The sequence below is a fragment of the Methylobacterium organophilum genome (genome assembly GCF_022179465.1).
Classification (GTDB): Bacteria; Pseudomonadota; Alphaproteobacteria; order Rhizobiales; family Beijerinckiaceae; genus Methylobacterium; species Methylobacterium organophilum.
The window spans coordinates 1-110,971 of record NZ_BPQV01000009.1; the positions used below are offsets into that span (position 1 = coordinate 1).

Sequence of the window (110,971 nt, forward strand, 5' to 3'; positions counted from 1 at the left end):
TCCGGCGTCTCAAGCCCCTCCAATATCGAGGTGTCAACGAGTGCCAATGGATGCCCCCGACCTGTCTTCGCGTTACCGTCCGTGTCCTTCCGCCGCCCCTCCGGCCCCCGCCGGGTGTCGGACGGTGCCGTCCGAGGATGCCATGATCCAGAGAAGGGATCGGATGAAACATCCCGAGATTTCGGCAGATTCCCGCACCTCGTGTGCCAAGGAACGCTGCCCGGACAGCGGACGTAGATACCGCCACCTATGGAATGCCAGCGGAATGATCAATATTGTGCATGCGCATTTTCGGCGAAGCGGGCATCCGGGCAACATGAGTCCCCTCGCAAATCCCAGGCGTGGGGCATGCTGTCTCACGCTGACCCTCGCGCTGCTTGCGCAGCCCGCCCTGGCCTCCCCCGCGGAGATCGAGGGCGAGCTCGCCGCGGGCGTTTTCACGCTCGTCTGCGACCTCGATCCGGGCTGCACCCGCGTGCCGCCGGGGCCGCCGGACCGGGACATCCACCCCTTCGAAGGGCGCCTCGGCCGGCCCTGCGGCTGGCGCGAGCGGGCCACGCCCTCCGGGACCCGTCACGTCCGCATCTGCCACTGATCGTGACCGCGCCTTCCCCGCGCCCGCGCCGCGGCCTCCTGCTCGCCGCGGCGCTGCTCGTCCTCGTTCCGCGCGCGGCGGCCGCGGAGTCCTGCCCACACGTCTTCGCGAGCGGGCAGGCCCCGGTGCTGACGAACCCCAGGCTGGGCACCGGCGCGCAGGCCCTCTGCTACGCGGCCTTCGCGATTCTCTACTCCCCGCAATCGCGCACGCCCCTCTACGCGGCGGAGCGTCTGACGCGCGGCGGCGTCTTCGCTGCGCGAAAGGTCGAGCGGGCGGATTCCTTCCACGAGGAGGAGCGGCTTCCGGAGCCGGCGCGGTCCCGCCTCGACGATTACGTCCGCAGCGGCTTCGATCGCGGGCACATGGCGCCCGCCGGCGACATGCCGAGCGCCGCGGCCCAGGCCGAGTCCTTCACCCTCGCCAACATCGTGCCGCAGGACCGCGAGGCCAACCGCTCCATCTGGGCGGCGATCGAGGAGAGCGTGCGCCGGCTGGCCCTGGAGCGCGGCGAGATCTTCGTGGTGACCGGGCCGATCTTCGAAGGCCATTCGGCCCAGGCCCTCAAGGGCCGCGTCCTCGTCCCGACGCAGATCTACAAGGCGGTCTACGATCCGAGATCCGGGGAGGCCGGGGCCTATCTCGCCGCGAATGCGGGAGGCGGCGCCTGGCGCCGGATCTCCGTGGCCGAACTCGACCGCCTCGCCGGTCTCGCGGTCTTTCCCGCCCTGCCGGAGGCGGCACGCACCCGGACCATGGACCTGCCCGAGCCGCGGGAATTCTCCCGCGACGGGGGCGCCTCGGACCGCGGCGATCGGGACGGCCTCGAGGCTTGGCTGCGCCGGGAACTGCACCGCCTCCTGCGCGCCCTCTGGCGCGAGGTGATGCGGGCGATCTTCTGAAGGGGGGAGCGATGACGAAGCGCACCAAATCGGGAGCGGCCGGGCCCGGGACACCCGCGCCCGCCTTCCGGCCCTTCGCGGACGATGCCTCCGTGCAGACCTTCGGCGCGCTGAGTTTCGAGAACGGCACGACCCGCATCGCGCTCCACGGCTCGGCGGAGATCACCCGCGATCGGGCCGGCCTCGCCCGCGCCCGCCAGTTGCGCGACCTCCTCGCCGCCATCGCCTCGGCCCTCGAAGGCGCGGATCTGCCCGAGACCGTCACCGAGACCGCCGAGGCGCCGGAAGTGGTCAGGAACCCCTTCGCCTGAAGGGGGAGAGGGGCCCGCCCGAACCGCGCGATCGCCCGGAACGGGCCCTGCCGCATTGGCGCTGTCCCCCGCCGTCCCCATATCCGGGGGCACGTGCCGTCATCGGGGCGGGGGCCTTCCTCGGCCGCGTCCTTGCCCGCTTCCGGGCGCCCTGATACTCGGGCACGAAACTCTCATATCCCGAACGTCGCCGGACCCGCGGCGCGGCCTCATCGAGCCGCGGCGGGTCGAACGGCCGGTTCGCGTCGAGACGCCGGAATCTAAGGAACCGCAATGGCCCGCGAATTCATCTACCACATGCGGGGTCTCACCAAGACCTACCAGGGTGGCAAGAAGGTCCTCGATAACGTCAACCTGTCCTTCTACCCCGATGCCAAGATCGGCGTGCTCGGCATCAACGGTGCCGGCAAGTCGACGCTGCTCAAGATCATGGCCGGCATCGACAAGGACTTCACCGGCGACGGCTGGGTCGCGCAAGGCGCCCGCGTCGGCTACCTGTCGCAGGAGCCGCAGCTCGATCCGAACAAGACGGTCCGCGAGAACGTCATGGAGGGCGTGGCCGAGAAGCAGGCGCTGCTCGACCGCTACAACGAGCTCGCCATGAACTATTCCGAGGAGACGGCGGACGAGATGACCGCTCTCCAGGACCAGATCGAGGCGCAGAACCTGTGGGAGCTCGATTCCAAGGTCGATCAGGCCATGGAAGCCCTCGGCTGCCCGAGCGACGAGCAGCCGGTCGCCACGCTCTCGGGTGGCGAGCGCCGCCGCATCGCGCTCTGCCGCTTGCTGCTTTGGGAGCCGGAGCTGCTGCTCCTCGACGAGCCGACCAACCACCTCGATGCCGAGACGGTGAACTGGCTCGAAGGTCATCTGCGCTCCTATCCGGGCGCGATCCTGATCGTGACCCACGACCGCTACTTCCTCGACAACGTGACCGGCTGGATCCTCGAGCTCGACCGCGGCAAGGGCATCCCCTACGAGGGCAACTACTCCTCCTGGCTGGTGCAGAAGCAGAAGCGCCTGGAGCAGGAGGGCCGCGAGGACATGGCCCGCCAGCGCGCCATCGCCCGCGAGCAGGAGTGGATCTCCGCCTCGCCGAAGGCCCGCCAGACCAAGTCGAAGGCGCGTATCACCCGCTACGAGGAGCTGGTCGCCAAGCAGCAGCAGAAGGTCGACGCCACCGCGCAGATCGTCATCCCGATCACCGAGCGGCTCGGCCAGAACGTCATCGAGTTCAAGAACCTCAACAAGGCCTTCGGCGACCGCCTGCTGATCGAGAACCTGTCGTTCAAGCTGCCGCCGGGCGGCATCGTCGGCGTGATCGGCCCGAACGGCGCCGGCAAGACCACCTTGTTCAAGATGATCACCGGCGTCGAGAAGCCCGATGGCGGCGCCATCGAGATCGGCGAGAGCGTGCATCTCGGCTATGTCGACCAGTCCCGCGACGCGCTCGATCCGAACGCGACCGTGTGGCAGGAGATCTCCGGCGGCAACGACATCCTCTATTTCAACAAGCGCGAGATCAATTCCCGCGCCTATTGCGCGGCCTTCGCCTTCAAGGGCGGCGACCAGCAGAAGAAGGTCGGCGTGCTCTCCGGCGGCGAGCGCAACCGCGTCCACCTCGCCGCGACCCTGCGGAAGGGCGGCAACGTGCTGCTCCTCGACGAGCCGACCAACGACCTCGACATGGAAACCCTGCGGGCGCTCGAAGAGGGGCTGGAGGATTACGCGGGCTGCGCGGTCATCATCAGCCACGATCGCTGGTTCCTGAACCGCATCGCGACCCACATCCTCGCCTTTGAGGGCGACAGCCATGTCGAGTGGTTCGAGGGCAACTTCTCGGATTACGAGGAGGACAAGAAGCGCCGCCTCGGCACCGACTCGATCATCCCGAAGAAGCTGAAGTACAAGAAGTTCTCGCGCTGAGGCTTCGGGAGGAGTCGCTCGGTCGCAGCGCTTTTCCTCGCCCTCTGGGCGAGGGGAACCGCGCGTGAGCGCGGTGGAGTGGGCCTCCGCGCGAGGCCGGCAACCCCGGCCCTGCCCTCTCCGTCCGCTTCGCGGCCACCTCTCCCAAAGGGAGGAGCAACACGCCCTGCACCGGGGCGGCCGCTCAGCGGTGGAGGCGCAGCGCGTCGCGCAGGTCGCGCCCATCGACCAGTTTCAGGCCGCGTTTCCCCATCGTCTTCAGCAGCGCGCGATCGGGAAAGCCGCAATAGGGCAGCACCGGAACCGTCCGCCCCTGCGGAACCTGGCCGGTCTGCGCGATCTCCGCGAGCACCCGGTCCAGCATCGAGCGCCCGTGATCGTGCAAGAGCCGGGCGGCGCGGGTGGCGGTGACGTCCGCCGGCAGTGCCGGCGCCTCCTGGGCCAGGATCGCGCCGGCATCGATCGCCTCGGCGAGGCGATGCACGGTGACGCCGAAGGCCCCCTCCCCCTCGGCCAGGGCGTGCAGGGTCGGCACCGGCCCGCGATGACGCGGCAGCAGGCCCGGATGCAGGTTGAGGCCGCCGAGCGACGCCAGCGCCAGGGTCGCGCCGGAAAAGATCTGGTCGAAATGGAAGGCCACGATCAGATCCGGGCGATGCGCGCGGAAGGCCGCCGCCACCGCCTCGCCGTTCACGTCGTCCACCGTCAGCACCGGGAGGCCGAGTCGTCGGCCGAGTCGGGCAAGCGGTGTCGCCTCGGGCGTCTCCTGCGCGCCGGACACGGCCTGCGTCAGCGGGGCCAGGGGCCGGAGCAGGTCCGGCAGGCCGAAATTCACCGCCAGATAGGGCAGGAAGCCCGGCCCCGAGCGGGCGAGGTGCCGGCGGACCTGGCCGGTCAGCCCCCCGCTCGACGGGCGTTCGGCATTGGAGAGCCCGAGGAAGGCGATATCCTCCGCATGGTCCGCGACGAAGCGGCGGACGGCGCGGGCATTGGGCAGCGCTTCGAGGGTGAAGAGCGCGATCCGGGGGCGGCCCATGGCGTCGTCAGCGCCGCAACTGGTTCTTGAAGCGGAAGCTGTGCAAGCCGAGGCTGCGCACCGATTCCGGCACCAGCATCGCGCCGCGGGCCAAAGCCGCCAGGAGGCCGGGGAAGGCGATCACGTCCTGATCCCGCTCCAGGCCCCGCGCGATGCGGGCGGCAGCCTCCTCCGCGCTCATCTCCAGGGGGCGCCAGCCCTTGATGACGCCGCCCATGGGCGTCTTCACGTAGCCGGGCGTGACGACGCTGAGCCTCACCCCCAGGGGCTTGAGCTTCGTGCGCAGGGCGAGGCCATGGGCGAGGAGCGCGGCCTTGGTGCCGCTATAGGCCGGGGCGTCCGGCAGCGGCGCATAGGCGGCGAGCGACGAGACCAGGGCGATCTGTCCGCTTCCGCGGGCGCTCATCCGGCTCACGCAGGGCAAGGCCACGTTGAGCGCGCCGCCGAGATTGATGTCCAGGGTCTCGAAGGCGGTTGCCTCGCTCTCCAGGCCGCCAGTCGGATGGCCACCGTTCACCCCCGCATTCACGATGACGAGATCGAGGGGCGTGTCTTGATCGAGGTCGCGGATCCAGGCCCCGACCGCGTCGCGGTCGCGCAGGTCGAGGGGCATGATCCGGGCCTGTGCGCCCCGGGCGCGGCACGCCTGCGCCACGGCTTCGAGGCGCCCGGCATCGCGCGCATTCAGGACGAGGGCGGTGCCCGGTGCCGCGTAGTGGCGGGCGAGCGCCGCGCCGATGCCGCTCGAGGCGCCGGTGATCAGGATGACGGGCATGGGGAACGCGTTCGGGAGGAGGTGTCGGCGCTCAATAGACCGGCGCGAGCGCGCCGCCATCCATCCCGCGCTCGCGATTGGCCCGGGCGGCGGCCAGGGCGGCGGCGGGCAGCACCGATTCCATGCGCAGGATCGAGCCGGTCACCGCCCGCTCGATCGCCGGCCGCGAGAAGTAGCCGCCGTTGATCTGGGTCCGGTGCATCACGACCCGGCTGAAATCGGTCATCAGCTCCCGATCCGGCGGCGTCGGGTTGCGCCAGAACGTGTCGATGCTGCCCTGATGGGTCAGGCCCGGCATGTTGTAGATCGCCGTGCCGGTGGCGAGCGTCGGCTTGCCCCGTTCGAGGGCGAGCATCCCCACCGTCGAGTTGACCAGCACCACGCCGCGGCTCCGGTCGATCAGCGTCGGCAGGTCGCCGCCGTCGATGAAGTCGAGCCGGTCGTTCACGCCGTGGCGCTTGGCGGCCTGACGGCCCCGCTTCCACCAGTTCATGATGCCGCTGTCGAGGGGGTGCAGCTTGATGAGGAGCCGCGCATCGGGATTCGCGTGCTTGGCGAAGGAGGCAATCACCCGGTCCATGAAGGCCTCGACCCCGAGGAAGGGCGAGTGGACGCGGATCTGGTAGTCGCTGTCGAGCTGCAGCGGCAGCAGGAAGTACTCGGCGTTGACGATGCCGTAGAGCTCGTTGACCCGCGCCGCGTGCTTCCGGGTGCGGCCCCGCCGGGAGAACTTGCGCAGCCAGCCGGCATATTCCCGGATGATGTGGTTCGGGCGGTGGCTGCGGAAGCCGGGATAGAGATAGGGGAAGGCGACGTTGGCGACGTTGTAGGAGATGTCCCAGAAGCTGCGCCGGGTCATGTCGCCGGTGAGCGGCATCGCCCGGCCCGGCTTGGGCAGGCGGCGGGCCAGGGCCCGGATCTCCGTGGCGTCCTTGGAGAGCGAGGAATTGCCGTTCGTGCCGCCATGCTCGCAGGTGATCCAGTAGGGGCGCAGATACCCCTCCTCGAACACGTGCACGCGGATGCCCAGCGGCTTGGCGACCTTCACCGCGGCCACGTGGTAGGGCCGGCAATCGCCGAACAGCACCAGGTCGGTGATGCCGTGCGTGCGGATATAGCCGAGGAGATAGGCGTCCCAGCCGGCCCGGGAGCCGCGGTAATGGTCGGAGGCGCCCCGCCAGAACAGCCAGTCGCCCGGGGCGAAGTTGATGCGGCGGACGCGATGCCCGCGCTCGCGCAGGGCGGCGCCGAGCTCCGAGAAGAACGGGGACGCGATCCCCTGCAGGAAAAGGAAGGTGGCAGCCGGTCCACGGGGCATGTCGGGCTGAGGCTGCGTCATACCAAGCGCGGTTCCCTCGATCCGGGCGACCCTGAACCGATCAGCAACGTCGCATGCCACCCGAAGCTTAACAATTTGCCAAGGCTGGGGACGGCGGCGAAACCCGTAAGCCGTTGTGAGACGGCCACATCCCGCCATCGGCGCGATCGCCGAGCTGTGGCCTGCGATTGCGGCTCCCGTGTGGTCGAACGGCGCGGCTTCCCCGACATTTGTGCGGCGCGGCCTTCCGTCGCTCGACGGATTTCCGTCGCGGGCCGAACCGCACTATGAGCGGCCCTGCGCTCGTTTCGGGTTCCGATGTCCTCGCCCCTGCCCCACGCGCCGTTTCCGGTCGGCCGAACCATCCGCCAGCTGCGCGCCGAGATCGAGTCGATCCTCGGCCGCGACCTCGCGCGCGCCCCGACCCCGCTGCCGGTGCTCTGGCAGGGTTCGGCCCGGCGCCTGCCCTGGCCCGGCGCCCTCGTCGTCGCCCCGGGCCCCCTGCTCAGCCCCTATGACCGGGCCGAGACCGGCTTTGCCAGCCTGCGCCTGCGCTTCCGGGACGCCCCCTATGGCGGCGCGTCCCTCGGCCCGGATTTCGGCGCGCGCCTTGCCGCCGCGGGCCTGTCCGAGGCGGCCGAGAGCCCCGGGCTCCGGGAGCGCTACGGCGCCGGCGTGCATTACTTCGATCCCTGGACCCGGGCGCCAATCGCGCCCGAGGAGGCCGTCGAGCGGGTCGCCTGGCTGCGCGCGCGCTTCGCCGGGAACGCGCGGCGCGTGGTGCTGGTCGGGATCTCCGGCTGGAAGCGCCCGGCCATGGACGTCTTCGCGGACGGGCCGGCGGGCCGGCCGATCCACGCCATGACCGCGCAGGACGCGATCGCGGCCGCCCGCCGGGAGGGGGGCGAGATCCGGGCCTGGGCGACGCGCCTGCCCGAGAGCCTGCCCCGCCTCTGCGCGGAGGCCGGCATTCCCTTCCGGCGGATCGAGGACGGCTTCCTGCGCTCCGTCGGGCTCGGGGCGAGCCTCGAGCCCGGCGCCTCCATCGTGCTGGACGATCTCGGGATCTACTACGATCCCCGGGTCGAGAGCCGCCTCGCGCGCATCCTGAAGGAGACCGATTTTCCGGCCGATCTCGTCGCCCGGGCCGGGGCCCTGCGCGCGGCGATCGTGGCGCGCCGGCTCAGCAAGTACAATGTCGGCCTGCGCGATGCCGGGGCGATGGACTGGCCCCCGGGGCGCAAGGTCGTGCTGGTGCCGGGCCAGGTCGAGGACGACGCCTCCGTCACCTTCGGCTCGCCGAAGGTGCGCTCGAACCGCGACCTGCTGCGGGCGGCCCGGGCCCGCCATCCGGACGCGTTCCTGCTGTTCAAGCCGCATCCCGACGTGGAGGCGGGCTTCCGCCCGGGCAAGATCCCGGAGGCCGAGGCGCTCGCCATCGCCGACCGGATCGTGGCCGGCCTCGCCATCGTCGACCTGCTCGACCGGGTCGACCATGTCGAGACCATGACCTCCCTCGCCGGCTTCGAGGCCCTGATCCGCGGGATCCGCGTCGGCGTGCATGGCCGGCCCTTCTATTCCGGCTGGGGGCTCACGGAGGATCTGGCGCCCGGCGCCGACCGGGGCCGCCGCCTCGCCCTGGACGAGCTCGTGGCCGGCACCCTGCTCCTCTATCCCGTCTATCTCGATCCCGTGGCGATGAAGCCCTGCACGCCCGAGCAGCTGCTCGACCGGCTCTCGCAGGCGCGGGACGCGGCCGGCCCGTCCCGGCTCGCCATCGGCCGCGGCCGACAGCTCGTCATGCGGATGCGCTATGCCCTGATCAATCCGGTGCTGCGGGCGCTGCGGGCGCGCCGCGGCGTGCGGGGCGCACCGGAGGGCGAGGGATGAGAGCGCCGTGCCGGATCTCCTGACGAGCGTGTTCGCGCCCCTTCTCGTGGCGCTGCTCGGATCCTTCGCCATCGAGGCCGCCGCCTCGCCGGTGGCGGTCGGGCGGCGCCCGCGCGACCTCGCGGTGCGGCTGGCCGCCTATGCCCTCGTCATGGCCTTCTGGTTCACCTTCTCCTGGCGGCCCTGGCTCGCGGCCACCTCGTGCCTGCTGACGGTGGCGGGGTTCGAGGCGGTGAGCGCGCTCAAGCGGAAGGTCATCGGCGAGCCCCTCGCCTTCAGCGATTTCGCCCTGCTCAAGCAGGTGCCCCGCTACCCCGAACTCTATTACGTGCCGCCGGTCTCCGATCCGCGCGTGGCGCTTCCGGCCCTGGGGGGGATCGGCCTCGTCATCCTCTGGTACGTGCTGGAGCCCGCCCAGCTGCCCCGGGCGACCGGGGCCGCCCTCGCCGCCCTCCTGCTCTGGCCCCTGGCCCTGGCGGGCCTCCTCGCCCTCGCCCGCTCGCCCTGGGGCCGGTCCCGGCTGGCGCGCCTCTTCCCGCGGCCCGCCCTTGCCGCGGACGTCGCCCGCTACGGCCATCCCGCGACCCTGCTCGGCTATGCCCTGCGCCGGGATGCCGAGCGCGCGGCCGGTCCCGCCCCGCGGATGCCCCCCGCCGCCCCGGCGGCGGGTCCGGAGGTGATCGTCGTCGTCCAGCTCGAATCCTTCCTCGATCCCGAGCGGCTCGGCGGCCCGGCCCTGCCGCTGATGCGGCGCATCCGGGAACAGGCCGAGAGCTATGGCCGCCTGAGGGTGCCGGCGCATGGCGCCTACACGATGCGCACCGAGCATGCGGTGCTCACCGGCCTGCGCCCGGAGGAGCTCGGCTTCGGCGTCTTCGATCCCTACCTGTCCGGCGGCGGGAGCGAGCCCGAGAGCCTCGCCCGCCTCGCCCGGGCCGCCGGCTACGAGACCGTCTTCGTGCATCCCTTCGATGCCGATTTCTTCGAGCGCCGCCGGATCTTCGCGCAGCTCGGCTTCGATCGCATCGTCGATCGCGATGCCTTCGCCCAGGCCGACAGGGTCGGCCCCTATATCGGTGACGCGGCCGTGGCGGCCCGCCTCCTGGCGGAGGTGCGGGGGCGGACCCGCCCGCTCTTCCTGTTCTGCGTGACCATGGAGAATCACGGCCCCTGGCCACCGGGGCGGTTGCCGGGATTCGCGGATCCGCTCGCGCAATGGTTGCATCATGCCGCGAATTCCGGCCGGGCCGCGGAGACCTTGATCGACGGGCTCGCCGGCGTGCCGGCGCTGCTCTGCCTCTACGGGGACCACGCCCCGTCCCTCCCGAACTGCCGCCCGGGTTTCGGCGATACCTGCACCGATTATGCCCTGTTCCGCTTCGACGGCGGGGGCGGTTCGCCCACCCGCCGCGACCTCACGGCCGACGGGCTCGGCCGTCTCCTGCGCGGGCATGTGACCGGGGCCGGCGCAGGAAAACGCGATGAAAGCTTGGCCTTGTCACGGTCGTGACGCAATGTCGGCCGAGGTGTCTGCTCGCGAGGGTTGCCGTGCGGCAGCGCTTAAGCGTTCGTTATAGGGATCCAGGCCTTTTGACCGGAACCATTCATCGACCGGACCGGAGCAGTGCGAGCGTGAATTCTCAGGCGAATTCGTCGACTCTGCGCGGCACCGCCCTCGTCGCCCTGGCGACGACCCTCCTGTCCGGTCTCGTCTCCGGGTGTTCGGTGCTCCCGGCTTCTGGGCCGACGACGAGCGCGGTCGTTGAGGGGGCGGACATTGCCACGAGCGAGGGTCTGTTTGCGCGCTACGAGATCGTGGACGTGGACGCCTCGGTGGTGGAGGCCCTGCGGGCGCGCCCGCTCGACAGCCTGCTCTCGACCTTCGGGGACAATCGCGGTGCGCCCGAGCCGCTGATCGGGGTGGGCGATTCCGTCTCGGTGCAGATCTGGGAGGCGGGCTCGGGCGGTCTGTTCTCCGGCCCGCTGGTGGCCGACCGGTTCTCGGCGGGCTCCAAGTCGGCGATGATCCCGGACCAGCCGGTGGCGCGCGACGGGACGATCTCGGTGCCCTATGCCGGGCGCATTCCGGTGGCGGGCCGGCGCGCCCAGGACGTGCAGACACTGATCGAGAACGAGCTGTCCGGCAAGGCGATCCAGCCGCAGGTTCTGGTGAGCGTGTCGCGGCCCCTGTCGCAGAGCGTGACCGTCAACGGCGAGGTGGTGGCCGGGGCGCGCATCCCGCTCTCGCAGAAGGGCGACCGGCTGCTCGACGTGCTGGCCTCGGCCGGGGGCACCCGCGCGCCGGTGCACGAGGTGTTCGTGCGCCTGTCGCGCAATGGCACCACGGTGACGGTGCCGCTCTCGGCGGTGGTGGCCAATCCGCGCGAGAACATCTACCTGCGCCCGGGCGACACGCTGACGCTGGTGCGCGATCCGCAGACGGTGCTGGCGGTGGGGGCGCTCGGCAACACCACCGAGATCGAGTTTCGGGCCGAGGGCATCTCCCTCGCCCAGGCCCTGGCCCGGGCCTCGGGGCTCTCCACCTTCGCCGCCGATCCGGAAGGCGCCTTCATCTTCCGCTTCGAGCCGGCCTCGCTGGTGCGCCGCCTCCGCCCGCGCTCGCCCCTGCTCAACGCCAAGCTCGTGCCGGTGGTCTACCGCTTCAACATGCGCGACCCCAACAGCCTGTTCCTGCAGCAGGCCTTCCGCATGCGCAACCGCGACCTGATCTACGTCTCCAACGCCCCCCTGGTCGAACTCCAGAAGGTCCTCTCCGTCTTCTCAACCGTCACATCCCCCATCGCCGCAGGCGCGGGCGTGGCCACGGCGGTGCGGTAACGGGCGCATGGGCCTCTCTCCTCCCGCGGGGAGGACGTGAAGGTGGGGATGGCCAGGATGAAGCGGAGCGTGTCGAGCCGGCTCCCCCCCTCTCCCCGCACGCGGGGAGAGGCCCGCATGGACCGCGTCGTCCATGCGGGGAGCGCAGGCGAAGCCGGAGCGATGGTGAGGGGGCTTGAACGGATGTGGCTCCTTCGTCACCGCCCCCTCACCCTCGGCTGCCGCCTCGCCGCGCCGACGACGAGGTCGTCGCGGCCCTCTCCCCGCACGCGGGGAGAGGGGATCCGCGCGCAGCTGAGCGGACGAGCCCCTAGACCGTTTCCGCGTCACCCAGAGCGGATCGAGCCGGCTCCCTCCTCTCCCCGCACGCGGGGAGAGGAGATGCGCGCGCAACCGGCGCGGCGGAGCGGCTCGACGTCCAAACCGTCCTTGCGAGGCGGAGCCGACGCAATCCAGGGGCGCGACCTGTCCGGAAAAGGCGGCGCCCCCGGATCGCTGCGCGCGCGCTCGCAAGGACGGAAGCCCCCATCCACCCACCGGAACACCGATGACGACGACCCTTCGCAGCGATGTCCTCGCCCTCTGCGGGCTGGCGCGGGAGGCGCGGATCGCCGCCGGGGACGGGGTCCTGACCCTGCAGGCGGGGGGCGATCCGGCGCGCCTGCGGGCGCGGCTCGCCGAGCGCCCGCCCGAGGGCCTGCGGGCGGTGGTCAGCTTCGGCATCGCGGGCGGGCTCGATCCGGCCCTGAAGCCCGGCGCCGTCGTGATCGGGACGGCGGTGCGCGGCGCGCAACGCTGGCAGGCCGATCCGAGCCTCGTCGAGGCCTGGCGCCGGCGCCTGGGGGGAAGCGGCCTCGCCCTGGTCGCCGCGGAGGTCGCGGGGGTGGAGGCGGCGGTGCTGAGCCCGCAGGCCAAGGCCGCCCTGCGGCAGGAGACCGGCGCGGCCGCCGTCGACATGGAATCGCAGGTCGCCGCCGCCTATGCGGCGCAGCACGGCCTGCCCTTCGGCATCCTGCGCGTGGTCTGCGATCCCGCAGAAAGGGCGCTGCCCGCCTTCGCGGCCAACGCCCTGAAACCGAACGGCGACCCCGACATCGCCGCCGTGTTGATGGCCCTGGCGCGCCGTCCGTCCCGGCTCGGCGCGCTCCTGAGCCTCGCCCGGGATTCGGGCGAGGCCTTCCGGGGCTTAGGCCGCGCTCGCGCGCTTCTGGGTCTCGCGCTTGGTGTCGACGCCTGAGGCGCGGATCTCCGAGAGCTTCTCGGCGACGTTGCGCGAGAACACGAACTCGGCGGGGCGCTGGTTCTCGAGGCTGATCTCCGGCGCCATGTCGCCCTCGGTCTTGATGCCGCGCAGGGCATGGACCAGCGGCTTCCAGGGCTTGCGGACGGAATCGACCACCGAGGAGGCCTCGTAGCCCGAATGGACCATGCAGTCGGCGCACTTCTCGTAGTTGCCGGTGCCGTAGGCGTCCCAGTCCGTGGTCTCCATCAGCTCCTTGAAGGTCTTCGCGTAGCCTTCGCCGAGGAGGTAGCAGGGCTTCTGCCAGCCGAACACCGTGCGGGTCGGGTTGCCCCACGGGGTGCAATGGTAGGTCTGGTTGCCGGCCAGGAAGTCGAGGAACAGGCCCGACTGCTGGAAGGTCCACTTCTCGCGGCCCTTCTCCTTGCCGTGCCGGAACACGCCGCGGAACAGCTCCTTCGTCGCCTTGCGGTTGAGGAAGTGCTGCTGGTCGGGGGCGCGCTCGTAGGCGTAGCCCGGCGAGACCGTGATGCCGTCGATGCCCATGCGGGTCACCGAGTCGAAGAAGTCGGCGATCTTGTCGGCCGAGGAATTGTTGAAGAAGGTGCAGTTGATGGTGACCCGGAAGCCCATCTCCTTGGCCTTCTTGATGGCCGCGACGGCCTTGTCGTAGACGCCGCGCTGGCACACCGACTGGTCGTGCATCTCCTTGTCGCCATCGAGATGGATCGACCAGGTGAAGTACGGGCTCGGCTTGTACTGGGCGATCTTCTTCTCGAGCAGGAGCGCGTTCGTGCACACGATCGCGAACTTCTTCTGCGCGATGATGCCCTCGACGATCTGCGGCAGATCCTTGTGGAGAAGCGGCTCGCCGCCGGCGATCACCACCACGGGTGCACCGCACTCGCGCACGGATTCCAGCGCCTCGTCCACGGGCAGGCGCTTGTTCAGGATCTCGTCGGGGTAGTCGATCTTACCGCACCCGGCACAGGCGAGATTGCAGCGGAACAGCGGCTCCATCATCATGACGAGCGGGTACCGCTTGCGGCCGGTCAGGTGCTGCTTGAGGATGTAGCCGCCGATCTTCGCGACGTACCGAACGGGAATTCCCAAGACGCGGCTCCTTTGTTGTTGGCCCCGGATTGGGGGGCTGCTTAGCGCGAAAAGAACACGGTTTCCAGCGAACTAGGCTGAAACGACTCTGAACTGTCCCGGCGTGCCGGCCCTCCGGCGCGCCGTCTGGCGATCACGTTGCCGGAGCCGAGGCGGGCGGATGAACACCCCGATCGCCCAGCAGGAGCCGTGCCTGAACCCGCGCTCTTCCCGTTTCTTGCGGCGATTTCGAGACAGCTTGAGCCTTCGCTGCTGAGCCGGCTGCGCACAATCCTTGTGCGGTGCGATTTTGCACGCCGACCCGTCCGGGGCCACGATTCTGACGCTGCGTTGCATTCCGGTGCCAAGGACAGTACTTAGCCCGGCCGTCCGGCGGCGTCTTCCCGTGGAAAGGGGGGCGCCGCGTCTGCCGCACGGGATGGATCCGGTCTCCTCCCTTGGGCAGGATCCGCCCCGGCTCGATACCGATTCGGGCGGCTTCCCCACTTCGGGGCCGGACGGGGCGGGATCGGGAGCCGTGTTCAGGCGCTCGCGCCCTATCTCCCTCCAACCGCAGCCCACGACCGAAGGCAGGCAGGAACCTCGTGATCGAACGTCTCGTCGCGTTTTCCGTAAAGCGCCGGTGGCTCGTCCTCGCCCTCGCGGCGCTCGTGACCGTGGCGAGCGCGGGTCTTTCGGCCAAGCTGTTCCGGATCAACACCGATGTCGAGCGGCTGATCGATTCCAAGGTCCCCTGGCGCCAGGACGAGATCGCCTTCGAGAAGGCTTTCCCGCAGCGCTCCAACCTCGTCGCGGCCGTGATCGACGGCGAGACGCCGGAACAGGCCGAGGAGGCCGCGGCCGAATTGTCGCGGGCGCTCGCCGCGCACAAGAGCGAGATCGAGACGGTCTACCGTCCGGACGGCGGCCCGTTCTTCGACCGCAACGGCCTGCTCCTGATGTCGCAGAAGGAGCTGGAGCAGACGACCGAGAAGCTGGTGGAGCAGCAGGGCCTGCTCGGACCGCTCGCCGCCGATCCCTCCCTGCGGGGCATCATGCGGGTGCTCAATCTCGGCGTGAAGGGCGTGAAGAGCGGCGACGCCAAGCTCGAGGATCTCGAGCGGCCGATGAACCAGATCGACACCACCATCCGGAAGGTGCTCGACGGTCAGCGGGCGCGGATGTCGTGGCAGGAGCTTCTCGCCGGCGGCAAGTCCACGGTCACGGACAAACGCAAGTTCGTGATGATCCAGCCGCGCCTGGACTACAACGCGCTCGAGCCCGGCCGCGAGGCGACGAAGCTGATCCGCGACGTCGCCAAGGAGCTGAAGATCACGCCCGAATACGGCATGCGCATGCGCCTGACCGGGCCGGTGGCCGTGGCCGACGACGAGTTCGCGACGCTCGCCGACGATGCCCTCCTCAACTACTCGCTGACGACGGGCGCCATCGTCCTGTTCCTCTGGTTGGCGCTGCGCTCCGCGCCGCTCGTCGTCGCCGTGCTGCTCACGACCTTCGCCGGCCTCGTCGTCACGGCGGCGCTCGGCCTCCTCATGGTGGGCGAGCTCAACCCGATCTCGGTGGCCTTCGCGGCCCTGTTCGTGGGCCTCGGGATCGATTTCGGCATCCAGTTCGCCGTTCGCTACCGGGCCGACCGCTATGTCGAGAACGGGATCGAACCCGCGATCCGGGCCGCAGCCCGGGGCGTGGGATGGTCGCTGACCCTCGCCGCGGTCTCGCTGCTCGCCGGCTTCTACGCCTTCCTGCCCACCAAGTTCCGCGGCGTCTCTGAGCTCGGCCTCATCGCCGGCTCGGGCATGATCGTCGCCTATCTCTTCTCGCTGACGGTGCTGCCGGCGCTCATCGCCCTGTTCAATCCCAAGGGCGAGAAGCAGGCGGTCGAGACCACCTGGCTCGCCGGGGTCGATCACTGGATCATCGTGCACCGGAAATGGGTGCTGATCGGCGTCGGTCTCCTGACCGTCGCCGGGATCCCGCTTCTCCTGAAGCTGCCCTTCGATTCCAACCCGATGCACCTGCGCAGCCCGAAGGTGGAGTCGATCGCGACCTATCTCGACCTGATCAAGGATCCGGGCACCAGCCCCAACACGATCGACGTGCTGGCGCCGTCGGTGGCGGACGTGCCGAAAGTGTCTGAGCGGCTGAAGAAGCTCGACTCGGTGGCCGAGCTCTACAGCATCGACACCTTCGTTCCGCGGGATCAGGACCAGAAGCTCGCGACCATCCAGGAGACGGCGCAGCTCCTCGCACCCTCTCTCAACCCGGGCCGCAAGCCTCCGCCGCCGACCGACGCGGACAACGTGAAGGCGCTCAAGGAGACCGCGGCCGCGCTCAAGACGATCGCCGGGGACAAGGGGGGTGCCAAGGCCGCCGGCGATCTCTCCGAGACGCTCGACAAGCTCGCCGCGGCGCCGGTGGCGACCCGCGAGGCGGCCTCCGTCGCGCTCACCACCGATCTGAAGACCCTGATGCGGCGCCTGAGCGACCTGCTCAACCCGCAGAAGATCACCCTGGAGAACCTGCCGCCGCAGCTGAAGGCCGAGTGGGTGACCGCCGATGGACGCGCCCGCATCGAGGTGCATCCCAAGGGCAATTCCAACGACGACGAGGTGCTGCGGCGCTTCGCCAAGCAGGTGCGCACGGTCGATTCCCATGCCACCGGCGCGCCTGTGGCGACGACCGAGTCGAGCTACACCATCCTCGGCGCCTTCATGCAGGCCGGCATCACCGCCTTCGTGCTGATCTTCATCATCCTGTCCATCGCCCTGCGCAAACCCTGGGACGTGGCGATGACGCTCGGGCCGCTGGTGCTGGCGACGCTTTGGACGCTGATGGCGCTCCACGTCATCGGCATGCCCCTGAACTTTGCCAACATCATCGCCCTGCCGCTGATGCTCGCGGTCGGCGTGGCCTTCCACATCTACTACGTGATCGCCTGGCGGGCGGGCGTGGTCGACATGCTGGCCTCCAGCCTGACGCGGGCGATCTTCTTCTCCGCGCTCACCACGGGGACGGCCTTCGGCTCGCTGATGCTGTCGAGCCATCCGGGCACGGCGAGCATGGGCAAGCTCCTCGCCCTGTCGCTGTTCTTCACCCTGATCGCCGCCTTCTTCGTGGTGCCGGCCTTCCTCGGCCCGCCCCCGGTTCATCCCGACAAGGATCGGCCGGAGGGCGAGGAAGCCGGCAAGCTGCCCGGGACCAAGCCGGGCACCAACAAGACGATGCGCGAGGCCGCAGCGGTGAAGTGAGCGATCCCTGCGTGGGGCCTTCAAGCCCCGCGCAGGGAGGCCGGCTCACAGGAAGTCGGAGAAGCCCCCGCTCCGGGCTCCCGAGCGTGCGACGGCCTCACGGGCGGCGGGGGCGATCAGCGCGTCGCGCTCCGCCGCATAGGCGTAACCCGGCGCCTCGCCGGGAAAGCCTCCCGCCGTGGCCGGGTGCGTGTAGAGTTCCGTGAGCCCGTTCGGCAGATGCGCGAGGAGGCCGGCGACCCGGCCGGGCGTCATGGCGCCGGACCAGGCGAGGCCGAGGGTTCGGTCCGGAATGAGCAGCCCCGCCTGCCGCGCCCGGGCGGCGAGCAGCGCGGCCCAGGGGGCGATGTCCAGGGCGGCCCGCGGCCGGGCGCTCGGCTCGGCGAGCCGCAGAAGCGGCCGCGGCTCCCGGGGCACCCGGATCGCCCGCATCCCGTAACGGCGGCCGATCGCGAGCACGGCCCCCGCGATCAGCGGGTGGACGTGGAAATGCTTGTGGGCGTTGACGTGGTCGAGGGGCAGGCCCGTCGCCCGATAGGCCTCGAATTGTGCCGTGATCTCGGCGGCGAGCTGGCGCCGCGCCGCGGGCCGGGCCGCGAGGTCGAAGCCGAGGCGGCCCATGTCCCGGCGCATCAGGCCCTGCCCGTCGACGAGGTCGGGCAGTTGCGCCGGCGGCAGGGTCGGCCACGCCTCCACCAGGACGAGATGCAGGCCGACCCGCAGGGACGGCATCCGCCGGGCGCGCGCGACCGCGTCGGCGGCGGCCGGTGCCGACACCATCAGGCTCGCCGCGGTCAGGATCCCCGCGCGATGGGCCTGCTCGACCGCCTCGTTCACCTCATCGCTGAGGCCGAAATCGTCGGCCGTCACGACCAGTCGCTTCACGCGCGTCTCTCCCGCTTGCCTCGCACCTTCCGGCGGACTGACGGGAGAGCCGGTTCCGGTCAAGAGCGGGGGAGGCCGCAAGCGCGACCGCGACGGCCGGGGCGGCAGCGTGTAGAGCGCGGGCATGCCCGCCTCCGCTTCCTCCGCCCGCCGGATCCTGATCGCCAGCTTCATCGGCACCGCGATCGAGTTCTACGATTTCTACGTCTACGCCACGGCCGTCGCGCTGGTGATCGGGCCGCTCTTCTTCCCGCCGGGCGATCAGGCCGCCCAGACGCTGAACGCCTTTGCGACCTTCGCCATCGCCTTCATCGCCCGGCCGGTGGGGGCGGCCCTGTTCGGGCATTACGGGGACCGGATCGGACGGAAGGCGACGCTCGTCGCCTCGCTGATGATCATGGGCATCTCGACCGTCCTGATCGGCTGCCTGCCCTCCTATGCCAGCGCCGGCTGGATCGCTCCGGCTCTGCTGTGCCTGCTGCGCTTCGGCCAGGGGATCGGCTTCGGCGGGGAATGGGGCGGTGCGGCCCTGCTCGCGGTGGAGAACGCCCCGCCCGGGCGGCGGGCGCTGTACGGCATCTTCCCGCAGCTCGGCGCGCCCCTCGGCTTCGTCGCGGCCAATCTCGCCTTCCTCGGCCTCAGCGTGGCGCTCACCCCGGCGCAGTTCGAATCCTGGGGCTGGCGCCTGCCCTTCCTGGCCTCCGCCGCCCTGGTGCTGGTCGGGCTCTATGTCCGGCTGAAGCTCACCGAGACGCCGGTCTTCGCCGCGGCCCTGGCCCGGAGCCGGCCGGAGGCGGTGCCGCTGGGCCTGATCCTCACGCGTCATCGCAGGGCGACGCTGCTCGGCACGGGCGCGATGATCGCCTGCTACGCCGTCTTCTACATCACCACGGTCTTCGCCTTGAGCTGGGGCGTCGGCCGGCTCGGCTATAGCCGCCCGGCCTTCCTGCTGTTCGAATGCGTCGCCGTCTGCTTCATGGCCCTGGCGATCCCGCTCTCGGGTGCGGCCGCGGACCGGTTCGGCCGCCGCCCCGTGCTGATCGCGGGCCTCCTCTGCGCCGCCGGGCTCGGCCTGCTGATCGGCCCGCTTCTGGGCAGCGGCTCGGCGGTCGCCGTGCTGGCCTTCCTCTGCCTCGGCCTGTTCGCCATGGGCTGGATCTTCGGGCCGATGGGCGCCCTCCTGCCGGAGCTGTTTCCGACGCGGGTGCGCTACACGGGCGCCTCGGTGACCTACAATCTCGGGGGCATTGTCGGGGCCTCGGCGGCCCCCTTCCTGGCGCAGGCTCTGGCCGAACGCGGCGGCATCGGCGCCGTGGGGCTTTATCTTGCCGCGGCGGCCGGCATCAGCCTGTTCTGCGTGATGCGGATGCCGGAAACGGCCAAGAGCTCGGTCGCGGACTGAAACGAAAACGGCCGGGCGAGCGCCCGGCCGTTCCGCAGAATCGATGCAGTCCCGTTCAGGCAGCCTTGGCGCCGGACTGACGGTCCTTGAGGAAGTGCCAGAACTCGACGCCCTCGCGCAGGCGGCGCTTCATCATGTCCGGCGAGCGGACCATCTCGCCGACGATCGAGGCGATCTTCGGGGCGCGGAAGTAGAACTTCTTGTAGAAGTCCTCGACCGAGTTGAAGATCTCGGTATGCGAGAGATGCGGGTAGTGCAGCGGCGCGACCTGCACGCCGTTCTCGTCGACGAGCTCCGCGTTCTCCACGTCGAGCCAGCCGTTCTCCACCGCCTGCTTGTAGAGGAAGGTGCCCGGATAGGGCGCCGCCAGCGACACCTGGATCGTGTGCGGGTTGATCCGGGTCGCGTACTTGATCGTCTCCTGGATCGTCTCCTTCGTCTCGCCGGGCAGGCCGAGGATGAAGGTGCCGTGGATGGCGATGCCGAGCTCGTGGCAATCCTTGGTGAACTTCTCGGCCACCTCGACGCGCATGCCCTTCTTGATGTTGTGAAGGATCTGCTGGTTGCCGGACTCGTAGCCGACGAGCAGCAGGCGCAGGCCGTTGTCGCGGAGGATCTTCAGGGTCTCGCGCGGCACGTTGGCCTTGGCGTTGCAGGACCAGGTCACGCCGAGCTTGCCGAGCTCGCGGGCGATCTCCTCGGCGCGGGGCAGGTTGTCGGTGAAGGTGTCGTCGTCGAAGAAGAATTCTTTCGTCTGCGGAAACGCCTTCAGGCAGTACTTGATCTCCTCGATCACGTGGCCGACCGAGCGGGTGCGGTAGGTGTGGCCGCCGACCGTCTGCGGCCAGAGGCAGAAGGTGCAGCGGCTCTTGCAGCCGCGGCCGGAATAGAACGAGATGTACGGGTGCTTCAGGTAGCCGATGAAGTAGTTCTCCATGACGAGGTCGCGCTTGTACACGCTCGTGACGAAGGGCAGCTGGTCCATGTCCGTCATGATCGGACGGTCTTCGTTATGAACGATGACGCCCGAAGAGTTACGGTAGGACAGACCCTTGATCTGGGACATGTCGACGCCGTCGGCGACGTCCTTGATCGTGAAGTCGAACTCGTTGCGGGCCACGAAATCGACGGCGGGCGCCTGGGCGAGGGAGCCGGCGGCATCGACAGCGACCTTGGCGCCGATCAGACCGGCCTTCAGATTCGGGTTCTCGGCCTTCAGCGCTTCGATGGTCTTCACGTCCGACTTGAAGGACGGGACCGAGGTGTGGAGCACCACGAGATCGAAGTCCTTGGCCTGGCCGCGGATCTCCTCGAGCTTGGTCTTGTGGGGCGGTGCGTCGATCAGCTTGGAATTCTCGACGAGGGCGGCGGGCTGGGCCAGCCAGGTCGGATACCAGAACGACTTGATCTCGCGCTTGGCCTGATAGCGGGAGCCGGCGCCCCCGTCGAAGCCATCGAAGGTGGGTGCCTGCAGGAAGAGCGTGCGCATGGGGTTCAAGGCCTCAAGCTAAGCTGTGGGGACGATCATCGTTAAATTATGAAAAACTTAGACCGAGGTGGCGCCGGTCTTCTGAGCCAGACCGTGTTCCGGGATCAGCGTACCGTCCGCAACCACACGGTAATCGTGACCTTTCCATGTCACGGCCCCGGAGACGAAGCTCCAGGTAAAGCTTGCAAAGGAGAGCATGTCGCGGATCGGCAACAGCCAGTAGGCGTGGGGTGCCAGGCCGAAGGCGCGCTCGACGCGCAGGCAGAGCAGGATCCGGCAGGCGAGCGCCAGCGCGGCGACGGCGAGCGCGGCGGTGCCGGCGCCCGGCAGCAGCGCCCCGATCAGCGCCAGCGGGAAGGCGTGGGTGACGATGGAGCCGGCATAGCCCGCGGGATCGACGTTCCGAATCGTGCGGTTCCAGCGCAGCTCGTGCCGCCACAACCCGGAGAGCGCCGTATCCACGCAGGCATGGCCGATGGTGAAGTTCGGGATCGCGACCCGACTCCCATCGGCGCGGAGGGCCTCGCCGATGGCGTAGTCGTCGGCGAGGTCGTTGCGGAACGCCTCGAAGCCGCCGATGCGGGCCAGGGACTTGCGCTCGAGCGCGATCGTGGAACCGAAGCACGGCTTCGCGAGGCCGAGGGAGGTTCCCACGATCACGTTGGTGGCGAACTGCACGTCGATGGCCAGGGCCGCGAGCTGGGCGAAGGGCCCGCGCTCGCCCGGCACGCCATGGTAGAGGCAGGTGACGCCGCTCACCCCCGGCTGCGACAGCTCGGCGACGATGCGATCGAGATAGTCGGGGCGCACGCTCATGTCGCTGTCGGCGAGCACGATCACGTCGTTCGCGATCGCCTTCGACATGTTGATCAGGTTGGAGACCTTGCGGTTCGAGCCGTGCTGGCTCGCATCGAGCACGAGGTCGATGCGCAGGCGGGGAAAGCGCTCCTGCAGCCGCCGCACCACGCCGATCGCCGGGTCGGTCGCCGTCTGCACGCCGAAGACCACCTGGACCGGGCCGGCATAGTCCTGGGCGCAGAAGCTCGCGAGATTCTTTTCGAGATCCGGCTCGTCGCCGCAGAGGGGTTTCAGGATCGTCACGGAGGGGCGCGGCGCCTCCGCGGGCAGGCGCGGCGACGGGCGACGGGCGAAGCGGCCGGCGAGGAAGGCCGCGAGCAGCACGTAGACGCAGCCCGCCAGCGCCAGCGCCAGCAGCAGCGGAGAGATCCAGGACGACAACGCGGTCAGATCCATGGGAGGCGTCGCTTGGGGCTTTCGTCGAGGGCGGATACCGCTGCGCGAGCGGCGCGAAAGGTCGGGGAGGCGTGGTCTAGGGTGCGGGCTTGGGAGCCAGCATGCCCGCGGTGCGCTCGCGCAGATACGCCACCAGCGTCTCGGCCCCACCGGTCTTCAACGGCTCGGAGAAGCCGGCCCGCATGGAGGCGACCTCGCTGACATTGCCGTTGAGCAGAACGTCCTGGATTCGGCCCTCCGGGCTGACCACGTAGTCGACGTCGGTCTCGTCGCCGTCCTTGCTGGTCACGCGGCTGCGCACGATCCGGTTCGGGCCCTGCTCCTCGCTCTGCGGCTTGATGTCGAACTTGCCGCCGGCCGCCTGCGAGAGGCGCCGGGCGTAGAGGGCGACGAAGTAGCTGCGGAACGCCTCGGCCACGGCGCCCTGCTGCTCGGGCGTGAAGCTCTTCCATTTCGGCCCGACGGCGATGCGCGCCATGGTCGCGGTGTCGAACACCTCGGCGAAGGTCGGCCCGACGGCGTCGACGCGGCTCTTCACGTCGTTGGCCCCGCTCTTCAGCGCCGATTCGACCGTGCCGTAGAGCTTGGCGACCGTGGCGATGGCCGGGTCGTCCGCGGCGAGGACCGGGGCCGTCCCGAAGAGGAAGAGAGCTGCGGCGACCGAGAGGACGCGGCGAGTCAGGCGCATTTCTTGAACTCCGGGCGCTCGATGTCGGGCGTCCTGGCCGGCGCACTCACGACATTGGCGGCGATCCCGTAGCTGCGGCCCGGTTCGAAAATGCGGCCGAAGCGTGCCCGGATCGCATCGAAGGTTTCCGGCTTCTCGACGGCGGCCTTGCCCTCCATGGCGTGCCAGGCGATCAGGCCGGGAATGCCGATGGAGAGATCGGCGACGCGCTTGACGAGGGACAGGGCGAGGGCCGCCTCCGCGGGGATGCCGAACAGGGCGCAGAGGGCGATCAGGCCGCCCTCCTGGGCGCCGAGGGCCCCGGGAATGGCGAAGGCGGCGCCGCGCACGGCCTGGGCGAGGCTCTCGATCACCAGGGCCTCGGTGAAGCCCACCGAGAAGCCCATGGCGTTCAGGCAGACCCAGACCTCGAAGGTGCCGATGATCCAGCCGACGAAATGCAGAAGGATGGCGAGGAGCACGCGGGGGCCGTTGCCGTACATCCGGCGCAGGCTGTCGTAGAGCACGTCGACCGCGCCGAGCGCCCGCCATTCGCGGGCGGCGGCGAAGCGGGAGAGCGCCGCCTGGATCAGGCGATGCCCGCTGCGGCGCTGGATCACGTAGAAGGCGATCAAGGCCGGCACCGCCACGACGAGGCCGCCCTCGACCACATGCGCGATCGGGCCGTCGCCCGTGAGCCGGATCAGCAGGGCGAGGCCGAGCACCGTGAACAGGAGCTGCGTCACGGCCTGGGTCATCAGGTCGACGAACATGCTGGCGCCGGCCATGCCGCCGGGCGTGCCGCGCTTGGTCAGGAGGCGCGCCCCGATCAGGTCGCCGCCGACCTGGGCGACGGGCAGCAGGGTGTTGATGCCCTCGCGCACGAAGCGCAGCGACACGCAATCCTTCAGGGCCGGCCGTTCACGGGACGGGAACACGACGAACCAGCCGAGGCCCGCCCAGGCCACGGCGAGGCCGCGAATGGCGACGACGGCGAGCGCGCCCCAGCCGGCGCTGACGACCGCAGCCGACACGTCCTGCAGCCCTGAGGAGAGGAACAGCCCGACCGCCGTGCACAGTCCCGCGATCAGGGCCAGTGTGGTGAGGCGCTTCATAACCCTCTTTCATCGCACGAGGCGTTCGGGGTGTTGGATTTGCGCCGCAGCTTCGAGCGTTCACTCTCGGACAAGGCGCGGAGCGTCTTCCGAAGTTGCAGCTTTGAAAGGTGGTGTCTATCACCCGATAGACACACCGTTAGGCAAACAGGCGCTTCGGCCGGCTTTCCTGCATCATTGCGCAGCGCCTTCAAGGAACAATCTCAGAGGGAATCATGGACCGCGAGATGCCTTTCCCTGCGGAGAGCGCCCTGCTCGATGCCGGCACGACGGACTCGTCCGGAGCCTTCACCGACGCTCGGCGCGATCCCGCTCCCCGCAGCCCGGTGATGGCCTGGAACGAGTGGGACCCGCTGGAGGAAGTGATCGTCGGCTCCCTCGACGGAGCGACCATCCCGACCCACCACCTCACGGTGATCTTCAACCTGCCGCGGGCGGCCCAGCCGTTCTACCGCTTCGCCTCCGGCTGGAAATATCCGAAGTTCATGAAGAAGCTCGCTCAGGCCGAGCTCGACAACTTCATCTCGATCCTGGCCGGCGAAGGCGTGAAGGTGCGCCGTCCCGATTCGGTCGACTTCTCGAAGAAGTTCAAGGCGCCCCGCTGGACCTCCCGCGGCTTCTGCGTCGCCTGCCCGCGCGATCCCTATCTCGTGATCGGCGACGAGATCATCGAGAGCCCGATGTGCTGGCGCTCGCGCTACTTCGAGGGCGATGCCTACCGCTCGCTCTTCAAGGAGTATTTCCGGGCCGGCGCCCGCTGGACCTCGGCGCCGCGTCCTCAGTTGACCGACGATCTGTACAACTACGACTACCGGGTGCCGAACCTGAAGGCCGGCGAGCCCATGCAGTTCACGGTCAACGAGTTCGAGCCGGTCTTCGACGCGGCCGACTTCGTGCGCTGCGGCCGCGACCTGTTCGTGACCCGCTCCAACGTGACCAACCTGATGGGCATCGAGTGGCTGCGCCGCCACCTCGGGCCGGGCTTCCGCATCCACGAGATCGAGAGCCGCTGCCCGCAGCCGATGCACATCGACTCGTCCTTCATGCCGCTCGCGCCGGGCAAGGTCCTGGTCAATCCCGACTACATCGACGTCGAGAAGCTGCCGGCCGTGCTCAAGAAGTGGGACGTGCTGATCGCCCCGCGCCCTGACCCGGTCTCGGGCTTCATGAGCAAGATCTCGATGTGCTCGCCCTGGACCTCGATCAACGTGCTCGCCATCGACGAGAAGAAGATCGTCGTCGACCAGAGCCAGCCGACGCTGATCAAGGCGCTCAAGGACTGGGGCTTCGATCCGATCCCGGCGCCGTTCCTGTCCTACGGCCCGTTCGGCGGTTCGTTCCACTGCGCCACCCTCGACGTGCGCCGTCGCGGAACCTTGAAGTCCTACTTCTGAGAGGTTCGACACGCCATCGCCAAGGACGGCTGCCACCGCCGGGGCGGCCGTTCTTCACATGTCCGGTTCGTTGCGCCCCTGACACAGCGCGACTCAATCGGGATTAAACGGCCAAGCTCCCCGTGCGGCGGCGGCCCAATATGTCCATAACCGGGGGCATGGAAACAAAGCGTCCCCTCGCCCTTCCCTGCGCTGCCCTCTGCGCCGTCCTGCTTGCGGGCGGCAGCGCCGCCGCCGCCGACCTCTCCGACCGCATCGCCCCGACGCAGCCGGTCTTCACCCAGGTCGATCCCAACACCTGGATCGTCACCGTGACGGGCAACGTGGCCGCGAGCCCGCGCTATCCCGGCGCCTCGCGCTACACCGCCATCGGATATCCGTCCCTCGACATCCGCCATGCGGGCGAGCCGCGCCGCTTCTCGTCGCCCGACGACGGCTTCAGCTTCGCGCTCTACGACACCGACCTGCTGCGGCTCGGCCCGACCGCCCGCTACGTGCCGGGGCGCTATTTCGGCGACGACCAGCGCCATCTGCTCGGCTTCCGCGACGCGCGCTTCGCGATCGAGCCCGGCGTGTTCGCCGAGGTCTATCCCGTGTCGAACATCCGCGCGCGGCTGGAACTGCGCCACGGCGTCTACGGCCATCACGGCTTCGTCGGCTCGCTCGGCGCGGATTACATCCTGCCGTTCGACCGCTTCCAGTTCTCGATCGGCCCGCGCTTCAACTTCGGCGACGCGACCTATGCCCGGAAGTATTTCGGGGTCGAGCCGTTCGAGGCCGCCATCAACGGCCGCGTGACGCCCTATCGCCCGAACAGCTTCTACGCGGCAGGCGGCCTGGCCGCGCTGACCTACACGCCGAACGAGACCTGGGCCTACACGGTCTATGGCGGCTACAGCCGCATCCTCGGCGACGCGGCCGACAGCCCGCTGGTGCGCCGCCCCTTCGGCAACCCGAACCAGTTCAGTCTCGGCCTGAAGGTCGACTATTCCTTCGCGACGCCCGCCTGGTTCTGAACCGCGCGCCGATAGGTGACGTGGGCCAGGGCCAAGGCGCCGCCGATTTGCAGGAAGCCGCGCTCCCCGAGACCCTCGGGGGCGATGTGCCACTGCAGGGCGAAGCGGGTCAGCGCGTCGAGGGCGATCAGGGCGAGGCAGAAGACCGCGGCGGCGGCGAGGCTGGCGACGAAATCCGGCATGGGCGTGCATTCCCGTGGAGCCGGCTAAAGCTTAGCAATCGCCGAGCCATCCCCGCGGGCCGCCCGCGCCTCTTTCCCTGGGACGACGCGTGATCGCGGGCGGCCTGTTGCGCCCGCGACACCGAATCTCCGCCTTCAGGCTGCCGGCGGGCGCGTCGCCTGCATCGAGGGACGCTGCGCGAAGGCGTCGTACCAGGCGGCGAGCTGCGGCCGCCCCGCGCGCCAGCCGAGATCGGGGAATCGCAGGTCGAGATAGCCGAGGGCGCAGGCGAGCGCGATCGTGCCGATGTCGAGCCGGTCGGCGAGCAGCGGGACGCGCGGCTCGAACCAGTCGAGGGTGCTCGTGATCTTGGCCTGCTGCCCGTCGATCCAGGCCTGCGAGCGTTCGTTCTCGGGGCGGGCGGTCAGCTCGTAGCGGATGAGCAGCGCCGCATCGAGCACGCCGTCGGCGGCGGATTGCTCGTTGAGGGCGCGCCAGCGGGCCGGCCCCTCCATCGGGAACAGGCGATGTCCCGCTTGCGCGTCGAGCATCTCGCAGATGACCCGGCTGTCGGCGATGCCCTCGCCGGATTCGTCGATCAGGGTCGGCGCCTGCGCCAGGGGATGCGCCGCCAGGACGTTGCGGTCGCGGTTGAGCGGATGCACGGCGGCGGACAGCAGGTCGAGGCGGTCGGCGAGCCCGAGCTCGTGCGCGCAGACCATGACCTTCCGCACGAAGGGCGAACTGTGGGAGTGGAACAGCTTCATCGAGAGGGGCCTTGGGACGGGAAGATGGGGCCGGGCGCGGGCTCAGCGCGGGCCGGCTTGGGTCGCAGGGGCGGCGCGGGGCACCTCGACGGCGAGCCGCTTGACCGGCCAGCCGTCGCTCCAGCGCTGCATGTCGCCGAAGGCGGGATCCGCCTTCAGGCTCGTGGCGTCCTTGCCGGCGAAGGCCGCCGCGGCGGCCATGTCGAAGGTCCGCCAGAAGGCGAGATAGTCGAGCGTGTCGACCCGGGCATTGTTGATCTGCGCGACGAGGGTGGTCTGCTCGCCGGTCAAGGCCATGTCCGGCGACCACTTGAAGGGCGGCGCCTTGGCGTCCTTCGGCTCCGGCGGCATCTTGATCGCGCCGCCGTCATAGGCGGCATCGACGCCCGCCGGCGCGGCCAGGGTGGCGGTGAGCGCCGGGAAGCCGTGATCGTCGGAGAGCGCGCGCACGAACAGCTTGCGGTCAGGCGGCACCGTGGTCGCGCCGCGCAGAATGCGGCGGCCGGCGGCGTCGGCGGCGCGGGCGTCCTTGTCGCCGATCACCGTGACGAGGAGCGTGCCCGCCGGGATATGGGCGAGCTCCGAGAGCGGGATGCCCCGGGATTTCGGGTTGCTGGCGATGCCGCCGGGCATCGTGCCGTAGACGAGGGCCGGCGCCGGCAGCCCCGTCGCGGCGGCCTCGGCGGCGATGTTGGCGGCGAGCGGCACCCCGGCGAGATGGCCGATCACGGCGAGGCGCTTCGGATCGGGCTTGGCCTCCGCGTCGGCCGCGAGATCGTCGAAGGCCGATTTCAGCGCCCGCAGCGCGTTGGCGGTGGCGTCGGCCGGCCGGGTGCGGTTGACCTCCTGGAAGCGGGGAAACACCACGAGCCAGCCGTTGCGGGCGAGGTGGTCGATCCAGGCGCCGTAGGCCTGCGGATTCGGCGCGCCCCAGGCATGCAGGAACACCGCGACGGGGCGGCCGCCCTCCGGCGCCGCGCCCGCCTTGTAGAAGACGAAGCTCCCCGCCCCGGCACGCCCGATCCCCACTCCGCGCTTGACGATGCTCGCCGCCTTGTCGCCGATTCCGCCCGGGCCTTCGGCCGGCTGGCCGGGCGGGGTCGCCGCCTCGGCCGTTCCGGTGAGCAGGAGCGCCGCGACCAGCAGGCTGGCCGCACGGATGAAAGGAGTGGTCAGGCGCATCCTCGGCTCGATCTGGGGCGGGCACTCACGGAAGGGGGCCTTCATAACAGATTCAACCCCGCTGACGACGGCGCCCCGACCGCTGTCACCGTTGTCCCCGCTCACCCCTCGTCGTCCAGGGGGCGCTGATGGCGCGCCGCCTCCTCGAGCCAGGCCAGGATCTCGGGCGCGCGCCAGGGTTTCGGGATGAAGGTCGCCGAGACGCGCAGGTCGCTCGGCTGGTCGCCGGCCTCGCCGGAGGTCAGCAGCACGCGGACCCTCGGCCAGGTGACGCCGATGATGCGGGCGAGCTCGAAGCCGCCGATCGAGCCCGGGGTGCGCACGTCCGAGAAGACCACGTCGACCTCCTCGCCGCGGTCGTTGAGGATGGCGAGCGCCCGCTCGGCGGTCTCGGCCTCGATCACGGCGAAGCCCGTCTCCTCCAGCATCTCGGCCGCGAGGAATCGTTCGTCGGGCTGATCCTCGACGACGAGGATCACCGGCTTCCTTTCCGCGTGCGGAAGGTCAGTCATGGCGCCCGTCACCCATGGCCCTGCTTCACTCTCCGACGTCCGGCGGAATCGCGCCGCTCGCCGAAGCCGCTCTCCGACGCAGTGCAACGATAGGCTCTTGCGCCGCCGCGTCTGTGTTGAAGGGGCAACTACGCGTGGAATTATCGCGGAGCCTACGCGCGGCAAGCGCTATGGCGCCGGGCATTTCAGCCGCCGTTCAGGCGACGCCGTGGGCCTTCAGGAAAGCGAGCGCCTTCGCCCAGCCATCCTCGGCCGCGGCCTTGCGGTAGCTCGGGCGGTAATCGGCGTGGAAGCCGTGCGGCGCCTCGGGATAGACCACGAGCTCCACGCTCCGGCTCGCCGCCCTGGCCTTGTCGCGGGCCTCCTCGACGGAGGCCACGGGAATGCCGCTATCGGCCCCGCCATAGAGGGCGAGCAGCGGGGCCTGGATCTCGGGGGCGACGTCCCCCGCCGTGCGGGGCTGGATCGGCGTGCGCTCTCCGCCGAGGGGGCCGTACCAGGCCACCGCCGCCTTCAGGTCGGCCCGGTGCGCGGCATAGAGCCAGGCGCCGCGCCCGCCCCGGCACCAGCCCATCGCCCCGAGCCGCGACAGGTCGCCACGGGAGGCCGAGGCGGCCCAGGCCGCGGCCGCGTCGAGATCGCCGATCCACTGGGCGTCCGGCGTCTTCGCGATCACCTCGGCCACGATCTGCTTCACGTCGGTCATGGTCGAGAGGTCGCCCTGGCGGGCATAGAGTTCCGGCGCGACGGCGCAGTAGCCGGCCTTGGCGAGGCGCCGGCAGATGTCCTTGATGTAGTCGTGGACGCCGAAGATCTCCTCGATCACCAGGATCACCGGGAAGGGCCCCTCCCCCTTCGGCACGGCGTAGTAACCCGGCATCGGGCCGTCGGCGGCCGGGATTTTCACCTCGCCGGCCTCGATCCCCTCGGCATCGGTCCGGATCACCTGCGCCTCGACGCGGGGCGTGGCCAGCGTCAGGCCGGTGATCAGGCTCGTCATCACGAAGCCTCGCCGGGAGAAGGGTTGCGGCACCAGGCCGTCCAATCCGCCGAGGTTCGGCGCCTCGTCCTCGCGCCGCACGCTGTCCTGCTGCATCGCTACACCTCCCGTTGCGGGGGATGTAGCGCGAGCCCGTCAGGCGGCGACGGCGAGGCGCTTCGTCTCTTCGGAATCCTGCACGAGCACGTCGCCGAGGGCGACGAAGCCTTCCGGCACACCGCCGCGCAGGTTCGGCCTCAGGCCGAAGCCGATGGCGAAGGAGGGGGCGAGATGCGCGTCGCGGGCGATGCCGAAATGCTGAAGCGCCTGCACGAAGGCCTCGCGGAAGAAGCGCGGCGTGCACCAGCCCTTCTCGGCGAGATGAAGCGGCCAGTTCCAGAGGCCGTTCTCCCGCCGGGCGCCCAGAACGTCACGGGCGATGAAGTAGAGCGTGCGGCGATGCTCCATCCCGTCCTCGGTCACGCGCCATTCCGCGTTCTCGAACAGCACGGCTTCGCCGGCGACGTCGTCCAGAAGCTCCGTCTCGTCCATGAGCGCCCCTCCGTGATTGCCGCAGCCTCGACCGAAGCAGATGGGAACATTCATGGAACATAGGAACGCATCGCTTGCGGGGTCAAGCGTTTGTTCACGATGCGTTCGATAATGTCGCGGGTTGGCGCCTATCGGGCGCCGAACATCCCGTGCTGCACCCGGTCGCCCGCGCGGATCCCGAGCTTGGCGGCGACACCGGCATTCAGCTCCAGCACGCCGAGCACCGGCTCGCCCGAGGGAATGATCTTGGTCGACAGCGGCTCGGTGTCCGCGGCGACCCGCGCCACCGTCCCATCCGCGCGGATGAACACCATGTCGAGGGGCAGATAGGTGTTCTTCATCCACATGGTCACGGGCTGCGGCTGCTCGAAGTCGAACAGCATGCCGTGATCGGCCGCCATCGAACGGCGGAACATCAGGCCGCGGGAGCGGTCGGCATCGTTGCGCATCACCTCGACGGCGAAACGGTGCGGGCCGTTCTTCGAGACGATGGTGAGCGGCTCCGTCGCGGCCTGCCCGGCCTCCTGGGCCACGGCAGCGGGCCCGTGCAGCAGGGGCGCGGCCGCGAGTCCGGCGAGAAGGGCGAGGCAGATCGTCCGGGCGAAGCGTCTCATGGGTGCCTTGAAGCGTCAGTGGGAAGCCGGAAGCGCCCCTTCGACGAGGCGGACTTCCGCCGCCATAGCACCCTTCGAGCCATCGCCGTAGCGCACGAGCACCTGCTCGCCGGGCTTCAGCTCGGCGATGCCGAAGCGGCGCAGGGTCTCCATATGCACGAAGATGTCCGGCGTGCCCTCGCCGCGACTGAGGAAGCCGAAGCCGCGCAGGCGGTTGAACCACTTCACCACCGCCGTCTCCAGGCCGCTCGTCGGCGTGACGCTCACATGGGTGCGCGCCATCGGCAGCTCGGAGGGGTGGATCGCCGTCGACTGGTCGAGGGAGAGGACCCGGAAGGCCTGCCAGCCGCGCGCGCGCCGCGCCGCCTCCACCACGATGCGCGCGCCCTCGCTCACGCCCTGATGCCCGTCCCGCCGCAGGCAGGTGACGTGGAGCAGCACGTCCGGCGAGCCGTCATCCGGCACGATGAAGCCGAAGCCCTTCGAGACGTCGAACCACTTGATGCGCCCGGCTACCTCGATGAGGTCGAGGGGACGCTCGGCCTCGCCCTCCGTCTCGGCGCGGCGCGCGTCCAGGTCCGCGGACGAGCGGGAGCCGGCCGGCTCGGAACCTGGATCGTTCGACATCGACTCTACCCGTATCGAATCGCTACACGCACTTCGGAAGACAGATTAACAAAGTCCAGACTCTGCGGAAGCCCGTTTGGCCGGCAGCCTTGCCTGCCGATGTTGCTTTTCCCGAGTTGCCGGCTCTCCACGACACACGTTCGCGAGAGATCGGAGGTCGCCCCGCGGGTCCGTCGCAACCGCGCGGGCGAGATGCTACTGCCCGGGCGATGACCGAGCCGGCCCTCGCCTCCCCTCCCCGCACCCGCATCGACGCCCTCGACGCCGCCCGCGGCGCGGCGCTCGCCGCCATGGCGCTCTACCACGCCACCTGGGATCTCGGCTTCCTGCAGCTGACGCCCGAGAATTACGCGCTGACCGGCCCGGGCCACGTCGCGGCGCATCTGATCGCCGGCAGCTTCCTGAGCATCGTCGGAATCGGGCTCTGGCTCGCCAACGGGCGCGGCCTGCGCTGGCACCCCTTCCTTGCCCGGCTCGCGCGCATCGGCGGGGCGGCCCTGGCGATCACGGCGGCGACCTGGTGGTGGTTTCCCGACGCCTACATCTTCTTCGGCGTCCTGCACTGCATCGCCGTGGCCAGCCTGCTGGCGCTGCCCTTCCTGCGCCTGCCGCCCCTGGTCACGGCGCTCGTGGCCGCGGCCGTCGTCGCGGCGCCGTTCTGGGTCCGGCACGCGCTGCTGGAGGAGCCGGTCCTGTCCTTCCTGGGGCTGCGGACGATCCCGCCGCGCACCAACGACTACGTGCCGCTCTTCCCCTGGTTCGGCCTCGTCCTCCTCGGCCTCGCGGCGGCGAAGGCCGGGGCGCCGCGCCTGCTGCGCGGGCCGCTCGGGCGCTGGCAGGCCCGGAGCGGACTTGCGCGCGCGGCATCCTTCGCCGGGCGCCACAGCCTCGCGATCTATCTCGTCCACCAGCCGCTGCTGCTGGCGATCCTGTCCGGCATCGCCTTCCTGACCGGGCCGCATCCGCGGGCGGGGCTGCCCCAGTTCCAGCGGGACTACGCCGCCCAATGCGAGCGCACCGGCGGCCGCCCGGACGGCTGCCGGATCGCCGCCCGCTGCACCGGCGCGGCCCTGCGCCGGGAGGGCCTGTGGGGCCTCGGCGGCTTCACGCCCCTCGAACGCCAGAGGGCGCAGGCCCTGTCGCAGGACTGCTACGAGGCCGCCACCGGGAACGGGATGGCGCCCTGAGGCGGCGGAAACGAAAACGGCGCCCGATCGCGCTGGGATCGGGCGCCGCTTCGGATCGCGACGGGCGGGCCTGCCGGCGAGGCCCCGGACCTCAGTCCTTGGCGCGCTCCACGTAGGAGCCGTCGGCCGTCATGATGACGACGCGGGTGCCGGTGGTGATGTGGGGCGGGACGCTCGTCTTCACGCCGTTCGAGAGGATCGCCGGCTTGTAGGAGGAGGAGGCGGTCTGGCCCTTGGTCACCGGCTCGGTCTCGACGATCTCGAGGGTGACGCGCTGGGGCAGCTCGATGGCGAGGGGGGTGGCGTTGTGGATCGAGAGCATCACCGCCATGCCCTCCTGCAGGTAGGGGGCGGAATCGCCGATCACGTCCTCGGGCACCGCGATCTGCTCGTAGTTCTCGGGGTTCATGAAGTGATACCCCTCGGCGTCTTGGTAGAGGAAGGTGTGCTCCCGGTCCTCGACGAAGGCGCGCTCGACCTGCTCGGTGGTGCGGTAACGCTCGGAGACCTTCACGCCGTCGGTGATGCGGCGCATGTCGAGCTGGGTGACGGGCGTGCCCTTGCCGGGGTGGATGTTCTCGGCGGTCAGGATGACGTAGAGCTTGCCGTCCTTCTCGACGACGTTCCCCTTGCGGAGCGTTGAGGCGATCACCTTCACGGGTTTGGACCTTGCTTTGACGAAAACGACGACGGCTCCCGAGGGTTCTGAGAACCGCGGAAGCGAAATTCCTGCGCAGCCCCTAACCTATCCGTGGCCTCGAGGCCAGACGGAGACCGTCCGCTCTTGAGCAGCGCCCCCTCCCCCTGGTGGTCGCCGGCCGTGCATGCCGACCGCCGCCCGCTCCTGATGGCGCGCAGCCGCATCGCGGCGCAGATCCGCGCCTGGTTCGCCGCGCGCGATTTCGTCGAGGTCGAGGCCGCGGCCCTGCAGGTCTCGCCGGGCAACGAGGCGCATCTCTCGGCCTTCGCCACGCAGGCGCTCCTGCCGGACGGCAGCAGCGACGCGCTCTACCTGCACACCTCGCCGGAATTCGCCTGCAAGAAGCTGCTCGCGGCCGGCGAGCCGCGCCTGTTCAACCTGTCCCACGTCTTCCGCAACCGCGAGCGTGGCGCCCTGCACCATCCCGAATTCACGATGCTCGAATGGTACCGGGCGGGGGAGAGCTACGACGCGCTGATGGCGGATTGCGCCGGCCTCCTCGCCCTCGCCGCGGAGGCCGCCCATGCCGGCAAGCTGAGCTGGCGCGGGCGCGAGGCGGATCCCTTCGCGCCCTTCGAGCGCCTGACCCTGGCGGAGGCCTTCGCGCGCCATGCCGGCATCGACCTCCTGGCGACGATCGATGCGAGCGGGGCGACCGATCGGGACGCCCTCGCCGCGGCGGTCGCGGCGAGCGGCCTGCGGGTGGCGCAGGACGACACCTGGGCCGACCTGTTCTCCCGCGTCCTCGTCGGGCTGGTCGAGCCGCATCTCGGCCTCGGGCGCCCGACCATCCTGTGCGAGTATCCGGTGAGCGAGGCGGCGCTGGCCCGGCCGAGCCCGGCCGATCCGCGGGTGGCCGAGCGCTTCGAGCTCTATGCCTGCGGCGTCGAGCTCGCCAACGCCTTCGGCGAGTTGACCGACGCGGCCGAGCAGCGCCGCCGCTTCGAGGCGGAGATGGTGGAGAAGGCGCGGGTCTACGGCGAGCGCTACCCGATCGACGAGGATTTCCTGACTGCGCTCGCCGCGATGCCCGAGGCCTCCGGCATCGCGCTCGGCTTCGACCGGCTCGTCATGCTCGCCACCGGCGCCCCGCGCATCGACGACGTGATCTGGACCCCCGTCGCCCGGGGCGTGCCGGCATGACCAAGCCCCTGCGCAGCCCGGCCGATCTCGCCCGGGCCGGCCTCGTGCGGGCGGAGGACCTGCCCGGCCTCGAGGCGGTCGCCGCCCGCTACGCCGTCTCGGTCACCGCCGACATGGCCGCGCTGATCGAGCGGGACGACCCCGCCGATCCGATCGCCCGCCAGTTCCTCCCGCGGGCGGAGGAGATGGAGACGCTGGCGCAGGAACGCGCCGACCCGATCGGCGACGACGCGCATGCGCCGCTGCCCGGCATCGTGCACCGCTATCCCGACCGCGTGCTCCTGAAGCCGCTGCATGTCTGCCCGGTCTATTGCCGGTTCTGCTTCCGCCGGGAGCGCGTCGGCCCCGCCGGGCTCGGCACCCTGAGCGAGGCGGAGCTCGCCGCCTGCTTCCGCTACGTCGCGGACCATCCGGAGATCTGGGAGGTGGTGGTGACGGGGGGCGATCCCTTCGCCCTGTCGCCGCGCCGCCTCGGCCAGATCGCGGAGGCCCTCGACGCGATCCCGCATGTGAAGGTGCTGCGCTTCCACACCCGGGTGCCGGTGGTCGATCCGGCCCTGGTCACGGCGGCGCTGGTGGCCGCGCTCCGGCGCTTCCGGGGCGCCGTCTTCGTGGCCCTGCACGCCAACCATCCGCGGGAATTCACGGAGGACGCCCGGGCCGCCTGCGCCCGGCTCGTCGATGCCGGCGTGCCGATGGTGAGCCAGAGCGTGCTGCTGCGCGGCGTCAACGACGACCCGGCGACGCTGGAGGCGCTGATGCGCGCCTTCGTCGAGAACCGGATCAAGCCCTATTACCTGCATCACGGCGACCTCGCCCCCGGCACCGGGCATCTGCGCACCGAGATCGCCGAGGGGCAGGCGCTGATGCGGGCCCTGCGCGGCCGGCTCTCCGGCCTCGCCCAGCCGACCTACGTGCTCGACATCCCCGGCGGCCACGGCAAGGTGCCGGTCGGCCCGGATTACCTGCGCCGCGAGGGGGGCGCCCTCCACGTCACCGACCCGTCCGGCCGGGAGCATCCGTATCCGCCGCCGGTCGCCGAGACCGGGTAGGCGCAACAATCGGTCCACCTCGGCCGTTCTGACGGCGCATCCCGGATCCGTGCCCCGAGATGGATGCGCCGCGAGGCTTTCCATGGCTGATGAGACAGGCCCGTCGCACGGGCGCTCCCCGCGATCCGGAAAACCGATGTTCTTCCCTCTCTCGAAGCTCGCCTTCTTCGCCTTCACCCCGTCGAACTTCCTGATTCTCCTCGGGCTCGTCGGGGCGCTGCTGCTCTTCACCGAGATCGGGCGCGGGCTCGGCCGCGTGCTCTGCCTGGCGAGCCCCCTCGCCCTGCTCTTCGCGGGGCTGGCGCCCCTCCCCAACTGGTCGATGCTGCTTCTGGAACAGCGCTTCCCGGCCTTCACGGATGACGGGAGGCCGGTGACCGGCATCATCGCCCTCGGCGGGAGCATCGAGACCACCACCTCGGCCGAGCGCGGCCAGCTCAGCCAGAACGATGCGGGCGAGCGGGAGATCGCCTTCGCCGACCTCGCCCGGCGCTATCCCAAGGCACGGCTGCTCTTTTCCGGCGGCAGCGGCAGCCTGCATCCGGGCACGGTCACCGAGGCCGAGACGGTGAGCCGTCACGCCGATACGCTGGGCCTGCCCCGCGACCGCCTGATCCTGGAGCAGCGCTCCCGCAACACCCGCGAGAACGCGATCTACTCGGCCCAGATCCTCCAGCCGAAGCCGGGGGAGCGCTGGCTGCTCGTCACCTCCGCTTGGCACATGCCGCGGGCGGTGGGCTGCTTCCGCAAGGCCGGCTTCGACGTGACCGCCTATCCCGTCGATTACCGCACCGGCGGCCCGCAGGCGGCCTTCCGCTTCCAGACCTTCGCCTCGGACGGGCTCTACCAGTTCGACATCAGCGTGAAGGAATGGGTCGGCCTGATCGCCTACAAGCTCGCCGGCTATATCGACGACTGGATGCCGAAGCCCTGATCACGCGTCCCGCGGCAGGCCGAGCCGATAGATCCCCCGGAAGTCGTCGGGGTCCGGCACCGGCTTGCCCTTGCGCAGGATCGCGATGCGGCCCTCCTTGGTCAGCCGCACGGCGACCCGGCGCACCGGCTGCATCAGCGGTCCCCAGCCGTCCGGATGCGGACCGCCGAGGGCGCGGGCGACCTCGGAGGGACAGACCGTCTTGTCGGCCCCCCGTTCGGTGACGAGGTGGAGCAGCGTCTCCTCGATCGCGCTGTCAGCGGGCTTCATGGGGCTCCTCCTCGGCGAGCAGTTCCCGCCGGATGCGCGAGGCGAACTGGCGGCGCCACATCACCAGCACCACGCAGGCGGTGGCGACCATCAGCACGGGCGCGCTCACGAACCAGCCGAGATAGGCGAGCGCGAAGAAGAACGCACGCTGTCCCTTGGCGAAATGGCTGCCGGCGGCGACGTTCATCGCCGCCGCCCGCCGCGCGGCCCGGTGCATCGCGTCCAGCGAGGCGCCCGAGCCCTTGGGCGGGATCGTGCCGATCAGGATCGCGCCGTAATTGAACAGGCGATAGGCCCAGGCGAATTTGAAGAAGGCGTAGACGAACACCACCGCGAGGCCGGCGACCTTGATCTCCCAGGTCGCCCGCGAGGCGACGGTGCCGAAGGGCAGCGCCCCGAACAGGGTCAGCACGTCGTCGCCCGAGCGCGACAGGGTGAGCACCGAGCCCAGTGCGATCAGCGAGGTCGAGGCGAAGAAGGCGGTGCCGTTCTGTAGCGAGGCGTTGATGGTGGTGTCGACCACCCGGTTGTCGCGGCTGACGATCTGCTCGGCCCAGAGGCGCCGCTGCCGGTTCATGAGCTGCGTCAGGCTCAGGCGCCCGCCCCTGCGCCGCTGCACGGCGACGGCGTAGCCGAACCACGACGCGATGAAGAACAGGAGCCCCGCGAGGTCGAGAAGCGAGAAGGCGTGCAGATCCCACATGGCCGATGGCGACGAGAAACGATGGGCCAGCGCCTAGCACAGGCCGCGCACCCCGTGTCACGCTAATCCGTCACCGCGAAGCCCTGGGTGAGGACGGGCTCGGCCGGCTTCGTCGCCACGTCGGCGACGCGCGCGGCGGGCGGGCCCTCCCGGCATTCGGCCAGCATCGCCTGCACGGCCTCCTCGGGGCCGGAGAACACGGCCTCCACCGTCCCGTCCGCCTGGTTGCGCACCCAGCCGTCGAGGCCGTGGGCGAGCGCCCGTTCCCGGGTCCAGGCCCGGTAGAACACCCCCTGGACCTTCCCGCTGACGACGACGTGGACGGCTGTCTTGCTCAAGCGGCCATGCTCCCGGACCGGGGATCGGTCCGGGCGCATGGTCGATGCGGAGCGTGGGGTTCGTCAATGCACCGCCATCGCCGCGGAGGCGGGGCTCGCCTCGCCGCGGCTGGGGGCGGCGGCCTTCGGGCGGTAGGTCAGGTACCAGGCCAGCGAGATGAACAGCACGCCGCCGGCGAAGTTGCCCAGCGTGACCGGGATCTGGTTCCAGACCCACCATTGCTCGAAGGAGATCGGCGCGCCGAGCATCATCCCGGCCGGGATCATGAACATGTTGACCACGGCGTGCTCGAAGCCCTGGGCGAAGAACAGGAAGATCGGCAGCCAGGCGCCGAAGATCTTGCCGAAGGTCGAGGTCGACATCATCGACATGGTCACGCCGAGGCAGACCATCCAGTTGCACAGCATCGCCTTGACGAAGCAGGTGATCATCCCGGCCGTGCCGAGGTTCTGGTAGACGAGCGTCTTGGCCTGGCTGATCTCGACGATCTTCTTGGCGACCGGGTTCGCGTCGATGCCGGTGTGCCAGAAATTCGTCAGCGCGATCACGAGCAGCAGGGCATAGAGCAGGCTGCCGATCAGGTTGCCGAGGAAGCCCCAGGCGAAGTTGCGCATCATCGGCGCGACGGCGATCCGGCCCTCCATGTAGGAGAGCATCAGGATGCCGAAATTGCCGGTGCAGAGCTCGAGCCCGAGGCAGACGATCATCACGAAGCCGACGGGGAAGATGATGGCCCCGGCGAAGGGCACGCCGGTCTGCACGGCGCCGGTGACGGCGAGGCTGGTGGCGATGCCGAGTAGGGCCCCGGCCATCATGCCGCGCACCAGCATGTCGCGGATGGGGAGATCGGCGCGCACGACGCCCGAATCGCTCATGGCCTTGGCCATCTCGGCGGGTTTGACGAAATCCATGGAGGCGTCCTTCCGGTTGGTTCGTGACCGGAGGAGAGGCACGATCGGTGCCATGGATTGTGCGCGAGCGAATCTTATCCTTGCGCGCGCCGCATCCAGCTCTGCAATTCCTGAATGTAGGGCCCGGGGAGCTGCGCCGCCCGGGCCGCGGCGAGCACCGCGTCGAGATAGCCGGGCCGCGGAATGCCGGCGGCGGTGCTGCGGCCGAGATAGATCAGCGCGCGCTTGATGCCCGTCTCGGTGACGACGGGCTGCGAAGCCTTGAGGTAGAGCCCGCTCGCCACGCCCTCGTAACGGTCGAGCGCCGGCACGTCGGCGAGCGCCAGGTCCCACAGCACGCCCCAGACGGTGGAGGCCGGCGCCCGCACCACCGAGGCGTAGCCCTCCTTCATCACGATGAAGCGATGGCGGTTGAGGCGGCCGCGCCCGATCAGCCGCGAGGCCGGGCAGCGCAGGGCCATCGCGGCGGCATCCATGTTGGCGCCGTAGGCGAAGTAGAGGGGCATGGAGGGCGGTCTGTCGCCTGTTCTCCGGGCATCCGGATGGGAGGGCGCACGGCCGGGATCACGATGGGCGCGACGGCGATGGCGTTCATCCCCGTCGCGCGCCGAAAGCCGCGGGCCGTCCGATCAGGCGAATTCGAGGATCACCTCGTCCACGGCGAGGCTGTCGCCCTCCTTCGCGGCGATCTTGGCGACCGTGCCGTCGCGCTCGGCGCGCAGCACGTTCTCCATCTTCATCGCCTCGACGATGGCCAGGGGCTCGCCGTTCTTCACCTCCTGGCCCTCGCTGACCATGATCTGCTTCACGAGGCCGGGCATCGGGCAGAGGAGCTGCTTGCCGGAGCCGGCATTCTCCTTGACCGGCATGAGGGCGGCGAGCTGGGCCTCGCGCCGGGTGAAGACCCGGGCCTCGGCGGCGGCGCCCGCATGCTGCAGGAAGACGCCGTTGAGGAGCGGGCGCACCTGGATCGCGACATGCTTGTCGCCGACATGGCCGGACCAGACCGGCTCGCCCGGGCGCCAGTCGCTGCGCACGGTGGTCACGGTGCCGTCCTCGGCGGTGACGACGAGGTCGGTGCCGATCGTGTCGACGGTCACGTCGCTCGACTGGCCGGCCAGCACCACCACCCGCTCGCGCTCGAAGCGGAGCAGGCCGGGATCGCGCATCTGGCCCGAGATGCCGCGCTTGCGGATGTTGAGCTTGTGGTCGATCGCCGCCGCGACCGCGGCGAGCCGCCGGGCGACCTCGCCCGCGGGCTCCGGCGGCACGAAGCCCTCCGGGAACTCCTCCTTGATGAAGCCCGTGGAGAGCCGGCCCTCGCGCCAGCGCTCGTGGGACATCAGGGTGGCCAGGAAGGGGATGTTGTGGCGGATGCCGTCGATGGCGAAGGCGTCGAGGGCCTCGGCCTGGGCCTCGATCGCCGCGAGGCGCGTCGGCGCCCAGGTGACGAGCTTGGCGATCATCGGATCGTAGTGGATCGCGATCTCGCCGCCCTCCTCCACGCCCGTGTCGTTGCGCACGATCGCGTCGCCGGAGGGGCCCTCGGCCGGGGGCTGGTAGGTGGTCAGCCGGCCGATGGAGGGCAGGAAGTTGCGGGTCGGGTCCTCGGCATAGACGCGGCTCTCCACCGCCCAGCCGTTGAGCGTCACGTCCGCCTGCGCCAGCGGCAGCGCCTCGCCGGCGGCGACGCGGATCATCAGCTCGACGAGATCGAGGCCGGTGATCATCTCGGTGACGGGATGCTCGACCTGGAGGCGGGTGTTCATCTCCAGGAAGTAGAAGGACTTGTCCTGGCCGGCGACGAACTCGACCGTGCCGGCGGAATCGTAGTTCACGGCCTTGGCCAGGGCGACCGCCTGCTCGCCCATCTTGCGGCGGGTCTCCGCGTCGAGGAGCGGCGACGGGGCCTCCTCGATCACCTTCTGGTTCCGGCGTTGGATCGAGCACTCGCGCTCGCCGAGATAGATCACGTTGCCGTGCTTGTCGCCGATCACCTGGATCTCGATGTGGCGCGGATCGGTGATGAACTTCTCGATGAAGACACGGTCGTCGCCGAAGGAGGACGAGGCCTCGGACTTGGCGCGCTCGAAGCCTTCCTTCACCTCGCCGGCCGATTCGGCGATGCGCATGCCCTTGCCGCCGCCGCCGGCGGAGGCCTTGATCATCACCGGGTAGCCGATCTCGTCGGCGATGCGCACGGCGTGGTCGGCATCCTCGATCACGCCGAGGAAGCCCGGCACCGTCGAGACCTTGGCCGCGGCCGCCGCCTTCTTCGACTCGATCTTGTCGCCCATCGCGGCGATGGCGCCCGGGTTCGGGCCGATGAAGACGATGCCGTGCTCGGCCAGCGCCTTCGGGAAGGCCTCGCGCTCGGAGAGGAAGCCGTAGCCCGGATGCACGGCCTGGGCGCCGGTCTGCTTGCAGGCCTCGATGATCTTGTCGATCACCAGATAGGACTGCGCCGCGGCGGCCGGGCCGATATGCACGGCCTCGTCGGCCATGGCGACGTGGACGGCATCGCGATCGGCATCGGAATAGACCGCCACCGTCTTGATGCCCATCTTCCGCGCCGTCTTGATGATGCGGCAGGCGATCTCGCCCCGGTTGGCAATCAGGATCTTTTCGAACATCGCGCGCCGCACTCGTGAGGAAACGGTCTTGGATAGCGCCCCTCCCCAGGGCGCCGGACCGGTTCCCGATAAAGCACTTGCAACGCGGACGGAAGCTGCGCCGCTTGCTTCCGGAAAATGAATACAATCCTCGCTGGTCAGGCCGCCAGCAGAAGGCGCGGACGCTCCGCCCGTTTGGGGTCGCGGGTCCAGCGATTGGCCTCGAGGGCGAAGGCGATCAGCGTCTCGTCGCTGGCCTGCGCCTCGCGCACCACCTCCATGGCGATTCGGGCGCCGGTGCGGGTCGGGCCGGAGCCGCCGCCGATCGAGCCGGCGAGCCAGGCGGCGGTGCCCTCGTCGATGTAGCCGGTCGGGCGCTCGCCCCACACGGCGAAATCGATCATCTCGGCCACCAGGAAGTCGGCGAAGGCGGGCGCCGTCTCGGAGACGGCGCGGTCGAGGGCGATCAGCAGGTCGGCTTCGTCGCGGGAGGCGAGGCCGTAGGGCATCACGTCCCGGCGCAGCAGCGCGAGGTCCTCCTCGGTGAGGCGGCCGGCCTCGACGATACGGTTACAGAAAAGTTGCAGAGAAGCGTTGAACATTTGCTGATGCCTCCCCGGCGTTTGTTTGTGCCGGTCTTTGTCCCTGTGTGTCTCCACTATGCGGGACGGCATCATCTTCAGAAGTTAACGGCCAAATCTGAACCCGCGTTCAGGTTAAAGCCTGCTCACGAATTGGCCTTTCGGGAATCTTTCGATAGTCGACGGCATCGTACGGATGCACCGGGCACGCCGCGATGGAACGCCCTCAGCGGACGATGACCTTGGAGCCGATCGGCACGCGGTCGTAGAGGTCCATCACGTCCTCGTTGAGCATGCGGATGCAGCCGGAGGACACGGCCTGCCCGATCTTCTCCGGCTCGTTGGTGCCGTGGATGCGGAACAGCGTGTCCTTGCGGTTCTGGGCGAGATAGAGGGCCCGGGCGCCGATGGGGTTGTAGGGGCCGCCCTGGGTGCGGGAGGGCAGGTCCGGCCGGCGGGCGAGCATCTCGGCGGGCGGGTTCCAGTCTGGCCATTCGAGCTTGCGGTCGACCTCCGCCGTGCCCGACCAGGACATGCCCGCCTTGCCGACCGCCACCGGATAGCGCACGGCCTTGCCGCCGGGCAGCACGTAGTAGAGCCGCCGCTCCTTGGTGGCGACGATCACGGTGCCGGGCGCCTCCGGGGTGGCGTAGTCGATGGTCGTGCGGGCGATCTTGGGGTCGACGACGGCGCTCGGGGCGAGCTTCATCCATTCCTTGTCGCGGGTCGCGCCTTCGAGCTTCTGCGGCTCCACCGCGGCCACCTTCACGGGGGGCGTGCCTTGGGCGGTCTGGGTGTTGCAGCCTGCGAGCGGCAGGGCGGCCGCGAGAACGACCAGGGAAAGGATGTGGCGCATGGCGGAAAGGTGCGGGGCAGTCCGATTTCGAGACCCGTCCAGCACATTTCGAGCGTGATGAACGGATTATTGCCGAGCTTAACCCTTGTGCGTTTCAGGACGTAGGCCGTGGACCGGAACCGTCGCGCAATTGCCGCCCTTGTTGCCGTGAGGATACAGAGAGTTGCGACACGGAGTTGAGCCCGGGTGAACCGGGCCGTGCCGGGAGGGACGATCGGTGACGACTTTGTACGTGAGCCACCCCGCGGCCCTGGACCATGCCGTGCCCGTCGGCCATCCGGAGCGGCCGGCCCGGATCAAGGCGGTCGAGCAGGCCCTGGAGGCGGAACGCTTCTCGACGCTGCTGCGCCATCTCGCCCCGAGGGCCGAGCTGAGCGTGGCGGAGCTCGCCCATCCGGCCTCCTATGTCGAGGCCATCGCCGCCGCCGTCCCGCAGGAGGGGCTGGTCCAGATCGATTCCGACACGCTGATGTCGCCCGGGTCGCTGGAGGCGACGCTGCGGGCGCTGGGCGGCGCGACCTACGCGGTCGACGCCGTGATGAGGGGCGAGAACCCGAACGCCTTCGTCGCCATGCGGCCGCCGGGCCACCATGCCGAGAAGGACCGGGCGATGGGCTTCTGCCTGTTCAACCACGCGGCGGTGGCGGTGCGCCACGCCCGCAAGGCCCACGGCGCCACCCGCGTCGCCCTGGTCGATTGGGACGTGCATCACGGCAACGGCTCGCAGGACATCTTCTGGGACGATGCGAACGTCCTCTACGCCTCGACCCATCAGATGCCGCTCTATCCCGGCACCGGATCCCGCAGCGAGCGGGGCAACCACGACACCATCGTCAACGTGCCCCTCAAGGCCTTCGACGACGGCGCGGTGTTCCGCGAGGCCTTCGAGGCGGGGATCGTGTCGCGCCTTGAGGCCTTTGCCCCCGACCTGATCGTGATCTCGGCGGGGTTCGACGCCCATCACCGGGATCCGCTGGCCAATCTCCAGCTCGACGAATCCGATTTCGGCTGGGCGACCCGGAAGCTGATGGAGCTCGCCGACCGCCATGCCGGCGGCCGCATCGTCTCCGTGCTGGAGGGCGGCTACGACCTCGAAGGCCTGAGCCGCTCGGTGGCGGCCCATGTGGATGCTCTGATGGGGCGGTGACCGGGCCGCGTCCCGCGGCGCAGGAAGAGCCCACCGACGCGCGCCGAACCGTCCGCCGTGCCGGGGCGGCGGAAGCCTTTTGAGACAGGCCCAGCGCCTTATCCCGCCTTGCTTGTATCGGATTGCCGGCTCGCAATCCTCAATGGGTTGCGCCTTCGAACAAGAACAGCCTCGACGGGCACTTTCGAATACGGGATTTCGTATTTATCCCGGATCATAGGGAAACATCGCACTCAAATTCGAACGAAGACCCCGCTGAAATTGGTAAAATTATTCAATGGACACTTCTAAAGATTGTTAACTCACGTCCCCTACACGTGCATCTTGGGCAGAGAAATCTGCAATATGTTTCCACGGTGTACGATGATGCTTCGGTCGATCTCCATCAAAGGCAAGTTGATCGCGTGCTTCGGCCTGATGTTTGCCCTCGTGGCGGCGCTGACCGGCCTGTCCTTCTATCAGATCCACGTCATGCACGGGGCGAGCGAGGATCTCGGCGCCAACCGGCTCCCGGCCATCCAGATGCTGAGCCGGATCCAGACCGCGGCCCTGCGCATCCGCATCAATGGCGGAAGGCTGCTGTCGTCGAAGACGCCGGAACAGCGGGCGGATGCCCTCACGTCGCTCGATCAGCGTTTCGCGGAGCTCAAGACCCAGAAGGCCGCCTATCTCGCGCTGCCGTCCACGCCTGAGGCGCGCAGCCTGTTCGCGACCTTCGAGCAGGAATGGGAGGCCTATCTGACGCTCCACAGGAACGCGCTCGCGCGGGCCGAGGCGGGCGACCTCGCGGCGGCGAGCGCCAGCTACGACACGGAGATGTCCGACGGCATCCGCAAGATCATCGCCACCCTCGGCAAGATCACCGCTCTGAACGACGCGGCGGCCGACGCGAGCCGCGATCAGGCCCGCGTGGCCAATGCGCAGGCCCAGATCCAGCTCCTCGCCTTCCTCGGCCTCGCGATGCTTCTCTCCGTGGGCGCCGCGCTGCTCCTCATCCTGGAGGTCAGCCGCCCCCTCGGGACGATGACGGGGGCGATGCATCGGCTCGCCTCCGGCGACACCGGAACTGTCGTCCCCGCCATCGGCCGGCACGACGAGATCGGCGCCATGGCCGACGCGGTGCAGGTGTTCAAGGAGAACATGATCCGTACCGACGCCCTGGAGAAGGAGGCCGCCCTGGCGCGGGCCGGCGCGGAGGCGCAGCGCAAGGCGGCGATGGCCGAGATGGCCGACGGCTTCGAGACGGCGGTCGGCGGCATCATCCACTCGGTGACGAGCGCGGCGGCCCAGCTCCACGCCACCGCTCAGACCATGACCGCGACCGCCACCCAGACGGCCAGCCAGTCCAACACCGTCGCCGCGGCGGCGGAGGAGGCCGCCTCCAATGTCGGCACCGTCGCCGCCGCGGCGGAACAGCTCGGCTCGTCGGTCCAGGAGATCGGACGCCAGGTCGAGGGCTCGAGCAATCTCGCGCAGGCCGCCGTGTCGGAAGCCGACCAGACCGCCCATCTCGTCCAGGAGCTGAGCCAGGCCGCCGCCCGCATCGGCGACGTGGTCAGCCTGATCTCGACCATCGCCGGTCAGACCAATCTCCTCGCCCTGAACGCCACCATCGAGGCGGCCCGGGCCGGGGAGGCCGGCCGCGGCTTCGCGGTGGTGGCCGCCGAGGTCAAGGAACTCGCGAGCCAGACCGCCCGGGCGACCGAGGAGATCTCCGGCCAGATCGCGCGCATCCAGGGCTCGACGGGGCATGCCGTCACCGCCATCGGCGCCATCGCCGCGCGGATCCGCGAGATCAGCGGCGTCGCCACGAACATCTCCGCGGCGGTGGAGGAGCAGGGCGCCGCGACGCAGGAGATCGTGCGCAACGTCTCCCAGGCGGCGACCGGCACCGGAGAGGTGACCGCGAACATCGCCGGGGTGGCGCAGGCTGCCGACGAGACCGGCGCGGCGGCCAACCAGCTCCTCGCCTCCGCCTCCGAGCTGTCGCGGCACTCGAACCAGCTCGACCACGAGGTCAAGCGCTTCCTGGCTACCGTCCGGGCCGCGTGAGGCAAGGTCCGCCCGGCCGGTGACGGTCGGGCGCCTCGGAGCCCCGGCTTCCTCGCTTCGGAGCCGTGCCCCGATCGCTCCGAAGCCGTGCGAGGCCCCTTCAGCCCTCCAGCGGCTCGTCCCCGACGAGCTCGATGCCGAAGCCGGAGAGGCCGACATAGGAGCGGGAGGAGGTCGCCAGGTTCCGGATCGAGCTGACGCCGAGGTCGCGCAGGATCTGCGCCCCCAGGCCCACCTCACGCCACTGGCGCACGCGCTGCGCCTCGGCGCCCTCCTCCGCATAGCGGGACAGCGGCACGCCGGCGGTGCCGTCGCGCAGATAGACCAGCACGCCGCGGCCCTCCTTGGCGAAGCGGCGCATCACGCACTCGATCTGCTGCCCGCCCTCGATCACGTCGGCGACGACGTTGGAGCGGTGCAGGCGCACCAGCACGTTGCGGCCGTCGCCGATCTGCCCATGCACGAAGGCGAATTGCTGGATCGTCTCGAAGGGCGTGACATAGGCGTAGCCCGTCATCGCGCCGAACTCGGTCTTCACCGGGAAGCTGCCGACCCGCTCGACCAGCCGGTCGCGGGCCTGGCGATAGGCGATGAGATCGGCCACCGAGACGCGCTTCAGGTTGTGCTTGCCGGCGAAGTCCGAGATCTGCTCGCCCTTCATCACCGTGCCGTCGTCGTTGGCGAGCTCGCAGATCACCCCGACGGGCGGCAGCTCGGCCAGACGGCAGAGATCGACCGCGGCCTCGGTATGGCCGGAGCGGATCAGCACGCCGCCATCCTTGGCGATCAGCGGGAAGACGTGGCCGGGCCGCACGAAATCGCCCGCGCCCATGTTGCCGTTGGCCAGCGCCCGCACGGTGTTGCAGCGCTGCTCGGCGGAGATGCCGGTGGTCAGCCCGTGCTTCACGTCCACCGTCACGGTGAAGGCGGTGCCCAGGGGGGCGTCGTTCGAGGCGACCATCGGGTCGAGATGGAGTCGGCGCGCCTCGGCGAGGGTGATCGGCGCACAGACGATGCCGCAGGTGTTGCGGATGATGAAGGCCATCTTCTCCGGCGTGCAGAGCGAGGCGGCGACGACGAGGTCGCCCTCGTTCTCGCGGTCGTCGTCGTCGGTGACCACGACGATCTCGCCCCGGGCGAAGGCAGCGATGGCTTCAAGGACGTTGGCGTGGGACAAGGCAGGTCTCGGGTTGGGCGGCAGCGGCGACGGTCAGGCGGCGGGGCCGACCTGCCCCCGATGGCGCAGATAATGATCGGCAAGGACGCAGGCCATCATGGCCTCGGCCACCGGCACGGCACGGATGCCGACGCAGGGGTCGTGGCGGCCCTTGGTGACGATGTCGACCTCGCGCCCGTCGGCGGTGATCGTGCGCCGGGGCGTGAGGATCGAGGAGGTGGGCTTCACGGCGAAGCGCACCACCACCGGCTCGCCGGACGAGATGCCGCCGAGGATGCCGCCGGCATGATTGGCGAGGAAGCGCGGGCGCCCGTCATGGTCCGCGCGCATCTCGTCGGCATTGTCCTCGCCGCGCAGCGCGGCGGCGGCGAAGCCGTCCCCGATCTCGACGCCCTTGACCGCGTTGATCGACATCATCGCCGCGGCGAGGTCGGCGTCGAGCTTGCCGTAGAGTGGGGCGCCGAGGCCCGGCGGCACGCCCTCGGCCACCACCTCGATCACGGCGCCGATCGAGGAGCCGTCCTTGCGGATGCCGTCGAGATAGGTCTCGTAGAGCGCGGCCGCCTGCGGGTCCGGGCAGAAGAAGGGGTTGCGGGCCACCTCCTCCCAGTCCCAGCGGGCGCGGTCGATGGTGTGCGGCCCCATTTGCACCAGGGCGGCGCGGATGGTGATGCCGGGGATCACCTTGCGGGCGATCGCCCCGGCGGCGACGCGCGCGGCGGTCTCGCGGGCCGAGGAGCGGCCGCCGCCGCGATAGTCCCGGATGCCGTATTTGGCGTCGTAGGCGTAGTCGGCATGGCCCGGCCGGTAGCTGTCTCGGATCTCGGAATAGTCCTTGGAGCGCTGGTCGGTGTTCTCGATCACCAGGGCGATGGGCGTGCCCGTGGTGACCTGGCCCCCGGTGCGGTCGTCGGAGAAGACCCCCGACAGGATCTTCACTTCGTCCGGCTCGCGGCGCTGCGTGGTGAAGCGGGACTGCCCCGGCTTCCTGCGGTCGAGCTCCGCCTGGATCTCGGCCGCTTCCAGCGCCAGGCCGGGAGGGCAGCCATCGACCACGCAGCCGAGCGCGACCCCGTGGCTCTCGCCGAAGGTCGTGACGCGGAAGAGATGGCCGAACGTGTTGTGCGACATGGTGGGCGTGCTCTAGAGCGCTCGCCGCCTCGTGGGAAGCCGGCTCCGTGAATGGGAGCCGCGCGCCCGCCCCGCCTCAGCGCAGCGGGAGCGGTTCCTTGGCGAGCGTATTCACCTGATCGATCGGGATCTCGCACTCGTAGACGCCCTCGGCATAGGCGCCGACCGCGTATTGCCCGAACTCGATTCGGGCTGTCTTCTCCTTGAAGGACCAGTTGGCGAGATCCTTGACCACATCGGCGACCTGTTTGGGCAGATCGGGCTGGATGTCCTCGCCCGCCCCGCGTTCGACTTTCTCGGCCTTGACCTTGGCGAGGCAGATCTTGTCGATCGCAGCCTGGGCCTTGGCATCGAACAGGTCGGCGAAGCCGAGCAGCTTGCCCTTGCGCAGGTCGATATGGATGCCCCGCCCGCTGGCCGAGCCATGGGCGCCGCCGCTGAAATCGTAGCCCGTGGACCAGATCGAGAGGAAGGTCGGCGAGGCATAGGCGATCGCCCAGCTCTCTTCGTGGCTCCAATCGCGCTCGTCCGGCTCGTCTTTTTTGAAGGCGATGCTCTCGGCCGTCTTCTTGGCCTCGGCGTCGAGAAGGCGTTCGCCGGGAGTCGCGGGGTCGGGGAAGCTGTAGAGCTGCACCGAGACCTCGACCTTGTCGCGGCTGCCGGCCTGGTTCACGAAATAGGGGAGCGGGCGCCGGGACAGGCCGGGGCCCGATTCCGGCCGCGCCGTCAGCACGCCGACCCGGGCATTGTTGGCGCTCGCGATGCAGGCGGCCGGCGCCTTCTCGTTCAGGCAGTTGCGGTTGCGCTCCTTCAGCCAGCGCCGCTGGTCGTCGAGGGCCGGCTTCTTCTGGTCCTCGGGAAGCGCCGCGCGGATGCCGGCAAAGGCCGCGTCCATGGCATCGTCGGAGGCCTTCGCGGCCGGGTCCGCGCAGATCATCTTCTCGATCGGCTGCTTGGCCTGGGCGCAATCGAAGGCCACGGCGGGCGTCGCCACCAGGCCGCCGAAGAGGAGCAGCACCGCCACCTCCATGCCTCGACCGTACCAACGCATCGCCCGTGTCTCCGCTCTCTGGGAAGCCGTGCTTAGCCGTCGGCGCGGCGGGAGGCGAGATGGGATCTCCCGTTGTCCTCTCCTTACGGCCGCGCCAGCACGCCCCCGGAGATCGGCGCGCGCACGCCCGTCGTGCTCGGGAAGGTGATCGGCAGGCCCTTCAGCGATCGCACCGCCAGGAAGGCGAAGGCCTGGGCCTCGAGATAGGCCGAGGACCAGCCGATGGCGTCGGCGGTCGTGATTTCCGCGCGCAGATGGTAGTTCAGGAGGCGCACCAACTCGCCGTTACGCGCCCCGCCGCCGGCCACGATCCAGCGGGTCGGGATCTCGGGGGCGTGGTCGAGGGCGCGGGCCACCGCCCGAGCGGTGAAGGCGGTGAGCGTGGCCGCCCCGTCCTCCGTCGAAAGCTGGCCCGCGAGCTTGTGCGAGAACCAGTTCCGGTCGAGCGATTTCGGCGGCTTGCGGAAGAAGAAGGGGTGGGTGAGGAGCCAAGCCAGCAATTGCTCGTCCGGCCGGCCCCGGGCGGCGGTGCGGCCGCCATCGTCGAGATTCTTGTTCTCGCGCTCCTGCATCCACTCGTCGATCAGCGAATTGCCCGGCCCGGTATCGAAGGCGATCACGCCGCCCTTCGAATCGATGAGCGTGGCGTTGGCGACGCCGCCGATATTGAGGATGCCGAAGGGGCCCTCGAAGCCGGAGGCCTCGGCCAGAGCCTTGTGAAAGATCGGCACCAGGGGGGCGCCCTGGCCGCCCGCCTCGATATCGGCCCGGCGCAGGTCGGAGACGACGGGGATGCCGAGGCGCGCAGCGAGCGCGGCGCCGTCGCCGATCTGGATCGAGAGGCGGTGGTCGGGGCGGTGGATCACGGTCTGGCCGTGGAAGCCGATCACGTCGATCTCGGCGGTCTTCAGCCCGTTCTCTTCCAGGAAGCGCTCCACGGCCTCCGCATGGGCCTGGGTCACGAAGGCCTCCGCTTCCGGCAGGCGGCCCGGCCGGTCGCCGGGATGGACGACGCTCTCCGCGTCCTTGGTGGCCGCGCGCAGCAGCGCCTTCTCCTCGTCGGCATAGCCGCGATAGCCGGTCGGCCCGAGGGGTTCGAGGAAGTTGTTGTGGCCCTTCACCACGTGGACGCGCTCGCCGTCCGTCTCGATCAGCGCCACGTCCACCCCGTCCAGGGAGGTGCCGCTCATCAGGCCGATCGCCCGCATCATCGCCATCGTCTGCCCACGCCCGCGCGCGCCCCGTGCCTTTCGCCGGCTCTGCTGCTAAGAGCCGGCGCCTGTCATTTCCGACGATGTGGCTAGCACGGGGGATTCGGACTGTCCCCTCCCCCGGGGCCGCCGAACCGATCGAGACGAAAACCTGTCATGTCCTCTTCGCCCGAGCCCTTCGCCCCGAAATCCGACTTCCTGCGGATCCTGAGCGAGCGCGGCTACATTCACCAGGGCTCGGATCTCGCCGGCATCGACGCCGCGGCCCTCGAGGGCCGGCTGACCGCCTATGTCGGCTACGATTGCACGGCGGCCTCGCTGCATATCGGCCACCTGCTCTCGATCATGATGCTGCACTGGCTGCAGAAGACTGGCGGCAAGCCGATCGCGCTGATGGGCGGCGGCACCACCCGCGTCGGCGACCCCTCGGGCCGCGACGAGACCCGCAAGATCCTGACCCTCGAGCAGATCGAGGAGAACAAGGCCGGCATCCAGAAGACCTTCGCCCGCTTCCTCGATTTCGGCGAGGGCGGCAACGGCGCGCGCATGGTCGACAATGCCGAGTGGCTGACCAAGCTCAACTACATCGAGATGTTGCGCGACATCGGCCGGCACTTCTCGGTCAACCGCATGATGTCGATGGACAGCGTGCGCCTGCGCCTGGAGCGCGACCAGGAGCTGTCGTTCCTGGAGTTCAACTACATGATCCTCCAGTCCTACGACTTCGTGGAGCTGAACCGCCGCTACGGCTGCATCCTGCAGATGGGCGGCTCGGATCAGTGGGGCAACATCGTCAACGGCATCGATCTCGGCCGCCGCATGGGCACGCCGCAGCTCTACGCCCTGACTTGCCCGCTGCTCACCACCGCCTCCGGCGCCAAGATGGGCAAGACCGCCGCCGGCGCCGTCTGGCTGAACCCGGACATGCTCGCGCCCTACGATTACTGGCAGTTCTGGCGCAACACCGAGGACGCGGATGTCGGCCGCTTCCTCAAGCTGTTCACCCTGCTCCCGCTGGACGAGATCGCCCGGCTCTCCGCGCTGGCGGGTGCCGAGATCAACGAGGCCAAGAAGGTGCTCGCGACCGAGGCGACCGCGCTGATGCATGGCCGCGAGGCGGCGGAGACCGCCGCGGAGACCGCCCGCAAGACCTTCGTGGAAGGCAGCGTCGCCCAGGATCTGCCGAGCGTCACGATCTCGCCGGACCTGCTGGAGGCGGGCCTCGGCGTGCTGACCGCCTTCGGGCCGGAATACGCCAAGCTCGTCCCCTCGACGAGCGAGGCGCGCCGCCAGATCAAGAGCGGCGGCCTGCGGGTCAATGACGTGCAGGTGAGCGACGACCGGGCCGTTCTGCGTGCCTCCGACCTCACGAGCGAGGGCGTGATCAAGCTCTCCTTCGGCCGCAAGAAGCACGTGCTGCTGCGGGCGGGCTGAAGCGCCCGCCTCTCATCGGTCCGAAGGCGGCGGCTCCGGCAGCCCGTTGGCGTAGGCGTCGCCGCCGCCCGCACCGAAGAGCTTGCGCAGGAAGCCCGGTGCCACCGCCGAGAGGGGGTTCACGTTCACGTTCGGCTTGGCGATCGGCCCCGAGACGTTGAAATTGATGGCGAACAGGCCCTCGTTGTGCCCCCCCGCCAGGAGCGGGCCGACCAGGGGCACCTGTGCCACCACGTTGTTGAGCCCGTAGAGCGGCACGAAGGTGCCGTTGATCTCGGTGCGGCCCTTGTCCGTGTCGAGCCATCCGCCCAGGGTGAAGCCCATGGCCGCATTCGAGATGGCGGCATCGGTGAAGGTCATGCGCGATCCCGAGCGGGTGAAGTTCGCCCGCATGCGGTCGAACACGACCTCACTGCCCTGCCCCTGCACCACATGCCGGCGGCCCTTCGCATCGACATATTCGCTGGTCTCGGGTCCCTGCGCCATGATGCTGGACAGGGCCGGCTCGTTGCGCAGGGCGAAATCCTTGATCTGCACGACGCCCTGCTGCGGCCCGTCGCCGAGGGCGATGTTGAGCAGCACCCGGCCGCCATACATACGCTTGTAGATGTCGAGGAAGCGCAGGGTCGAACCGGCATCCGACGAGTCGAGGGAGAGCATCGGCACGCCGCCGGCGCCCTTGGCCACGGTGGCAGAGACGGGTGCCGCGCCGAACTTGCCCCGGAACTGGGCCGAGCGCACGTCGCTGCCCCGGGTTTTCAGCTGCAGGCTGGCATTGGTGAGATTCTCGTTGTTGAAGCCCGCCAGCACGTTCAAGCTGACCTCGGCCTCGATGTCCTTCGGCGCGGGATCCTTGCTCCCCTTGCCGTCGGTGCTGGTCAGCGCCCGCAGAAACGGCCGCGCATCGCCGACCGCGCCCTTGACCACGACCTTGTAGCCACCGGCAATGCGGTCGAGGCTCGCCCTCATGTCGTCGCCCGGCGAGAGTTTCAGCGCGGTCAGGTCGGCCCGTTCGAAGCCGTTCTCGGTGCTCACCGTGGCGCTGCCGCGGGCGAGCGCGGGCGCGGCTTCGAGGACGATGTCGCGAAGCTCCATCGCCGAACCGGTATCGAGCAGGGTGAGGCTGAGCCGGCCGGGCTTGCCGGCGGCCTTGCTCCAACCGGGCAGAAGCCCGTCGATCGAGGCCTTCATCAGATCGGCCTCGACCTTGATCGGCGGCTTGCCCGACCCGGCGCGCCCGATCGGTACGACGAAGCGCAACGGGATCGTTCCGGCGAGCTGCGGCGCGGAGGGCAGCCCCTTCTTGGCGCGGAAACCGTCATCGACGATCACGCCGACCACCGCCTCGCCCGGCGCGCCGGGCTTGGCCTGCTTCAGGTCGACCGTCACCGGTGCCCCGAGCATCCGCCCGTCACCCTTCAGGCTGAACCCGCTGCGGTCGTAGGACAGGGCGAAGCGGCCGTTCTCGAAACGGTCCTTGCCGACGATCCTGTCCATGGCGAAATCCGAGAGCGTGCCGGTCAGCACGATCGGGATGTCGACGAGGTCCCCGGGATTCTTCAGGTTGAGCGGGAAGTCGATGCGTAGGTCGACGCGGCCCTTGATCGTGGCGGGATCGATGTCCGTGCCGGTTAACCCGTGGAACATCTTGGTCTGGAGGAGCGCGGCAAGGGCATCGCCGCCGCCCGTGAGCCGGAATCCGATCTGGGCGGTGATGTCCTCGGGCTTCGGATCCCGGATCACGAAGGAGCCTTCCGTCAGGAACATCGTGCGGTTGTCGGCCATCCGCAGCTCGGCGGTGGCGCCCTCCACCGTCGTGCCGCGCCCGGTGATCACCCCGGCGACTTGGCCCCGCGACAGGGGCGGGGCGTCGGGGGAGATCAGAAGTCCCGCATCCGAGAGTGTGAAGGCGATATGGATCGCTTTGTCCGGCATCGGGTCGCCGCGGGTGGCCGCGGCCAGCTCGGCGCCGCTCATGTCGACGACGATGTCGGCCGCCTCGACATGGCCGCCGCGCAGGTAATCGACCAGATAATTGCGTACCGGCGGTGCGATGTTCTCCGGCCAGAGGCGCAGGGCCGCGCGGGTGTCGGTGTCCCCCGCCTCAATATGAAGAGTCAGGCCGCCATCGTCCCGCGCCGCGCCCACGCTGCCCGAGAGCCGGCCGCTGAACAGGTCGCCCTTCAGGTTCAGCTCGTCGATGCCGACGCCGCCGGCCCAACCGACCAAGCGGCCGTCGATCTCCGCGATCTTGACCGGGGCGTCCTGCTTGGCGGCGCCGCGCAGGATCGCATCGCGTCCGGAAAAGGTGAAGGTCCAGGCCGTGGGCGAGCCCGGCGGGTTCATCGCGAAATTGCCGGTGAGATGCGCACGGTTGCCGGCGCCGAGATAGTCGAGCCCGTCGAGCTGGACCGCGCGATGGGTCTCGTCCCAGCTCATCCGCGCCGTCACGCTCTCGATCGTGACCGGGTTGAAGTCCTTCTCCTCGATCAGCAGGTTGCCGTCGCTGGTGCGGACATCGGCGGTCATCGTGTCGATGCGGCCGGCGGTGAGCGCCACGTCGGCCTCGGCCGAGAGCTTCAGGTCCGTGACGATCGGCAGCTTCGACTGGCCGGACAGCAGCAGCATGTCCATGACCGGCAGGTCGTCGAGGGTGATGGTGCCGGTACGGTGACCGTTGCTGCCCTCGTGCAGGGTGCCACCGAAGCGCCATTCCCCATGCGGGCCGTCGATGCGCAGCTCGAATAGGCGCGCGTCCTGTGCCGCGTCGCGGTGAAACAGGCCGTTGACGTGCTCGAACACGGCGCGCGTCCGGGCGTCGTCGTCGATCAGGGTCAGGCGGCCGTTGGTGATGCGGGCCCGGTCGAGGGCGCCGATCACGCCGGCGGAATCGAGCACCACACCGAAAATCGAGGCGGCGGCCGCCGAGATCGGCGAGACGGTGCCCCGGGCCGCGTCCACGCTCGGCAAGGTGTGGGGCTTGGCCGCGCCCTCCTGGCTGGGCGAGGAGGCGGCGAAGGCGATCGAGCCGTCGTTGTGGACGAGGGCCGTCATCTGGAGGTCGCGGAACTCGATGGAGCGCGGCTGCACCGAGAGGCGCAGCAGGCTCCAGGTGTCGAGGCTCACCACCGCCAGCGGCGCGCGCACCACCAGGGCGCCTTCCGGATTGTAGACGTCGAGGCCGGCCACCCGCAGGGCCAGGGAATCTTCCGCGTCCAGCTCCAGGGCGCTGTCGCGCAGCTCGACCTTCCAGTTGGGCCCAATGCTGCCGGCGATGGCGGAGGCCACTTGCGCCGACATCCCGTCGATGCGCAGGGGGCCCTGGGTCAGCCGGAGCACCGCCCAGGCGGTCCCGAGCAGGGTCAGGCAGAGCAGGAGCGTGAAGGCGAGCGTGCACCACAGAACAGGCCGCCGCCGACGCCGCGACGGCTCCGGAGCGGTGGGCGTGCAGGGACCCGCGACTGCTTCCCGCAGCAGGGTCCTGGCCGTTTCCTGGTCCATCAAACCTTCGCCGTCGGATCGGATCGCCCGCCCGAGCGATCGGGCGACTTTCCACGGATTTCATGGCCTCCGGCATGGCATGATCGGACCGGACGGCGCATCACCAAGGCACACCATCAATCGGCCGAAAGGAAGGCACGATGTCTCTGAAAGACGGCGATCAGGCCCCGGATTTCACACTTCCCGGTGCCGGAGGCGAGACCATATCCCTCGCCAACCTGAAGGGTCGCAAAGTTGTGTTGTATTTCTATCCGAAAGACGACACTAGCGGTTGCACACTTGAAGCTCAGGGCTTCAACGCGCTTACAGAAGCCTTCGAAGCGGCAGGTGCCGTCGTGATCGGCGTCTCGCCCGATTCGGTGAAGAGCCACGACAAGTTCCGCGCCAAGTACGGTCTGACCTTCCCGCTCGCCTCCGACGAGGCCAAGTCGATGCTCGAAGCCTATGGCGTATGGGTCGAGAAGAGCATGTATGGCCGCAAGTACATGGGCGTCGAGCGCACTACGATGCTGATCGATCCCGAAGGCCGCATCGCGCGAATCTGGCCGAAGGTGAAGGTGCCGGGCCATGCCGACGAGGTGCTGACCGCCGCCCGCGCCCTCTGAAGCGGACGCGCATCGCCACGAACGCGAAACGGGCGGCCCGCGAAGGCCGCCCGTTTCGTTGTCCGGCAGGGAAGCGGCCCGGGGCGCGGGCCGCCGCCCTCCTCAGTAGCGGTAATGCTCGGGCTTGAACGGGCCGCTCTCCGGCACGCCGATATAGGCGGCCTGGTCGGGGCGGAGCTTGGAGAGCTTCACGCCGATCTTCTCGAGGTGCAGGGCCGCGACCTTCTCGTCGAGGGTCTTGGGCAGGGTGTAGACCTGCTTCTCGTACTTGCCCGGGTTGGTCCAGAGCTCGATCTGGGCGAGCGTCTGGTTGGTGAAGGAGGCCGACATCACGAAGGACGGGTGGCCGGTCGCGTTGCCGAGGTTCACCAGGCGGCCCTCCGACAGGAGGATGATGCGGTGGCCGTCGGCGAACTCGATCTCGTCGACCTGCGGCTTGATGTTGGTCCACTTGAGGTTCTTCAGGCCGGCGACCTGAATCTCGTTGTCGAAATGGCCGATGTTGCACACGATGGCGCGATCCTTCATCGCCCGCATGTGCTCGATCGTGATGATGTCCTTGTTGCCGGTGGCGGTCACGAAGATGTCGGCGCGGGGGGCCGCCTCTTCCATGGTGACGACCTCGTAGCCCTCCATCGCCGCCTGCAGGGCGCAGATCGGATCGATCTCGGAGACCATGACGCGGCAGCCGGCGTTGCGGAGCGAGGCGGCCGAGCCCTTGCCTACGTCGCCGAAGCCCGCGACCATGGCGACCTTGCCGGCCATCATCACGTCGGTGCCGCGACGGATGCCGTCGACCAGCGACTCCTTGCAGCCATAGAGGTTGTCGAACTTCGACTTGGTGACCGAGTCGTTCACGTTGATCGCCGGGAAGAGCAGCTTGCCCTCCTTGGCGAGGATGTAGAGGCGGTGCACGCCCGTGGTCGTCTCCTCGGAGACGCCCTTGATGGAATCGGCGAGGCCGGCGAACCAGCCCTTGGGCTTCTCGGCGAGCTTCTTCTTGAGGAGCGCGAAGAAGATCTCCTCCTCCTCGGAGCCCGGCTTGTCGAGGAAGGCCGTGTCGCCCTGCTCGGCGCGCAGGCCGAGATGCACGAACATGGTGGCGTCGCCGCCATCGTCGAGGATCATGTTCGGCATGGAGCCGTCATGCCAGTCGAACAGCTTGGCGGTGTAGTCCCAGTAATCCTTCAGGGTCTCGCCCTTCACGGCGAAGACCGGGATGCCGGCGGCGGCGATGGCGGCGGCGGCGTGGTCCTGGGTCGAGTAGATGTTGCAGGACACCCAGCGGATATCGGCGCCGAGAGCCTTGAGCGTCTCGATCAGCACCGCGGTCTGGATGGTCATGTGCAGGGAGCCGGCGATCTTGGCGCCCTTGAGCGGCTGGCTCGCGCCGTACTCCTCGCGAACGGCCATCAGGCCGGGCATCTCGCTCTCGGCGATCGAGATCTCCTTGCGGCCGTAATCGGCCAGGCCGATGTCCTTGACGATGTAATCCTGGGCGACAGCCATGGGATGTCCTCTCTCGCGTTGCCGTTGGCGCGGCCTCTTTAGCAGGGGCCGGCCTAGCGAGCAATCAAGACATAAAGATGTCTTTATGCGAATAGATCCAAACAGGCGTCGCCGCTGGGGCGAGGCTCACATGTCGCGGTTGCGACGGGCCTTGCCCCTGCCGGCGGGCGCCGAGGTGCGGCGCATGCAGGCCGTGTAGATCCGCTTGCCGATCGCATAGGGGCCGAGGCCCTGCGGATCGGGGGTGCTGAACACCTTCGCCTCGGCCTCGGAGCGACAGGCCGCGTCCTGCGGGCTCTGGATCGGCGGCTGCGCCGCCGCGCCGGCGACGCTGAGGCCGAGCAGGACGGGAGCGAGGACGGGGGTACGCATCATCGGGGTTCCTCCTTGGTTTCGGGCATGCGGGCACGGTCCCGGGAGCCGGGCAGCCATCATGCCGGGTGGAGAGATAGGTCTCAGCCGGAGCAAGGCCCGCTTGGCCGAACCGAGGCCACTCTTCGTAGCGCTTTATCCAGCTTGAAGTTGCGAGGCTCGGCCCGGGACGCCGGATCCGCCCCTCCCTCGACGGTCGGAACAGGCGCTGCTGATCCTCTGGCAGGCGCCGGAGGGGCCTCAGGCCGTCCCGTCGCGCAACTGGCGGCGGATGATCTTGCCGGACGTGGTCAGAGGCAGGGATGCCCGGAAGATGATCTGGCGCGGATATTCGTGAGCCGAGAGCCGCTTTTTCGCAAAATCCCGGATCTCCTCTGCGAGAGCCGGCGTGGGCTGGAAGCCCTCGCGCAGCACCACGAAGGCGGTGACCACTTCCGTGCGCAAGGCATCGGGCATCCCCACCGCCGCGGCCAGGGCCACGGCCGGGTGACTCGTCAGGCAGTTCTCGATCTCGGTCGGGCCGATCCGATAGGCCGCCGAGGTGATGAGGTCGTCGTCGCGGCCGACGAAACGCACATAACCCTCCGCGTCCCGCTGCGCCCGGTCGCCGGTGAGCCACCAGCCGTCGCGGAATTTCTTCGCGGTCGCTTCCGGCTGGTTCCAGTAGCCGAGGAACATCACCGGGTCGGGGGCCTTCACGCAGATCTCGCCGATCTCCCCCGCCGCCGCCTCGGATCCGTCCTCGCGCAGGATCGCGACGCAATGGCCGGGCACCGGTTTGCCGGTGGAGCCGGGGCTCGCCACGCCGGCCGCCCGGCACGAGGCGAGCACGAGGTTGCACTCGGTCTGGCCATAGGCCTCGCCGATGGTCAGGCCGAGGGCGTCCTGCGCCCAGGCGAAGGTCTCCGGCCCGAGGGATTCCCCGGCGGAGGCGATGTTGCGCAGGGAGGAGAGATCGAAGCGCGTCCGCGGATTCTCCAGGCCGCACAGCATCCGCAACGCGGTCGGCGGCAGGAAGGCGTTGGTGATGCGCAGGCGCTCGATCAGGCCGTAGGCCGCCTCCGGCTCGAAGCGGGCGGAGGGCCGGGCCACGACCGGGACGCCGAGCTTGAGGGACGGCATCAACACGTTGAGAAGGCCCCCTGCCCAGGCCCAATCCGCGGGCGTCCACATCAGGTCCGCGCCCTTGGGCAGGAAGTCGTGCATCATCAGGAAACCCGGCATGTGGCCGAGCAGCACGCGGTGGCCATGCAGGGCGCCCTTGGCGAGGCCGGTCGTGCCGGAGGTGTAGATCATCAGGGCCGGATCGTCCGGGCCGGTCTCCCGAGTCGCGAAGTCCGGCGAGGCCGCAGCGATGGCTTCCTCCAGCGCCTCCGCCTGCGCGGACGCGCCGTCGGCGCTCAGGAACACGCTCAGTCCGGGCAGCGCCGCGCGGATCGGGGCGAGCTTGGCGAGGCCGGCGGCATCGGTGACGATCGCCCGAGCACCGGAATCCGAGAGCCGGTAGCGCAGGGCCTCCTCGCCGAACAGGCCGGCCAGCGGCAGGGCGATGGCGCCGAGGCGATAGGCGGCCAGATGCGTGACGACGACATGCGCCGATTGCGGCAGCAACACTGCGATCCGGTCGCCGGGGGCGATGCCGCGGGCCGCAAGGGCGCCGGCCAGACGCAGCGAGCGGTCCCGCAGGTGGCCGTAGGAGATCGGGGTGACGCTCCCGTCCTGGGCCACCTGGAGCAGTGCCGTGCGCTCCGGCTCGGCCAGCGCCCAGCGGTCGCAGACATCCGCGGCGATGTTGTAGCGGTCAGAAATCTCCCAATGGAAGCCGGCGACGAGCGCGGCATAATCGGCCGCCGGCTTCAGCATGGCGCCTGCCTCAGCCCTGGCGCGGCAGGAAGCCGCCGGCCTGGACGAAGTCGCTGATCGGCCGGCGGCCGTTCGGCGTTTCCTTGACGCGCTGCTCCTCGCTCAGATCCTCGTAGGCGATGGGGCGGCCGACCGCGTAGGCGGCCTCGATCCGGTGATGCTCCGGCAGGTTCAGCTCGATCGCGGCCCGCGCCATGTCGAAGCCGGTCATCCCGTGGGCGAGCCAGCCCTGCCTCACCGCTTGCAGCGCGAACAGGGCGGAGGCCGCACCGGCATCCAGCGAGGCGCTATAGGAGGGCTTCAGCTCGTCGCCGAGCTTCATCATGCCGTTCGAGGCCAGGATGACCAGGGCGCCGGCATCCTTGGCCCATTTCTGGTTGCCCGGCACCAGCAGACCGAGGAACGTCTCCCATTCCGGCGTGTCGCGCAGGGCGTAGGCGAAACGCCAGGGCTGCGAATTGTAGGCGGAGGGCGCCCAGCGCGCCGCCTCGAACATGCGCTTGAGCTCGGCTTCCGGCACGGCCTCGCCCGTATAGGCGCGCGGCGAGCGGCGGTTCAGGAACAGCGGATCGATCTCGTGATCGGCCTGGCGCGGGTTCGGATGCGTCACGGGTGCCAAAACTCCGGTCGAAAACGCCTTCGCAGGCGCGAACGAGCCCTCCTATGGCATGGCGAAGCCCGGGGGCTCCAGTCGCCTTGCGTATGGGGGGCATCGCCGCATCGTGAGGCTGCAAATCATCCACATCGGAGCAGCCGGTGCTGCGGTGCGACAGCGCGGTTCGACCTCGCCTGATCGAACCGTGATCGATGCGGATGCCGGGCGAGCGAACCCTGGGGCGGCGGAGACGTTGCGTCTGCGCCCCTCCGGGCCGCCTCATTTCCGTCATTCCGGACCTCGACCGCTTCGCGCATGCCCAGATCCGCTCCCAAGCGCCGCCGCTTCGACTTCGCCGATTCGACCCGCTGGGGAAGCCCCGCCCGCGCACCGGGCGAGCGCAAGATCGTGAGCTGGAACCTGCTGCGGCGCACCGGCGCCGCGGTGGAGTGCCTGGTGGAACTGATCGAACGGGAGACGCCGGACCTCGTGCTGATGCAGGAGGCGACGGAGGAGATCGCGGCGCTTCCCGAGAAGGTCGGCGGCGTCTTCGCCCGAGCTCCCCTGCCCGGCCGCATCCACGGACCGGCCATGTGGAGCCCGACGCCCTGGCTGCACCCGCCCGAGATCGTGGCGCTGCCCTCCGGCGTCCTCATCGACCGGGTCTGCCAGGTTCTTGATCTCGGTGCGTTCGGCGTTGCCAACGTCCATCTCTCCCACGGCCAGATGCTGAACCGGCGCCAGCTCCGCCGGATCCAGCAGCACCTACCGGAGCGGGCGGCGGTGCTTGGGGACTACAACATCGTCGGCCCGGCCCTGCTGCCGGGCTTCCGCGATGTCGGGCCGCGCCGGCCCACCCACGCCATGGCCGACATGGTGCCTCTGCGGCTCGACCGCTGCCTCGTGCGCGGCCTCGTCTGCCACGAGCGGGCCGTGCTCGCCCGCGGGCTCTCCGACCATCGGCCGATCGTGGTCAGCCTCGCCCCGGGCACGGAGGCGCAGGCCCGCTTCGCCCGGCTCAGAGGTATGGCAGAAGCAGTCGGACGCCTGCGTCGCGCAGGCGCACCGGGAGCGCGCGGGCGGCCAGATCGTCCGCCGTCAGCCGGGTCTCGCGCTTCGCCAGGATGAAATCGTCGAGCCGGGCGGCCAGGGCGGGATCGTAGACCTCGACATTCATCTCGAAATTGAGTCGGAACGAGCGCGTGTCCCAGTTGGCGCTGCCGATGAAAGACCATTCCCGGTCGACGGCCATCGCCTTGGAATGGTCGAAGGGCGGCTCGTCGAGCCAGATCCGCACCCCGGCCTCCAGCAGTGGGCCGATATGCGCCCGGGTCGCCCAGTCGACGAAGCGATGGTCGCTGCGATGGGGGATGACGACGTCGACCTCGATCCCGCGCCCTGCGGCGAGGCAGAGGGCGTTGAGGATCAGCTCGTTGGGCAGGAAATAGGGCGTCGTCAGCCGGATCGAGCGCCGGGCGCAGGCGAGGGCCTGCAGGATGACGCTGGCGATCTTCTCGATATCGGCATCGGGCCCGGAGGTGACGACGCGGGCGGTCACGTCGCCGGCCGGGGCGAGGTCCGGGAACCACGCCTCGCCCTCGAGCTCCTCGCCCGCCACGAAGGCCCAGTCCGTGGCAAACGCCTGGGCGAGCTGCTCCACCACCGGCCCCTCGATCCGGAAATGCGTGTCGCGGATCGGGAAGGCGGGGTTTCTCGCGACGCGGTTGCCGTCGGAGATGTTCACCCCTCCGGTGAAGGCGAGGCCTCCGTCGAGGAGGAGCAGCTTACGGTGGGTGCGTAAGTTCAGGAACGGCATGCGCCAGGGCAGAGCCGAGTGCATGAACAATCCCGCCGGCACCCCGGCCCCCCGCAACCGCCGCCAGACGGCGGGGAAGAAGTAGCCCGAGCCGATGCCGTCGACGATCACTCGCACGGCGACGCCCCGTGCCCTGGCTGCGATCAGCGCCTCGCAGAAGGCGCCACCGATCTCGTCGTCGCGGAAGATGTAGCTCGACAGGGCGATGCTGGTGCGCGCCTGCCCGATCGCCTCCAGCATCGCCGGATAGGCCTCGTCCCCGTTGCGCAGGAGCGCGATGCGGGTGCCGGCGACGACGGGAAGCTGCGTGATCGCCTGCACCGCCCGGTCGAGGGCGCGATAGGCCTCCGGCACGGGAGCCGGTGCCTGCGGCGTCTCGTCGGTCTGCTGCGAGGGCCGCCGCTTGAGCTTGCGTGCGCGCCGCTCGACCCGGTTGATGCCGAAGGTGAGATAGAGAAGGCTGCCGAAGAAGGGCGAGAGCCAGGCGAGCCCGATCCAGCCGATCGCCGCCCCGACCACGCGCTTGCGCAGGAGCGCGTGCACGGACACCAGCAGGGACAGGGCGAGACCGGCCAGGAACAGGAGATCCGTACGGATCGAGGCCGTTTCCTGAAGCCAACGGGTGAGGGCGTCTTCCACGCTTAGGTCGCTGTCCGCCGAGAGGTCACGGGATCGGCGCTGGGCGCCGCTTCAAGCCACCAAGCTAGAGCGGTTGCGCCGGAAGGGGACGACGGCGTGGCGCTACTCGACCACCAGCTTGTAGCTCTGCCCCGGCCGCACGCTCGCGCCACGCTCCATGCCATTGAGCACGAGGAAGCGCTCGCTCGCCCGGTCGGTCACCACCATGCGGCGGGCGAAGCTCTCGACGGTGTCGCCCTGGGCGGCGGTGACGACTTCGAGATGCAGCGGCTTGAGGGAGCGGGCCTCTTCCGGCGGCACGCTCGACAGGCTCTCGATCCAGCGCCGGAAGGCCGGCTCGGGATCGGTGCTGCCCTTGGCGGCCATGATCATGCGGTAGGTCGCGTCGCCCTCGCGGATGGCGGCGAGGCGGAAGGTCCAATCCTTGCCGCGGGAGAGCGCGGTGACGGCGGCCCGGCCGCCGATCATCCGGTTCTGGATGGAGCCCGGCTCGATCGCATCGTTCCAGGTCGCCTTGAGCATGTCCTCGAGGCTGCGGCCGCTGTTGCTCTCGACCTGATCGAACAGGAGCCGGCTCCTGCCGTCGCGGGTGGTGCCGAGCACGGCGTTGCGGGTATTCTCGATGGCGAAGCCGTCGGGCACCTCGAAGGCGATGCCGAGGCTCTGGTGGATGAAGCGCTTCCCGCGCACGACACCCTCGCCGGGATTGTCACCGTAGCTGAGCCCGTCGATCGCCGCCATGTAGCGGGCGCGCTCGTCGGCGCCGAGGCCGGGGGCACCGATGCGGCGGGCGGCCTGGGTGACGAGGACGACGCGCTCCGCGGTGGCCGGATGGGTCGCGAGCATGTCCGGTTCGCCCGGCGCCCCGGCCCCCGCGCCGAGAGCCATGGTGCGGCTCAGGCTGGTCAGGAAGCGACTCGCGCCGAAGGGATCGTAGCCGGCCTTCGCTAGGGTGCGCACGCCGATCGTGTCGGCCTCGAGCTCCTGCTCGCGGGAGAAGCGGGCGAGCGTCACCTTCGACTGGCTCTCGAGCTGCGCCCCGGTGACGGGATCGTTCAGCACGTCGGCGACGACGCGGCTGACGAGCTGCGACCGGAGGGCCATCTCGCTGCGCGCATTGGCGTGGCGCAGCGTCACGTGCGCGATCTCATGTGCGAGCACCGCCGCCACCTCGGAGGTATCGGTGGCGAGCGCCAGAAGCCCGCGGGTGACGTAGAGCCGCCCGCTCGGCAAGGCGAATGCGTTGACGACGGGCGAATCGAGCAGCGTGACCGCGAAGGCCTCGTCCGGCCGATCGCTCGCCTTCACGAGCCGATTGGTCACGTCCGTGAGAAGCCGGTGCACCGTGGGTGAGCGATACTCGCCCCCGAAGGAAGCGACGAGCTTGGCGTGATCCGCGTCGTCGGACGGCCGCTCACGCCCCGTCGTGCGCGGGGCCTCGGCGGGCACCTTGATCGCAGCGGGCGTCAGAACCGCACCGGTCTGGTCGCCGGCACAGGCGGCGACCTGCAGGGCCAAAAGAAGAGCGAGCGCGCGGCGGCAGCCTGCGCCGGGCCGGTTGGCCTGTCCCAATTCCCCGTTCATGACGTTCAGCGCCGTGGCGCCCTGTCCCCCTCGAGCACCTCGATCATGTCCGCACTGGCGATGTCGAGGATCGGGCCGCGCCAGATCTCCAGCATGCCGCGAACGCGCACGAAGCGCCCCTTCAGCGTCTCTGCAGACAAACCACGCTCGCGCATACTCCGCCAAGTGCGTTTCGTCACGGTCACGCTGAGCCCCGCCTCGCCGCGTGCAGAGAAGTTCAAATAGGTGCGCGAACGCCTCTCTCCGACGGAGCGCACGCGCCCGGTCGCGACCACGAAGCGGCCGGCCCGCGTCCCGAGTTCTTCGGCCCTGGCGGCATCGAAGACGCCTTCGCGCCACACGCCGAGTCCCGCCTTGCGAGGGGCCTCCTCCAGGGCGAGCAGGGCCGGCCGGCACAATCGGTCGACCTCGCCGGCATCGGCATAGGCCAGCCCGGACGCGACGAGGCCGGCACCGAGATCGACCGGCTCCTCGCCTTCGGTCACGGCGTCCGCCGGGATGCGGCCCCAACGATCGGCCTCACCGCGGGGCGTCAGCCGCAGCAGGCTGCCGCGATGGCCAGAGAGCCAGGCGCCCGCTTCCGCGGCGGTCGCTTCGTCCTCCGGCCAGCCGATTCCGGAGAGCACGATCCGGCCGCCATCCGCGAGGACGAGTTCTCCCCGTGGGCCGAGACCCTGAAGGCGCTCCGTCCGCGCGATGCCGCTCCGGCAGGACTCGGCCGCCTGCGCGGCGGGAGACGTCGCGAGAAGGATGCCGAAGAGCGCACGCACGCCAGAAGACATCGATCCGTGCTCCGTCGGCGGCATCCGTGCCGTGCCGCAGGATGAGTCAGGTGCGCATCGCAGGGAAGCATCGCCTTCGGCAGGAGGCGCGATCCGTGCTGCCCTGCGGCCCGCCGGCAACGCCCTGTTCTCTGGAAATCACCTGTCGCCGGCGTGGTTGGCGCGGCGGCCTGCCGATGCTATGGCAGGCGCGGTTGTCTCCGTAGCTCAGCTGGACAGAGCACAGGTTTCCTAAAGAAAATTGGGCGCCGCGAACGGGAAACCGCGCGGCGGATCCGCTCAAATTCGGGGAAAGCTTACGGCGTCTCAGTGCGCCCTGCCGATCCCGAGCCAAGCCTTCGCAAGCCCTGCCAGGGTCGAGCGAAGGAAGGTGTAGAGACTAGACGGGCGGCACCTAACGGTACGGCAGGCTCCGTGCCCATGGTGAAGGGATAGTCCAGGCCACGAACGCTCTGCAACGAGCGGCGGTGAAAGCCGAAGTGGTATGAAACCTGGGGTCGCAGGTTCGAGCCCTGCCGGGGACGCCATTTTTTCATTCTTCACCTTACACTGTGCGTGCCTCAACGCATTTTTGCTTGCAGCGCTTGGCGTTTCGTTGAATCGATCCGATCAGCGGGGTGCGGCGGGGCAGACATGGCAGGGCAAAAGACCGATGAGCGAGACGTCCATCTCGGCCGGCGTATGGCCGAGCGACGCAAGCGGTCGAAGCTGACGCAACGCGAGGTCGCCGACCGTTTCGGCATGTCGGCCGCCCAGCTTCAGAAGTACGAGAAGGGCGTCAATCGGATCAGCGCGATCCACCTCGCCATCCTCAGCCGGCTGACCAACACGCCCGTCAGCGATTTCCTGGACGGCATCGCACAGGACCCGTCCATGCCGGGCTTCTCGGACCAGGGGCAGCAGATTTATGCCGCCGACGATCCGTGGAGCGGTCTGGCCCGAGTCGTCGCCCGCCACGTCTCGCAGACATTCAGCGAGCAGAGCCGGCGTGAATTTGCGGCTGCCGTCGATTCTCTCCATCGTGAATTGAACGGCTGATTGTTCAGCAATCAAGAGCGGTATCGATCTGAGGCAGCCGTCGGCGGCGGATCGTGTTCGTTATAACGGACGATTCCGCCGTTTCGCCTTGACCGACCGTTTTATGGGTGCAAGAACCCTCCGCCGTATCGGGTCAAGCGCCGCAATCACGTCGGGCGCGCCCGCGATCGGGGTGCCCTGCATGCCGCGCTCAGACTTCCTGTTCACGAGCGAGTCCGTCTCGGAAGGCCACCCTGACAAGGTGAGCGACCGGATCTCCGACACCGTCGTCGACGCCTATCTCGGGGTCATGCCCGAGGCGCGTCTCGGCGTCGAAACGCTGACGACGACGAACCGCATCGTGATCGCAGGCGAAGTGCGCGGTCCCGATTCCGTGACCTTCAAGGACCTGGAAGAACTGACCCGCGAGGCGGTCAGGGATATCGGCTACGAGCAGAACGGCTTCCACTGGAAGCACGCCGACGTCGCCATCCATCTGCATGCCCAGTCCGCCGACATCGCCCAGGGCGTCGACGCCTCGGGCAACAAGGACGAGGGCGCGGGCGACCAGGGCATCATGTTCGGCTACGCGTCGGACGAGACCCCGGCTCTGATGCCGGCCCCGATCTACTACGCCCACAAGATCCTCAAGGACCTTGCCGACGCCCGCAAGGCCAAGCAGGGCGAGGCCGCCAAGCTCGGCCCCGACGCCAAGAGCCAGGTCACGGTGCGCTACGCGAACGGCCGGCCGGTCGAGGCGACGCAGATCGTGCTCTCCACCCAGCACCTCGACGAGTCCCTCGACTCCGCGGACGTGCGGGCCATCGTCGAGCCCTATATCTGCGCGGCCCTGCCCCAGGACTGGATCACCGAGTCGACGGTGTGGCACGTCAACCCGACCGGCAAGTTCGTGATCGGCGGCCCAGACGGCGATGCCGGCCTCACCGGCCGCAAGATCATCGTCGACACCTATGGCGGAGCGGCCCCCCATGGCGGCGGCGCCTTCTCGGGCAAGGATCCGACCAAGGTCGACCGTTCGGCGGCCTACGCGGCGCGCTATCTCGCCAAGAACGTGGTCGCCGCAGGCCTCGCCCGCCGGGCCACGATCCAGCTGTCCTACGCCATCGGCGTGGCCAAGCCCCTGTCGATCTATGTCGACCTGCACGGCACCGGCAACGTAGACGAGGCCAAGCTCGAGGCGGTCCTGATGGACGCCCTCGATCTCTCGCCCCGCGGCATCCGGACGGCGCTCGGCCTCAACAAGCCGATCTATGCCCGCACCTCGGCCTACGGCCATTTCGGCCGGGATCCCGAGGCGGATGGCGGCTTCTCCTGGGAGAAGACCGACCTTGCCGACAAGCTCAAGTCGGCGTTCTGAGGCCCGAACCGCCATGGGGAGGGATGAGAGCATCCCTCCCGAAGCGGGCGGGATCGGCGAGCCGGATCGGGCTTTCTTCGGCCGCCGCAAGGGCAAGCGGCTACGGCCCGGTCAGGAGCAGCGCCTTGAGGCGCTGCTGCCCCAACTTCGTGTGGCCCTGCCCCCGGCAGGCGCCTTCCTCGATCCGCCGGCGCTCTTCCCGGTTCCGGTGGACGAGGTCTGGCTCGAGATCGGCTTCGGCGGTGGCGAGCATCTCGCGGCTCAGGCCGAGAGCCATCCCGGCACCGGCATCATCGGCTGCGAGCCCTTCGTCAACGGCGTCGTCAAGCTCCTGCGGGAGGTCGACGAGCGCGGGTTGCGCAATGTCCGCCTCTGGGACGAGGACGCGACCGCTGTGCTCGCGGCGCTGCCCGATGCGTCGGTTGCGCGGGTCTACCTGCTCTATCCGGATCCATGGCCGAAGCGCCGCCAGCGCAAGCGCCGCTTCGTCGCGGACGCCTCGCTCGCCGAGATCGCCCGTGTTCTGAAGCCCGGCGGCCTGTTCCGCTTCGCGACGGACATCGACGACTATGCCGGCTGGACGCTGGTGCGCGCCGCCCGTTGCCCGGGCCTGCGCTGGACAGCCGAGCGGGCGGACGATTGGCGCACGCCGTTCCCCGGCTGGCCCGGCACCCGCTACGAAGCCAAGGCCAAGGCGGCCGGGCGGCGGCCGAGCTACCTGACATTCGAGCGGGTTCGGCCGGTTTAGCCCTGGCCGCTGCGCCGGGCCGCCACGCTCGCGAGGGCCGCGAAGTCCTTGTCGCCGTCGCCGTGGCTCAGTGCGTCGATGAAGTTGTCCCGCAGCACGCTGCCGAAGCCGAGGGGTACGCCCACCGCCTCGGCGGCGGCGAGGGCCAGGCGGATGTCCTTGGCGCCGAGTCGCATCGTGAAGCCCGGCGGCTCGTAGCGCTTCTCCGCGATCAGCGCGCCGTACCCCTTGTAGACCGGGGAGGCGAACAGGGTGTTGGTGAGCAGGTCGAGGAGGTCCGCACCCTTGACGCCGTGGCCCTCGACCAGGGCACAGGCCTCGCCCATGGCCTCGATCGCCGACATCAGCATGAAATTGCCCGCGAGCTTCACCGCATTGGCGCGATGCGGCTCCTCGCCGAAGCGCCAGGTCTTAACGCCCATGGCGTCGAGCAGGGGCTGAACCGTCGAGATGGCCCTATCATCGCCAGCGGCCACGATGTTGAGCGCACCCTTCTCGGCTGCATCCGGCCGGCCGAAGACGGGGGCGCCGACATAGGTGACGCCGGCCCGAGCATGGATCGGTGCCAACTCCTGGGCGAGCGCGACGGAGATTGTCGACATCGAGACGTGCACGGCCGGGCGCTCCGGCGCGTCGAGCAGCCCACCCTCCACGATCACCGAGCGCAGGGCAGCATCGTCGGCGAGCATGGTGATGGCCGCGTCGCCGCGGAACGCCTCCGCCGCGCTCGCCACGGGAGTGGCTCCCGCAACCTGCCGCGCCGGGTCGGGCGAGCGGTTCCAGACCCGGACGTTATGCCCGGCCGCCACGAGTTGCGCCGCCATGGCGCGGCCCATGCGGCCGAGCCCGAGAAATCCGACATCCATGGCTCTCTCCGATCCCTGCGCTAATGCCCGTTGAGGAAGTCGAGGGCGAGGGCGTTGAAGCGCTCGGTGGCTTCCATGTGAACGAGGTGGCCGACGCCGTCGATCACTTCGACGCGGCCATCGGCCATCTTCCCGGCGAGCGCCCTGGCATTGCGCGCGTTCTCACCCATCCCGGCTCGCAATTCGGCCGGCGCGTAGGGCTTGCCCGGGGCGTTGTGATCGTTGCCGCCCATGATGAACAGGGTCGGCGCCTTCACGAGCGGGATCTCGTGGACCACTGGCTGCCCCCAGATCGCCTGGTAGGAATTCACGAAGGATTGCAGCCAGCGGGGGTACTCGCCGGAATCCTTCACCCGTTCGCGCATCGCGACGAAGGGCTCGATGGCCGATTCCGGCAGGGACAGGGCGTAGCTCGTCATCAGCTGCCGGCGATAGGCATCGGCCGTCAGTTCGCCCTCGCGCTTGAGCAGAACGGCGTTGGAGACCGGCGGCACCGTGAAGCGGTAATCCTCAAGCCCGATCGGCGCCTCCAGAACCAGGGAATTGACCCAGTCCGGGAAGTTGCGGGCGAGGCGGAGGGCGAGCATGCCGCCCATCGAGTGCGCGACCACGTCGACGCGCTTCAACCCCAGCCGGTCCAACAGGTTAACCGTTTCCGCAGCCATGGTATCGAAGCTGAAGGCTCCGACAGGCTTCGAGGACTTCCCGAAGCCGAGCTGGTCGACGGCCACGACCCGGTAGCCCGCCGCCGACAGGGCTCGGATGACCGGCTGCCAGTAGCTCGAGGGGAAGTTGCGCCCGTGGAGCAGGAGGGCGGTGCGTCCGTTGGCGGTTCCCGAGGCCGGCACGTCCATGTAGGCGAGGCGCAGCGCCTCCCCGTCCCGCGTCACCGGGAGGTAGCGGACGGGATAGGGATAGGCGAAGCCTTCGAGGGCGATCCCCAGGGCCGGGTCGGTCGTCGCGGACGGCCCCTCCTGCGCGGGAGCGGCCTCGGGGAAGGCCAGTTGGGCGAGTCCGAGGCCGAGAAGCCCGAGGATCGCGGCGAGACGCATGGGAACTCCGGTGCGGATGCGGCGTCGCGCGCCGCTGCGGCACGGGAGATAGGGTTTTGCGCGCTCCGGCAATGGCCCACGGCGCCGCGGTCGGGAGGTTTTGCCGGATGACGCCCATGCCGAGCACCCAAGGGGACGGCCTGCCCGTCCGCGAACGGATGCTGGCGCTCACCGGGATCGCGCTGGCCATGACCCTGGCCGTGCTGGACGGGGCTATCGTCAACGTGGCCCTGCCGGTCATGGCCAAGGACCTCGCCGTCGCGCCCGCCGACGCGATCTTCGTCGTCAACGCCTACCAGATCGCGGTGACGGCGACGCTCCTGCCGCTCGCGAGCCTCGGCGAGATCGTGGGCTATCGCCGCGTCTATCTCTGGGGGCTCGCCGTGTTCACCGCGGCCTCCCTCGCCTGCGCCCTCTCGCCGAACCTGACCGTGCTGATCGCCGCGCGGATCGCGCAGGGGCTCGGCGCGGCCGGCGTGATGAGCGTGAACATCGCGCTGGTGCGCTTCATCTATCCCCACCGGATGATCGGGCGGGGCGTCGGCAACGTCGCCCTGATCGTCGCGGTGGCCTCCGCCGCGGGCCCCACGGTCGCCGCCGCGATCCTGTCGGTGGCGACCTGGCCCTGGCTGTTCCTCGTGAACATCCCGACCGGGCTCGCGGCGCTCGCCGTCGCGGCCCGCACTCTCCCGGCCAATCCCCTGAGCCAGCGGCGCTTCGATCTCGTCAGCGCCGCGCTCAACGCACTCACCTTCGGGCTGCTCATCGTCGGCGTCGACGGGCTCGGCAGCACGGAGGGGCGCGGGATCGCCCTGGCGCAGATCGGCGGCGCCGTCGTGGTGGGCGGGATCTTCGTGGCCTACCAGCTCCGGCTGCCCGCGCCGCTGCTGCCCCTCGACCTCCTGCGCATCCCGGCCTTCGCCCTGTCCATGGCGAGCTCGATCTGCGCCTTCGCCGCGCAGATGATCGCCTATGTGGCGCTGCCCTTCTACTTCCAGGACGTGCTGCATCTCTCCGAGACGCGCACCGGCCTGCTGATGACGCCCTGGCCGCTCGCCATCGCGGCGATGGCTCCGGTCTCGGGGCGGCTCGCCGACCGGTTTCCGCCCGGGCTTCTCGGCGGCCTCGGCCTCCTGATGCTCGCCGCCGGCCTGACCGCCATCGCGCTCCTGCCGGATGCCCCCACAACCCTCGACGTGGTCTGGCGGCTCGGCCTCAGCGGCCTCGGCTTCGGCCTATTCCAGGCACCCAACAACAAGATCATCATCACCAGCGCGCCGCGGGAGCGGGCGGGTGGCGCCAGCGGCATGCAGTCCAGCGCGCGGCTCGTCGGGCAGTCGCTGGGCGCGGCCTATGTCGCGGTCGTCTTCGGTCTGCTCGCGGGGCGGGCCTCCTCCGCGGTCGCCGCGGCCTTGTGGAGCGCGATGCTCCTCTCCCTGGCCGGCGCCGTCACCAGCGCCCTGCGCCGGACCCGGGCCTGACCGCCTGCCGCGGCGCACCCATGCTCCCCCTCGCGCGTTGACGCGACTGAGGCGGCGCATCGCGCGTCATGCGGGAGAAACGGCCATGGACATCGACTTAAAGGGCCGCAGCGCCCTAGTGACCGGTTCGACCGGCGGCATCGGCTACGCGGTCGCCCGGGAACTGGCCCGGCTCGGCGCCTATGTCGCCGTGAACGGGCGCACCGCCGAGCGCGTCGAGGCGGCGATCGAGCGGCTGAAGGGCGAGGTCGAGGGCGGCCAGTTCATGGCCGGGATCGGTAATGTCGGCACCGCGGAGGGCGCGGCAGACCTCGTGGCGGCCCTCCCCAAGGTCGACATCCTGGTCAACAACGCCGGCATCTTCGAGCCGAAGCCCTTCTTCGAGATCCCGGATTCGGACTGGGCGCGCTTCTTCGAGATGAACGTGATGAGCGGCGTGCGCCTGTCCCGCGCCTATGCGCCAGGCATGGTGGAACGCGGCTGGGGGCGGGTCGTCTTCGTGGCGAGCGAGTCGGGCGTGAACATCCCGACCGAGATGGTCCATTACGGGATGACCAAGACGGCGCAGCTCGCCATCGCCCGGGGCCTCGCCGAAACGGTCGGGGGCAGCGGCGTGACGGTGAACGCGGTGCTGCCCGGGCCGACCCTGACCGAAGGCGTCGCCGAATTCCTGAAGGCGATGGGCGGCGCGGGCGAGGATCTGGAGGCCCTGGGCCGCACCTTCATCGCGGAGAACCGGCCGACCTCGCTGATCCAGCGGCTGGCCCGGCCGGAGGAGGTCGCCAACCTCGTGGCCTATCTCTGCTCCCCCGCCGCCAGCGCGACCACGGGGGCCGCTTTGCGGGTCGATGGCGGGGTGCTCCGCGGCATCGTCTGAGCCCCCGGTCTCCCGGCGCGACCGGCAGATCCGGTCGCGCGCGGGGCGGTCTCTTTCGAAGAGGCCCTGATCAGGCCTTCAGATGCGCGGCGAGATGCTTGTTCATCTCGAACATCGAGCACTTGTCCTTGCCGAAGATCTTCTTGAGCTTGTCGTCGGCAACGATCTCGCGCTTGTTCTCTGGGTTCTGGAGATTGTGCTTCTTGATGTGCTCCCACACCTTGCTCACCACCTCGCCGCGGGGAAGCGGCTTGTCGCCGACGATGGCGGCGAGCTCGGCGGAGGGCTTCAGCGGCTGCTGAAGGGCGTTGGGCTTGCCCTCGCCTGCGGCGGCCTTCTTGGGGGCGGCGGCCTTCTTCTCGGTGGTCTTCGTTGCCATGGGTTCCTCCGTTACGGCGCGCCAGCGCCAACGCCTGCCGGCTCGCAGCCTGCGACGCTGAGTGCAACAACTAAGCGGTGTTACGCGTGTTCCAAGAGCGCGGCGCGGTCAACCCGGAAGCCGTCCACAGGCGGGCACCGAGAGCGGTTTTCATCCCGCATCCCCTCAAATTTGCGTCCCAACCCCTCTAGGGAGGGCAGCGGCGCCCGGCCGCCTCCCTGTTTCGCCTCCCCTTCCCCCGCGCGGCATCATGCTCGACAGCCTCTCCCCCTCGACCCTCGACAGCACGGCGCACATCATTCAGGTAGCGCTGACGCCGGTGTTCCTGCTCTCGGGGCTCGCCACGCTGCTCAACGTGTTCGCGACCCGGCTGGGGCGCGTGGCCGACCAGTTCGACGCCCTCACCAACCGCATCGTCTCCGTCGAGGACGGCGAGCGGGCCCATATCGAGCGGCGCATCGCCCGGCTGCGGGTCCGTTCGCTCCTCCTCGACCTCGCCGTCCTGCTCGGCGCCGCCGGCGGGGTCGCGATCTGCGGCGCGGTGCTGACGCTGCTCGTCGGCGCTTTGCGCGACGCGACGGTCGCCAGCCTGCTCTTCGCCCTGTTCGGCGCGGCCATCCTGTGCACGATCTGCGCGCTCGTGGCCTTCGGCGTCGAGATGCTGATCGCCAGCAAGGGCGTGCGCCTGCAGATGGCCGCCGAGGAGGCCAAGGCCGGAACCGGCGGCGACGCCCGGGATTGAAACCGGATCGTCGTGTGCACTGCGTTGGAGGCCACCATGCCGACGGATCTGCCCGGGGAAACCCGCCTGCGCCCTCCCGGCAGCCTGGAGCTCGATCCCTCCGGGGGCGAGGGCGTCGCCCTCGACGAGACGCGCCGGCTGATCGCCTCGAACAAGGTCGAGGGCACGCCGGTCTATGACGGCGAGGGCCGCCATCTCGGCACGGTCCACAATTTCATGGTCGACAAGGTGTCGGGGCAGGTCGCCTACGCGGTCCTGTCCTTCGGCGGGTTCCTCGGGCTCGGGGAGACCTATCACCCGCTGCCCTGGAACGCCCTGCGTTACGATACGACGCTGTCCGGCTACGTGGTCGACATCGATCCGCGGGATCTCAGCGGAGCGCCGACCCAGGGGCGCGACGAGGATCCCTTCGCCGAGCCGGGCTTCGGAGGCCGGCTCGACGATTATTACGGCGGCCGGAAGGCTCCGACCGCCTGAGCGCCCTCAGAAGCTGCCGCCGACGCCGACGCCACCGCTGCCGGTCAGGCTCGGCGTCAGGCCGCCGGAGCTGCCGCGCGGGCCCGTCTCCGCCCCCTCGATCTCGTCGCGGCTGATCCGGCGCGGGCCGGTCTCCGCCGTCCGCGTGGCCACGCCCGCGTTCTTCGGGATGTCGAGGCGGCGGGTCGGCGTCGTGGCGATCGGCTTGCCGTCCTCGTCGACGGAGGAGGTCCGGAACTGGCCCGGCACGGAGCCCCTCATGGAGGGCGGCGGCCCCACATCGGATTCCGGCATCACGCCGCCACCGCCGCCCAGGGCCTGGCAACCGGCCAGGCCGGCGGCAAGGAGAGCCGCGGCACCGACGTGCCTGGCATGAAAACCGACGGACGAAGCGGACCCTTTGACGGACCCCTTCGCAGACCCCTTGGGCGGCATGGCTCGATCCTCGCACGACGCGGCGCCGTTCCAGGGCGCTCGACTTTGATCTCCGGCTGCCGCTCTACGACGCGGTTACGGCGAAAACCAGACAAGGTCGTCGGCTACCATTGGCCGTTCCCCCACCGCAACGGCTGCCGCGCCCCCGACGCGGGATCGTCTCGGCGGGTCCACAACTTCGCCTTCCTTGCTGGCCAGAAGGCCATGCCCGCCGCGCGGTTGCGAAGAGGGCCGGAACCGGGTTGAACCAGGGCTGTTCTTTGCCGGTGCCGCGCATGGCCGCATGCGCGGGACGATCGAGAGGTGACGGGGTGCGCAGACTGATCCGGACGATCGCTTGCTCGACGATCGCCCTGTGGGCCGCAGCCGCTTCGGCCGGCCAGACCAACCCACCGGCCGCGTCGGACCCGGCGCCGGCCGCCACGCCCGCCCCGGCCCCCGCCGCTCCGCCACCGCCGGCGCCGCCGGCCCAGAATCCCGGCACGCCCGCGACCGTGCTCGACACGCAGGACTACGAGACCCTGCTCGGCAAGAGCGTGCGTGCGGCCAATGGCGACGATCTCGGCCGGATCATCGACATCGTGGTCGACAAGGACGGGAAGCCCCGGGCCGCGATCATCGATTTCGGCGGCTTCCTCGGCGTCGGCTCCCGCAAGATCGCCGTCGAGTGGCGCGCCCTGAAGTTCAACGCGGACGGTAAGCTCGGCGCGCTCACGCTCCAGCTCAATCGCAACCAGGTTCGCGTCTCCCCCGAATACAAGTCGGGTGAGCCCATCGTCGTGCTCGGCCCCTCGAACCCGGGCAACGCCGCCGACGCCGATCCGGCCGCCCTCGAACGGGCCGCGCAGGAGAAGGCCGCTCAGGAGAAGGCGCTCCTGGAGCGGGCGGTGCAGGAGCGGGCCGCCCAGGAAAAGGCGGCCGCCGAGAAGGCCGCTCAGGAGCGGGCCAACCAGGACAAGGCGAGCCAGGAGAAGGCCGCCCAACCGGAGATCAAGCCGGAGAAATGATGGCAACCCGGCCGAAGGAGAGACGCCCGATTTCCCCGCGTGAGCGCGATACGGCGCGGCCCGACCCGCGCGAGCGCGGTGCGGCCCGGCCGCTGCGGCGCCCCGCCGGCGGCCCGGCCCCGGCGCCGTCCGCGCCGAACGCGCGGTCGGGCGCCTACGGGCTCGACGCCTTCGCCTTCTTCGTCGCCAATCTCCAGACCGGCTTCGGCCCGTTCCTGGCCGTCTATTTCACCCAGCAGAAATGGACGCAGTCGGATATCGGCTTGGCGCTCACCGTGGGCAGCCTGGTCAGCCTGCTCGGCCAGGTGCCCGGGGGCGCCTTCGTGGACGCGTCCCGCTCCAAGCGCTTCGCCGCCGGCTTCTCCGCCTTCTGGGTTGGCGCCAGCGCCTTCATGCTCGCCGCCGTCCCGACCTATCTCGTGGCCCTGCTGGCCATGGCGATCCACTCCGCCGCGAGCTGCGTGCTGACGCCGGCCATCGCCGCGATCTCGATCGGCCTCGTCGGCCATGCCCGGGCCGGTGCCCGGCTCGGGCGCAACGCGAGCTTCTCGGCCATCGGCAACGCCCTCGGCGCCGCCGGGATGGGCGCCATCGGCTACTATCTCTCGAACAACGCGGTGTTCTACCTCGCCGGGGCGCTCGTCATCCCGGCGCTCTTCGCCCTCTCCTTCATCCCCGCGCGCGGGGTCGAGGAGATGCCGATGCCGAAGGCCTCCGCCGCCTCGGACGAGCCCGGAGGCCTGAAGGCGCTCCTGAAGAACCGGGCCCTGCTGTGCTTCGCCGCCTGCATGGTCCTGTTCTTCCTGGCCAACGCGGCGATGCTGCCCCTCGCCGGCTCGGTGCTGACCCTGCGGGCGAGCGAGACCGCGACCGCGCTCGTGGCCGCCTGCATCATGGTGCCCCAGGCCGTGCTGGCCGTGACGGCGCCCCTGGTGGGACGGCTCGCCCAGAGCTGGGGCCGCCGGCCGCTCCTGCTGATCGGCTTCGCGGCCCTGCCGATCCGCGGGTTCCTCTTCGCCTATGTCGACAGCCCGCACCTGCTGGTGGCGGTGCAGGTCTTCGACGGCATCTCCGCCTCGGTGCTCGGCGTGATGGTGCCCCTCGTGGTCTCGGACGCGACGCGCGCGACCGGCCGCTTCAACCTGGCTCTGGGCGCGGTCGGCACGGGCATGGGCATCGGCGCGGCCCTCTCGACGGCGCTGGCGGGGGTGGTCGCCGACGAGTTCGGCACCCATACCGCCTTCCTCGGGCTCGCCGGCATCGGCGTCCTCGCTTTCCTCCTCGTGCTGGCGATCATGCCCGAGACCCGGGCCCCGGCGGAGGCAACGCCCTAGAGGCGGCGAAAGAAAATCGTGCCGAAGCCCCGGGGCGGGTTGAGCCCGGGCGCGTGCGGCGCGACAAGGGACGCGTGCGATGCGTCTCCCCGCTCAAGCGCCGTTCAGGTTCCGCGATTTATGAATCTGGTCGCGGCCTCGCTTGAAACATAAGGCGACGCTTCGCGTTCCGACCTTTGAGGGTGAGTGCGGCCTGCCGGCGGCGCGTCGCCCTGCAGGTCTGATCAATCGGGATCGGCAGTCGCGATGGAAGATCTCTGCAGTTACGCCAACAGGCCATGGGCCTTCGTCGGGCGCTACCTGAAGCGCCGCATCCTCCCCCATCTCGTCATCCTCGTGGCCGTCCTCGGTGCCGTCGGTTTCTCGGTCTCGACAGACTATGCCCTGAAGGGCGTGGTCGATTCCCTGAGCAAGGGGCCGCAGGCGAGCCATGTCTGGACGGCGCTCGCCGTGCTGATCGGCTTCATCGCCGCCGACAACATGCTCTGGCGCGTCGCCGCGCTGGTCGGCGCCTTCACCTTCGTCGGCGTGACCGGCGACATCCGCCGCGACCTGTTCCGGCACATGACGGGCCACGCCCCGTCCTTCTTCGCCGACCGCCAGCCGGGCACGCTCGCCTCGCGCATCACGGCGACCTCGAACGCGATCTTCACGGTCGAGAACATGTTCACGTTCAACGTGATGCCGCCCTGCGTGGCCGCGTTCCTGTCGATCCTCTACATCGGCACCGTGAACCTCACCATGGCGGCCGTGCTCGCCGGCATCTTCCTCGCCGTCGTCCTGCTGATGTTCAAGATGGCCTCGGCCGGCAAGCCGCTGCACCACGACTTCGCCGCCAAAGCGGCCTCGGTCGACGGCGAGATGGTCGACCTCGTCGGCAACATGAACCTCGTCCGGGCCTTCTCGGCCTTCAAGCGCGAGTACAAGCGCTTCGACGGCACCATCGGCACCGAGATGGGCGCCCGGCGGAGCTCGCTCCTCTACCTCGAGAAGCTGCGCATCACCCACGCCTTCCTGACCGTGATCTCGATCCTCGGCCTGCTCTACTGGGTCATCAGGATGTGGGAGGCCGGTCAGGCGACGAACGGCGAGGTGGTCCTGGTCTGCACGCTCGGCATCCGCATCCTGGCCGCCACCCGCGACCTCGCGGTGGCCCTCGTCGACGCGACGCAGCACACCGCCCGCCTCTCCGAGGCGCTGCACACCCTGCTGCAGCCGCACGAGCTCAAGGACCATCCCGAGGCGGAGAAGCTGGAGCACCAGACCGGTGCCGAGATGACCTTCGATCACGTCGCCTTCAGTTACCCCGACGGGCGCACGGTGTTCTCCGACTTCAACTTGGTGATCCCGCCGGGCCAGACGGTGGGCCTCGTCGGCAAGTCGGGCGGCGGCAAGTCGACCCTGTTCTCGCTGATCCAGCGCTTCTACGAGGTGCAGGGCGGCCGTATCCTCATCAACGGCCGCGACATCACCCGGGTGACGCAGGAATCCTTGCGCGAAGCCATCACGGTGGTGCCGCAGGACGTGTCGATGTTCCACCGCTCGCTGCGGGAGAACATCCGCTATGGCCGGCCGGACGCCACCGACGAGGAGGTCTGGCAGGCGGCGGAGGCGGCCCACTGCACCGACTTCATCAAGGCCCTGCCGGAAGGCTTCGACACCATCGTCGGCGACCGCGGCGTCAAGCTGTCGGGCGGCCAGCGCCAGCGCATCGCCATCGCCCGCGCGATCCTGAAGGACTCGCCGATCCTGCTCCTCGACGAGGCCACCTCGGCGCTGGACGCGGAATCGGAGGAAGCGATCCGCGCGGCACTGGCGAACCTGATGAAGGGCCGCACGGTGATCGCCATTGCCCACCGGCTCTCGACGCTCAAGGACTTCGACCGGATCGTAGTGCTCGAGGGTGGCCGCATCGCCCAGGACGGCTCGCCGGAGAAGCTCACCCATCTCGACGGCTTCTACCGCGAGCTGATGAAGAAGGAATCGATGTCGATGTCCCTCGCCGCGGCATAGGCGGCGGGATCGACGCCGAGACGAAAAGGGTCGCCGCGCGGAGAGCGCGGCGACCCTTTTCATGAGAAGAGGACGGCGCCCGAAGGCCGTCGAGTCAAGGGCGCTTCACCGACGCGCCCTCAGGAATGCGCCGCCCCCCGGACGGGACCGCGCGTCCAGCGCCCAGGACATTGTCCAGATCGCGAGACCGCCCAGCGCGAGGGCGACGCCAACCCAGCCCGTGGCCGGCAGGCCGAAGCCGGATGCGATGGCGAGCCCCGCGAGCCACGGCCCCAGCGCATTGGCGACGTTGAAGGCGGAATGGTTCAGCGCGGCGGCGAGGGTCTGGGCATCCTCGGCAACGTCCATCAGCCGGGTCTGCAGGATGGTGGCGAGGCCGCCGCCGCAGCCGATCAGGAACACGACCGGGAGCAGCGTCCACAGGCTCGCCGTCGCCGCGGGATAGAGCGCGAGCACCACGGCACTCCAGACGAGCGTCGCCGCGGCCGAGAGCATCAGGGCCCCGGACCGGTCGGCAATCCAGGCCCAGCCGAGATTGCCCAGGGTCAGACCGGCGCCGAACACGGCCAGCGCCGCCGGGATCAGCGCGGGCGAGACCTGCGTGACCGACAGCATGGTCGAAGCGAGATAGGTGTAGACCGAGAACATCCCGCCGAAGCCGACGGCGCCGATCGCGAGCGTCAGCCAGACCTGGCCGCGCTTCAGGGCGCCGAGCTCGCGCAAGGGGCTCGCCCCCTCCATCGGGGCGCCGAGGGGCGCATAGAACCGCACGAGCGCCGCCGTGAGCAGGGCGAGCCCGGCCACGATGGCGAAGCTCCAGCGCCAACCGAAGATCTGACCGATGGCGTTGGCGAGCGGCACGCCGACCACCGTGGCGACGGTGAGCCCGGTCAGGACCTTGGCGGAGGCTCCGGCGCGCTTCTCCCGCGGCACGAGCGAGGCGGCCAGCAACATCGCGACGCCGAAATAGGCACCGTGGGGCAGCCCCGCGAAGAAGCGGAACGCCAGCATCGCGTGGTAGCTCGGCGCGATCGCCGAGAGCAGGTTGCCGAGAGCGAACATCACCATCAGGCCGATCAGCAGCGTCCTCCGGGCGATGCGCGCCGCGAGCACGGCGATGACCGGCGCGCCGACGACGACTCCGAGGGCGTAGGCGCTGATGACGTGGCCGGCGGTCGGCGCGTCGATGCCGAGCGCCGGCGCGAATTCAGGCAGCAGGCTCATCGAGGCGAACTCGGTCGTGCCGATGGCGAAGCCGCCGACAGCGAGGGCCAGGATCACGAGGGCGGGATGATGGGCGTCGGCGGCAGCCGTCGGCGCCGCATCGGCGGCGCAATCGGCCGTCGAGGCGTGGGGCACGGGCAAATTCTCTCGATGGCGTGGTGCGCCGCAACGTAGACCTCACGGTCGAGCGGCCCACCGAAATCCGTTCATGTCCGGCATGTGCCGGGTGCAAACGCGATGTGGGCCGGGGCGGCCCATCGAACGACCATGTGCGTGAGCGCACCTGACGGGTGCGCAGGCAGGCGATCTGACATAATCAGCAACAAAGCGGAGCGTGCCGGGAGAACGATCGGATGTGGATGATCGGCAAGCTGCGTCAGGCGTTCCGCGAGGATGGCATCTCCGGGCTGCTGAGCCGCAGCCTCGGCTTCCTGTACCGGCGCCTCGTCCGCCCCCTGTCGCCTGCGCGCCGGCCCCTGCGCTGGGGCGGTGTCCCGATCTGCCATCTCCGCAAATGGACCGATCTCCTGGTGCCGGATTCTTGGCACACGGAGCGGCTCGACGATCCGACCTACGAGGCCGGGCTCGTCGGTGGCCTGAACGCGCAGGTGCGCCCCGGTGACCGGGTCGTGGTGGTGGGCGGCGGCGTGGGGGTCACGGCGGTGACGGCGGCCCTGTGCGCCGGGCCCTCGGGGCGGATCGAGTGCTACGAGGGCAGCGCCGAGAATTGCGGCCATGTCCGCGCCACCGCCGCGCTGAACGGCGTGGCGCTCGGCATCCATCACGCCGTGGTGGGCGAGCCGATTGCCGTCTACCACGACCCCGCCGGCTTCGGCGCGCTCGTCGCCCCGGCGGCCCTGCCCCTCTGCGACGTGCTCTGCCTCGATTGCGAGGGAGCGGAGGTGACGATCCTGCGCGAATTGCCCTTCCGCCCCCGCGTGCTGCTCGTCGAGACGCACGGGGTCTATAAGGCGCCCTCCGCCCTCGTCGCCGCGATGATGCGGGAGCGCGGCTACGCGGTCACGGATCTCGGCTGGGCCGAGCCGCGCTTCGCCGAATCCTGCCGCAGGGACGACATCCGCGTCCTGCTCGGGACCGCGGCCTGAGGGATCCTCAGAGGGCGCCCTCGCGGATGGCGCCGGGATCGGCGAGGGCGTGCAGCAGCCCGGCCGCGCTGTGGGCGAAGCGGAGCGTCACCGCCTTGCGCCGGGCGGGGCTGAGCGCGTGATCCGGCGGCTCCCGCAGGATCGCCGCGCCGAAGGCATCGGCGACGATCAGCCCGCATTCCTCCGGGATGAGGCTCTCGGGCACCGTGTCGGGGATCGCGAAGAAGAAGCGGTCGCAGAAATCGCGGTAATCGGGCCATTTCCGGTCGGCCCGGAAATCGGCCACGCTCGACTTGATCTCGACGATGGTGAGCTTGCCCACCCCGCAGAGGGCGATCACGTCCGCCCGGCGGCCATTGGCGAGGGAGAATTCGGGGAGCGTGACGCAGCCCATCTCGGCAAAGAGCCGCCGCACGCCGCGCTGGACATGGAGCGCGGTCGGCGACTGACGGCGGTCCGGCGGCAGGGTGAGGGCGACGGCGGCGGACATCGGGCTTCCTTGCGCGGCGCCGGTGCGCGGGGACGCCCCAGGCCGAATCACGAATCCGCATCCTGCCAAGGCCGGACTCGCCCTGTCACCTGCGGCGGGTTCACGCGAGCAGGCGGCGGATCGCCTCGAAGCCGTCGCCGAGCGCCGCCGGGCCCGGCTGCAGGATCAGAGGGGACTTGATCTCGTGGATGCGCCCGTTGGCGACCGCCGGGATCGCCGCCCAGCCCGGGCGCCCGGCGATGCGCTCGGGGTTCACACGCTTGCCGCACCAGGAGGCGAGGATCACGTCGGGCGCGGCAGCGATCACCATCTCCGAGGTCACGATCCGGTCCTTGGCGGCCTGAGCCTTCGCCCGGTCGGGAAACACGTCCTGCCCGCCCGCGAACCCGATCAGCTCCGAGACCCAGCCGATGCCGGAGATCATCGGCGCATCCCATTCCTCGAAATACACCCGAGGCCGCGCCCGGCCCGCGGTCTCCGCCGCGGATTGAGCCAACCGCGTCTCGTAGGCGCTCGCAAGATCGTCGGCCGCTGCGGACATGCCGACGAGGGCGCCGAGCGTGCGGATCATGGCGAGGCAGCCCGCCACGTCGCGCTGGTTGAACAGGTGCACGGCGATGCCGGCGCGGGCGAGATCGGCGACGATCTCCGCCTGCAGGTCGGAGAAGGCGAGGACGAGGTCGGGATCGAGGGCGAGGATCTTCGGCAGGTCGGCGCTGGTGAAGGCCGAGACCCGCGGCTTCTCCTTGCGCACCCGGGCCGGGCGCACGGCATAGCCCGAGACGCCGACGATACGGTGCTCCTGGCCGAGCAGGTAGAGCGTCTCCACCGTCTCCTCGGTGAGGCAGACGATCCGCTCCGGCGGGAAACGGCGCATCAGCCCCGGAACCAGCCGAGCAGCCCCGCACCGGGGGCGAGCAGCACGAAGGCCCAGACGAAGGCCGATCCCCAATTCGCGATCTGGAACGGGATGCGCGTCACCCCGAAGCTGCCTGCGACGAGGGGCACCACGGCCCGGGCCGGGCCGAAGAAGCGGCCGATCGCCACCGCGCCCGCGCCCCAGCGGCGCAGGAAACCCTCGGCCTTCTCGGTCATCTCGGGATGGCGGCTCATCGGCCAGAGCCGCTTCACGCCGTCCTTGAAGTAATGGCCGACCTCGTAGGAGATCCAGTCGCCGAGCCCGGCGCCCACCGCCGCCCCGATCACGATCGGCCAGAACGGCAGGTCGCTTCCGCCGATCAAGGCGCCGATGCCGACCAGGATCACGGTGGCCGGCACGAGCAGGGACAGGAAGGCCACGGATTCGCAGAAGGCCAGGAGGCCGGTCACCAGGGGCGCCCAGGCCCTGTGCGCCTCGACGAATGCGAGCGTCGACTGGCGCAGGGCATCGATATCCATTCCTGAAAGGCTCCCTCCCCCGGAGCCTGCCATGTGGCCAAGGCATCGCCCCTCGGCAAGCGGCGCCGTTCGTCAAACGGCGCCGCCACCGAGGAGCCCGTGGGCGGATCAGGCCGCGCGGACCCCTTCGAGGAAGCGGTTCACCTCGTGGCCGAGATGCGTCGACTGGCGCGACAGCTCGGAGGCGGAGGCGAGCACCTGGCTCGCGGCGGCCCCCGTCTCCCCCGAGGCCTGCGCCACGCCGGCGATGTTGGTCGTCACCTCGCCGGTGCCTACCGAGGCCTGGGCGACGTTGCGGGCGATCTCCTGCGTCGCGGCGCCCTGCTGCTCGACCGCGGCGGCGATGGTGACGGCCACGGAGTCGATCTCGCGGATGCGGGTGGCGATCCCCGCGATGGCGCGCACGGCCTGTTCCGTCACGCTCTGCACCTCGGTGATCTGCTGGGAGATCTCGTCGGTGGCGCGGCCGGTCTGGTTGGCGAGCTCCTTGACCTCGGCCGCGACCACCGCGAAGCCGCGGCCCGCCTCCCCGGCCCGGGCGGCCTCGATGGTGGCGTTCAGGGCGAGCAGGTTGGTCTGGGACGCGATGGTGGAGATCAGGCCGACCATGTCGCCGATCTTGGTCGAGGTCTGGCTCAGGAGCTGGACCAGATGGGCCGTCGAATCGGCCTCGCCGACGGCGGTCTGGGCGAGCCGGGCCGAGCCGGCGACCTGGCGACCGATCTCCTCCACGGAGGTGCCAAGCTCCTCAGCCGCCGCCGCGACGGTCTGGACGTTGCCGGAGGCCTGCTGCGCCGCGGCCGCCACGCTGTTGGACTGGCTGGCGGTCTGGGTCGCGGAGGCGGTCATCGCCTGAGCGGTCGATTGGAGGTTCGACGCGGCGTCGTTGATCGTCGCGAGCGATCCACCGACCGTCGACTCGAAGCCGCCGATCAGGCTGTCCAGAAGGATGGCGCGGCGGTTCCGGCGTTCCTGCTCGGCCGCCTGCTCCCTCTCCAGCCGCTGGCGCTCGATGGCGTTGTCGCGGAACACGAGGACGGCCCGGGCCATCGCGCCGATCTCGTCGCTGCGCTTGGCCTCCTCCAGCGCCACCCCGGTCTCGCCGGTGGCCAGCACGCCCATGGCGTCGAGCAGCCGGTTGTTCGGGCGGATGATCGAGCGGATGATCAGGCCGGAAACGGCGGCAAGCGCGATCATGATGCCGACGCCGATCAGCGACAGCCGCTTGATCTGCTCCCAGATCGCCATGTTCAGATCCCCGATATGCACGCCGGTGGCGACGTAGAGGCCCCAGGGCTTGTGGTAGCGGAACACGGCGATCTTGGTCGTCGGCTCGTTCTCTCCTGGCCGCACCCAGGCATAGGACACCTGGGCATGTCCCTCCTGGCGGGCCCGGGGAAGGACGTCCGCGACAAAGCGGAAGCCGTTGGCATCGGCCTGGTCGCTGAGATCGGTGCCGATCATCTCGGGCTTGATATGCATGCGGATTCTGCCCTTCTCGTCCATGACGAAGAAGTAGCCGTCGTGGTCGAACCGCATCGCGACGACGTTCTTCAGGGCCTCGGACTGGGCTGCGGCCGCGCTCATCTCCCCCTTCTCGGCCAGGGCATGATAGCGATCGATCAGGTTCACGGCCGCTTCGGTCATCAGCTCGATGCGGTTGACCCGCTGCTGAAACATCGTTCCGAACTGGTAGTAGAGGGCTGTGCCGCCGAGAATGATCAAGCTCAGGCCGGCGAGCGCGACAAGCGCGTAGAGTTTGCGTGGAAGATTGATCCGCAGCACTTCGAGCGCTCCAAAGTTCGATCAGATGCCCGCGATCAACAATGATAAAATGCTTAACAATTAATTAAAATTATAATAAATATCCCGAACGGTCATGATTATGACAATGATTTTGATAGGTTTTTGAAATCTTGTTCGGATTTCAAAATTTCATAATACAATCGATACCCACACGCCTCGACTGCCGCAATCGAGAATTGCAAATATTCGTCCGTTCCGCAGAACTCGAAGCGTCGTTTTCCCTGAGACGCGGGCCGAGCCACGTTCGATCGGACGCGGCCCAGCCTCGGCCGCGCCGGCCGCCCGAGGCCCGGTCGCCGTGACAGCCGCTGGGATCATGGCCGCCCCGGCCCATTGTCGGGTGCGCCCGCGTCCGGTTCCGGCTAACACGGCCTCCCCTGCCTGACTTCCAGAGGGCGCGATGAACGTCCTGTCGATCCAGTCCCACGTTGCCTACGGCCATGTCGGCAACGCCTCCGCCGTGTTCCCGATGCAGCGGCTCGGGGTCGAGGTCTGGCCGGTGCATACGGTGCAGTTCTCCAACCACACCGGATACGGCGCCTGGCGCGGGCGGGTCTTCGACGGGCCGGCGGTCGAGGAAGTGGTGCAGGGCATCGCCGAACGGGGCATGCTCGCCGCCTGCGACGCCGTCCTGTCCGGCTATATGGGCTCGGCCGAGATCGGCACGGCGATCCTGCGGGCGGTGGCGGCGGTGCGGCAGGCCAACCCGGGGGCACTCTATTGCTGCGATCCCGTCATCGGGGACACCTATGCCGGGATCTACGTGCGTCCGGGCGTCGCCGAGTTCATGCGCGACCATACCGTGCCCGCCGCCGACATCGTCACGCCCAACCAGTTCGAGCTCGATCTTCTCACCGGCCTTCCCACGGGAACGCTCGAGGGGGCCAAGGCCGCCGCCGCGGCCCTGCAGGCTCTCGGGCCGCGGGTGGTGCTCGTCACCTCCCTGACGACCGAGGAGACGCCCGCCGACGCCATCGACATGATGGCCGGCGAAGGCGGCGGGTTCTGGCGGGTGCGCACGCCGCGGCTCGATCTCAAGGCCGTCAGCGGGGCGGGCGATGCGGTCGCCGCGCTCTATCTCGTGCATTACGCTCGCACCGGATCCGCGGCCCTGGCGCTCGGCATGGCCGCCGCCTCCATCCACGGGCTGCTGCGGTGCACGGCGGAGGCCGGCGCGAGCGAGCTGCTGACGGTGGCCGCACAGGACGAGTTCGTAGCGCCGAGCGCGACCTTCCCCGTTGAGGCGGTCTGACCGCCCGGCGCCATCACGAGGACGACACCATGGCTGAGCCGACGGCCGGACGCCGCTTCGCCACCCTGGACGTGTTCACGCAGAATCCCCTCGCCGGCAATCCGCTGGCGGTGGTGCTGGATGCCGGGGGGCTCGACACGGACGCGATGCAGGCCATCGCCGGCGAGTTCAACCTCTCCGAGACGGTGTTCGTGCTGCCGCCCGAGGATCACCGCCACCGGGCGGCCCTACGCATCTTCACGCCCGCCCGCGAATTGCCCTTCGCCGGCCATCCGACCATCGGCACCGCCGTTCTGCTCGCCCTGCACGACAGGGCGGCAGACGGGCGGCCGGATGCGGGGATGTTCGGGCTCGAGGAGGCGGCGGGGATCGTGCCCTGCGTGGTCGAGGCGGAGCCCGCCGCCCGCCGCGGCCAGGCCCGGTTCAAGGCGCCCATCCTCCCCGCCTGGCTCGGCGAGGCCGCGGAGGCGGCAGCCTATGCGGAGGCCCTGGGGCTCGCCCCGAGCGAGATCGGCTTCGGCCGCCACGCGCCCAGCCGCCACGAGGGCGGCGGCCCGCGCTTCACCGCGATTCCCGTCGCCTCCATCGAAGCCCTGACCCGGGCCCGTCTCGACGCCGCCGCGCTGACCCGGCTTACCCCCGAGAGCGCGCAGGACGGCCTCTATCTCTACGCCCTCGATCCCGAGGGCTTGGGGCGGAGCTATCAGGCGCGCATGTTCGCCCCCCATCTCGGCATCGCCGAAGACCCGGCCACCGGCTCGGCGGCGGTGGCCTTCGCCGGGGTGCTGATGCAGTTCGAGCCCCTGGGCGAGGGCACGCACGACGTGGCCATCCGCCAGGGCGTGGCCATGGGCCGGCCTAGCGCGATCGCGCTTCAACTCGTGGTGGCGGAGGGCGCCCTGCGCTCCGTCGAGATCGGCGGAGCGGCGGTGGTGGTGAGCGAGGGCAGGCTCCTTGTCTGAGCCGGAAGCGCCGGTCTTCACCCGGACGTCCCTTATTACGCTCTCGGCCCGGCTCGTGCCCCATCGCTGGGCCTGGGCGGAGGCGAATGCCGCGATGATCGCCGCCAACTGGGAACGCCGCCGCGCGGCGACGCCGGGTTTGTTCGACGGGATCGTGCTGCTGGCCTCCGGCTGCACAATCTCGGGCGGCCATTGCCAAGTGGACTTCTTCGAGGCGCGCTATTCGCGCTTCATCGCGTTCCGCGACGCCGGTTCGCCGGATCCGGCCGTCGCCAACGCCTTTGCCGCGATCGTGCCCCGGACCGCGGATGGCGCGGTGCTGCTCGGCCAGATGGCGCCCGGCACCGCCAATGCCGGCCAGGTCTATTTCCCCTGCGGCACCCCCGATGCGGGCGATGTCCGGGACGGCGGCGTCGTGGATCTCGCCGGCAGCGCGGAACGGGAGTTTCGCGAGGAGACCGGCCTCACCCTGCCCGCTTCGGCCGCGCAGGCGCCGTGGACGCTGCTGCAAGGCGACGGCCAATTCGCCTTCCTGCGCCCGGTGCGCTTCGAAGCGCGGGCCGACGCCCTCAAGGCCCGCATCGCGCAGCACCATGCGGGCGAGGCCGAACCGGAACTGTCCCGGATGATCTGCGTGCGGAGACCGGACGATATCGATCATGCCCGCATGCCGCCCTTCGTACGGGCCTATCTCGACGGCCTGTTCGCGGCGCGCGACCTCGCGGCCGGCTGAGCCGGTTCGGCCCTAGCCTTCGCCCCGTTCGCGGCAATTGCCGCATTGCCCCTCGACTTCCAGGATCCGGCTGACCGGGGTGAAGCCGACCTGGGCCAGGGTGCGGTCGAGGGCGTTCTCGACGTTGGGTGCGGTCATCTCGTCGATGCCGCCGCAGGTCCGGCAGATCAGGAAGACCAACCCGGCCTTGTCGCCGTGCTCGTGCCCGCAGGACACGAAGGCGTTGCGGCTGGCGATGCGGTGGACGAGGCCCTGCTCGGTGAGGAAATCCAGCGCGCGGTAGACCGAGACGGCGGCGACACGGCGCCCCTCCCCGCTCAGGCGTTCGGCGATGTCGTAGGCCCCGAGTGGCCTGCCCTCCTTCGCCACCGCTTCCAGCACGTCGCGGCGCAGGCGCGTGAACTGGAGATCCCGCTCGCGGCAGAGGCGCTCGGCGCGCGCCAAGATCTCCCCCGGCCCATGCTCCGCCTCGCAGCAGCCGGCTTCCTCGCCGTGCGCGTGGTGGTGCATCCTCCGCTCCTCGCTGGCGGCCCGATTGAGTTCGGCGCCTGTTACAGTGTATCAGCCGCAGGATCATACGCGCGCACCCGGACCCCGGCAATCCGAAGGTCCCCACGCCCGCCTGTCACGCGGCGCGACCCGAGGTCGGCCGCGCCCTGGAGACCGCATGTCCCGCCCGCCCGGCCTCGCCCGCATGCCACGCCGGTCCCTGTTCCGTTCGAGCGCCTTCACGCGTCTGATCGCCGCCTTCGTGCTCTCCGGCCTGCTCTGGGCCGCGATCCTGTGGGCGCTGGCGTGACGACCGCGGAGACCGCCGCGATCCGCTTCCGCGGCCTGACCCTGGGCTACGACCGCCACCCGGCCGTGCACCATCTCCAGGGATCGGTGCCACGGGGCGACCTGCTCGCGCTGATCGGCCCGAACGGGGCGGGCAAGTCGACCCTGCTGAAGGGCATTGCGGGGGAGTTGCGGGCGCTCGACGGCGCCATCGAGCGGCCCCGGGGGGAGGTCGTCGCCTATCTGCCCCAGGCGGCCGAGATCGACAGTTCCTTCCCCTTGAGCGTGCTCGATCTCGTCTCGATGGGCCTGTGGCGCCTGCACGGCGCCTGGCGCAGCCTGTCGGGCGAGCGCAGCCGGCTCGTCGGCGCCCTGGGGACGGTGGGCCTGTCCGGCTTCGAGGACAGGCCGATCGGAACCCTCTCCGGCGGCCAGTTCCGGCGCGCCCTGTTCGCGCGGCTGATCCTGCAGGATGCCTCGCTGATCCTGCTCGACGAGCCCTTTACCGGCATCGATGCCCGCACCACCGCCGATCTGCTGGCGCTGATCCGGGGCTGGCACCGGGAGGGGCGCACCGTCGTCGCGGCCCTGCACGATTTCGCGCAGGTGCGGACGCATTTCCCCACGACCCTGCTCATCGCCCGCGCGCCCATCGCCTGGGGGCCGACCGCGACGGTGCTGACCGAGGAGAATCTCGCCCGCGCCCGCCATCTCTCGGAGGCCTGGGACGAGAACGCCGCGATCTGCCGCCACGACGACGCGGTGGCCGACCCGTCGGATCATGGCCACGACGGCCACGATCATCACGATCACAGCCATCACGGGCACGACCACGCTCGTCCCGTCCGTCACGAGGCTGCCGAGTGAGCGCCGTTCTCGATTATCTCGTCGGCCCCTTCGCCGAGTTCGGCTTCATGCGCCGGGCGCTGGTGGGCTGCTTCGCCCTGTCCCTGTCGACACCGCCCCTCGGCGTGTTCCTGATGCTGCGCCGGATGAGCCTGATGAGCGAGGCGATGAGCCACGCGATCCTGCCCGGCGCCGCGGCCGGCTTCCTGGTGGCCGGCCTGTCCCTGCCGGCGATGACGCTGGGCGGCCTCGTCGCCGGCCTCGCGGTGGCCCTGCTCGCGGGCCTCGTCACCCGCTCCACCCTGCTCAAGGAGGATGCGAGCCTCGCCGCCTTCTACCTGATCTCCCTGGCGGGCGGCGTCTTCCTCGTCTCGCTGAGGGGCTCGCAGGTCGATCTTCTGCACATCCTGTTCGGCTCGGTTCTGGCGCTGGACGACGACGCGCTCGTGCTGCTGGGGGGCATCGCCACGGTGACGCTGATGGGGCTCGCGGCCCTGTACCGCCCCCTCGTCATGGAATGCGTCGACCCGCTCTTCCTGCGCACGGTGAGCCGCGCCGGGGGGCCGGTGCATTACGCCTTCCTCGGCCTCGTGGTGATGAACCTCGTCGCCGGCTTCCAGGCGCTCGGCACCCTGCTCGCGGTCGGGCTGATGCTGCTGCCGGCCATCACCGCGCGCTTCTGGGCGCAGGACCTGTCCGGGCTGATCCCGGTCTCGATGCTGGTCGCGATGCTCGCCAGCCTGATCGGGCTGATCGGCTCCTACCATGCGGAGATCCGCCTGCCGACGGGGCCGGCGATCGTGCTCGCCGCGGGCGGGCTCTACATCCTGTCGATGCTGTTCGGCCCCCGCGGCGGCCTGATCCACCGCCTGGTGCGGCGCCGCCACCTGGAGGCGTGACGCCTGTTCAGAACAGCCGGCTGCCGTTCGGCACCGGCTGATCCGGGGCGAACAGGACCACGGCGCCCTGCGCGTCTGCGAAGCCGAGGGTCAGCACCTCGGACAGGACCTTGCCGATCTGTCGCGGGGGAAAGTTCACCACCGCCGCCACCTGCCGGCCGACCAGCGTCTCGGGCGTATAATGCTCGGTGATCTGCGCGCTCGATCGCCGGGTGCCGAGGGTCGGGCCGAAATCGATCGTGAGCTTGAGCGCCGGCTTGCGCGCCTCGGGAAAGGCCTCAGCCGCCACCACCGTCCCGACGCGGATGTCGACGGCCAGGAAGGCGTCGAAGGCGATCCGCGGCGCTGCGGGCGCGTCGAGGGCATGAGTCGCGTGCATCCGGCTTCCTCCGGCCCGGTCAGCCGGCGCCGTTCAGTGGATCAGCGCGGCGAGCCCCGGCACGAAGCCCGAGAGCCACGTCAGCGCGCTCATGACGCTGGCGAACAGCGTGTAGACGAAGCCGACGGAGATGCCGACACCGACCGCGCCGATGGCGAGGCCGCCCATGACCACGAAGCCGTCGCGCTCCACCAGCCCGAGGCCGATCAGCGAGACCGCGAGCCCGAGGGGGATCTGCCCGAAGAAGGGCGGCGCCACGATCAGCGCCAGGGCCAGCGCCAGCAGCAGCACGCCCATGCCGCGCATGCCGACCGCGCTGTCGAACAGGCTGAGGCGCGGGCGCGACCAGCGCTCCAGGCGGCGCAGGATCGGCACGGCGCGGGTCACCGCCCGCTCGACATTCTCCCGGGCGATCGACTGGCCCAGGATGCTGCGCGGCAGCCAGGGCGCCGACATGCCGGCCACGATCTGAACTGCGATCATCAACAGCAGCAGGCCGCAGACCAGCGGGATCGGCGGCGGCATCGGCAGGCAATTGGGCAGGCCGAGCAGCACCACGAGCAGCGCGAAGGCGCGATCGCGGAGCACGGCGATGATGTCGCCGACGGTCAGGCGGTCGCTCTCCTGGCTCGCGAGCACAGTGAGGACGTCGGAAGTGCGCGCGCCGGAGGACAAAAGGCGGATGCCGTCTCTTTTCTCGTTCGGCGGCGGCTCTAGCCGATGCCGCCGCTTCCGCCAAGCGCGCCAACGCACCTGTGACGCAGCGTGAGGCCCGGCGCATCAACGTTTGCCCCCTCGCGATTCGACAGCGCTGAAGTTCAGGTCGGCGCCAAGATCGGATCTGAGGTCTCCCGATCTATGGATATGCACAGGGCGAACTGAGTAATCGTGGACATGTTTGCTGAAATACTGATAGCATTCGTCGAATTTAATTCGTTAGTTTAAACCATCGCAGGTTGCATATAGTGCTTTAGCGCGACGGCAGACGGATGCCCGATTTGGCAAAAAATCTTTTTCCGAGGATTTTGCCCGTCATCCACACGCTCTGCCTGATGATGCCGCCGGCGATCGTCCGTGCGGAACAGGATCCCGTCCACACGATCCTGTTCGGAAGCCTCGATGCGGGACGATCCTCTTTCACGAGCGCCGGGGCCAAGGTCGGGCTCGCGGGCCATGATCGCGAGGGAATCGCCGTCCTCGTCAGCCTGGGCGGCGGGGTGCGCCGCGAGCGTGGCTCGGGCCCGGCCTCCCCGGTTTTCCTGCGCGCGACGATGCTCGGCTCTGCCCTGGCCGGTTATCAGATGGTGCGCCCCTGGGGCGTCGCCGCCTTGTTTGCCGGCCCCGAGGCCACGGCGGAGGCGCTCGCCGGAATCGACGCGTTCCAGATGCTCAAGCCGCGTGTCGGCTTGCGCCTGCACGGCGAAGTCTGGGCGCGGCCCAGCGACGACACCCTGGTGACGCTGACGCTGATCCTCGGCTCGGCCCGCTCCGATGCCTATGGCCGGGCCTCGTTCGGATACCGGATCTGGGGCGCCTATCTCGGGCCGGAAGCCGCCCTCTATGCCGACCGAACCGGCTACCTCAAATGGAGCGTCGGCGTTCACGCCACGGACTTCGCCCTCGGCGCCGTCAGCTTCCGCGTTTCGGCCGGACTCCAGGGCGAGACCGGCGAGGACGATCCCTGCGGTTATCTCACGCTAGCCGCCTGGACGCCGCTCTGACCGGCGCCGTCACGTCTCCAGCGCGTCGAGGAAGCGCGCCGCATCGGCCACGATCGCGGCCCGCCGCTCCTCGCCCATGGCGCGCAAAGTCCGGTACGGCATCGCCATGCGCGGATTGCTACACAATCTCTGTTCGTGCGTGATAAGAAAATTCCAGTACAGATAATTAAATGGGCAGGCCTCCGAGCCTGTCTTCGCTTTCACGTCGTACCGGCATTCCGCTCCGCAATAATCGGACATCCGGTCGATATAGGCCCCCGAAGCCGCGTAGGGCTTGGAGCCGAGCAGGCCGCCATCGGCCCAGAGCACCATCCCGTGCACGTTAGGCAGCTCGACCCATTCATAGGCGTCGGCGTAGACGACGAGGTACCATTCCTCGACCTGGGCCGGTTCGATCCCCGCGAGCAGCGCGAAATTGCCCAGAACCATCAGCCGCTGGATGTGGTGGGCATAGGCATGGTCCCGGGTCTGGGCGATGCATTGCCGGAGGCAGTTCATCCCCGTCTCGCCCGACCAGTAGAACCAGGGCAGGTCACGCCGGGCCGCGAGCGCGTTGCTCTCGGCATAGACCGGCATCTGCGCCCAGTAGAGGCCCCGCACATATTCCCGCCAGCCCAGGATCTGGCGAATGAAGCCCTCCGCCGCATTGAGGGGGATGCCGCCCTCGCGATAGGCGCGCTCGGCCGCCCGGCAGATCTCCTCCGCCGTGAGCAGCCCCGCGTTCAAGGCCGGGGCGATCAGCGCGTGGTAGAGGAAGGGCGCATCCGCCTTCATCGCGTCCTGGTAGTCGCCGAAACGCGGCAGGCCCTCGCGGAGGAAATGCGCGAGGCTCCTCAGCGCCTCGGCACGGGTCACCGGCCAGGCGAAGGCGTCGAGGCTGCCGAAATGATCGCCGAATTCCCGCGCGACCAGCGCCATGGCCTCGCGGGTGATCGCGTCGGGTGGAAAGCCGATCCGCTCCGGCGGGACATGGCCCCTGGGCAGCCGCTTGCGGTTCTCGGCGTCGAAGTTCCACTGGCCGCCTTCGGGCCCTTCTTCCGTCATCAGGATCCCGGTCCGCTTGCGCATGAAGCGGTAGAAGGTCTCCATCCGCAGCGCGGTGCGGTCGCCGGCCCAGGCCTCGAAGGTCTCCCGCGAGCACAGGAAGCGGTTGTCCGCCCGGATCTCGACCGGGACGGACAGCTCCTCGCGCCAGGCCTGCATCATCTCCCAGACACGCCACTCCCCCGGCTCCGTGACGACGACGCGCTCCGGATCGTGCCGGGCAATCGCCCGCTCCAGCTCCTCCGTGAAGGACCCGGTATTGCCCTCCGCATCGAGCCGCACGTAGTCGACCCTGACGCCTTCGGCTTCCAGCTCCGCCGCGAAATGGCGCATGGCCGAGAACAGGAAGGCGATCTTCTGCTTGTGGTGGCGGACATAGGTCGCCTCGGCGCGGACCTCGACGAGAAGGACCACATCCGCCTCGGAATCGAGATCGGTAAGCGAGGCGACCCGGCGATGCAGCTGGTCGCCGAGGATGAACCGCAGCACGCCCATGGCCGCTCAGGCCCTGCCGCTCGAGAGACCGACGCGCTGCATGGGGATCCCCCGTTCCACGGCCTTCCCGTACCGCCCAAATCGACTAGCTATCGCTCCGATGCGGGCCTGGGATCCGGCAGCCGCGCGTCATGCCCTGCGCCGAAGGTCGCAGGGCCGCTCACGGATGGTCTGGACGGCCCATGAAATTCGCCTTCGCCGGCATCGATTTCCTCGGCAGCGTGTTCGACGGGCTGGTCGAGGCGGGCTGGAGCCCGCTCAAGCTGTTCACCCGCCCCTGCGACGGGATCTACGACCACAACGACGTCATCGTGGCGCAGGCGCGCCGGCACCGCATCCCGATCCAGCTCTCGCGGGTGCTGCCCGCCGATCTCGACGCCCTCAACCGGGAGCACGGCCGGGACTGGGCGCTGGTGGTGGCGGGTTATCCCTGGCTGGTGAGGGGCTGGCACGGCAAGGCCCGCTTCGCCCTCAACTTCCATCCCTCGCCCTTGCCCATCGGGCGCGGCCCCTACCCGCTCTTCCGCGCCGTGCTCGATTCCTACGAGAGCTGGGGCGTTACCGCCCACACGCTCTCGGAGAATTTCGACACCGGCGACATCCTGGCCCAGGACATCTTCCCCGTCTCGCCGCTGGAGAGCCACGAGACGCTGCTCGCCAAATGCCGGATGGCCGGGCGCCGCCTCGCCGTGGGGCCGATCGCCAGGAGCCTGCCGGATCTCTGGCGCCGGGCCGAGCCGCAGGGCGACGGCTCCTACTGGCCGCGGGTGAACGATGCCGACCGCACGCTCGACTTCCGCAAGGAGGTGGCGGAGGTGCTGCGCAAGGTGCGCGCCTTCGGCACGATCGAGACCATCGCGCGGCTCGGCGAGTCCCGCGTCTACGTTGCCGCCGCCGAGGGCTGGACCGAGGCGCACCGGCTGATCCCGGGCTCGGTGGTGCACCGGCATCGCCGCCACGTCGTCGTCGCGGCGCAGGACGGCTTCGTCCAGCTCACCCGCTGGAGCCCGGTGCCCCTGGCCGAGGCCGGCCAGATCGGGCGCTGAGAGGAGGCGGCCCTGCCCCCGATGCGCCGCAAGGGCGACCTCCCGCAGAAGATCTGCGCCACCTGCGGCCGGCCCTTCGCGTGGCGCAAGAAGTGGGAGCGGGTCTGGGAGGAGGTGCGCTACTGCTCCGAGCGCTGCCGCAACGCGGCACGCCGCGAGAAGACGTGACGGCTACCCGCGCGGCAGGGCCTCCGGCGTGTCGACGTCGAAGGCGACGGCCTCGTCCGTGGCGATCTCCAGCACGTCGTCCCGCGCCGCCAGGATCGCCCCTGCGCCGCGATCCCCCTGCAGAGCCGCGAGATCGCCTCCCAGGCGGTCGAGATCGAGCAGGACCGGGTTGCCGCGCCGGCCGCCGCTCACCGGCACGACCGCGCAGGTGCAGCCTTGGGCGAGCCGGTAGGCCGCGATCAACGCGTCGAGATGAGTGGCGGTGATGCGAGGCATGTCGCCGAGCATCACGATCGCGGCCCGGGTGTCCGGCGGCAGGGCGGCGAGACCCGCGCGCAGCGACCCGGACAGGCCCTCGGCATAGGCCGGATTGAGCACGCGATGCAGGTCGAGGCCGTCGAGGCTCACGCCGACGGCTTCCTCATGGGCGCCGAGCACCGCGATCACGGGCCGGGCGCGGGAGGCGAGCGCGGCCTCCGCGGCGTGGCGCACCAGCGGCTTGCCATCAAGCCGGGCCAGGAGCTTCGGCGCGGCGCCGAATCGTGTGCCCCGGCCGGCAGCGAGCAGGACGAGGCCGACCGGTACGTTCCGGTCCCCCCTCATGCCTCCTCCCCGGCGCTCGCGCCGCCCTCGCGCGGCTGAGGCCGCGAGACGATCTCCATGAGCAGCCCGCCGACGCCGAGGCGAACGATGTCCGCCCGGGTCACCGGCAGGTCGGCGAGCAGGCGGTGAAGGATCCAGTCGAAACCGTTCTCGACGGGCGAGCGGGCACAGCCCGGCGCGCCGATCACCGGCATTTCGCGTAGGGCGCCGAGCAGCAGGAGATTGCCCGGATCGACCGGCATGCCGAAATGCGCGACCTGCCCGCCGGCGGCCTCGATCCCGGCAGGGATCACGTCGCGCCGGTCGGCGATGGCCGAGGCGCCGAACACCACCACGAGATCGGCCGCGCCCACCGCCTGACCGAGGGCCTCGGCGACGGCCCGGGCCTCGTGGGGCACCCGGCTCTCCACGACGATCTCCGCCCCTGCCGGTGCCAGCCGATCGGCCAGCACGCGCAGGGTCTTGTCGATGGTCGCGGGCTTCAGCCCGGAGAGAAGGGTCGAGATCACGGCGACCCGCCGCCGACGGTAGGGCGCGATCCGCAGAGGCGGCGCGGGCACCTGGGTAGCGGCACGGCCGAGGGCAGCGCCGGCCACGGCATAGGGAATGATCTTGACCGTCGCGACCATCTCGCCGGCCACCACCGGCTTGAAGGGGGGAAGCGTCGCGGCGGTGATCGATTCGTCGACGCCGTTCAGCGCGTCGACCGTCTCGGCCTCCACCAGGAGGACGCCCGCATGCGCCGCGAACAGGTTGCAGCGGCCGGTGAAGGGCGGCTCGATCCGCAGGCCGGGCCCCGCGAGGCAGCGGGCGAGGCGTTCGGCCGCCGCATCCTCCCCGACATCGCCGGGTTCGAGGATGGCCACCACCACCTCCGCAAGCCCCGCCCGCTCCAGGGCGGCGGTGTCCTCGGGGGTGATGGTCTGACCCTTGCGCACGGCGAAGCCGTTGCCGCGGACGCCGTGCGCCGCGATCAGCCCGGCGCTCTCGCGGACCGGGATGGGACCGAACTTCATGACGTCGCCTTGATCCGGTCCTTGCGCAGGGTCGCGACGATCTGGGCCAGGATGGAGACGGCGATCTCGGCGGGCGAGACGGCACCGAGATCGAGGCCGATCGGCGCGTGGATGCGGGCGATCTGGGCCTCCGAGAACCCCGCCTGGGTCAGGCGCTCGACGCGGCGGCCATGGGTCTTCCGCGAGCCGAGGGCGCCCACATAGAAGCATTCCGCGGTGAGCGCCGCCGTTAGGGCCGGATCGTCGATCTTGGGATCGTGGGTCAGTGCCGCCACGGCCGTGTAGCGGTCGAGCGGCCCGAGAGCTTCCCAAGCCACATCCGGCCATTCCGCGATCAGCCGCACGCCGGGGAAGCGCTCCGGCGTGGCGAAGGCCGTGCGCGGGTCGATCACGGCCACGTCGAGATCGAGGCTCGCCGCCATCGGGCAGAGCGCCTGGCTGATATGCACCGCTCCGATCACCACCAGGCGGATGGGCGGCACCTGCACCGTCAGGAAAAGCGAGCGGCCCTCCGCCTCGACGAGCCCGCTGCGCCCGCTCTGCAGGCGCTCGCGCAGGGTCTCGGCCAGCGGGTCGGAGGCGAGATCGGCCTCGGTGACGAGGCGCTGGCTGCCCTCGCCCGTATCCGTGACCAGGATGGCGGCCCGGCGGGCGGCCCGCTCGGCGTTGAGGCGCTGGAGAAGATCGAGGCGCATGGCGCTCAGTCGATTCGCTCGACATAGACGCGGATCCGGCCGCCGCAGGACAGGCCTGCCCGCCAGGCGGTCTCGTCGGCCACGCCGAATTCGAGGGTGCGCGGGCGCCCGTCCTCGATCGCCTCCATCGCCTCGGTGATGACCTCGCCCTCGACGCAGCCGCCGGAGACCGATCCGAGGAAGCTGCCCTCTCCGTCGATGACGAGGTGGCTGCCGACCGGGCGCGGCGCCGAGCCCCAGGTCTCGATGACGGTGGCGAGGGCAACCCTGCGCCCCTCGCGCCGCCAGCCCTCGGCCGTGCGCAGGATGTCGTCCTCGGTGGAGAGCATGTCTGAAACTCCCGGGCGCGGATCGAGAACGCCGCGCTCCGTCATCGATCCGAAGTAAGCCTTCGCGCCCGTTTCGCAATGCGGATCCATCCCCCGGGACAGGCAAGCAAACAGGCTCGCGCGACTGTTCGGGGAAGCGGGGCCGGGCTAGGGTCGCGGCGAGGTCTCACGCAAAAGGCGCGCCGCGATGCCGCTCCGGGTGAAGGCGGCTGCCGCCGCGCCGGCCCTGCTCTCCCTGACGCTGCTCACCGTGCCCGCCGCGGCGCAGGTGCGGATCGGGCTCGCGGCACCGCTGACCGGGCCGGATGCGGGCTTCGGGGGCGGGATGCGCGCCGGCGTCGAGCAGGCGGTCGCGGACATCAACCGGGCCGGCGGCATCGTCGGGCAGAAGATCCAGCTCGTCGTGCAGGACGATGCCGGCGATCCGAAACAGGCGGCGGAGGCCGCGCGCCGGCTCGCGGCGGCGGGGGTAAGGCTCGTCGTCGGGCCGCTCGATTCGGGGGCGACCGCTGCCGCCCTGCCGATCTTCGAGGAGGCGGGCCTGCTCGCCGTGACGCCGGGGGCGACTTGGGCGAGCCTCACCGCCCGCGGTGCAGGCCGCCTGTTCCGCCTGGCCGGCAACGACGCGCAGCAGGGTGCGGTGGCCGGCGCCTGGCTCGCCGAGACCTTCCAGGGGCGGCCGGTCGCGATCCTCAACGACAAGACCGGCTTCGGCCGGTCGCTCGCCGAGGACGCAGCCCGAGTCTTGCGCAGCCGCGGCGGCCGCGAGGCCTTGTTCGAGGGCATCAATCGCGGCGACAAGGATTTTCCCGCCCTCATCGGCCGCATGCGGGCGGCGGGGGTGGAGGCGGTGTATTTCGGTGGCCTCGCGCCGGAAGCGGCCATGCTGGTTCGCGCTTTGCGCGAGGCCGGGCTGCAAGCGCCCCTCGTCGCCAGCGACGGGATCCTCGACAAGGATTTCGCCCAGCTCGCAGGGCCCGGTGCCGAGGGCACGCTGATGACGCTGGCGCCCGATCCCCCGCGTCTGCCCGAAACGAAAGGCGCGAAAGGCGCCCGCACGCCCGAGGACGAGATGTTCGCCGCCCCGGCCTATGCCGCGATCGAGGTGATCCGCCAGGGCATCGAGGGCGCCCGCTCGACGGACCCGGCCAAGGTCGCCGCGTTCCTGCATGCCGGCCGGCCGCTGCGCACGGTGGTCGGCGAGGTGGCGTTCGACGGCAAGGGCGATCTCACCCGGTCGCCCTACCGGCTGCATGTCTGGCACCGGACGCCGGACGGCCGCATCGACTACGCCGGGAACGCCGTCCCGCGATAGCGCCGCACCCGTTCGACAGAGAGTCTTGGCAGGAATCCTGGACAATCGACAACTTTCGTTGCCGGGCTCCCGCCAATCAGCTGCCTCTTTCCTTGCGAAAATGCGGTTGCGGCATTAGATGCACGCACACGCTGGCGTCGCTGCGCCTCCGAGTGGATCGGACCCGCACCGCCAAGCGTTTCGCACGACGATCTGTAAAAGGATTTGCCGGGGCTGTGTGCGGGCCGCCCGGCCAAGGACACGGTGCATGGCGAAAGAAGAATTGATGCAGTTCGAAGGGCTCGTCATCGAGATCCTTCCCGATGCGCGCTACCGCGTGCAGCTCGACCAGGGTCACGAGATCGTGGCCTACACGGCGGGCAAGATGAAGAAGAACCGCATCAAGACCTTGGCCGGCGACCGCGTCACCGTCGAGATGTCTCCCTACGATCTCGAGAAGGGCCGCCTCGTGTTCCGCCACAAGGACGAGCGCTCCTCCGGCCCGCGTCCGCCCCAGCGCGGCGGCCAGCAGTTCCGCCGCCGCTGAGCCAGCAGGCGATCTCCTCAAGAAAAAAGCCGGGCACGATGCCCGGCTTTTTCATTTTCCGAACCGCTCGAATTTCGGGAAGCTGCGGGTCATCAGCATGCCCGCCTCGCCCCGGTGCCCCATCCACTTCTCCAGAATGCCGGCATGGGCGAGCCGGCCTTCGGGGGAGCCGTCCCGCCAGGGCAGTCCCTCGGCCAGGGTGAAGACATGGGCGTGGACGAGGCTGCTGCCGCGGCAGCGCTGCAGGCGCACACCCTTGCCGCGGGACAGCTCCTGAAGCTCCGAGACCGGGAAGATCAGCAGCAGCTTGTCGGACGAGCAGACCGCGACGTGGTCGCCCTCGGCGGGGACGAGCACGGTGGCGGTCACGCCCTCGTCGACGCCGAGGATGCCCTTGCCCTTGCGGGTATTGGCCACCACCGCATCCGCGGGGGCGACGAAACCGCGTCCGTCCGAACCCGCGATCAGGAGCTTGCCCTCGGGCTGGTAGGGCAGAGCGGCGACGATCTCGGTACCGTCGTCGAGATCGACCATCAGGCGGATTGGATCGCCGAAGCCGCGGCCCCCGGGCAGCTTCGAGGCTTCCAGGGTGAAGACCTTGCCGTTCGAGGCGAGCACCAGGATCTTCGCCGTGGTCTCGCTGAAGAAAGAGACCTTGAGGGCGTCGTCGCCCTTGAAGGCGACGCCGGACAAATCGGCGACATGGCTCTTGAGAGCGCGGATCCAGCCCTTCTCCGAGACGATCACCGTGATCGGCTCGCGCTCGACCATGGCCTGGGTGAAGTCGATGCCGGCGGTGTCCGGCGGGTTCTCGAGGGTGGTGCGGCGGCGGCCGAGGGCGGTCTCCGGGCCGAAGGTCTTCTTCACCGCGCGGATCTGCTTGGTGATGTCGCTCCATTGCAGCTTCTCGGAGCCGAGCAGCGCCTCGAGGCCCTCCTTCTCCTTGGTCAGCGCGTCGAATTCGCGCTTCAGCTCCATCTCTTCCAGCTTGCGCAAGGAGCGCAGCCGGGTGTCGAGGATGGCGTTGGCCTGAACCTCGCTCAGCGCGAAGCGGGCCATGAGGGCGGGCTTGGGCTCATCCTCCTCGCGGATGATGCGGATCACCTCGTCGAGGTCGAGATAGACGATGAGCAGGCCGCCCAGGATCTCGAGGCGCCGCTCGATCTGGCCGAGGCGGAAGCGCGAGCGCCGCTGCAGCACCACCCGGCGGTGGTCGATCCACTCGCGCAGGGCCTCGACGAGACCGATCACCCGCGGCACGAGCCCGCCGACGAGCACGTTCATGTTGAGCGGGATGCGCGCTTCGAGCTCGGTGAGCCGGAACAACGATTCCATCAGGATGACGGGATCGACCGAGCGGGAGCGCGGCTCCAGCACGATGCGCACGTCCTCCGCGGATTCGTCGCGCACGTCGGCCAGAAGCGGCAGCTTCTTCTCCTGGAGAAGCTCGGCCATCTTCTCGTTGAGCCGGCTCTTCGGCACGCCGTAGGGAATCTCGGTGACGACGATGTTCCAGGTGCCGCGGCCGAGATCCTCCTTGGCCCAGCGGGCGCGCACGCGGAAGGCGCCGCGGCCGGTGCGGTAGGCCTCGGAGATGGTCGCGGCGGAATCGATCAGGATACCGCCGGTGGGAAAGTCCGGCCCCTTCACGAAGGTGAGCAGCTGCTCGGAGGTCGCCTCGCGATTCTGGATCAGGTAGAGCGCCGCGTCGCAGAGCTCGGCCGCGTTGTGCGGCGGGATCGAGGTCGCCATGCCGACCGCGATGCCCTGGCTGCCATTGGCGAGCAGGTTCGGGAAGGCGGCCGGCAGCACGACCGGCTCTTCCTTCTCGCCGTTATAAGAGGGCCGGAAATCGACCGTGTCCTCGTCGATCCCGTCGAGGAGCAGGCGGGCGACCTCGGTCATCCGCGCCTCGGTGTAGCGGTAGGCCGCCGGGCCGTCGCCGTCGATGTTCCCGAAATTGCCCTGGCCGTCCACGAGCGGGTAGCGCTGGGCGAAATCCTGGCTCAGGCGCACGAGGGCGTCGTAGATCGCCTGGTCGCCGTGGGGGTGGAAATCACCCATCACGTCGCCGACGATCTTCGCGCATTTCTTGAAGGTCGCGGTCGGATCGAGGCGCAGCAGGCGCATGCCGTAGAGGATGCGGCGATGCACCGGCTTCAGGCCGTCGCGCGCGTCGGGCAGCGCACGATGCATGATCGTGGAGAGCGCGTAGGCGAGGTAGCGCTCCTCCAGGGCCGATTTCAGCTCGACGCTCTCGATGCCGTCGCCGGTCGGCGGCTCGAAGGCCTCCCCCATCACTCACTCCAGGTCAACGTCTTTGAAAAACGGAACATAACACGAACATCAAGGCCGCGTCGCGGTGCCGAGTGCGACGAATCGTGCCCGTTCCTCCGGCGGTGGCAGCCCGCGCGGTTCCCAGATGTGCTGAGTGAGGAAATACCCCGTCAAGGTAAACCCCTCGGAAACGTCCTGGGCGTCCGGAGGGCGCCAGCCGCTGCCGGGAACGGAGCGGTCGCGCAGGAAGGGCGGCAGCGACAGCAGGCGGTCGCGATAGGGTTCGCCCGCCGAGGCGCTGACGGCCCGCCCGCTCCGGGGCGAGACGTAGATCAAGGCGTCGTTCTGGCCGGTCGACGCGCAGGCCGCGAGGTCCAGGCCGAAGCCGAGTTCGGCGAGGACCGCGAGCTCGAAGCGCACCATCAGCGCCGGGGCGATGGCGGGGTCGTCGAGATGGCCCACGAGCACGCGCATCGCCTCGTAGAGGGCGGGATGCGGATCGCGCTCCGGCAGGAGCCGCAGCAGGGACGTGGCATGGCCGATGCCGTAGAGCGCGAGGCCCGAGCCCATCAGCCGCGCCGCGACCATGGCGACGGGCTCCACCGCATAGGTGCCCAGCCCCTCGTCGAGCCGGGCCCGCCAGGTGGCGCGCAGGTGGTTGCCGGGTTGGAGCATCGGCTGCATCCGGCGCGAGCGCCCACCATGGACGAGGCCCGCATGGCGGCCGTGCTCGGCGGTCATCAATTCGAGGATGACGCTCGTCTCCCCGTGCCGGCGCACTCCGATCACCAGCCCGTCGTCGGTCCATTGCATGATGCCAGGACGATACGCGTTCCGGGGACCGCGCGCATCCTGCGCAGGGACGAAACCTCGCCTCGCGCCGATGCAACCGCGGGTCGCTTCCTCGGCCCCTTCCGCGCGGCTACGCTCATCCGGGCTGAGAAGCGGGGAATCGGGCGATGGACGGGCGGCCTGCGATGCGGGGCTTCGCGTTGGGAATCGCGCTCGCCGTCTCCGCCTGCACGACGGCCACGGCCCCGCCGGCCCCCTCCCCGATCGTGCCGACGACCTTCCGCGAACGCGTCGCGGCCCTCGCGCTCAAGCAGGTGAAGTTCGGCGCCGTGTCTCTGCTCCCGGTCCGGTTCGAGCGCAGCCGCATCGCCGGCCCCTTTGAGGACGGGGAGCGCACGCTCTACTGCGTGTCGAGCCGGATGTATGGGCGCGACTTCTTCGAGCCGGAGCGGCCGAAGGTGGTGATCCGCGAAGAGATCGGCACGGAAAAGCTCAGCATCGTCGAGGAGGACGACGAAGTCTGTTCCGGCCATCGCTATCAGCCGTTCCCGGAACTCGACGCTCTCGGCAACCGGCGCGGCGGATAAGCTTCGGGTTGCATTGCGCGGCGGAGTTTGGTCCGCTGCAACCCATGGCTTCGCGCTCGCTCGATCTCAGCCTCGCCCTCATCGCCCGCGCCCACCCCGATCCCGTCGCCGACGACGAGACCGCGCTTCCTCTCCTCTCCGACACGGAACTGACGCCCGGGCTCGAGACCATCCTGGCACATGCGCGCCGCCCGCCGGGCGACCTCTGGGTCTTCGGCTATGGCTCGCTGCTGTGGAGCCCCGAATTCGAGATCGCCGAGCAGAGGGTCGCGACCCTGCGCGGTTGGCACCGCCGGTTCTGCCTGCTGCAACGGCGCTTCCGCGGAACGCCGGAACGGCCGGGCTTCGTCCTCGCCCTGGAGCGCGGCGGCCTGTGCAAGGGCGTAGCCTTCCGCCTTCCCGGGGACGATCCCCACGCCGTGCTGATGCCGCTCTGGCGGCGGGAGATGAAGGGCAAGGGCTACGAGGCCCGCTGGGTGGAGGTCGCGACCGCGCAGGGGCCGGTCACGGCGCTCACCTTCGTCGCCAACCGCGCGAGCGACCGCTACAGCGGACGCCTTTCAGAAGAGGCCATCGCCGACAAGATCGCCAGCGCCTGCGGCCATCTCGGCCCGAGCGCGGAATACCTGTTCCGGACGGTCGCCGCCTGCGCCGAACTCGGGATTCGCGACCGCCACCTCTGGCGGCTCCAGTCCCTCGTGGCCGCTCGGCTGCGTGACGGTGACACAGCCTCACAGAAAATTGAGAGCTGCGCTTAAGCTTCCGTGAAAACAGCGATTTCTCAGAGACTCCCCGCTCGCGACCATGTGCCGCGAACACACCCCGCCAGCGTTTTCGTGCCGGGATCGTCATCTGGTATATTGCATACCTGACGAAATTTTGCATGCTCGCGGGACGGTCGCAGGACCGAACCAAAACAAGGATTCAGGGATGGAACGCCAGGACGCCCCCTCGGCCAAATGGTGGCAGCTCGCCTTCGGCGTGCTCTGCATGGCCATGATCGCCAACCTGCAATACGGCTGGACTCTGTTCGTCGATCCGATCGACGCGAAGCACCACTGGGGGCGGGCGGCGATCCAGCTGGCCTTCACGCTGTTCGTGGCCACCGAGACTTGGCTGGTGCCGGTCGAGGCCTGGTTCGTGGACCGCTACGGCCCCAAGATCGTGGTCTGCTTCGGCGGCTTCATGATCGCCCTGTCCTGGGTGCTGAACGCCCATGCCGACTCGCTCGCCCTGCTCTACGCGGCGGCCGTGGTCGGCGGCATCGGCGCCGGCTCGGTCTACGGCACCTGCGTCGGCAACGCCCTGAAGTGGTTTCCCCATCGCCGCGGCCTCGCGGCCGGTGCGACGGCGGCGGGCTTCGGCGCCGGCGCGGCCATCACCGTGGTTCCGATCGCCAAGATGATCGAGACCAGCGGCTACCAGGACGCCTTCCTCTATTTCGGCCTCGGCCAGGGCGCCGTGGTGATCGCGCTGTCCTTCCTGCTGCGGAAGCCCTCGACCCTGGTTCCGGTCACCCGCAAGAACCTGCGCCTCCCCCAGACCACCGTCGACCGCACGCCCCGCGAGGCGGTCCGCACGCCGGTATTCTGGGTGATGTACGTGATGTTCGTGATGGTTGCCTCCGGCGGCCTGATGGCGGCGGCGCAGATCGCCCCGATCGCCCACGACTTCAAGGTCGCGGACGTGCCGGTGAGCCTGTTCGGTATGCAGATGGCGGCGCTGACCCTGGCGATCTCGCTGGACCGCATCTTCGACGGGTTCGGTCGCCCGTTCTTCGGCTTCGTGTCCGACAATATCGGCCGCGAGAACACGATGTTCATCGCCTTCAGCATCGCCGCCCTCGCGACGATCATGCTGATCGGCTACGGCCGCACGCCGATCGTCTTCGTGCTCGCCACGGCCTGCTACTTCGCGGTGTTCGGTGAGATCTACTCGCTGTTCCCGGCGACCTGCGGCGACACCTTCGGCTCCAAGTATGCAGCCAGCAACGCCGGCCTGCTCTACACCGCCAAGGGCACCGCGGCCTTCATCGTGCCCTTCGCGAGCATGCTGTCGGCGGCCTATGGCTGGACGGCGGTCTTCGCCCTGGTGATCGGCTTCAACATCACCGCGGCGGCTCTGGCCCTGTTCGTGCTGAAGCCGATGCGCCTGCGCCTTCTGGCCTCCGAGGACGCGCCCACCGCGACGCGTTCCGTCAAGCTCGCCGAGAACGCCTCGGCGTGACGCGACGTGCGGGCGCGCTTTGCCCGCACGCTTTTTCCTCCGACACTTGCGAGCCCGGCGCCCTCGGCGTCGGGCTTGCCTTTCCCGGATGCGCCTCGGAGCGATCGATGAATGTCCCCGCGGCGCTTGCCCTGCAGAGCATCCCCTTCGCCGGCCTCGCCTTCCTGCGCAGCCGGAACCCGAGCCGCTTCATCCTGCTCTACGCGGTCATCCTGGGGCTCCTGCTCTCGGCCATCGCGCTGATGGGCGATCCCCGCATTGCGGAGACCTTCGAGCAGAGCATCGAGCAGGCGGAGTAGAGACGCGCGGGTGCCGCGGCCCCGGCCTCAGTTCACCTCGACCTGCACCACGCCCGGCACCGCCCGCAGGGCGCCCGCGAGCTGGGGGCTCGCCTGGTAGCGGTCCTTCAGCTTCACCTCGACCTCGCGCTCGCCGCCGTCGAGGATGAGGATCAGCGACACCTCCCCCTCCCCGCGCATGGTCAGGCGCTGCTGCACCGAGCCCAAGGCCCGGTCGTCGCGCAGGTAGATGCGCATGCCCTTCTGGTGGCGGGCCACCGCCTGGTCGAGGGGCTCCGCGGTCTGGATGCGGGCGCGCACGTCCTCGCCCTCTAGGTTCGCCTGGAGCGTCAGCACGAGCGGGCGGCCGGGCTCCAGGATGTCCCGGTAATGGCCGAGGCCCTCCGAGAAGATGATCGCCTCGAAATGACCGGTCTGGTCCGAGAGCGTGACGATGCCGAGCTTGTTGCCGCTCTTGGTGCGCCGCTCCGCCCGGTCGAGCACGGAGGCGGCGACCCGGCCGACGCTGGCCGAGCCCGCCCGCACCGCGCGGCAGAAATCCACCCAGCTCTGGACGCGCAGCCGGTCGAGCAGGCCGGCATATTCGTCGAGGGGATGGCCCGAGAGGAAGAAGCCGATGGCCTCGTATTCCTTCTTCAGGGTCTCCGACATCGGCCAGGGCTCGTAGGGCGGCACCCGCAGACCCACCTCCGCGGCGGTGACGCCGCCGAACATGTCGACGATGCCGGTCGTCTCGGCCTCGGCCGCGCCCTGGGCCATCTTCATCATCGGCTCGACGGCGGCATAGGCGCGGGCCCGGTCCGGCTCGATGCAGTCGAGGGCGCCGCCGGCGATCAGGTTCTCGAGCGTCCGCTTGTTGACGTGGCGTGGGTTGAGGCGCCGGGCGAAGCAGGCGAGGTCCTTGAACGGCCGGTCGCCGCGCGCTTCCACGATCGATTCCACCGCCGCCCGGCCGACGCCCTTGATGGCGGCGAGCGCGTAGCGGATGCGCCCCTCGTGCACCGTGAAGACCACGCCCGAGGTGTTGATCGAGGGCGGCTCGACGGTGATCTTCAGCCGCTGCGCGTCCTGGCGGAATTCGGCGATCTTGTCGGTGTTGTCGATGTCCAGCGTCATGGCCGCGGCTAGGAACTCGACCGGGTAGTTCGCCTTCAGATAGGCCGTCTGGTAGGTCACCAGGGCATAGGCCGCCGCGTGCGACTTGTTGAAGCCGTAATCGGCGAACTTGGCGAGCAGGTCGAAGATCTCGTTGGCCTTCGCCTGCGCGATGCCGCTTTCGAGGCAGCCCTTCACGAAGCGGTCGCGCTGGGCGTCCATCTCCGCCTTGATCTTCTTGCCCATGGCGCGGCGGAGCATGTCGGCCTCGCCGAGGGTGTAGCCGGCAAGGACCTTGGCGACCTCCATCACCTGCTCTTGGTAGACGATGATGCCGAAGGTCTCCCGCAGGATCGGCTCCAGCATCGGATGCGGGTACCAGCTCGCCTCGTTGCCGGCATCGCGCCCGAGCTTGCGCTCGCAATAGACCGGGATGTTGGCCATCGGGCCCGGCCGGTAGAGCGCCACCAGGGCGATGATGTCCTCCAACCGGTCGGCTTGCATCTCGCAGAGCGCCTTGCGCATGCCCGCCGATTCCACCTGGAACACCCCGACGGTCTCGCCGCGGCCCATGGGCTCGTAGGTCGTCTTGTCGTCGAGGGGGATCTGCGCGAGATCGACCTCGATGCCGCGCTGCTTGAGCAGATCCGTGCAGCAGCGCAGCATGGTCAGGGTCTTGAGGCCCAGGAAGTCGAACTTCACCAGCCCCGCCTGCTCGACCCATTTCATGTTGAACTGGGTCACCCGCATGCCGGTCTTCGGGTCTCGGTAGAGCGGCACCAGCTCCTCGAGGGGCCGGTCGCCGATCACCACGCCGGCGGCGTGGGTCGAGGCGTGGCGGTGCAGGCCCTCCAGCTTCTTGGCGATCTCCATGAGGCGGGCGACGATCGGCTCCTCCTCGATCGCCTGCTGCAGCTTGGGCTCGCCCTCGATGGCCTGGACCAGGGTGACCGGGTTGGCCGGGTTCTGCGGCACGAGCTTGGTCAGCTTGTCGACCTGCCCGTAGGGCATCTCCAGCACGCGGCCGACGTCGCGCAGCACGCCGCGGGCGAGCAGCGTACCGAAGGTGATGATCTGCGCCACCTGCCGTTCGCCGTAGCGGCGCTGCACGTACTGGATCACCCGCTCGCGGCCCTCGACGCAGAAGTCGATGTCGAAATCCGGCATCGAGACGCGCTCGGGGTTGAGGAAGCGCTCGAACAGCAGGCCGAAGCGGAGCGGATCGAGATCGGTGATGAGGAGCGACCACGCCACCAGCGAGCCGGCACCCGAGCCGCGGCCCGGCCCGACCGGGATGTCGTGCTCCTTGGCCCACTTGATGAAGTCCGAGACGATCAGGAAGTAGCCCGGGAACTTCATCTTGACGATGACGTCGAGCTCGAACTTCAGGCGCGCGCGGTAATCCTCTTCCGAGAAGCCGGGGGCGGTGCCGTGCTGCTTCAGGCGCAGCTCCAGCCCGGCCTCGGCCTGCCGGCAGAGCTCGGTCGGCTCGTCGGCGGCCACCTCCTGCGCGACCGCCTCGGTCGCCTCGGCGATCGCTTCCGCCATGGCCGGCGTCTCGCCCGCGGCCACGGCGCCGAAATTCGGCAGGATCGGCTTGCGGGTGCGCACCCGGTAGGCGCAGCGCATCGCCACCTCGACCGTGGCGCTCAGGGCGTCCGGCAGGTCGCGGAACAGCTCGACCATCTCGGCGCGGGTCTTGAAGCCGTGCCGGGGTGTCAGCCGGCGGCGGCGCTCGTCGGAGACGAGGCGGCCCTCGGCGATGGCGAGCAGCGCGTCGTGGGCGTCGTAATCGGCCTCCTTCGAGAAGAAGGGCTCGTTGGCGGCCACCATCCCGAGGCCGTGGCGCTGGCCCAGAGCCAGCAATTCGCGCTCGATGCGCGCCTCGCCCTCGGCGCCGTGGCGCTGCAATTCGAGATAGAGATTGTCCTCGCCGAAGGCCTCTTTCAGCCGGTCGAGGCGGCGGGCCACGAGATCGGCCCGGCCGGCGCGGATCGCCTGGTCGAGGGGGCCGGTCGGGCCGCCCGAGAGGGCGATCAGGCCCGCCGAGGCCTCCTTCAAGGCCTGCGCGTCCAGGCAGGGCGGCTCGCCCAGGGGGACGTCGAAATGCGCGCGGCTCGCCAGCCGCAGCAGGTTGCCGTAGCCGGCCTCGTCCTGGGCGAGCAGCACGAGGTTGGCACTGCCGAGCTGGGCACCGCGCACCATCGGATCGGGCGCCTCGAACCGCACGGAGAGCTGGATGCCGGGAATCGGCTGGATGCCCTTGCCCGCCGCCTTCTCGGAGAATTCCAGGGCGCCGAACAGGTTGTTGGTGTCGGTGAGCGCGAGCGCCGGCTGCCGGTCGCCATAGGCCGCCCCGATCAGGTCGCCGACCTTCAGGGCACCTTCGAGGAGCGAATAGGACGAGTGGACGTGGAGGTGGACGAAACCGACCTCCTTCAGCAACCGCGTCATGACCGACCTTCGTTGGGGGCGGGCAGGATCGGGAGAATCGGCTCAAGAGTCGACTGCGAGCCGGCTCACGAGACGCGATATCCACCGGCCGTGCCCCCGCGGCATCATCGCCCAGGGGCGGAGGCACCCGCGGCGGGGCCTTTCCGCGATCTCCTGTGAACAACCCGTTTCCGGCGGAACACGGGCGGACCCTTCAACGCGGCCTTCACCGGATCGGCGACAGAGCTACGGCCCAGAGCACGACAGCGCTCGACAGGAGCCCGAAAGCGGTGAACTCGACCATGCCGGTGAGGATGATGCGCCTGACCATGTTCGCCTCCCGTTCTGTGTACGGGAGAAGTTTTGTTCCTGTTTTGTTCTGTGTAAAGCCTGTGCAGGACGCGTTCGGAAACTGGGGTTAACGTGCGGTAAATCAGGCCCCGATCGACAGGCGCCTCACACCACCTGCTCGATCAGCCCGTCCCGGATCGTGACCCGGCGGTCCATGCGGGCGGCGAGGTCGAGGTTGTGGGTGGCGATCAGCGCGGCGAGCCCCGAGGCCCGCACCAGCGCCATCAGGACGTTGAAGACGTGGTCCGCCGTGTGCGGGTCGAGATTGCCGGTGGGCTCGTCCGCCAGCAGCAGGCGCGGGCCATTGGCCACGGCGCGGGCGATGGCGACGCGCTGCTGCTCGCCGCCGGACAGCTCGGCCGGACGGTGCGGAAGCCGGGCGCCGAGGCCGAGGAAGCTCAGAAGCTCGGTGGCGCGCTTCTTCGCCTCGGCCCGGGAGAGGCCGCGGATGAGCTGGGGCATCACCACGTTCTCCAGGGCGGAGAACTCCGGCAGCAGGTGATGGAACTGGTAGACGAAGCCCATCTCCTCGCGCCGGATGCGCGTGCGCTCCACATCCGACATCGCCGCGGTCGGCCGGCCGCCGATATAGACCTCGCCCCCGTCCGGGCGCTCCAGCAGGCCGGCAAGGTGCAGCAGGGTCGACTTGCCCGCGCCCGAGGGTGCGACCAGCGCCACCAGCTCGCCGGGCCAGATCGCGAGATCGGCC

106 protein-coding genes (1 of these 106 cut by a window edge) are annotated in these 110,971 nt (G+C 69.8%); 47 read left to right on the plus strand and 59 right to left on the minus strand.

The window, feature by feature from the left end; translation table 11 throughout:
- Nucleotides 1–316: 316 nt before the first annotated feature.
- From MFF21_RS15130 to ettA, 4 genes are all read left to right on the plus strand, one after another.
- The gene (locus MFF21_RS15130; RefSeq protein ID WP_238311993.1) at nt 317–595 is read left to right on the plus strand and encodes a hypothetical protein; all 279 of its coding nucleotides are present in this window, start codon (nt 317–319) and stop codon (nt 593–595) included.
- A gap of 2 nt (nt 596–597) precedes the next feature.
- Nucleotides 598–1,497 carry a DNA/RNA non-specific endonuclease gene (locus MFF21_RS15135; protein ID WP_238311996.1) on the plus strand — a complete coding sequence of 300 codons (900 nt, stop codon included), beginning with the start codon at nt 598–600 and terminating at the stop codon, nt 1,495–1,497.
- An 11-nt stretch (nt 1,498–1,508) separates the two neighbouring features.
- Entirely contained in the window at nt 1,509–1,808 is a 300-nt protein-coding gene (locus MFF21_RS15140) for a hypothetical protein (RefSeq protein WP_238311997.1), read from the plus strand.
- Between the two features lie 273 nt (nt 1,809–2,081).
- Nucleotides 2,082–3,734, plus strand: a complete 1,653-nt coding sequence (gene ettA / locus MFF21_RS15145) for an energy-dependent translational throttle protein EttA (RefSeq protein WP_238311999.1) — start codon at nt 2,082–2,084, stop codon at nt 3,732–3,734.
- A gap of 184 nt (nt 3,735–3,918) precedes the next feature.
- Here ettA and MFF21_RS15150 read toward each other — a convergent pair whose 3' ends face one another.
- From MFF21_RS15150 to MFF21_RS15160, 3 genes are read right to left on the minus strand one after another with little or no spacing between them, the layout of a single operon-like run.
- A complete protein-coding gene (locus MFF21_RS15150; protein ID WP_238312001.1) occupies nt 3,919–4,770 on the minus strand; it encodes a formyltransferase family protein in 852 nt (283 codons plus the stop codon).
- Between the two features lie 7 nt (nt 4,771–4,777).
- The gene (locus tag MFF21_RS15155) at nt 4,778–5,545 is read right to left on the minus strand and encodes an SDR family NAD(P)-dependent oxidoreductase (RefSeq protein ID WP_238312003.1); all 768 of its coding nucleotides are present in this window, start codon (nt 5,543–5,545) and stop codon (nt 4,778–4,780) included.
- A gap of 31 nt (nt 5,546–5,576) precedes the next feature.
- Nucleotides 5,577–6,884: a capsule polysaccharide biogenesis protein gene (locus MFF21_RS15160; protein WP_238312004.1), complete on the minus strand. Its 1,308-nt coding sequence runs from the start codon at nt 6,882–6,884 to the stop codon at nt 5,577–5,579.
- Between the two features lie 297 nt (nt 6,885–7,181).
- On the opposite strand from MFF21_RS15160, the gene MFF21_RS15165 reads away from it, so the two are divergent.
- The 4 genes from MFF21_RS15165 to MFF21_RS15180 all read left to right on the plus strand — a co-directional run bounded on the left by MFF21_RS15165 (nt 7,182) and on the right by MFF21_RS15180 (nt 12,828).
- The gene (locus MFF21_RS15165; protein WP_238312006.1) at nt 7,182–8,753 is read left to right on the plus strand and encodes a capsular polysaccharide export protein, LipB/KpsS family; all 1,572 of its coding nucleotides are present in this window, start codon (nt 7,182–7,184) and stop codon (nt 8,751–8,753) included.
- A 7-nt stretch (nt 8,754–8,760) separates the two neighbouring features.
- Nucleotides 8,761–10,263, plus strand: coding sequence for an LTA synthase family protein (locus MFF21_RS15170; RefSeq protein ID WP_238312008.1), 1,503 nt, complete (start codon nt 8,761–8,763; stop codon nt 10,261–10,263).
- 149 nt (nt 10,264–10,412) lie between these two features.
- The gene (locus MFF21_RS15175) at nt 10,413–11,591 is read left to right on the plus strand and encodes a polysaccharide biosynthesis/export family protein (RefSeq protein WP_238312340.1); all 1,179 of its coding nucleotides are present in this window, start codon (nt 10,413–10,415) and stop codon (nt 11,589–11,591) included.
- A 547-nt stretch (nt 11,592–12,138) separates the two neighbouring features.
- Nucleotides 12,139–12,828: a phosphorylase gene (locus MFF21_RS15180; RefSeq protein ID WP_238312010.1), complete on the plus strand. Its 690-nt coding sequence runs from the start codon at nt 12,139–12,141 to the stop codon at nt 12,826–12,828.
- On the opposite strand, the gene hpnH is transcribed toward MFF21_RS15180, so the two are convergent.
- Nucleotides 12,778–13,944, minus strand: coding sequence for an adenosyl-hopene transferase HpnH (hpnH, locus tag MFF21_RS15185; protein WP_238312013.1), 1,167 nt, complete (start codon nt 13,942–13,944; stop codon nt 12,778–12,780). The two genes, MFF21_RS15180 and hpnH, sit on opposite strands and share 51 nt — an antisense overlap.
- 584 nt (nt 13,945–14,528) lie before the next feature.
- On the opposite strand from hpnH, the gene hpnN reads away from it, so the two are divergent.
- The gene (hpnN, locus tag MFF21_RS15190) at nt 14,529–17,192 is read left to right on the plus strand and encodes a hopanoid transporter HpnN (protein WP_238312014.1); all 2,664 of its coding nucleotides are present in this window, start codon (nt 14,529–14,531) and stop codon (nt 17,190–17,192) included.
- A gap of 45 nt (nt 17,193–17,237) precedes the next feature.
- Here the strand turns inward: hpnN and hpnK are convergent, their stop codons facing one another.
- Nucleotides 17,238–18,077 carry a hopanoid biosynthesis-associated protein HpnK gene (hpnK, locus tag MFF21_RS15195; RefSeq protein WP_238312015.1) on the minus strand — a complete coding sequence of 280 codons (840 nt, stop codon included), beginning with the start codon at nt 18,075–18,077 and terminating at the stop codon, nt 17,238–17,240.
- 124 nt (nt 18,078–18,201) lie between these two features.
- Between hpnK and MFF21_RS15200 the strand changes: the two genes are divergently transcribed.
- A complete protein-coding gene (locus MFF21_RS15200) occupies nt 18,202–19,479 on the plus strand; it encodes an MFS transporter (protein ID WP_238312016.1) in 1,278 nt (425 codons plus the stop codon).
- Nucleotides 19,480–19,534: 55 nt separating this feature from the next.
- Here the strand turns inward: MFF21_RS15200 and hpnJ are convergent, their stop codons facing one another.
- The 4 genes from hpnJ to MFF21_RS15220 form a co-directional block, all read right to left on the minus strand.
- Nucleotides 19,535–20,968, minus strand: a complete 1,434-nt coding sequence (gene hpnJ / locus MFF21_RS15205) for a hopanoid biosynthesis associated radical SAM protein HpnJ (RefSeq protein WP_238312018.1) — start codon at nt 20,966–20,968, stop codon at nt 19,535–19,537.
- A 57-nt stretch (nt 20,969–21,025) separates the two neighbouring features.
- Nucleotides 21,026–22,222 (minus strand): bacteriohopanetetrol glucosamine biosynthesis glycosyltransferase HpnI, encoded by a 1,197-nt coding sequence (hpnI, locus tag MFF21_RS15210; RefSeq protein ID WP_238312020.1) that lies wholly within the window; start codon nt 22,220–22,222, stop codon nt 21,026–21,028.
- 76 nt (nt 22,223–22,298) lie between these two features.
- On the minus strand, nt 22,299–22,910 hold the full coding sequence (locus MFF21_RS15215) for an MlaC/ttg2D family ABC transporter substrate-binding protein (RefSeq protein WP_238312023.1): 612 nt from the start codon (nt 22,908–22,910) through the stop codon (nt 22,299–22,301).
- Complete coding sequence (locus MFF21_RS15220) at nt 22,901–24,004, minus strand: HpnL family protein (protein WP_238312025.1); 1,104 nt, start codon at nt 24,002–24,004, stop codon at nt 22,901–22,903. Before MFF21_RS15220 ends, MFF21_RS15215 begins: the two co-directional genes overlap by 10 nt.
- Before the next feature lie 215 nt (nt 24,005–24,219).
- Between MFF21_RS15220 and MFF21_RS15225 the strand changes: the two genes are divergently transcribed.
- Nucleotides 24,220–25,398, plus strand: a complete 1,179-nt coding sequence (locus tag MFF21_RS15225) for an amidinotransferase (RefSeq protein ID WP_238312026.1) — start codon at nt 24,220–24,222, stop codon at nt 25,396–25,398.
- A 158-nt stretch (nt 25,399–25,556) separates the two neighbouring features.
- Nucleotides 25,557–26,414, plus strand: a complete 858-nt coding sequence (locus tag MFF21_RS15230; protein ID WP_238312027.1) for a MipA/OmpV family protein — start codon at nt 25,557–25,559, stop codon at nt 26,412–26,414.
- On the opposite strand, the gene MFF21_RS15235 is transcribed toward MFF21_RS15230, so the two are convergent.
- The 8 genes from MFF21_RS15235 to MFF21_RS15270 form a co-directional block, all read right to left on the minus strand.
- Entirely contained in the window at nt 26,384–26,596 is a 213-nt protein-coding gene (locus MFF21_RS15235) for a hypothetical protein (protein WP_238312028.1), read from the minus strand. The genes MFF21_RS15230 and MFF21_RS15235 overlap by 31 nt on opposite strands.
- 135 nt (nt 26,597–26,731) lie before the next feature.
- The gene (locus MFF21_RS15240; RefSeq protein ID WP_238312030.1) at nt 26,732–27,343 is read right to left on the minus strand and encodes a glutathione S-transferase family protein; all 612 of its coding nucleotides are present in this window, start codon (nt 27,341–27,343) and stop codon (nt 26,732–26,734) included.
- Nucleotides 27,344–27,385: 42 nt separating this feature from the next.
- Nucleotides 27,386–28,525, minus strand: coding sequence for an alpha/beta hydrolase family protein (locus MFF21_RS15245; RefSeq protein ID WP_238312032.1), 1,140 nt, complete (start codon nt 28,523–28,525; stop codon nt 27,386–27,388).
- A gap of 101 nt (nt 28,526–28,626) precedes the next feature.
- Complete coding sequence (locus tag MFF21_RS15250) at nt 28,627–29,037, minus strand: response regulator (RefSeq protein ID WP_238312034.1); 411 nt, start codon at nt 29,035–29,037, stop codon at nt 28,627–28,629.
- 196 nt (nt 29,038–29,233) lie between these two features.
- Nucleotides 29,234–30,133 (minus strand): dienelactone hydrolase family protein, encoded by a 900-nt coding sequence (locus MFF21_RS15255; protein ID WP_238312035.1) that lies wholly within the window; start codon nt 30,131–30,133, stop codon nt 29,234–29,236.
- A gap of 39 nt (nt 30,134–30,172) precedes the next feature.
- Nucleotides 30,173–30,568, minus strand: coding sequence for a hypothetical protein (locus MFF21_RS15260; protein WP_238312038.1), 396 nt, complete (start codon nt 30,566–30,568; stop codon nt 30,173–30,175).
- Nucleotides 30,569–30,696: 128 nt separating this feature from the next.
- The gene (locus tag MFF21_RS15265) at nt 30,697–31,182 is read right to left on the minus strand and encodes a DUF192 domain-containing protein (RefSeq protein WP_238312039.1); all 486 of its coding nucleotides are present in this window, start codon (nt 31,180–31,182) and stop codon (nt 30,697–30,699) included.
- 15 nt (nt 31,183–31,197) lie between these two features.
- Entirely contained in the window at nt 31,198–31,809 is a 612-nt protein-coding gene (locus MFF21_RS15270; protein ID WP_238312041.1) for a cold-shock protein, read from the minus strand.
- A 209-nt stretch (nt 31,810–32,018) separates the two neighbouring features.
- Here MFF21_RS15270 and MFF21_RS15275 point away from each other — a divergent pair, with 209 nt between their 5' ends.
- Nucleotides 32,019–32,996 (plus strand): heparan-alpha-glucosaminide N-acetyltransferase, encoded by a 978-nt coding sequence (locus MFF21_RS15275; protein WP_238312042.1) that lies wholly within the window; start codon nt 32,019–32,021, stop codon nt 32,994–32,996.
- 91 nt (nt 32,997–33,087) lie between these two features.
- Here MFF21_RS15275 and efp read toward each other — a convergent pair whose 3' ends face one another.
- A complete protein-coding gene (gene efp / locus MFF21_RS15280) occupies nt 33,088–33,654 on the minus strand; it encodes an elongation factor P (protein WP_238312044.1) in 567 nt (188 codons plus the stop codon).
- Between the two features lie 126 nt (nt 33,655–33,780).
- Here efp and epmA point away from each other — a divergent pair, with 126 nt between their 5' ends.
- The 3 genes from epmA to MFF21_RS15295 all read left to right on the plus strand — a co-directional run bounded on the left by epmA (nt 33,781) and on the right by MFF21_RS15295 (nt 36,825).
- Nucleotides 33,781–34,839, plus strand: a complete 1,059-nt coding sequence (epmA, locus tag MFF21_RS15285) for an EF-P lysine aminoacylase EpmA (RefSeq protein WP_238312046.1) — start codon at nt 33,781–33,783, stop codon at nt 34,837–34,839.
- Complete coding sequence (locus MFF21_RS15290; RefSeq protein WP_238312048.1) at nt 34,836–35,891, plus strand: lysine-2,3-aminomutase-like protein; 1,056 nt, start codon at nt 34,836–34,838, stop codon at nt 35,889–35,891. Before epmA ends, MFF21_RS15290 begins: the two co-directional genes overlap by 4 nt.
- Nucleotides 35,892–36,027: 136 nt before the next feature.
- The gene (locus MFF21_RS15295) at nt 36,028–36,825 is read left to right on the plus strand and encodes a YdcF family protein (protein ID WP_238312050.1); all 798 of its coding nucleotides are present in this window, start codon (nt 36,028–36,030) and stop codon (nt 36,823–36,825) included.
- Here the strand turns inward: MFF21_RS15295 and MFF21_RS15300 are convergent, their stop codons facing one another.
- From MFF21_RS15300 to MFF21_RS15335, 8 genes are all read right to left on the minus strand, one after another.
- Nucleotides 36,826–37,095: a DUF3253 domain-containing protein gene (locus MFF21_RS15300; RefSeq protein WP_238312051.1), complete on the minus strand. Its 270-nt coding sequence runs from the start codon at nt 37,093–37,095 to the stop codon at nt 36,826–36,828.
- Nucleotides 37,082–37,798 (minus strand): DUF599 domain-containing protein, encoded by a 717-nt coding sequence (locus tag MFF21_RS15305; protein WP_238312053.1) that lies wholly within the window; start codon nt 37,796–37,798, stop codon nt 37,082–37,084. The genes MFF21_RS15300 and MFF21_RS15305 overlap by 14 nt, the downstream gene beginning before the upstream one ends.
- 62 nt (nt 37,799–37,860) lie before the next feature.
- Nucleotides 37,861–38,136 carry an acylphosphatase gene (locus MFF21_RS15310; RefSeq protein ID WP_238312055.1) on the minus strand — a complete coding sequence of 92 codons (276 nt, stop codon included), beginning with the start codon at nt 38,134–38,136 and terminating at the stop codon, nt 37,861–37,863.
- A gap of 63 nt (nt 38,137–38,199) precedes the next feature.
- Nucleotides 38,200–39,048, minus strand: coding sequence for a formate/nitrite transporter family protein (locus MFF21_RS15315; RefSeq protein ID WP_238312057.1), 849 nt, complete (start codon nt 39,046–39,048; stop codon nt 38,200–38,202).
- A gap of 74 nt (nt 39,049–39,122) precedes the next feature.
- On the minus strand, nt 39,123–39,554 hold the full coding sequence (locus MFF21_RS15320; protein ID WP_238312058.1) for a gamma-glutamylcyclotransferase family protein: 432 nt from the start codon (nt 39,552–39,554) through the stop codon (nt 39,123–39,125).
- 123 nt (nt 39,555–39,677) lie between these two features.
- Nucleotides 39,678–41,681: an acetyl-CoA carboxylase biotin carboxylase subunit gene (locus MFF21_RS15325; RefSeq protein WP_238312059.1), complete on the minus strand. Its 2,004-nt coding sequence runs from the start codon at nt 41,679–41,681 to the stop codon at nt 39,678–39,680.
- 137 nt (nt 41,682–41,818) lie between these two features.
- A complete protein-coding gene (locus tag MFF21_RS15330; RefSeq protein WP_238312060.1) occupies nt 41,819–42,262 on the minus strand; it encodes a hypothetical protein in 444 nt (147 codons plus the stop codon).
- Between the two features lie 205 nt (nt 42,263–42,467).
- Entirely contained in the window at nt 42,468–43,097 is a 630-nt protein-coding gene (locus MFF21_RS15335; RefSeq protein ID WP_238312062.1) for a L,D-transpeptidase, read from the minus strand.
- 217 nt (nt 43,098–43,314) lie between these two features.
- On the opposite strand from MFF21_RS15335, the gene MFF21_RS15340 reads away from it, so the two are divergent.
- Nucleotides 43,315–44,244 (plus strand): histone deacetylase family protein, encoded by a 930-nt coding sequence (locus MFF21_RS15340; protein WP_238312064.1) that lies wholly within the window; start codon nt 43,315–43,317, stop codon nt 44,242–44,244.
- 366 nt (nt 44,245–44,610) lie between these two features.
- Nucleotides 44,611–46,296 (plus strand): methyl-accepting chemotaxis protein, encoded by a 1,686-nt coding sequence (locus tag MFF21_RS15345; protein ID WP_238312341.1) that lies wholly within the window; start codon nt 44,611–44,613, stop codon nt 46,294–46,296.
- Between the two features lie 100 nt (nt 46,297–46,396).
- On the opposite strand, the gene ribB is transcribed toward MFF21_RS15345, so the two are convergent.
- From ribB to MFF21_RS15365, 4 genes are all read right to left on the minus strand, one after another.
- Nucleotides 46,397–47,473: a 3,4-dihydroxy-2-butanone-4-phosphate synthase gene (gene ribB / locus MFF21_RS15350; protein WP_238312066.1), complete on the minus strand. Its 1,077-nt coding sequence runs from the start codon at nt 47,471–47,473 to the stop codon at nt 46,397–46,399.
- 33 nt (nt 47,474–47,506) lie between these two features.
- Nucleotides 47,507–48,604, minus strand: coding sequence for a chorismate synthase (gene aroC / locus MFF21_RS15355; protein ID WP_238312068.1), 1,098 nt, complete (start codon nt 48,602–48,604; stop codon nt 47,507–47,509).
- A 76-nt stretch (nt 48,605–48,680) separates the two neighbouring features.
- Nucleotides 48,681–49,655 (minus strand): PdaC/SigV domain-containing protein, encoded by a 975-nt coding sequence (locus tag MFF21_RS15360; RefSeq protein ID WP_238312069.1) that lies wholly within the window; start codon nt 49,653–49,655, stop codon nt 48,681–48,683.
- Between the two features lie 83 nt (nt 49,656–49,738).
- A complete protein-coding gene (locus tag MFF21_RS15365) occupies nt 49,739–50,872 on the minus strand; it encodes an anhydro-N-acetylmuramic acid kinase (protein ID WP_238312071.1) in 1,134 nt (377 codons plus the stop codon).
- Between the two features lie 150 nt (nt 50,873–51,022).
- On the opposite strand from MFF21_RS15365, the gene tyrS reads away from it, so the two are divergent.
- Complete coding sequence (gene tyrS, locus MFF21_RS15370; protein WP_238312073.1) at nt 51,023–52,300, plus strand: tyrosine--tRNA ligase; 1,278 nt, start codon at nt 51,023–51,025, stop codon at nt 52,298–52,300.
- Nucleotides 52,301–52,312: 12 nt separating this feature from the next.
- On the opposite strand, the gene MFF21_RS15375 is transcribed toward tyrS, so the two are convergent.
- A complete protein-coding gene (locus tag MFF21_RS15375) occupies nt 52,313–55,801 on the minus strand; it encodes a YhdP family protein (protein WP_238312074.1) in 3,489 nt (1,162 codons plus the stop codon).
- Nucleotides 55,802–55,941: 140 nt separating this feature from the next.
- On the opposite strand from MFF21_RS15375, the gene MFF21_RS15380 reads away from it, so the two are divergent.
- A complete protein-coding gene (locus MFF21_RS15380; protein ID WP_238312075.1) occupies nt 55,942–56,406 on the plus strand; it encodes a peroxiredoxin in 465 nt (154 codons plus the stop codon).
- Nucleotides 56,407–56,508: 102 nt separating this feature from the next.
- On the opposite strand, the gene ahcY is transcribed toward MFF21_RS15380, so the two are convergent.
- The 4 genes from ahcY to MFF21_RS15400 form a co-directional block, all read right to left on the minus strand.
- Nucleotides 56,509–57,915: an adenosylhomocysteinase gene (gene ahcY, locus MFF21_RS15385; RefSeq protein WP_238312077.1), complete on the minus strand. Its 1,407-nt coding sequence runs from the start codon at nt 57,913–57,915 to the stop codon at nt 56,509–56,511.
- A gap of 126 nt (nt 57,916–58,041) precedes the next feature.
- On the minus strand, nt 58,042–58,290 hold the full coding sequence (locus MFF21_RS15390; protein WP_238312079.1) for a hypothetical protein: 249 nt from the start codon (nt 58,288–58,290) through the stop codon (nt 58,042–58,044).
- Between the two features lie 237 nt (nt 58,291–58,527).
- Entirely contained in the window at nt 58,528–60,150 is a 1,623-nt protein-coding gene (locus MFF21_RS15395; protein WP_238312081.1) for an AMP-binding protein, read from the minus strand.
- A 10-nt stretch (nt 60,151–60,160) separates the two neighbouring features.
- Nucleotides 60,161–60,760 carry a nitroreductase family protein gene (locus MFF21_RS15400; protein ID WP_238312083.1) on the minus strand — a complete coding sequence of 200 codons (600 nt, stop codon included), beginning with the start codon at nt 60,758–60,760 and terminating at the stop codon, nt 60,161–60,163.
- Between the two features lie 300 nt (nt 60,761–61,060).
- Here MFF21_RS15400 and MFF21_RS15405 point away from each other — a divergent pair, with 300 nt between their 5' ends.
- The gene (locus MFF21_RS15405; protein WP_238312085.1) at nt 61,061–61,873 is read left to right on the plus strand and encodes an endonuclease/exonuclease/phosphatase family protein; all 813 of its coding nucleotides are present in this window, start codon (nt 61,061–61,063) and stop codon (nt 61,871–61,873) included.
- Here MFF21_RS15405 and cls read toward each other — a convergent pair.
- From cls to MFF21_RS15420, 3 genes are all read right to left on the minus strand, one after another.
- Complete coding sequence (gene cls / locus MFF21_RS15410) at nt 61,764–63,200, minus strand: cardiolipin synthase (RefSeq protein ID WP_238312086.1); 1,437 nt, start codon at nt 63,198–63,200, stop codon at nt 61,764–61,766. The two genes, MFF21_RS15405 and cls, sit on opposite strands and share 110 nt — an antisense overlap.
- A 102-nt stretch (nt 63,201–63,302) precedes the next feature.
- Nucleotides 63,303–64,784, minus strand: coding sequence for a M48 family metalloprotease (locus MFF21_RS15415; protein WP_238312088.1), 1,482 nt, complete (start codon nt 64,782–64,784; stop codon nt 63,303–63,305).
- A gap of 5 nt (nt 64,785–64,789) precedes the next feature.
- Nucleotides 64,790–65,566, minus strand: a complete 777-nt coding sequence (locus tag MFF21_RS15420) for a thermonuclease family protein (protein ID WP_238312090.1) — start codon at nt 65,564–65,566, stop codon at nt 64,790–64,792.
- 633 nt (nt 65,567–66,199) lie between these two features.
- On the opposite strand from MFF21_RS15420, the gene MFF21_RS15425 reads away from it, so the two are divergent.
- The 3 genes from MFF21_RS15425 (at nt 66,200) to trmB (ending at nt 68,709) form a co-directional block, all read left to right on the plus strand.
- Entirely contained in the window at nt 66,200–66,604 is a 405-nt protein-coding gene (locus MFF21_RS15425; protein ID WP_238312092.1) for a helix-turn-helix domain-containing protein, read from the plus strand.
- Nucleotides 66,605–66,785: 181 nt separating this feature from the next.
- Nucleotides 66,786–67,961 (plus strand): methionine adenosyltransferase, encoded by a 1,176-nt coding sequence (metK, locus tag MFF21_RS15430; protein WP_238312093.1) that lies wholly within the window; start codon nt 66,786–66,788, stop codon nt 67,959–67,961.
- A 13-nt stretch (nt 67,962–67,974) separates the two neighbouring features.
- Nucleotides 67,975–68,709: a tRNA (guanosine(46)-N7)-methyltransferase TrmB gene (gene trmB / locus MFF21_RS15435; RefSeq protein ID WP_238312094.1), complete on the plus strand. Its 735-nt coding sequence runs from the start codon at nt 67,975–67,977 to the stop codon at nt 68,707–68,709.
- On the opposite strand, the gene MFF21_RS15440 is transcribed toward trmB, so the two are convergent.
- The gene (locus MFF21_RS15440; RefSeq protein ID WP_238312096.1) at nt 68,706–69,575 is read right to left on the minus strand and encodes an NAD(P)-dependent oxidoreductase; all 870 of its coding nucleotides are present in this window, start codon (nt 69,573–69,575) and stop codon (nt 68,706–68,708) included. The two genes, trmB and MFF21_RS15440, sit on opposite strands and share 4 nt — an antisense overlap.
- Nucleotides 69,576–69,595: 20 nt before the next feature.
- Nucleotides 69,596–70,627, minus strand: coding sequence for an alpha/beta fold hydrolase (locus MFF21_RS15445; RefSeq protein ID WP_238312097.1), 1,032 nt, complete (start codon nt 70,625–70,627; stop codon nt 69,596–69,598).
- A gap of 107 nt (nt 70,628–70,734) precedes the next feature.
- Between MFF21_RS15445 and MFF21_RS15450 the strand changes: the two genes are divergently transcribed.
- Both MFF21_RS15450 and MFF21_RS15455 read left to right on the plus strand, forming a co-directional pair.
- Nucleotides 70,735–72,108 carry an MFS transporter gene (locus MFF21_RS15450; RefSeq protein WP_238312099.1) on the plus strand — a complete coding sequence of 458 codons (1,374 nt, stop codon included), beginning with the start codon at nt 70,735–70,737 and terminating at the stop codon, nt 72,106–72,108.
- Nucleotides 72,109–72,193: 85 nt separating this feature from the next.
- The gene (locus MFF21_RS15455) at nt 72,194–72,985 is read left to right on the plus strand and encodes an SDR family NAD(P)-dependent oxidoreductase (RefSeq protein ID WP_238312101.1); all 792 of its coding nucleotides are present in this window, start codon (nt 72,194–72,196) and stop codon (nt 72,983–72,985) included.
- Between the two features lie 70 nt (nt 72,986–73,055).
- Here MFF21_RS15455 and MFF21_RS15460 read toward each other — a convergent pair whose 3' ends face one another.
- On the minus strand, nt 73,056–73,364 hold the full coding sequence (locus MFF21_RS15460) for an SWIB/MDM2 domain-containing protein (protein WP_238312103.1): 309 nt from the start codon (nt 73,362–73,364) through the stop codon (nt 73,056–73,058).
- Nucleotides 73,365–73,614: 250 nt separating this feature from the next.
- Here MFF21_RS15460 and MFF21_RS15465 point away from each other — a divergent pair, with 250 nt between their 5' ends.
- Both MFF21_RS15465 and MFF21_RS15470 read left to right on the plus strand, forming a co-directional pair.
- Nucleotides 73,615–74,106, plus strand: coding sequence for a DUF2721 domain-containing protein (locus MFF21_RS15465; RefSeq protein ID WP_238312104.1), 492 nt, complete (start codon nt 73,615–73,617; stop codon nt 74,104–74,106).
- Nucleotides 74,107–74,142: 36 nt separating this feature from the next.
- Nucleotides 74,143–74,583, plus strand: coding sequence for a PRC-barrel domain-containing protein (locus tag MFF21_RS15470; RefSeq protein ID WP_238312106.1), 441 nt, complete (start codon nt 74,143–74,145; stop codon nt 74,581–74,583).
- Nucleotides 74,584–74,589: 6 nt separating this feature from the next.
- Here MFF21_RS15470 and MFF21_RS15475 read toward each other — a convergent pair whose 3' ends face one another.
- On the minus strand, nt 74,590–74,877 hold the full coding sequence (locus tag MFF21_RS15475) for a hypothetical protein (protein WP_238312108.1): 288 nt from the start codon (nt 74,875–74,877) through the stop codon (nt 74,590–74,592).
- A gap of 452 nt (nt 74,878–75,329) precedes the next feature.
- On the opposite strand from MFF21_RS15475, the gene MFF21_RS15480 reads away from it, so the two are divergent.
- The 3 genes from MFF21_RS15480 (at nt 75,330) to MFF21_RS15490 (ending at nt 79,372) form a co-directional block, all read left to right on the plus strand.
- Nucleotides 75,330–76,025, plus strand: a complete 696-nt coding sequence (locus tag MFF21_RS15480; protein WP_238312110.1) for a PRC-barrel domain-containing protein — start codon at nt 75,330–75,332, stop codon at nt 76,023–76,025.
- Nucleotides 76,022–77,359, plus strand: coding sequence for an MFS transporter (locus MFF21_RS15485; protein WP_238312111.1), 1,338 nt, complete (start codon nt 76,022–76,024; stop codon nt 77,357–77,359). Before MFF21_RS15480 ends, MFF21_RS15485 begins: the two co-directional genes overlap by 4 nt.
- A 246-nt stretch (nt 77,360–77,605) precedes the next feature.
- Complete coding sequence (locus MFF21_RS15490) at nt 77,606–79,372, plus strand: ABC transporter ATP-binding protein (protein ID WP_238312113.1); 1,767 nt, start codon at nt 77,606–77,608, stop codon at nt 79,370–79,372.
- A 105-nt stretch (nt 79,373–79,477) separates the two neighbouring features.
- Here MFF21_RS15490 and MFF21_RS15495 read toward each other — a convergent pair whose 3' ends face one another.
- A complete protein-coding gene (locus tag MFF21_RS15495) occupies nt 79,478–80,731 on the minus strand; it encodes an MFS transporter (RefSeq protein WP_373325031.1) in 1,254 nt (417 codons plus the stop codon).
- Nucleotides 80,732–80,955: 224 nt separating this feature from the next.
- Here MFF21_RS15495 and MFF21_RS15500 point away from each other — a divergent pair, with 224 nt between their 5' ends.
- Nucleotides 80,956–81,702 carry a class I SAM-dependent methyltransferase gene (locus tag MFF21_RS15500; RefSeq protein WP_238312114.1) on the plus strand — a complete coding sequence of 249 codons (747 nt, stop codon included), beginning with the start codon at nt 80,956–80,958 and terminating at the stop codon, nt 81,700–81,702.
- Nucleotides 81,703–81,709: 7 nt separating this feature from the next.
- Here MFF21_RS15500 and MFF21_RS15505 read toward each other — a convergent pair whose 3' ends face one another.
- The 4 genes from MFF21_RS15505 to MFF21_RS15520 form a co-directional block, all read right to left on the minus strand.
- A complete protein-coding gene (locus MFF21_RS15505) occupies nt 81,710–82,192 on the minus strand; it encodes an MmcB family DNA repair protein (protein ID WP_238312116.1) in 483 nt (160 codons plus the stop codon).
- Between the two features lie 100 nt (nt 82,193–82,292).
- Entirely contained in the window at nt 82,293–83,069 is a 777-nt protein-coding gene (locus MFF21_RS15510; RefSeq protein ID WP_238312119.1) for a cobalamin-binding protein, read from the minus strand.
- The gene (locus MFF21_RS15515; protein ID WP_238312120.1) at nt 83,069–83,590 is read right to left on the minus strand and encodes a DedA family protein; all 522 of its coding nucleotides are present in this window, start codon (nt 83,588–83,590) and stop codon (nt 83,069–83,071) included. Before MFF21_RS15515 ends, MFF21_RS15510 begins: the two co-directional genes overlap by 1 nt.
- 108 nt (nt 83,591–83,698) lie before the next feature.
- Nucleotides 83,699–85,375: a methyl-accepting chemotaxis protein gene (locus MFF21_RS15520; RefSeq protein WP_238312122.1), complete on the minus strand. Its 1,677-nt coding sequence runs from the start codon at nt 85,373–85,375 to the stop codon at nt 83,699–83,701.
- Between the two features lie 421 nt (nt 85,376–85,796).
- Here MFF21_RS15520 and pdxY point away from each other — a divergent pair, with 421 nt between their 5' ends.
- The 3 genes from pdxY to MFF21_RS15535 are packed head-to-tail and all read left to right on the plus strand — an operon-like array spanning nt 85,797 to nt 88,343.
- Nucleotides 85,797–86,648 carry a pyridoxal kinase PdxY gene (pdxY, locus tag MFF21_RS15525; protein ID WP_238312124.1) on the plus strand — a complete coding sequence of 284 codons (852 nt, stop codon included), beginning with the start codon at nt 85,797–85,799 and terminating at the stop codon, nt 86,646–86,648.
- Between the two features lie 29 nt (nt 86,649–86,677).
- Entirely contained in the window at nt 86,678–87,610 is a 933-nt protein-coding gene (locus tag MFF21_RS15530) for a PhzF family phenazine biosynthesis protein (protein ID WP_238312127.1), read from the plus strand.
- On the plus strand, nt 87,603–88,343 hold the full coding sequence (locus MFF21_RS15535) for an NUDIX hydrolase (protein ID WP_238312129.1): 741 nt from the start codon (nt 87,603–87,605) through the stop codon (nt 88,341–88,343). Before MFF21_RS15530 ends, MFF21_RS15535 begins: the two co-directional genes overlap by 8 nt.
- Before the next feature lie 12 nt (nt 88,344–88,355).
- On the opposite strand, the gene MFF21_RS15540 is transcribed toward MFF21_RS15535, so the two are convergent.
- The gene (locus MFF21_RS15540) at nt 88,356–88,853 is read right to left on the minus strand and encodes a Fur family transcriptional regulator (protein ID WP_238312130.1); all 498 of its coding nucleotides are present in this window, start codon (nt 88,851–88,853) and stop codon (nt 88,356–88,358) included.
- Nucleotides 88,854–89,010: 157 nt separating this feature from the next.
- Here MFF21_RS15540 and MFF21_RS23990 point away from each other — a divergent pair, with 157 nt between their 5' ends.
- The 3 genes from MFF21_RS23990 to MFF21_RS15550 are packed head-to-tail and all read left to right on the plus strand — an operon-like array spanning nt 89,011 to nt 90,865.
- Complete coding sequence (locus MFF21_RS23990) at nt 89,011–89,142, plus strand: hypothetical protein (RefSeq protein WP_276518028.1); 132 nt, start codon at nt 89,011–89,013, stop codon at nt 89,140–89,142.
- Nucleotides 89,139–89,987: a metal ABC transporter ATP-binding protein gene (locus tag MFF21_RS15545; RefSeq protein WP_238312131.1), complete on the plus strand. Its 849-nt coding sequence runs from the start codon at nt 89,139–89,141 to the stop codon at nt 89,985–89,987. Before MFF21_RS23990 ends, MFF21_RS15545 begins: the two co-directional genes overlap by 4 nt.
- Before the next feature lie 47 nt (nt 89,988–90,034).
- Nucleotides 90,035–90,865 carry a metal ABC transporter permease gene (locus MFF21_RS15550; RefSeq protein ID WP_238312343.1) on the plus strand — a complete coding sequence of 277 codons (831 nt, stop codon included), beginning with the start codon at nt 90,035–90,037 and terminating at the stop codon, nt 90,863–90,865.
- Between the two features lie 7 nt (nt 90,866–90,872).
- Here the strand turns inward: MFF21_RS15550 and MFF21_RS15555 are convergent, their stop codons facing one another.
- Both MFF21_RS15555 and MFF21_RS15560 read right to left on the minus strand, forming a co-directional pair.
- Nucleotides 90,873–91,244 (minus strand): tRNA-binding protein, encoded by a 372-nt coding sequence (locus MFF21_RS15555; RefSeq protein ID WP_238312133.1) that lies wholly within the window; start codon nt 91,242–91,244, stop codon nt 90,873–90,875.
- Nucleotides 91,245–91,277: 33 nt separating this feature from the next.
- Nucleotides 91,278–91,883, minus strand: coding sequence for an exopolysaccharide biosynthesis protein (locus MFF21_RS15560; RefSeq protein WP_238312135.1), 606 nt, complete (start codon nt 91,881–91,883; stop codon nt 91,278–91,280).
- A 386-nt stretch (nt 91,884–92,269) separates the two neighbouring features.
- Here MFF21_RS15560 and bcsS point away from each other — a divergent pair, with 386 nt between their 5' ends.
- Nucleotides 92,270–92,965, plus strand: a complete 696-nt coding sequence (bcsS, locus tag MFF21_RS15565; RefSeq protein WP_238312137.1) for a cellulose biosynthesis protein BcsS — start codon at nt 92,270–92,272, stop codon at nt 92,963–92,965.
- Nucleotides 92,966–92,974: 9 nt separating this feature from the next.
- Here bcsS and MFF21_RS15570 read toward each other — a convergent pair whose 3' ends face one another.
- Nucleotides 92,975–94,504, minus strand: a complete 1,530-nt coding sequence (locus MFF21_RS15570) for a cryptochrome/photolyase family protein (RefSeq protein ID WP_238312138.1) — start codon at nt 94,502–94,504, stop codon at nt 92,975–92,977.
- Between the two features lie 182 nt (nt 94,505–94,686).
- On the opposite strand from MFF21_RS15570, the gene MFF21_RS15575 reads away from it, so the two are divergent.
- Both MFF21_RS15575 and MFF21_RS15580 read left to right on the plus strand, forming a co-directional pair.
- Nucleotides 94,687–95,550 (plus strand): formyltransferase family protein, encoded by an 864-nt coding sequence (locus MFF21_RS15575; RefSeq protein ID WP_238312139.1) that lies wholly within the window; start codon nt 94,687–94,689, stop codon nt 95,548–95,550.
- 12 nt (nt 95,551–95,562) lie between these two features.
- Nucleotides 95,563–95,718 carry a DUF2256 domain-containing protein gene (locus tag MFF21_RS15580; RefSeq protein ID WP_238312344.1) on the plus strand — a complete coding sequence of 52 codons (156 nt, stop codon included), beginning with the start codon at nt 95,563–95,565 and terminating at the stop codon, nt 95,716–95,718.
- Nucleotides 95,719–95,721: 3 nt separating this feature from the next.
- Here the strand turns inward: MFF21_RS15580 and MFF21_RS15585 are convergent, their stop codons facing one another.
- Genes MFF21_RS15585 through MFF21_RS15600 form a run of 4 tightly spaced genes read right to left on the minus strand, consistent with a single transcriptional unit; the run spans nt 95,722 to nt 98,361 of the window.
- Nucleotides 95,722–96,321, minus strand: coding sequence for a nucleotidyltransferase family protein (locus MFF21_RS15585; protein ID WP_238312141.1), 600 nt, complete (start codon nt 96,319–96,321; stop codon nt 95,722–95,724).
- Complete coding sequence (locus tag MFF21_RS15590) at nt 96,318–97,337, minus strand: molybdopterin-binding protein (RefSeq protein ID WP_238312143.1); 1,020 nt, start codon at nt 97,335–97,337, stop codon at nt 96,318–96,320. Before MFF21_RS15590 ends, MFF21_RS15585 begins: the two co-directional genes overlap by 4 nt.
- On the minus strand, nt 97,334–98,032 hold the full coding sequence (locus MFF21_RS15595) for an XdhC family protein (protein ID WP_238312145.1): 699 nt from the start codon (nt 98,030–98,032) through the stop codon (nt 97,334–97,336). Before MFF21_RS15595 ends, MFF21_RS15590 begins: the two co-directional genes overlap by 4 nt.
- Before the next feature lie 5 nt (nt 98,033–98,037).
- Nucleotides 98,038–98,361, minus strand: coding sequence for an XdhC family protein (locus tag MFF21_RS15600; protein WP_238312147.1), 324 nt, complete (start codon nt 98,359–98,361; stop codon nt 98,038–98,040).
- Between the two features lie 187 nt (nt 98,362–98,548).
- Here MFF21_RS15600 and MFF21_RS15605 point away from each other — a divergent pair, with 187 nt between their 5' ends.
- Nucleotides 98,549–99,676, plus strand: coding sequence for a branched-chain amino acid ABC transporter substrate-binding protein (locus tag MFF21_RS15605; RefSeq protein ID WP_238312148.1), 1,128 nt, complete (start codon nt 98,549–98,551; stop codon nt 99,674–99,676).
- 247 nt (nt 99,677–99,923) lie between these two features.
- Nucleotides 99,924–100,202: a translation initiation factor IF-1 gene (gene infA, locus MFF21_RS15610; protein WP_238312149.1), complete on the plus strand. Its 279-nt coding sequence runs from the start codon at nt 99,924–99,926 to the stop codon at nt 100,200–100,202.
- Nucleotides 100,203–100,253: 51 nt separating this feature from the next.
- Here infA and parC read toward each other — a convergent pair whose 3' ends face one another.
- Together parC and recO are read right to left on the minus strand one after the other, a co-directional pair.
- Nucleotides 100,254–102,500, minus strand: a complete 2,247-nt coding sequence (gene parC / locus MFF21_RS15615; protein WP_238312151.1) for a DNA topoisomerase IV subunit A — start codon at nt 102,498–102,500, stop codon at nt 100,254–100,256.
- Between the two features lie 48 nt (nt 102,501–102,548).
- Nucleotides 102,549–103,292 (minus strand): DNA repair protein RecO, encoded by a 744-nt coding sequence (gene recO / locus MFF21_RS15620; protein WP_238312152.1) that lies wholly within the window; start codon nt 103,290–103,292, stop codon nt 102,549–102,551.
- A 146-nt stretch (nt 103,293–103,438) separates the two neighbouring features.
- Here recO and MFF21_RS15625 point away from each other — a divergent pair, with 146 nt between their 5' ends.
- From MFF21_RS15625 to MFF21_RS15640, 4 genes are all read left to right on the plus strand, one after another.
- On the plus strand, nt 103,439–103,858 hold the full coding sequence (locus MFF21_RS15625) for a hypothetical protein (RefSeq protein WP_238312154.1): 420 nt from the start codon (nt 103,439–103,441) through the stop codon (nt 103,856–103,858).
- A gap of 44 nt (nt 103,859–103,902) precedes the next feature.
- On the plus strand, nt 103,903–104,616 hold the full coding sequence (locus MFF21_RS15630; protein WP_238312156.1) for a gamma-glutamylcyclotransferase: 714 nt from the start codon (nt 103,903–103,905) through the stop codon (nt 104,614–104,616).
- A gap of 172 nt (nt 104,617–104,788) precedes the next feature.
- Nucleotides 104,789–106,084, plus strand: a complete 1,296-nt coding sequence (gene oxlT / locus MFF21_RS15635; RefSeq protein WP_238312158.1) for an oxalate/formate MFS antiporter — start codon at nt 104,789–104,791, stop codon at nt 106,082–106,084.
- 107 nt (nt 106,085–106,191) lie between these two features.
- Nucleotides 106,192–106,383, plus strand: coding sequence for a hypothetical protein (locus MFF21_RS15640; RefSeq protein WP_238312160.1), 192 nt, complete (start codon nt 106,192–106,194; stop codon nt 106,381–106,383).
- 27 nt (nt 106,384–106,410) lie between these two features.
- On the opposite strand, the gene dnaE is transcribed toward MFF21_RS15640, so the two are convergent.
- Entirely contained in the window at nt 106,411–109,932 is a 3,522-nt protein-coding gene (gene dnaE, locus MFF21_RS15645; protein WP_238312162.1) for a DNA polymerase III subunit alpha, read from the minus strand.
- 435 nt (nt 109,933–110,367) lie between these two features.
- Nucleotides 110,368–110,971, minus strand: partial view of an ABC transporter ATP-binding protein gene (locus tag MFF21_RS15650; RefSeq protein ID WP_238312164.1) — the 3' portion only. 107 nt of this gene lie beyond the right edge of the window; 604 of the gene's 711 nt are visible here — the last part of the coding sequence; the start codon falls outside the window, past its right edge; its stop codon occupies nt 110,368–110,370.

Coding starts and splice junctions, on each gene's coding strand:
- MFF21_RS15130 (WP_238311993.1), top strand. CDS start 317: ATGAGTCCCCTCGCAAATCCCAGGCGTGGGGCATGCTGTCTCACGCTG.
- MFF21_RS15140 (WP_238311997.1), top strand. CDS start 1,509: ATGACGAAGCGCACCAAATCGGGAGCGGCCGGGCCCGGGACACCCGCG.
- ettA (WP_238311999.1), top strand. CDS start 2,082: ATGGCCCGCGAATTCATCTACCACATGCGGGGTCTCACCAAGACCTAC.
- MFF21_RS15150 (WP_238312001.1), bottom strand. CDS start 4,770: ATGGGCCGCCCCCGGATCGCGCTCTTCACCCTCGAAGCGCTGCCCAAT.
- MFF21_RS15155 (WP_238312003.1), bottom strand. CDS start 5,545: ATGCCCGTCATCCTGATCACCGGCGCCTCGAGCGGCATCGGCGCGGCG.
- MFF21_RS15160 (WP_238312004.1), bottom strand. CDS start 6,884: ATGACGCAGCCTCAGCCCGACATGCCCCGTGGACCGGCTGCCACCTTC.
- MFF21_RS15165 (WP_238312006.1), top strand. CDS start 7,182: ATGTCCTCGCCCCTGCCCCACGCGCCGTTTCCGGTCGGCCGAACCATC.
- MFF21_RS15180 (WP_238312010.1), top strand. CDS start 12,139: ATGACGACGACCCTTCGCAGCGATGTCCTCGCCCTCTGCGGGCTGGCG.
- MFF21_RS15200 (WP_238312016.1), top strand. CDS start 18,202: ATGCCCGCCTCCGCTTCCTCCGCCCGCCGGATCCTGATCGCCAGCTTC.
- hpnJ (WP_238312018.1), bottom strand. CDS start 20,968: ATGCGCACGCTCTTCCTGCAGGCACCCACCTTCGATGGCTTCGACGGG.
- hpnI (WP_238312020.1), bottom strand. CDS start 22,222: ATGGATCTGACCGCGTTGTCGTCCTGGATCTCTCCGCTGCTGCTGGCG.
- MFF21_RS15215 (WP_238312023.1), bottom strand. CDS start 22,910: ATGCGCCTGACTCGCCGCGTCCTCTCGGTCGCCGCAGCTCTCTTCCTC.
- MFF21_RS15220 (WP_238312025.1), bottom strand. CDS start 24,004: ATGAAGCGCCTCACCACACTGGCCCTGATCGCGGGACTGTGCACGGCG.
- MFF21_RS15225 (WP_238312026.1), top strand. CDS start 24,220: ATGGACCGCGAGATGCCTTTCCCTGCGGAGAGCGCCCTGCTCGATGCC.
- MFF21_RS15230 (WP_238312027.1), top strand. CDS start 25,557: ATGGAAACAAAGCGTCCCCTCGCCCTTCCCTGCGCTGCCCTCTGCGCC.
- MFF21_RS15235 (WP_238312028.1), bottom strand. CDS start 26,596: ATGCCGGATTTCGTCGCCAGCCTCGCCGCCGCCGCGGTCTTCTGCCTC.
- MFF21_RS15240 (WP_238312030.1), bottom strand. CDS start 27,343: ATGAAGCTGTTCCACTCCCACAGTTCGCCCTTCGTGCGGAAGGTCATG.
- MFF21_RS15245 (WP_238312032.1), bottom strand. CDS start 28,525: ATGCGCCTGACCACTCCTTTCATCCGTGCGGCCAGCCTGCTGGTCGCG.
- MFF21_RS15250 (WP_238312034.1), bottom strand. CDS start 29,037: ATGACTGACCTTCCGCACGCGGAAAGGAAGCCGGTGATCCTCGTCGTC.
- MFF21_RS15255 (WP_238312035.1), bottom strand. CDS start 30,133: ATGCAGCAGGACAGCGTGCGGCGCGAGGACGAGGCGCCGAACCTCGGC.
- MFF21_RS15260 (WP_238312038.1), bottom strand. CDS start 30,568: ATGGACGAGACGGAGCTTCTGGACGACGTCGCCGGCGAAGCCGTGCTG.
- MFF21_RS15265 (WP_238312039.1), bottom strand. CDS start 31,182: ATGAGACGCTTCGCCCGGACGATCTGCCTCGCCCTTCTCGCCGGACTC.
- MFF21_RS15270 (WP_238312041.1), bottom strand. CDS start 31,809: ATGTCGAACGATCCAGGTTCCGAGCCGGCCGGCTCCCGCTCGTCCGCG.
- MFF21_RS15275 (WP_238312042.1), top strand. CDS start 32,019: ATGACCGAGCCGGCCCTCGCCTCCCCTCCCCGCACCCGCATCGACGCC.
- MFF21_RS15290 (WP_238312048.1), top strand. CDS start 34,836: ATGACCAAGCCCCTGCGCAGCCCGGCCGATCTCGCCCGGGCCGGCCTC.
- MFF21_RS15295 (WP_238312050.1), top strand. CDS start 36,028: ATGTTCTTCCCTCTCTCGAAGCTCGCCTTCTTCGCCTTCACCCCGTCG.
- MFF21_RS15300 (WP_238312051.1), bottom strand. CDS start 37,095: ATGAAGCCCGCTGACAGCGCGATCGAGGAGACGCTGCTCCACCTCGTC.
- MFF21_RS15305 (WP_238312053.1), bottom strand. CDS start 37,798: ATGTGGGATCTGCACGCCTTCTCGCTTCTCGACCTCGCGGGGCTCCTG.
- MFF21_RS15315 (WP_238312057.1), bottom strand. CDS start 39,048: ATGGATTTCGTCAAACCCGCCGAGATGGCCAAGGCCATGAGCGATTCG.
- MFF21_RS15320 (WP_238312058.1), bottom strand. CDS start 39,554: ATGCCCCTCTACTTCGCCTACGGCGCCAACATGGATGCCGCCGCGATG.
- MFF21_RS15325 (WP_238312059.1), bottom strand. CDS start 41,681: ATGTTCGAAAAGATCCTGATTGCCAACCGGGGCGAGATCGCCTGCCGC.
- MFF21_RS15330 (WP_238312060.1), bottom strand. CDS start 42,262: ATGTTCAACGCTTCTCTGCAACTTTTCTGTAACCGTATCGTCGAGGCC.
- MFF21_RS15335 (WP_238312062.1), bottom strand. CDS start 43,097: ATGCGCCACATCCTTTCCCTGGTCGTTCTCGCGGCCGCCCTGCCGCTC.
- MFF21_RS15345 (WP_238312341.1), top strand. CDS start 44,611: ATGCTTCGGTCGATCTCCATCAAAGGCAAGTTGATCGCGTGCTTCGGC.
- aroC (WP_238312068.1), bottom strand. CDS start 48,604: ATGTCGCACAACACGTTCGGCCATCTCTTCCGCGTCACGACCTTCGGC.
- MFF21_RS15360 (WP_238312069.1), bottom strand. CDS start 49,655: ATGCGTTGGTACGGTCGAGGCATGGAGGTGGCGGTGCTGCTCCTCTTC.
- MFF21_RS15365 (WP_238312071.1), bottom strand. CDS start 50,872: ATGGCGATGATGCGGGCGATCGGCCTGATGAGCGGCACCTCCCTGGAC.
- tyrS (WP_238312073.1), top strand. CDS start 51,023: ATGTCCTCTTCGCCCGAGCCCTTCGCCCCGAAATCCGACTTCCTGCGG.
- MFF21_RS15375 (WP_238312074.1), bottom strand. CDS start 55,801: ATGGACCAGGAAACGGCCAGGACCCTGCTGCGGGAAGCAGTCGCGGGT.
- MFF21_RS15380 (WP_238312075.1), top strand. CDS start 55,942: ATGTCTCTGAAAGACGGCGATCAGGCCCCGGATTTCACACTTCCCGGT.
- ahcY (WP_238312077.1), bottom strand. CDS start 57,915: ATGGCTGTCGCCCAGGATTACATCGTCAAGGACATCGGCCTGGCCGAT.
- MFF21_RS15390 (WP_238312079.1), bottom strand. CDS start 58,290: ATGATGCGTACCCCCGTCCTCGCTCCCGTCCTGCTCGGCCTCAGCGTC.
- MFF21_RS15395 (WP_238312081.1), bottom strand. CDS start 60,150: ATGCTGAAGCCGGCGGCCGATTATGCCGCGCTCGTCGCCGGCTTCCAT.
- MFF21_RS15405 (WP_238312085.1), top strand. CDS start 61,061: ATGCCCAGATCCGCTCCCAAGCGCCGCCGCTTCGACTTCGCCGATTCG.
- MFF21_RS15415 (WP_238312088.1), bottom strand. CDS start 64,784: ATGAACGGGGAATTGGGACAGGCCAACCGGCCCGGCGCAGGCTGCCGC.
- MFF21_RS15420 (WP_238312090.1), bottom strand. CDS start 65,566: ATGTCTTCTGGCGTGCGTGCGCTCTTCGGCATCCTTCTCGCGACGTCT.
- MFF21_RS15425 (WP_238312092.1), top strand. CDS start 66,200: ATGGCAGGGCAAAAGACCGATGAGCGAGACGTCCATCTCGGCCGGCGT.
- metK (WP_238312093.1), top strand. CDS start 66,786: ATGCCGCGCTCAGACTTCCTGTTCACGAGCGAGTCCGTCTCGGAAGGC.
- trmB (WP_238312094.1), top strand. CDS start 67,975: ATGGGGAGGGATGAGAGCATCCCTCCCGAAGCGGGCGGGATCGGCGAG.
- MFF21_RS15440 (WP_238312096.1), bottom strand. CDS start 69,575: ATGGATGTCGGATTTCTCGGGCTCGGCCGCATGGGCCGCGCCATGGCG.
- MFF21_RS15445 (WP_238312097.1), bottom strand. CDS start 70,627: ATGCGTCTCGCCGCGATCCTCGGGCTTCTCGGCCTCGGACTCGCCCAA.
- MFF21_RS15450 (WP_238312099.1), top strand. CDS start 70,735: ATGACGCCCATGCCGAGCACCCAAGGGGACGGCCTGCCCGTCCGCGAA.
- MFF21_RS15455 (WP_238312101.1), top strand. CDS start 72,194: ATGGACATCGACTTAAAGGGCCGCAGCGCCCTAGTGACCGGTTCGACC.
- MFF21_RS15460 (WP_238312103.1), bottom strand. CDS start 73,364: ATGGCAACGAAGACCACCGAGAAGAAGGCCGCCGCCCCCAAGAAGGCC.
- MFF21_RS15465 (WP_238312104.1), top strand. CDS start 73,615: ATGCTCGACAGCCTCTCCCCCTCGACCCTCGACAGCACGGCGCACATC.
- MFF21_RS15470 (WP_238312106.1), top strand. CDS start 74,143: ATGCCGACGGATCTGCCCGGGGAAACCCGCCTGCGCCCTCCCGGCAGC.
- MFF21_RS15475 (WP_238312108.1), bottom strand. CDS start 74,877: ATGCCGGAATCCGATGTGGGGCCGCCGCCCTCCATGAGGGGCTCCGTG.
- MFF21_RS15485 (WP_238312111.1), top strand. CDS start 76,022: ATGATGGCAACCCGGCCGAAGGAGAGACGCCCGATTTCCCCGCGTGAG.
- MFF21_RS15490 (WP_238312113.1), top strand. CDS start 77,606: ATGGAAGATCTCTGCAGTTACGCCAACAGGCCATGGGCCTTCGTCGGG.
- MFF21_RS15500 (WP_238312114.1), top strand. CDS start 80,956: ATGATCGGCAAGCTGCGTCAGGCGTTCCGCGAGGATGGCATCTCCGGG.
- MFF21_RS15505 (WP_238312116.1), bottom strand. CDS start 82,192: ATGTCCGCCGCCGTCGCCCTCACCCTGCCGCCGGACCGCCGTCAGTCG.
- MFF21_RS15510 (WP_238312119.1), bottom strand. CDS start 83,069: ATGCGCCGTTTCCCGCCGGAGCGGATCGTCTGCCTCACCGAGGAGACG.
- MFF21_RS15515 (WP_238312120.1), bottom strand. CDS start 83,590: ATGGATATCGATGCCCTGCGCCAGTCGACGCTCGCATTCGTCGAGGCG.
- pdxY (WP_238312124.1), top strand. CDS start 85,797: ATGAACGTCCTGTCGATCCAGTCCCACGTTGCCTACGGCCATGTCGGC.
- MFF21_RS15530 (WP_238312127.1), top strand. CDS start 86,678: ATGGCTGAGCCGACGGCCGGACGCCGCTTCGCCACCCTGGACGTGTTC.
- MFF21_RS15540 (WP_238312130.1), bottom strand. CDS start 88,853: ATGCACCACCACGCGCACGGCGAGGAAGCCGGCTGCTGCGAGGCGGAG.
- MFF21_RS23990 (WP_276518028.1), top strand. CDS start 89,011: ATGTCCCGCCCGCCCGGCCTCGCCCGCATGCCACGCCGGTCCCTGTTC.
- MFF21_RS15550 (WP_238312343.1), top strand. CDS start 90,035: ATGCGCCGGGCGCTGGTGGGCTGCTTCGCCCTGTCCCTGTCGACACCG.
- MFF21_RS15555 (WP_238312133.1), bottom strand. CDS start 91,244: ATGCACGCGACTCATGCCCTCGACGCGCCCGCAGCGCCGCGGATCGCC.
- MFF21_RS15570 (WP_238312138.1), bottom strand. CDS start 94,504: ATGGGCGTGCTGCGGTTCATCCTCGGCGACCAGCTGCATCGCCGGGTC.
- MFF21_RS15575 (WP_238312139.1), top strand. CDS start 94,687: ATGAAATTCGCCTTCGCCGGCATCGATTTCCTCGGCAGCGTGTTCGAC.
- MFF21_RS15585 (WP_238312141.1), bottom strand. CDS start 96,321: ATGAGGGGGGACCGGAACGTACCGGTCGGCCTCGTCCTGCTCGCTGCC.
- MFF21_RS15590 (WP_238312143.1), bottom strand. CDS start 97,337: ATGAAGTTCGGTCCCATCCCGGTCCGCGAGAGCGCCGGGCTGATCGCG.
- MFF21_RS15595 (WP_238312145.1), bottom strand. CDS start 98,032: ATGCGCCTCGATCTTCTCCAGCGCCTCAACGCCGAGCGGGCCGCCCGC.
- MFF21_RS15600 (WP_238312147.1), bottom strand. CDS start 98,361: ATGCTCTCCACCGAGGACGACATCCTGCGCACGGCCGAGGGCTGGCGG.
- MFF21_RS15605 (WP_238312148.1), top strand. CDS start 98,549: ATGCCGCTCCGGGTGAAGGCGGCTGCCGCCGCGCCGGCCCTGCTCTCC.
- infA (WP_238312149.1), top strand. CDS start 99,924: ATGGCGAAAGAAGAATTGATGCAGTTCGAAGGGCTCGTCATCGAGATC.
- parC (WP_238312151.1), bottom strand. CDS start 102,500: ATGGGGGAGGCCTTCGAGCCGCCGACCGGCGACGGCATCGAGAGCGTC.
- recO (WP_238312152.1), bottom strand. CDS start 103,292: ATGCAATGGACCGACGACGGGCTGGTGATCGGAGTGCGCCGGCACGGG.
- MFF21_RS15625 (WP_238312154.1), top strand. CDS start 103,439: ATGGACGGGCGGCCTGCGATGCGGGGCTTCGCGTTGGGAATCGCGCTC.
- MFF21_RS15630 (WP_238312156.1), top strand. CDS start 103,903: ATGGCTTCGCGCTCGCTCGATCTCAGCCTCGCCCTCATCGCCCGCGCC.
- oxlT (WP_238312158.1), top strand. CDS start 104,789: ATGGAACGCCAGGACGCCCCCTCGGCCAAATGGTGGCAGCTCGCCTTC.
- MFF21_RS15640 (WP_238312160.1), top strand. CDS start 106,192: ATGAATGTCCCCGCGGCGCTTGCCCTGCAGAGCATCCCCTTCGCCGGC.
- dnaE (WP_238312162.1), bottom strand. CDS start 109,932: ATGACGCGGTTGCTGAAGGAGGTCGGTTTCGTCCACCTCCACGTCCAC.